Genomic DNA, 115,343 nt, shown 5'->3' with positions numbered 1-115,343 from the left:
GCATCCAGTTGCGCCGTGGTTATCAGCGCCAGATCGGTGGCGTCAATGGCGGCAATCTGCTCTGTCTTCAACGCGGCCAGATCGGCGGTTTCCAGCGCCACAACCTGCGCACTGGTAAGGCCTTCGATCTGTGCCGTAGTCAACGCGCGAATCTGATCGGTACTCAGAGCCTGGATGTGCGCAGTGGTCAACGCCGCAACATCGCGACTTTCCATCGCGGGCAACTGATCGGTAGTCAGCGCAGCGACCTGAGCGGTGCTCAGCTCCGCCACCTGAGCAGTGCTCAAGCCAACAATCGCGTCGGTGGTCAAGGCCGCCAAATCTGCAGCCTGCAGTTGAACAATCTGCACAGTCGTCAGAGCAGCCACTTGCGCCGAGCTAAGGGCATTGGCTTGCTGAGTGGTAAGAGCAACCACCTGAGCCGTGGTCAAGGCTGCGATGTCGGCCGTCAGCAAAGCTGCAATCTGCGCAGTGCTCAACAGGGCGAAATCTGCCGCCTCCAGCGCGGCTACCTGTGCCGTTGTAAGTGAGGCTATTTGCTCGGTGGTCAACGCTTTCACTTGATCGCTGCCCAGCGCCACAATTTGGGCACTGGTGAAAGCCGCCAAATCGGCAGTTTCCAAGGCAACCACTTGAGCCGTCAGCAAGGCCGCGACCTGAGCCGTGGTCAGCGCCGCCGCTTGTGCAACCGTAAGCCCTTGCAGGGCCTCAGTGCTCAGGGCGACCAAGTCTTCAGTCTGCAATTTAACCAATTGCGCGGTACTCAGCGCCGCCAATTGAGCAGAGCTCAGGGCATGCGCTTGCTCCGTGGTCAGCGCCTCGATTTGCGCACTGGTTAGCTCCGCTACATCTCGTGTTTGCAGAGCCGCAATCTGGGCAGTGCTTAGCTCTGCCAAGTCAGCCGTTTCCAGCGCAGAAATCTGATCAGTAGTCAGCGCCACAATCTGATCGGTGCTCAACACTTTGACCTGATCCGAACCCAGCGCAACGATTTGAGCCGTAGTTAGCACAGCAATATCGCGCGTCTCCAGCGCCTTGATCTGCGCAGTAGACAAGGCCGCCACATCGGCAACTTCCAGCGCAGCCACTTGAGCCGTGGTCAAGGCAACCACCTGCGTAGTAGTCAACGCAGCAGCCTGGGCAGTGGTCAAGGCAACGATTTGTGCTGTGGTCAGAGCGGCCAGATCGACCGTCTCAATCAGCTTGATTTGAGCGGTGCCGAGAGCCGCGATATCTGCCGTCTCGATCTGTGCCCACTGAGTTTTGGTCAATGCTTGCAGCTGTTCAGCCGTCAACACTTTGATCTGATCAGTGCTCAACGCCACTATCTGAGCGCTGGTCAAAGCAGCGATATCTGCCGCTTCGATGCCGGCAACCTGAGCCGTGGTCAAAGCTTGGATATCAGCGGTTTCCAGAGCAGCCACTTGGGTCTGGGTGAGCGCCTGAATCTGATTGACGTCAAGGGCGCGAACCTGAGCAGTCGTCAACGCCACAATCTGCGCAGTGGTCAATGCCGCCACTTGTGCCAATTGCAGGCCCGTGATTTGCGCCGTGCTGAGCAATGCCAGATCAGCCGTTTCCAGCGCCCTGATCTGCGCAGTAGTCAGCGAACCAATCTGATCAACCGTAATAGCCGCAATCTGTGCAGTGCCCATCTGCGCAATCGCAGTGGTGGACAAGGCCGCCAGATCAGCCCCTTCAAGCGCTGCTATCTGAGCAGTGGTCAGATTGACAACCTGAGCAGTGGTCAAAGCAGCCGCTTGAGCCGTCGACAGCAACTGAATCTGGTCGACAGTCAGTGCAGCAATATCAGCCGTTTCCATGGCCACTATCTGATCAGTGGTCAACGCCGCTAATTGCTCGAAAATCAGCGCCGCTGTTTGCGCTGTAGTCAACGCAACCAGTTGCGCATTACTCAAAGCCTGAATACTGGCAGTTGCCAACGCGGCAATTTGCACTGCCGATAGACCGGCCAGCTGCGCCGTACTGAGCGCTTCGGTTTGTGTGGTGGTCAGCGCACCAACTTGCTCTTCGGTCAAGGCCGCAATATCAGCATTGGCCATAGCCGCAATCTGGCTGGCGGTTAGTTTAACCAGCTGCTGCAGACTCAACTCAGCGAAACGATCAGGCGTCAGGGCCACAATCTGTTCAGTGGTCAGCGCAACAATCTGTGCAGTGGTCAGCGCAGTGATCTGTTCAAGACTCAAGGCCGCGATGTCAGCAGTTTCTAGTGCTTTGATCTGAGCGGTAGTCAGCGCAGCCAATTGGGTATTGGTCAGCGACAGCACCTGCTGGGTCGTCAGTGCCGCAACTTGTTGGGTGGTCAACGCTCGCAGATCATCCGTCTCGATCGACGCCACCTGATCACCGGTCAAGGCAGCCAGGTCAGCCACTTCCATGCTGCGGATCTGTGCGGTAGTCAAACCGGCAATTTGCTCGGCCGTCAGCGCTTTCGCCTGAGCGGTGGTCAATGCCTGAATCTGGCTGCCGGTCAACGCCGCAGTTTGCTCGGTGCTCAACGAGGCCAGTTGTCCCAGAGTGAGTGCGGCAATATCAGCCGTCTCAAAGGAACGGATCTGCGCGGTGCTCAACACATCCAATTGCGGCACCGTCAACGCACTCACCTGTGCCGTTGTCAGTGCAACCAGCTGGGCATTGCTCAGCACCACAACATCTTGGGTTTCCAGCGCAGCGATCTGCGCCGTGGTCATGCCTGCAACCTGAGCGGTGGTCAGCGCAATAATCTGCGCTGTGGTTAATGCTTGTACCTGAGCCGCAGTAAGCGCAGCCACGTCCTCGGTTTCCATGATCCGGATCTGACGCGTGGTAAGCGCAGCGATCTGTTCAGTGGTCAGACCTGGGACGCTGTCAGTGGTCAACGAATTGATGAAGGTGATTTCAGCCTCAGAGAGACCCTCGGCATTGAGCGCTGCAACTTGCTCCGAAGTAAGGGCCGCAAACTGATCACTGGTCAGCGCCGTAACTTGCGCACTGCTCAACACCGCCAATTGCTCAATCGTCAAGGCCGCCACATCCGCTGCTTCAAGAGCAACGATCTGGGCTGTGGTCAAGGCCTGCAATTGCGCGCCCGTCAGATTAGTCATCTGACTGGTGGTCAAACTCGACAGCGCAGCGGTGGACAGTGCCGCCACATCAGCGGCCTGTAGGCTCGCAATCTGATCGACGCTCAACGCCGCCAATTGTGTTCCAGTCAAGGCAGCAGCCTGAGCAGTGGTCAACGCCACCAACTGCACATCCGAGAGCACCGCCACATCGGCGACCTGCAGGGCTGCAATTTGGGCCGTCGTCAGCGCAGCGACTTGCGCGGCCGACAACAACTCAACTTGTGCAGTGGTCAGCGCCACCACTTGAGCAGTGCTCAACGCAGCCACCTGCGCAGTGCTCAATGCCACCACCTGATCAACCGTCAGAGCGGCGATGTCAGCCACTTCAAGGGCGCGGATTTGCGCAGTGCTCAACGCCTGCAGATCAGCGATCTCCAGTGCCGCAACCTGAGCCGTAGTCAGCGCCACAATTTGCGCCGTACTCAAGGCCGCTGTTTGTGTCGGAGTAAAGGCAGCTACCTGCTCAACACTCAGCGCAGCGAGGTCGGTAACTTCCAGAGCCCGTATTTGGGCAGTGGTCAACGCGGCAATCTGGCTGGCACTCAAGACCTGTACCTGAGCGGTGCTGAGCGCAACGATTTGCGCAGTGGTCAACACCGCCAGATCATCGGTAGCCAACGCGGCAATTTGCACCGTTGTCAGTGCGCCGATCTGCGCAGTGGTCAACGCTACCGCTTGCTCCGTCGTCAGTGCGGTAATCTGCGAAGCGGTCAAGACCGCAACATCCGCCAGCTCCAATGCGCGGATCTGTACGGTGGTCAACGCTGCAAAATCTACCGTCTGTAGGGCGGCAACCTGAGACGTGGTCAAACTCACCACCTGCTCGGTGGTCAGCGCACTCACCTGTTCGGTGGTCAGCGCACGGATCTGCGTCGAAGTCAGCGCCTGCAGATCGGTCGTTTGCAGAGCACGCACTTGCGCCGTACCGAGCGCCGCGATCTGATCGGCCGTCAATGCGCGGACCTGGGCGGTCGATAGAGCAACGATTTGTGCATTGCTCAGGGCTTGCAGATCCGCAGTTTCGATTGCCGCCACTTGTGCAGTGGTCAAGCTGGCCACTTGTGTAGTCGTCAACTTGGCCAACTGGGCAGAGGTCAGCGCAGCAACCTGTTCAACGGTCAATGCCACCAAATCCGCAGTTTCCATTACGGCCAGCTGAGCCGTAGTAAGCGCAGCCAAATCGTCGGCCTGCAGCGCAACAATTTGTGCAGTCGTGAGTGCCACGATTTGCGCGGTGCTCAATGCGGCCGCTTGTTCAGTGGTTAGAGCGGCAATTTGATCGCTGCCAAGAGCCGCCAGGTCAACGGTTTCCAAATTACGAATTTGAGCCGTTGTCAGGGATGCAATTTGCGCCTGGGTCAACGCCTGAATCTGCACGCTGGTCAGGGCGTTGAGCTGAGCCGTCGTCAAGGCCACCAAATCGGCAGTTTGCAAGGCCGCAACTTGATCCGTGGTGAGCTTGGACAGTTGTGCCGTGCTCAAAACAGCAATCTGCGCGCTACTCATAGCGACTATTTGTTCAGCACTGAGCGCCGCCAGATCGGCAGTTTCAAGCGCAGCGATCTGCGCCGTTGTCAGCGCGGCGATCTGTCCAGCACTCAAGACGGCCACTTGCGCCGTCGTCAAACTAGCGATGGCAGCCGTGCTCACAGCCGCGAGATCTGCCGCCTGCAGCACGGCAATTTGATCAACGGTGAGCGCAGCCATTTGCGCCGAGGTCAGCACGCCAGCCTGAGCCGTTGTCAATCCGACCACCTGTGCAGCGGTCAAGGCGGCCACATCCGTGACCTCCAGCGCCACCACCTGTGCAGTGGTCAGTGCAGCAACTTGTGCGGTCGTCAATGCCTCGATCTGAGCAGTAGTCAACGCGACCAGTTGTGCGGTGGTTAGTGCCTGCATCTGCAGCGTGCTCAGCTTATTAAGCTGGGTAGCCGTCAGTGCAGCAACATCCGCCACTTCAATGGCCTTAATCTGTGCGCTGGTCAGCGCCTGCAGTTGAGCGCTGCTCAACGCGGTTACTTGAGCGGTGGTCAACGCAGCGATCTGCGCTGTGCTCAGCAGCTGCACATCGCCAACATCAAGTGCAGCAACCTGAACGGGCGTCAAGGCTGCGATTTGTGCAGTGCTCAACGCAATCACCTGATCGCTGGTCAAGGCTGCCACTTGTGTGACGCTCAAGGCCGTTAGATCGGCGGTTTCAAGTGCTCGGATCTGAGCAGTTGTCAGTGCTTGCAAATCGGCGACTTGCAGTGCAGCAACCTGCTCAGTGGTTAGCGCCACAACTTGTGCAGTGGTCAAGGCGGCTACTTGTGCAGTTGTCAGTGCCTCAATCTGTGGGGCTTGCAAAGCAGCGATATCCGCCACTTCCAATTGTGCAATCTGGGCAACCGTCAGTGCTGCCAGATCGACTGTTTCCATCGCAGCGATTTGAGCGGTTGTCAGCCCCTGCAGCTGCGCACTGGTCAGTGCTGCAACTTGGGCCGTCGTCAGTGCCGCGATCTGATCAACACGCAAAGCCGCCACGTCCGCCACTTGCAACGCCTGAATCTGAGCAGTACCAAGCGCTTGAAGATCGTTCAACGCCAGGGCAGTGATCTGTGCGGTGGTCAGCGCTACCAACTGTGCCGTGGTCAAAGCGGCCACTTGGGCAGTGGTCAAAGCATCGATTTGCTCAGCGGTGAGCGCGCCTATATCGTCAGTTTCAATGGCGCGCAACTGGCTGGTAGTCAAGGCAACTACCTGGGCAACGCTAAGCGCTTGCAGCTGGGCCGAGGTCAACGCAGCGATTTGCGCGGTACCCAGCGCTGCCACATCGGCAGTTTCCAGCGAGCTCACCTGACCGACGGTCAGCTTGCCAAGCTGCTCAGTTGTCAACGCCGCTACCTGAGCAGTGGTGAATGCGGCAACTTGCTCGGCACTCAAGGCAATCAAATCAGCCGTTTCAAGCACTCGAATCTGTGCGGTGGTCAATGCCGCCACATCCGCCAGCTCAAGCGCAGCCACTTGGGCGCTGCCCAATGCAACCACCTGAGCGGTGGTCAGTGCAGCAATTTGTGCGGTGGTCAGATTGACAACCTGCTCGGCAGAAAGCACCGCCACATCCGCAGTGTCCAGAGCACGAATCTGGGCCGTTGTCAGCGCCGGAATCTGCTCAAGGGTCAAGGCTTGAACTTGCGCGGTGGTGAATGCGGCAATCTGAGCAGTGGTCAAAGTCGCCAGATCAGCTGTCAGCAATGTAGCGATCTGACTGGTTGGCAGACTGGCTATTTGCGCAGTAGTCAACGCCGTTGGCTGGGCGCCACTCAAGGCGATCACCTGTTCCTGACTGAGGGCCGCGAGGTCAGCAGTTTCCAGTGCAGCAATTTGATTACTGGTCAGCGACGCGATTTGTGCCGTGGTCAGTGCCTGTACTTGGCTGGTGCTCAGCGCCACAATCTGGGCAGTGGTCAGCGCCTGAAGGTCGACAATCTGCAGTGCCGCAACCTGAGTCTGGGTCAGACCAGCAACCTGGGCAGTCGTCAACGCCGCCACTTGGGCAGTACTCAGTGCAACAACCTGAGCCGTGGTCAATACCGCGATATCGGCGACCTCAAGTGCACGCAATTGCGCGGTGTTTAGAGCTTGCACCTGGGCAACGCTGAGAGCCGCTACTTGGGCCGTGGTCAGCGCGATAAGCTGGGCCGAACTGAGAACAGCTACATCGGCTGTTTCCAACGCGACAACTTGCGCAGTGGTCAGTTTGGCAATCTGCTCAGTGGTTAGCACTGCCACTTGGCTGCTGGTAAGCGCAGCCACTTGGGCTGTACTTAGCGCCACTAGATCAGCAGTCTCCAGGGCTTTGATCTGACTCGCGGTCAGTGCTTGCAGATCCTCAATTTCCAGCGCCGCAACCTGGGCACTAGTGAGTGCAGCCACTTGGGCCGTGGTCAGCGCCTCCACTTGCTCAGTGGTTAGACCTATAAGTTGATCACTGCCCAGGGCTGCGATATCGGCAATTTCTATCTGCCGAATTTGCGCAGTACTCAAGGCCGCCAGATCGGCAACCTCAAGCGCAGCGAACTGTTCGGTGGTCAGCGCCTTGATTTGCGCGCTGGTCAGCGAGGTGACCTGAGCTGTGCTCAGGCCGGCGATTTGCGCCGTACCCAATACCGCCAGATCAGCTGTTTCCATGGCCTGCAATTGCAGGGTGCTCAAGGCCTGCACATCAGCAACCGCAAGGGCGCCGACCTGAGCTGTGGTCAGGGCTGCTACCTGCGCAGTAGTAAAGGCCGCAATCTGGGTTGGGCTCAGGGCAACAATCTGTTCAGTGCTCAAGCTTGCCAGATCTTCTGTTTGCAGAGCATGAACCTGCGCAGTGGTCAATGCAGCAATCTGACCCGTGCCGAGTGCCTGGACCTGTGCCACCGTCAGTGCAGCAATTTGCGCACTGGTGAGGACCAGCAGATCCGCTGTTTGCAGCGCAGCAACCTGTGCCGTGGTCAAGTTGGCAACCTGCTGAACCGTCAGTGCCTGAACCTGCTCGGTGGTCAGTGCGCCGATCTGGGCAGTGCTAAGCGCAGCCAGATCAACGGTTTGCATAGCCTTGATTTGTGCAACGGTCAGCGCCGCCAGATCTTCCAGCTCAAGAGCCTGTATCTGGACAGAGCTGAAAGCCACGACCTGAGCGGTGGTCAGGGCAGCCGCTTGAGCTGTCGTAAACGCGGCGATTTGTGCGCTGCTAAGGGCTGCAATATCAGCTGTTTCCAGCGCCTGGAGCTGACTCACTGTCAGTACAGGGATCTGATCCGTGGTCAGCGCCCGCACCTGAGCTGTGGTAAGGGCTGCGACCTGATCTACGGTCAATGCCGCCAGATCGGCACTTTCCAGCGCCACCATCTGCTCGGTGGTCAGCGCGGCCACTTGAGCACTGGTCAGAGCAACAATTTGATTGGTGAGCAAGGCCTGCAACTGTTCGGCAGACAACACGATCAAATCAGCTACTTGCAGGGCGGCCACTTGCGTATCGGTCAGTCCGGCCACCTGAGCGGTGGTCAAGGCCGCCACTTGGGCCGTGCTCAGCGCAACGATCTGCGCCGTCGTCAGGGCCTGAAGATCTGCAAGCTCCAGCGTACTCACTTGTTCGGTAGTCAGTGCCTGCACCTGGGTGGTGGTCAATGCCGCCACTTGAGCAGTCGTCAACGCCACCAACTGGGCCGTATTCAGGGCAGCTATATCGGCGGTATCCAGCGCGCGGATTTGCGCGGTAGACAATGCGGCCAGATCAACTGTTTGCATGGCTGCGACTTGAGCGCTGCTCAAGGCGGCAATCTGCGCAGTGCTCAGCGCAGCGAGCTGAGCGGCACTGAGGCCAACAACTTGCGCCAGACTGAGCGCAGCGATATCTGCAGTCTCGAGGGCCTGTACCTGAGCGACGCTCAGGCCAGCCAAGTCAGCCACTTCAATAGCAGCCACCTGAGCGCTGCTCAGCGCTACCACCTGAGTCGTGTTAAGTGCGGCGAACTGGTCAGACGACAGGGCTACGACTTGATCAGTGCTCAGCGCTACCACGTCATCGGTGGCCAATGCACGTATCTGTGCAGTGGTGAGCACCGCCAGTTGGTCGGCACTCAGCGCGCGCACTTGAGCCGTGGTGAGTGCAACAACCTGAGCCGTCCCCAAGGCCTCAACTTGAGCGGTGCTCAAGGCTGCAATCCGGTCTGTTGCCAGGGCCGCAAGGTCAACGGTTTGCATCGCTTGCAATTGTGCAGTCGACAAGGCCGTGACTTGTTCGATGGTCATGGCCAACGCTTGAGCGGTGGTCAGAGCAGCCACTTGGGCAGCACTGAGTGCGGCCACATCAGCAGAGTCCAAAGCAACCAGCTGGGCCGTGGTCAGCGCCTCAATTTGCGCGGTTTTCAGCGCCGCAACCTGAGCAGAGCTCAACGTGGCGATTTGATCTGTGGTCATCGCCACAAGATCGGTGGTTTCCAGTGCAGCCACCTGTGCAGCTGTCAGTACTTCAACTTGCTCAATTGACAGCGCACGGACCTGGGCGGTCCCCAGTGCTGCGATCTGCAAGGCGCTCAATGAACCGACTTGTAGCAGGCTCAGGCCAACGATCTGATCGGTGGTCAAAGCTGCCACGTCTTCAGTTTCCAGCGCGCGCAACTGCCCTGTGCTAAAGGCCGACAACTGCGCAAAATTCAACACCCGCACTTGCGCGGTGGTCAGCGCCGCGATCTGGGCATTATCCAATGCTGGGATATCAATGGCATCCAGCGCGGCAACTTGTGCAGTGGTCAATGCAGCGATCTGCGCGGTGGTCAATGCGGCCACTTGCGTGGATGACAAGCCCGCAATTTTGGCCGTGCTCATAGCCTGCAGATCGGCAATCTCCAGTACGGCAATTTGTGAGCCGGTCAAAGCAGAGACTTGCTCAACACTCATGGCCGTGATCTGTGCTGTTGTCAGCCCTGGGATACTGGCGGTCGTAAGCTTGGCAATATCGGCAGTTTCCATGGCCGCGATTTGCGCCGTGGTCAGCGCTGCAACCTGGGCCGAACTCAGTGCGCGCACTTGAGCCTGGGTCAAGGCCACGATCTGATCAGTGCCCAGCACCACCAAATCACGGGTTTCCATTGCCGCCATCTGCTCAGGTGTCAGAGCTGCGACTTGGGCCGTGCTCAATGCCGCGACCTGGGCGGTGGTGAGACCAACAATGGTCGCGGTGGTCAAAGCCGCCAGATCAACAGGCTCGAAAGCCGCCATCTGCGCGCTACTCAACACCGCAATCTGGGTGCTCGTCAGAGCAACAACCTGATCTTCCGTCAGTGCCGCTATTTGCGCCGTGCTCAAGGCGACGGTTTGACTGGTGCTGAGACCTTTGATTGCTTCGCTGGAGAGCACAGCCAGATCAGCAGTTTCCAGTGCAGGAATTTGATCGGTTGTAAGTGCCGCCAACTGGGCAGAGGTCAACGCTACCGCCTGCGCCTCAGTCAGGGCCGCCACTTGGGCCGTGCTCAGCGCACGGATATCCGCGGTTTCCAACGCGCCAATTTGAGCAGGGCTGAGAACCGCTATCTGCTCGAGAGTAAGGGCCTGGATTTGTGCCGTAGTCAACGCAACGATTTGCGCACTACTCAACCCGGCCAAGTCGTCCAGCTCAAGTACAGCCACTTGTGCAGTGCCTAGAATGGACAGCTGAGAGGTAGTCAATGCACCCACTTGCGGCGCGGTAAGCGCCAGCACTTGGTCGGTAGTGAGAGCCGCCACTTGTTGGGTACTTAGACCGCGGATTTGTGCAGTGGAGAGTAGCTGCAGATCTGCCGTTTCAATCGCGGCAAACTGCGCAGTGGTGAGTGCCCCCATCTGCGCACTGGTCAGCGCAACAATTTGCGTCTCTGTCAGCGCTTGAATCTGCGCGGTGGTCAGGGCACTAACGTCCTGGGCTTCCAGCGCGGCCAGCTGCTGGGTGGTCAAAGCAGCAATCTGCTCACTGCTCAACGCGACCACCTGATCGCTCGTCAGGGCAACAATGCCAGCGGTCGACAGCACCTTGAGATCGTCCAATTCCAAGGCAGCCATCTGCGCGGCCGTCAGTTTGGCAAGCTGCGTGGTAGTCAACGCAGCGACCTGAGCCGTGGTCAACGCTGCCACTTGCTCGGCACTCAATGCCGTCAAGTCGGCCGTTTCCAAGGCTTTTACCTGTGCGGTACTCAGCGCCTGAAGCTGTTCTGTACTCAGTGCAACAACCTGCGCAGTGGTCAGCGCAACAATCTGCGCGCTGCTCAAGGCGCGAATTTGCGCGGTGCTCAGTGCAGCAATTTGCGCGACGTTCAGTGCAGCCACATCGGCCGTATCCAAGGCCTGCAACTGCGCAGTGCTCAGCGCAACAATTTGCCCGGTACTCAGCGCCGCCACTTGCGCACTGGTAAGCGCAGCAATGCTCGCGGTGCCTAACACGCGTAGATCAACCGTTTCAATAGCCGCCAACTGCTCGACCGTCAGGTTACTGACCTGCGAAGTTGACAAGGCTGCCATCTGCGCAGTGCTCAAGGCCACAATTTGCGCGGTGGTCAAAACTTTCACCTGCACGGAGCTCAGCGCAGCAATACTGGCAGTTGAAAGCAAGGCGAAATCAGCCGTTTCTAGGGCTGCAAGTTGCGTATCACGCAGATTAGCGACCTGTGCAGTCGTCAGCGCCGCGACTTGCTGGGTGCTCAGCGCAATAATCTGTTCCTCACTCAACGCACGCATTTGCGCCGTGGTGAGCGCTTTAACACTGGCTGTACCCAGGGCGCGTAAGTCGCTGGTTTCCAGCGCGGTTATTTGCCCAACAGTCAGACTAGCGACCTGGGCCGACGTCAGTGCGGCAAACTGCGCACTGGTCATAGCCACAATTTGCTCGTTGCTTAGCACCTGAATATCTGCCGTTTGCAACGCCACAACCTGTGCCGTTCCCAGTGCGGCCATTTGTGCAGTGGTCAATTCGGCCACCTGGGTGGTGCTAAGGGCCACAATCGCGGCCGTCGAAAGCACTGCCAAGTCACGCGTTTCCAATACGGCAATCTGCTCTGGAAGCAAGCTGGCAATCTGTGCAGTAGTCAGCGCAGCGACCTGGGCGGTGGTCAGGGCTACAACCTGCTCTTCACTCAGCGCACGCAGGTCGGCAGTCTCAAGCACACGCACCTGAATAGTGGTCAGCGCGGCGACTTGAGCCGTCGACAAGGCAGCAATCTGCGCATTGCTCAGGCTTACGATGGCCGCTGTACCGAGCGCCGCCAGATCAGCCGTTTCCAGCGCGGCGACTTGTACAGAAGTCAGCTTGCTCACTTGATCCGTGGTCAGGGCCGCCACTTGCGCGGAGGTCAGTGCAGCCACCTGTGCCGTAGTCAACAAGCGCAAATCAGCCGTTTCGATGGCGCGCACTTGGGTCGCCGTCAACGCAGCAACCTGGGCAGTGGTCAGCGCCAATACTTGCGCCGAGTTCAATGCCGCAATATCAGCTGTTTCCAAAACGGCAATCTGGGCCGTGCTGAGAGCGCGCACTTGTGCAGTCGTCAGGGCCTTGATGTCTTCGCTACCTAGCGCCACGACCTGGGTCGTGCTCAGCGCCGCGATATCTGCACTTTCAAGCGCCGCTACCTGGGCACTGCTGAGCGCCACTATTTGTTGAACCGTCAGTGCTTTGATCTGGGCAGTAGACAAGGCAACCAGTTGGGCGTTGGTCAACGCGGCTACATCGGCAGTTTCCAGCGCGGCCACTTGCGAGGTACTCAGGGCGGCGACTTGTGCGGTATCCAGAGCCCGAATTTGTGCGGTCGTCAGGGCTTTCAGCTGTATATCGGTCAGTGCTTTGGTTTGTGCGGTGGTGAGCGCATCCACCTGAGCAGTCGTCAGAGCGGCAATCTGCACCGCACTGAGTTTGTTGATCGCCAACGTGCTGATGGCGGCCAGATCAGCCGTTTGCATCGCTCGCAACTGTGCGGTGTCAAGACTGAACACCTGCGCACTGGTCAAGGCCGCTGCCTGGGCAGTGGTCAAAGCCACCACTTGAGCGGTATTCAGCACTTTGACATCGGTGGTTTCCAACGCCTGCACCTGGGCAGTGGTCAAAGCTGCAACTTGCGCCACGCTCAACACACCAACTTGAGCCGTGGTAAGGCTCTTGATCGCCTCGGCCGACAGGGCCTGCAGATCCAGCGTTTCAATGACCTTGACCTGGGCGGTGGTCAAGGCCGCAACCTGTACCGAGCTCAACGCCGACGTATGCGCGGTGGTCCAGGCCACGACTTGCGCGGTAGTCAGGGCTGCAATCTGTGCCGTGGTCAAGGCGCCTACTTGGCGTGCAATAACTTGCGAAGCGCTAAGCGGATTGTTCAAGGCCGCCACTTGAGCGGTACTCAGTGCAACCAGCTGCGGCGTCGTCAAGGCACCGACCTGATCGGCCGTAAGCACAGCCATCTGAGCGGTTGTGAGCACTTTGATGTCGGCAGTTTCAATCGCTCTGACCTGCGCAGTGCTCAGATCATCAACCTGAGTGCTCAGCAGGCTGGCCATTTGCGCGGTGGACATACCGGCAATGGCCGCTGTTGACAGTGCGGCAAGATCCGCCACTTCCAACTTAACCACCTGAGCCGTGCTCAGAGCCAGCACTTGCGCACTGCTCAGGGCAGCGGCCTGGGCAGTGGTCAGCGCCTGAATTTGCGCGCTGGTCAAACTTGCCATCTGCGCGGCCGTCAGGCCTTTTACCGCGAGGCTGGTCAAGGCCGCAAAATCTGCCACTTCCAGCTTCTGCAGTTGGGCAGTGGTCAGAGCAGCCACTTGCGCGGCGCTCAGTGCCTTGGCCTGTGCGGTAGTCAGTGCCACCACTTGGGCGGTGGTCAAGGCGGCAATATCAAGCGCATCAATGGCCGCTACCTGCGCGGTGCTAAGCCCTACCAGTTGTGCTGTGGTCAGCTTGGCAATCTGCGTAGCCGTCAGCGCCTTGATTTCATCAGTCGCAAAAGTCGCCAGATCCGCCACATCAATGGCGGCAACTTGTGCCGTGGTCATCGAAGCAATTTGTATAGCCGTCAGCGCGCCGATTTGTGCTGAGCTAAAGGACTGGATATCAGCGGCACTCAAGGCCTGTATATCCAGGGCATCCATCTTGGCGATCTGCGCAGTGGTCAGAGCCAATACCTGCGCATCGGTCAGTGCAACAACCTGTGCGGTGGTCAGCCCGGTAATAGCTGCGGTACTGATGGCCGCAACGTCCGCTACTTCCAATGCGGCAATTTGCTCTGTTTTCAGAGCGGCTAACTGACCGGCAGAAAGCGCTGCCGCCTGGACGGTCGTCAGGGCTTGCAGTTGGGCATTGGACATCGCCTGCAATTGCAGGGACGACAGTCCTTTGACCGCCGCGGCGGTGAGCGCAGGGATATCCCCCACCTCGATGGCCACCACTTGTGCCGTTTTCATGGCGGCGATTTGAGTCGCCGTCAGCGCCGCCACTTGCGCAGTAGTAAATGCCGTAATCCGTGCCGCGCTGAGGGCCGCCACATCGGCGGGCTCCAGAGCTTGAATCTGAGCGGTGGTCAGGGCCGCAACCTGGCCGGCAGTCAACGCCGCCGCCTGAGCAGTGGTCAACCCAACGATGGCAGCGGTAGAAATCGCGGCCAAATCTGCCACTTCAATCGCCGCCACGGCTGCAGTGCTGAGCGCGCCCAGTTGCGTTGCGGTCAACGCTTTGGCCTGCGCAGTGGTCAAAGCCGCAATCTGCGGGCTGGTCAGGGCTTGTAATTGCACAACACCAAGGCCAGCAACGGTCGCCGTGGCCAACGCGGCGATGTCTGCCACTTCGATCGCAACAATTTGTGCCGAGGTCATGCCTGCTACTTGTTGCGCGGTCAGCGCCTCGACCTGAGCAGTGCTGAGCGCCGCCACTTGAGCAGTAGTCAGGGCTTTGACATCTGCAATTTCCAGGGCGCGCACCTGCGCCGTACTCAAGGCCTGGATCTGAGCAATGCTCAACGAAGCGACCTGAGCGGTAGTCAACCCTGTAATGGCCGCTGCAGACAACTGGGCGATATCGACCGCCTCAATAGCACCGACCTGGGCTGTCGTCAGAGCTGCAATCTGGGCCGCCGACAACGCTTTTACCTGAGCAGTAGTCAGCGCAGCAATCTGGGCATTGCTCAGTTTGGAGACTTGCGCAGTACTCAGCGACGCAATGGCACCCGTGGCCAGTGCCGGAATATCGGCCACTTCAATGGCCACAACCTGCGCAGTCGTCAGAGCCGCAACTTGTGTAGCCGTTAGCTCACCCAACTGAGCAGAGCTGAGCGCGACAATGTGCGCAGTGGTTAGCGCCTGAACATCGGCGACTTCCAGGCTCTTGATCTGCGCCGTGCTCAACGCCTGCACCTGCGCATTGCTCAGTGCTTTGACCTGAGCGGTCGTCAGACCAGCCAACGCGGCAGCACTCAATACCGCCACATCGGCGACTTCAAGCGCCACAACCTGGGCAGTGCTCAAGGCTGCAACTTGCGCGGCGGATAACTTGCTGACTTGCAGCGTGGTCAACGCTGCGACCTGGGCGGTCGTCAGCGCGCCCATCTGCGCAGTCGTCAGGGAGGCCAGCGCCGCAGTAGACAAACCATCAATATCCGCCACCTCAATAGCGCGGACCTGGGCGGTGGTCATTGAGGCAATCTGGGTCGGCGTCATCGCGCCCAATTGAGTCTCACTGAGCGCCACAATTTGCGCCGTGGTCAACATCTGCACATCGGCAGCCTGCAAACTGGCGACCTGCGCCGTGGTCAACGCCTGAATCTGAGCGATGGTCAGCGCTTTGACCTGTGCAGTGGTCAAGCCAACAATGGCCGCGGTACTAAGGGCGGCTACATCAGCCACCTCAAAGGCCGCCACCTGAGCGGTGGTGAGAGCCGCAACCTGGGTAGCCAGCAATTTATTAACTTGCAGTGTGGTCAGCGCCTGGATCTGCCCGACCGTGAGGGCTTTAACCTGAGCGGTGCTCAGAGCCACCAACGCAGTTGTCGACAACCCTGGCAAATCTGCTATTTCAATAGCCGCGACTTGCGCGGTGCTCATGGCTGCGACTTGAGTAGCAGTGAGAGCACCGAGCTGAGCCGAGCCCAAAGCGACAACCTGCACCGTCGAGAGGGCCGCCAGATCCGCTGCATCCAGGGCCGCTATTTGCGCAGTGGTCAACGCACTTACTTGTCCACCGGTAAGACTGGCAACCTGAGCGCTACTGAGCGCCTTGACCGCTGCAGCACTCAGTGCGACCAGATCAACCGTCTCGATCGCCACCACCTGCACCGTACTCAGCGCAGCAACCTGTGTAGCATTCAGCGCAGCGGCTTGAGTCGGGTTCAAAGCTACGATTTGCGCGGTGCTCAGCGCAGCAATTTGTGCCGTGCTGAAAGCCTGAATAGCGGCGGTGCTCAACCCTGGAATATCGGCAGCTTCAATAGCGCGCACTTGCGCAGTGCTCAACGCCTGCACCTGAGCGGCGCTCAGCGCAGAAATTTGCGAGGAATTAAACGCCGCAACCTGAGCCGTACCCAGCGCAGCCAAATCAGCCACTTCGAGCAATTTGACCTGTGCACTGGTGAGGGCGGCAACTTGTGCCGTCGTGAGGGCAACCATCTGTGCCGTAGTAAGACTGGTAACGACGCCGGTTGCCAAGCTGGCAATATCGGCAGTTTCCAACGCACGAATCTGATCGGTCGTGAGATTGGAGACCTGGGCAGCAGTCAACGCTGCCACCTGCGCAGTGGTCAGCGCCTGAATTTGCGCAGTACTCAGCGCAGCCAGATCATCGTTAGCCAACTTGGCAATCTGCGCAGTCGTCAGTGCAGCCAGGTCAGCGGTCTCCAACGCTCTGACCTGAGCGGTCGTCAGGGCCACTATTTGCGCAGTGGTCAATGCCGCAGCCTGCGCAGTTGTAAGAGCAACGATTTGCTGGGTTGCCAGCGCAGCCAGATCAACCGCTTGCAGCGCAGCGATTTGCGCTGTGCTAAAGGCCGCCAAATCAGCATTTTCAAGCGCGCGAGCCTGTTCAGTGGTCAACGCTACGATCTGTGCCGTGGTCAAGCCAGCAGCCTGCGCCGTGGTCAACCCAACAATTTGTGCCGTGCTCAATACAGCGAAGTCCACTGCCTCCAGCGAGCTCAACTGCGCAACACTCAGAGCAGCCAAATCGGCCACTTCCAAGGCCTGGACTTGCGCCGAGGTCATGGCAACAACTTGTGCGGTGGTTAGAGCGGCTGATTGCGCCGTGGTCAGCGCCACGATTTGCTCGGTTTTCAGTGCGGCAAAATCTACCGCCTGCATAGCCGCTATCTTCGCCGGAGTGATTGCCGCGAGATCAGCAACTTCGATGGCGCGCGCCTGAGCGGTGGTCAGCGCCACCACTTGTTCAGTCGTCAGCGCAGCAGCTTGCGCAGTGGTCAGACCAGCAATTTGCTCCGTTTTTAAGGTGGCGAAGTCAGCCGCCTCGATGGCCTGAACCTGAGCGGTGGTCAACACCGCAACATCCGCCAGTTCAAGAGCCCGCACCTGCGCTGAGCTCAACGCTGTTACCTGCTCGGCTGTCAGCGCAGGGACCTGAGCGGTAGACAACGCCTCAATGCTGACGGTGGACAACTTAACAATCTGTGCAGTGGTCAAAACGGCCAACTGTTCGGTCGTAATGCCCGCAATATCTTCAGTCGTTAAAGCTGCAATCTGTGCAGTGCTAAGAGCAATTACGTCGTCGGTGGTTAAGCCAGTGAAGATGCTGCTCATAGTCGTGATTCCTGCACAGTGTGCGTCAACTGCGGTGGCGCGCTGACGCCTGCTCGCAGTAAAAAATTGTTCTGTTTCGGTTTAGCGGCCGTCCGCTGCAGTTCTTTAAGAACTGAACAGAATTAACCGACACCGCCCATACAACTGATACGTCAATGAAGTGACGTCAATATTATATTTTCAGATTATCGCAATGGCACATGGCCATGCCAGCACAGTTTCCATGCTTCCGACGAAGCAGCAACAAACCTCGACAGCGTGTGCCACCCGTCTTTTCGACAGCTGCGGTCGAGCAAAAAACCTGCGGCAAGCTGCAATTGCAGAAGATGTGCCAAGCTCAAAAGCAAAAAACACAACAAATAGACGCACCTGAAGACCCGCGCACCTCACATCAATATAGATGCTGAATCCATATCTAGGCGCTGGCGCCTGCGATCAGGACGACTGCGGCGAGCCATCGCCGCCGGCCAGGCAAAAAAGCGCCGCCAACCGGCAAAAACAAAAAAGCCCGACAGGTTTGCGCCTGCCGGGCTTTTTGCTTACCACCAATTGACCGTTAACTGCCCGAGTCAGCAGTTAACGGTTTTTGTCACTTAGAACTGCGCCGCTTCAAGCAGGTACAGCGACTCGCTACCAGCCTTGACCGAAGCGGTCAGGGAGTGGATACGCGGCAGCAGACGGGCGAAGAAGAAACGCGCGGTGCCCAGCTTGCTGACATAGAACTCATCCTGATCCTGCTTGGCCAGCGCAGTGCGCGCCATCAGGGCCCACATGTAGGCGTAGGCGGTGTAACCGAACACCTGCAGGTACTCGACCGAGGCGGCACCGACTTCGTTCGGATTAGCCTTGGCGCGTTCCAGCAGATCAGCGGTCATCAGCTCCAGGTTGGCGATGGCGTCTTTCAGCGGGTTAACGAACTCAGCCAGGGACGCATCGGCGCTGTCGGTGAAGGCTTTGATCTCTTCGGCAAAGTGCTTGTAGAACGCACCGCCGCTGCCAACCACCTTGCGGCCGACCAAGTCGAGAGCCTGAATGCCGTTGGTGCCTTCGTAGATCTGGGTGATGCGGCAGTCGCGAATCAGCTGCTCCTGGCCCCACTCACGGATGAAACCGTGGCCGCCGAAGATCTGCTGGCCGTGCACGGTGGCTTCCAGCGCCATATCGGTCAGGAAGGCTTTGGCTACCGGGGTCAGCAAGGCCACCAGCTCTTCCGCACGCTTGCGGGTTGCAGCGTCTTCGCTGAACTTGGCGGTATCCAATTGCATGGCCACGTAGCTGGAGAAGGCACGACCGCCTTCGTTCAGCGCTTTCATGGTCAGCAGCATGCGGCGCACGTCCGGGTGCACGATAATCGGGTCAGCGGCTTTATCTTTGGCTACCGGGCCGGTCGGCGCGCGGCTCTGGATACGGTCACGGGCGTATTCCACGGCGTTCTGGTAGCTGCGCTCACCCAGGGACAGGCCCTGGATACCTACGCCCAGACGCTCGTAGTTCATCATGGTGAACATGGCAGCAAGGCCTTTGTTCGGCGCATCGACGATCCAGCCAGTAGCGCCGTCGAAGTTCATCACGCAGGTGGCCGAAGCCTTGATGCCCATCTTGTGCTCGATCGAGCCGCAAGACAGCGAGTTGTTCTCGCCCAGGGAACCGTCGGCGTTGACCATGACCTTGGGCACCAGGAACAGCGAGATACCTTTCGGACCAGCCGGAGCGTCCGGCAGCTTGGCCAGTACCAGGTGAATGATGTTCTCGGTCAGGTCGTGCTCACCGCCGGTGATAAAGATCTTGGTGCCGGAAATCTTGTAGCTGCCATCGGCCTGCGGTTCGGCCTTGGTGCGGATAATCCCCAAGTCGGTACCGGCGTGCGGCTCGGTCAGGCACATGGAACCCGCCCATACGCCGGAATACATGTTCGGCAGGTACTGCTCTTTCAGCTCTTCACTGGCGTGGGCGTTGATCGACAGGCAAGCACCGGCGGTCAGCATCGGGTACAAGCCGAACGACAGGTTGGCCGAGTTGACCATCTCCTCGACCTGGGCCGAGATTGCCTTGGGCATGCCCATGCCGCCGAACACCGGATCACCACCAACGCCAACCCAGCCACCTTCGGCGTAGGCTTTATAGGCCGCCGGGAAGCCGGCCGGGGTGTTAACCACGCCATTGGTCCAGGCGCAGCCTTCTTCGTCGCCACTGCGATTGAGCGGGGCAATGACGCCTGCGGTGATCTTGCCAGCTTCTTCCAGAATGGCAGCGGCAGTTTCTTCATCGACCACTTCAGCCAAGGCTGGCAATTGTGCCCACAGCTTGGAAACCTCAAATACCTCATTGAGGACGAAGCGCATATCGCGCAGGGGCGCCTTGTAGTCAGCCATGTGCAACCTCACGAAAAAAGACTGGCGGGATAGCCATTTCAAACAGGCGGCGATTGTAGCGAACAACAGGAAAGAGCAAAAGGGTCACTGCGTGACCACCAAAACACAAAAAGTCACGCAACCCTTCTTACGCCTCAACAGCAGCCACCCGCACAGCGCCGCGCCGCACCTGACCGTAGGCCACCACTCGATTTCGCCCAGCCCCTTTGGCACTGTACAGCGCCTGATCAGCAGCCTTGAGCACGGCTTCGGTCGTCAACTGTGCCGCCTGGCGCTGGGCCACACCGATGCTGATCGTCACGGACACACTGCCTGCAGCCTTGGCGCCACGCCTCTGCCGCCCCTGCTGATCATCCCGCGGGCGCTTGTCCTGCTCGCGCAATTGCAGCAGGTAAGTCTCGACGGCGGCGCGCACCACTTCCAGGTGCGGCAGGCATTGCTCGATGGTCTTGCCGGGAAACACCAGCGTGAACTCTTCACCACCATAGCGATAGGCCTTGCCGCCACCCGCGATCTTGCGCAATTGACCGGCCACCACGCGCAGCACCTGATCCCCCACATCATGGCCATGGGTGTCGTTAAACTGTTTGAAATGGTCGACGTCCGCCATCGCAATTACGTACTGGCGACCCAGGCGCTGCAGGTGTTCATTCAGGGCGCGCCGCCCAGGCAAGCCGGTCAGCTCGTCGCGAAAGGCCATTTGGTAGGCTTCATGGGCCACCGCCACGGCAATCATCAGCATGACTTGGCTGCTCATGATGTTAAGCGCCTGCGGCTGAATAAACACCCGCGGCAGCATCCATAACAATCCCAGCAAGCCGACCAGTTGCGCCGCATGCAACGGGCGAGGCTGGCGCAGGTACTGCACCAGCAAGCCGACAAATGCGAGCAGGAACAGGGGATAAACAAACTGGATCATACTCATCCAGGGCGCATGCAACGCCGGCCAACGGATCTCCGCCAGCCAGGCCAGCAGCGCCGCCGGAAAGCGCTGCTGCAGCGCCACAGCCACGCCAACCACAGCCAGCAATACCGCCGCGCGGGCAATCAGATCCTGCGCCAACTGGGTACGCTCCTGCCATGCGGCATACAAGCCATACAACAGCGGCAACAGCAGACAGCAGAGATGAAAAATCAGCGCGCCGTCCTCGCGCACCCGGCCGGTGGCGCGAAAGTAGTCGGTTTGCGTATCCAGCAGAAAATAGCCGAGGTACACCGTGAGCAACAAAAACAGCTCGCGCTGACGGCTATAGACCATACAGAAGGTGCCACCCAGTAGCAGCAGCAGGGTCGGCAGGACATTGAACAGCGAGACAAAGAACTCGCTCAGGGAAACCAGACTCGCCGCCAACAGCCCTGCGCCGAGCAACAGCAGGGAAGGTAGGAAATGACCGAAGCGCAGGGCAGAAAAGCGCGACAAAACAAACTCCAGATAGCAGCAAACAAACGACAGCAATGGCCAGCATTCTGCCTGCTTGGCATCTTTTCGACACCTGATCAGTGCGCAAAACGGCCATTAGCGCTCATTTGGCAGGCGACACCTACGCACTAACGCTGAAGCGAGCATGGCCGCAGACCACTGTAACGCGCACAAAAAAGCCGCGGACCCGAAGGTGCGCGGCTTTTTGCGCCCGAAGGCAGGCTTACAACTTAGTAGCCCAGGGCGAAGTCTTCTTCAGCCATGTCCATCAAGTTGTTGGCGCCCGACAGCATGGTCACAACCAGGCCACGGGTACGCGGCAGGATGCGCTGGAAGTAGAAACGCGCAGTCTGCAGCTTGGCCTTGTAGAAGGCCTCTTCGTCGGTACCGGCAGCCAATTTCTCAGCAGCCAGACGCGCCATGTCAGCCCAGAAGTAAGCCAGGCAGGCGTAACCAGAGTACATCAGGTAGTCCACCGAAGCGGCACCGACTTCTTCACGGTCTTTCATCGCGGCCATACCCACTTTCATGGTGATGTCGCCCCACTCTTTGTTCAGCTCAGCCAGCGGCGCAACGAACTCCTTGACGGCATCGTTGGCTTCGTTGGTCTGGCAGAACTTGTGGATGATCTTGGTGAAGCCCTTCAGCGCTCCGCCTTGAGTCATCAGGATCTTGCGACCCAGCAGGTCCAGCGCCTGGATACCGGTGGTACCTTCGTACAGCATGGAAATACGGCTGTCGCGAACGTTCTGCTCCATGCCCCACTCGGCGATGAAGCCGTGGCCGCCATAGATCTGCACGCCGTGGTTAGCCGCTTCGAAGCCCACTTCAGTCATGAACGCTTTGGCGATCGGAGTCAGGAAAGCCAGCAGACCATCGGCGGCTTTCTTGTCTTCTTCGTTCTCGCTGTACTTGACGATGTCGACCTGCTTGGCAGTGAAGTACACCATCGCACGGTTGCCTTCGGCGAAGGCTTTCATGGTCAGCAGCATACGACGCACGTCCGGGTGGACGATGATCGGGTCAGCCGCTTTGTCCGGCGCTTTCGGGCCAGTCAGGGAGCGCATCTGTAGACGCTCACGAGCGTACTTCAGGCCGCCTTGGAAGCCGATTTCGGCGTGAGCCAGACCCTGCAGAGCAGTACCCAGACGGGCAGTGTTCATGAAGGTGAACATGCAGTTCAGGCCTTTGTTGGCTGGGCCGATCAGGAAACCGGTGGCGCCATCAAAGTTCATCACGCAGGTAGCGTTACCGTGGATGCCCATCTTGTGTTCGAGCGAGCCGCAGGAAACGGCGTTGCGCGAACCAACCGAACCGTCTGCGTTCACATTGAACTTCGGCACGATGAACAGCGAAATACCTTTGGTGCCCTGCGGGGCGTCCGGCAGGCGAGCCAGTACGATGTGGACGATGTTATCGGCCATGTCGTGTTCGCCAGCGGAGATGAAGATTTTGGTGCCGGACACTTTGTACGAACCATCAGCCTGAGGCTCGGCCTTGGTGCGCAGCATGCCCAGGTCGGTGCCGCAGTGCGGCTCGGTCAGGCACATGGTGCCGGTCCACTCACCGGAAACCAGCTTGGTCAGGTAGGTGTGCTTCTGGTCGTCAGTACCATGCTCGGCGAGGGTATTCATCGCGCCATGGGACAGACCTGGGTACATGCCCCACGACCAGTTGGATTCGCCAACCAGCTCGCTCAGCACCAGACCGAGGGACTCCGGCAGGCCTTGGCCGCCGTGATCAACGTCGTGGGACAGGCTCGGCCAGCCACCTTCAACGTACTGCTGGTAGGCTTCTTTAAAGCCAGTCGGGGTCTTAACGCCGGACTCGCTCCAGGTGCAACCTTCGATGTCACCGGTGCGGTTCAGCGGAGCCAGTACCTGCTCACAAAACTTGGCGCCTTCCTCGAGGATGGCGTTGACCATGTCCGGGGTAGCGTCCTGGCAAGCCGGCAGGCTTTGATAATGCGCTTCGTAGCCGAGCAGCTCGTCACGAACGAAGCGAATATCACGCAAGGGGGCCTTGTAGTCAGGCATAGCGAATAACCTCTGCTGTAAATTCCTAGTAAGGGTGACCGGTTTACCAGTCGCTTGCGGGATCACTCCCAGCCGCCCAGCAATTGATGCGGGCCAGCAATCAAACAGGCGTTTGAAACATACGTTTACGCCCTAGCCTTGTCAAGCATCTGCAGATGCGTAAATCAGGCGATCAGATCAACCATCGCTGCCGGCTCCTGCAGCTGGCTCAAGCGCCGGTATAACTGCAGATTAGGCGTTAAGTCGAAATTCTGCTGCTCCACTTCAGGCTCCGCCTGTTGATCTTGTTCGGCTTGCTCCTGCTCCTTACGCGCCAAAGACTCAGCCTTGCGCTCTGCCGCCGCGGCGGCAACCTCCTCACGCTGTAGCGCGGCCAACTCGCTGCGGGCCTGCGCAGCCAGCACTTGCGCCTGCGCCGCTACGCGCAAATCCTGGGCAGATGGCTCAGCCGGCGCGAGCGCGGCTTGCTGCACCAGCTCCATTTTGCGCAAGGTGGCAGCGGGATCATTGGGAATAGGAGAGACGTCGATACTGACCTCGCCACTCACCGCGTAGGTCTGACCATCAGGACCGCGTTTGAAACTGTAGGTTGGCGCGCCAGCATAGCTGCCGCCCACGGCAGCATGAGCCTGTTCGTGACTGCGCACTTCGCGATCACGGCTGGCCAATTCGGAAATTTGCTGTTGCTGCAGGGCTTGTTGCTGAGGGGAAGCGGCGGCATTTCCTGACGCTGCATCAACCGCGGGCTTAGCGTCACGCTCTGAACCGGCAGATGACGAAGACTTACTTGAGTTTGCGGAGGTGACAGGCGAACGCACAACCTGCGCTGGCGACACAGCCAACGCCTGGGAAGCCTGCGAATTAATATTCATCTGGCCCCTCCCCGCCTGTGCGGGAGGCCGTTAAGCCGTCTAGGCGCGGGTATCGAGCATGGTGCCAAGCACCGCGTCGGCGGTTTCAAGCACACGGGTGCCGGCCTGAACTTCAACTTTGCCCACCTGCAAATCCACCAAGCTGCTAGCCAGATCTACCGGCCGCGCCTCGCTGACGGAAGGCGTGCTCGGCTCCACCGCCGGCGCAGCCTGGGGCAGCCCGGCACCGGCAATCTGTGCCGCAGCCTGATCCACCCGGCGCTGGCCGTTCTGGATGCTGCTCAAGCCCGAACTGAAGGCACTGCTGCCTGAAATCTCCATCACTCAACTCCAACCTGCTCAATCTTCATTTCATTGAAGCCGAGTTTGTTCAATAAATATACAAACAAAAGGCAATCACGCCGCAATCGCTTATAGCCCAACGCTTGCAGGCGCCAACCCCAAAAGACTGATATCCAGGTGCCGAGCCACCGCCGCAGCGCCGGCCTGGTCCAGTCGCGGCACCCGACCCAAGCAGGGCGCCGCCAGTCGCTCAGTCAAGGTGCGCAGGTTGTCATCCAGACGCGAGGTCTGCGGATCGAGCACATTAGCCACCCAGCCCGCGAGGCGCAAACCATCGCGGGCAATGGCCTCGGCCGTCAGCAACGCATGGTTGATACAGCCCAGGCGCACACCCACCACCAGGATCACCGGTAAATCGAGGGCGACTGGCAGATCGGCCAGCGTCGCCTGCTCGTCCAACGGTACCCGCCAACCGCCGGCACCCTCGACCAAGGTAAAGTCCGCCTGCTGCGCAAGCACTGCCTGCACGGCGGCGGCCAGGGCATCTACCTTAAGCTCCACCCCCGCCTCACGGGCCGCAAGGTGCGGAGCAATGGCCGGGGCAAAAGCAAATGGATTGACCTCGGCATAACTCAACGGCAGCGAGCACTCGGCCAGCAGCGCCAGCGCATCACTGTTGCGCAGGCCGTCCGCGCCGGCTTCGCACCCGGAGGCCACCGGCTTGACTGCCGCAGTGCTCAAGCCCGCCAGCCGCGCCGCGCGCAACAGGCCGGCGGCGATGGTGGTTTTACCCACATCGGTATCGGTACCGGTGACGAAGAACGCAGCACTCATCTCAGAATTCCTTTTGCAGCACGGCATATACCACTTGATAGGTGGCCGGCAGCCCTTGGGGTTGGCGAAAACCCTCATAGGCCGCGAGCAAGGCGCGAATACGCTCACGCCCGGTCAGGCCGCCGAGGCGTCCGGGATTAAGATTATGGGCACCCAAGGCCTTCAACTCGCCCGTCAAGCTGCGCACATCCGGGTAATGCAGCACCTGCGGCTGCATCTGCAACGCTCGCACGCGCATGCCGCTGCCTGCGCAAAGGTGCTGATAGGTGCTCAAGGCGCGAAAGCGATTGACGTGCACATGGCCATCCACCGCCTGCCAGCTGGCCTGCAGCTCGTGCAGGGTGCCAACACACAGGCTACTGAACGCCAGCACGCCCGCTGGACGCAGCACTCGGCGCGCTTCAGCAAGAACCCTGGCAAAGTCGCCACACCACTGCAACGCCAGGCTGGAGACCAGCAAATCGCAGCTATCTGTCGCCAGCGGCAAACGCTCGGCATCGCCCGCAATAAAGTGTGCGGCGCCCCCAAGGGGCCGGGCGTGGCGCAGCATGCCTTCGGCCAAGTCAACAGCCAGCCCTTGTCCTGCACCGTAGCGCTTGGCCAGGGCACGGGTGCAATAGCCGGTACCACAGCCCAGATCCAGCCAGCGCCGCGGGCGCAAATCGGCGGGCAACTGCGCCAGCAAGGTGTCGGCAACCGTACGCTGCAGTGCCGCCACGCTGTCGTAACTGGCAGCAGCACGGGAAAACGAAGCCGCCACCTGACGCTTGTCCGGCACGCCCGGCAACGGCACTTGGGCCAGATCAGTCATCCTCGACCTCATGCAGAAAAGCTTGAATAGCGGCCGCCACTTCATGGGGGCGCTCAACCACGAAGGCGTGACCGACCTGCTCAATCAGGCCCACCTCCACATCCGGCAACAGCGCCAACAAGGCGCCCGCGGCCTCGGACGGTACCAGCCCATCGTCAGCACCGAACAGGTGCAGCTGCGGGCCGGCGAACTCTTGCAGCGCCGCACGGGTATCCATGGCCGCCAGCAACGCCAAGCCCTGCAGCAGCGCCTCGGGTGCCACCACGGGCGCGGCGGACGCCAACAATCGCGCCATGCCGCGGGCATCTTCAGCACCCTGAGCACAGAGCATACTGAAGCGTTTCAGGCATACGGCCGGAGTGGCCGCGCACGCCGCCTGAAACGCAGCAAAGGTGTCGGCCAGCATGGCCTGGGACCAGTCCTCACGAGCCACAAAACAGGCATTGCTGGCCATCGTCAGCAACCCACAGCAACGCTCGCCACGCCGTGCAGCCAACTCGGCCGCAAGCATGCCGCCGAGGGACCAACCGCCCAGCCAGACATCCTCCGGCAACGCGCTGTCCAGCTCGTCCAGCCACTCATCGAGGTCGGCCGAACCTGGCGCCGGCAACGCTTCAATCTGCACTCGCAGCCGCTCATCCAGCCCCTGCAACGCTGCCGCCAGCGGCTCCAGCGGCGCACTGCCGAGCCCCCAGCCAGGCAACAAAACCAGTCGATTACGCATCTTCACTCTCACCCAGCAACGGCCAGCACTCGGCCAAGGCGTGTAACAGTAGTTCCAGCTGCGCCTCGCTGTGAGCGGCACTGAGGGTGACACGCAAGCGGGCACTGCCAGCGGGCACGGTGGGCGGACGAATCGCCGTGACCAGCAGGCCGCGCGCGCGCAGCAGGGCCGACAGCCGTAACGCACGGGCGCTGTCGCCAATCAAGATCGGTTGGATCGGCGTAGCGCTGTCCATCAGGGTCAGACCAATCGCAGCGGCGCCCTCACGGAAACGCGCGATGAGCTTATTCAGGTGTTCGCGGCGCCAGCTTTCCGCGTGCAACAGTTCCAGACTTTTCAGGGTGGCGCAGGCCACTGCTGGCGGCTGGCTGGTGGTGTAAATATACGGCCGAGCGAACTGAATCAGCGTCTCAATCAACTCTTCGCTGCCAGCGACAAAAGCGCCGGCGGTGCCGAAAGCCTTGCCCAAGGTGCCGACCAGCACCTGCACATCCTCGACGCCCAAGCCGAAGTGCTCGACGATGCCGCCACCCGTAGCACCAAGCGGACCGAAGCCGTGGGCATCATCAACCAGCACCCAGGCGTCCTTTTGCTTTGCCGCCGCGCACAGCGCCGGCAGGTCGGCCAGATCGCCGTCCATGCTGAACACGCCATCGGTGACCACCAGGGTGTTACCCGTGGCTTTCTGCAGACGGCTGGCCAAGCTCACGGCATCGTTGTGCAGGTAGCGGGAGAAGCGCGCCCCGGACAACAAACCAGCATCCAGCAAAGAGGCGTGGTTGATGCGGTCTTCCAGCACCGTGTCGCCCTGGCCGACCAGCGCGGTGACGGCCGCCAGGTTGGCCATATAGCCAGTAGAAAACAGCAGCGCCCGCGGCCGCCCGGTAAATTCAGCCAGCGCCTCCTCTAACTCGTGGTGCGGCGTGCTGTGGCCAAGTACCAAGTGCGAGGCGCCGCCACCAACACCCCATTTGGCCGCGCCCTGCTGCATGGCCGCGATCACCTCAGGGTGATTGGCCAGGCCCAGGTAGTCGTTGGAGCAGAACGCCAACAGCCGCTCACCCTCAACCACGACCTCAGGACCCTGCGGGCTTTGCAGATGGGGACGCTGGCGATACAGATGGGCGTTGCGGCGCTCATTAAGGCGAGTGGCAAGATCGAAGCTCATGGGAAGCGACTCTTTGCGTAGGCGCGAGCGTGCTCGCGAACCGGGAGGGGCACAGCTGCACAAGCCGTAGGGTGGATGACGCCGTTTTCATCCACCGCAACGCCGGCGTCCATGGTGGATGGATAAAGCGCCATCCACCCTACGAACTGATCGGCGTTAGACCGAAGCAGCGTTGTAGAACAGCTTGGAATCGCGCTGCTCGATCAGGGCCTGCTCGATGGCCGCCTGATGCACTTCGTCAGCATGCTCCTCACGGGCTTCCGGCTTGATGCCGAGACGGGCAAACAACTGCATGTCCTTGTCGGCCTGCGGGTTGGCCGTGGTCAGCAGCTTGTCGCCGTAGAAGATCGAGTTAGCGCCAGCGAGGAAGGCCAGGGCCTGCATTTGCTCGTTCATCGCCTCGCGACCAGCGGACAGGCGCACATGGGATTGCGGCATGAGGATGCGAGCCACGGCGAGCATGCGGATAAAGTCGAACGGATCGACCTCCTCGGCATTCTCCAGCGGCGTACCGGCAACTTTAACCAGCATGTTGATTGGCACCGACTCTGGATGCTCTGGCAGGTTGGCCAACTGGATCAGCAGACCGGCGCGGTCGTCCAGGGACTCGCCCATGCCGAGAATGCCGCCGGAGCAGATCTTCATCCCCGCATCGCGCACGTAGCTGAGGGTTTCTAGACGATCAGCGTAGGTGCGAGTAGTAATGATATTGCCGTAGAACTCCGGCGAGGTGTCCAGGTTATGGTTGTAGTAATCCAGACCGGCCTGGGCCAGCGCAGTGGTCTGTTCCTGGTCGAGCTTGCCGAGGGTCATGCAGGTTTCCAGGCCCATGGCCTTCACGCCTTTGACCATCTCCAGCACGTAAGGCATGTCCTTGGCGGACGGATGCTTCCAGGCGGCGCCCATGCAGAAACGGGTCGAGCCGATGGCTTTGGCGCGGGCGGCCTCTTCCAGCACCTTCTGCACTTCCAGCAGTTTTTCCTTTTCCAGCCCGGTGTTGTAGTGACCGGACTGCGGGCAGTACTTGCAGTCTTCCGGGCAGGCGCCGGTCTTGATCGACAGCAGGGTGGAGACTTGCACTCGGTTGGCGTTGAAGTGCCCACGGTGCACCGTCTGCGCCTGGAACAGCAGGTCATTGAACGGCTGTTGAAACAGGGCTTTGACCTCGGCCAGAGACCAGTCGTGACGCAAGTTGGCGGAAGTGGACGCGCTCATCGGATGTTCCTTATTAGTAGTTGGTGCCTGCACTAAAGTAATTAGCGCCCGGTAGAAAACAGCACCACACGGATGTTTGGCATAGTTAGGGAAGGCTTATGCGCTGTCAACCAACACACGACAAGCCAGTTTACATCTGGTTAAAAAACGCACACACCTGTTTGCTTTGCGACGAACCTAGCGACAGCCCACAGGCCTTGTGCAGCGCCTGTGAGGCCGAACTGCCCTGGCTCGGCAGCCACTGCCGGATCTGCGCCCTGCCCCTGGCGACCACGGGACTCATCTGCGGCGCCTGCCTGCGCAAACCACCAGCATTCGAGCGAGTCGAGGCCGCCTGGCGCTACGACTTCCCATTGGACAGCCTGATCACCCGCTTCAAGCATCAGGCGCAATGGCCATTGGGACGCCTGCTGGGTGAGTTGCTGTCACATCATCTGCAACATGCCTTTAGTGAAGGCCTGACCAGGCCGGATCTGTTGCTGCCGGTGCCGCTGTCCAGCCGACGCCTGCGCCAGCGCGGCTTCAACCAGGCCGGCATGTTGGCGCGCTGGCTCAGCCAAAGCCTGCAGCTCACGCTGAGCGAGCACTTACTGCAACGCCGCCAGGACACGCCTGCCCAGCAACAACTGAGTGCCGCCCAGCGCCGACGCAATCTGCGCCAGGCCTTTGAGCTGGCAGCAGAGGGTCAGGTCAAAGGCCTGCATCTGGCCGTGGTCGACGACGTACTCACCACCGGCGCCACCGCCGAGAGCATCGCCCGTCTGCTGCGCAAGGCCGGCGCCGCACGGGTGGACGTTTACTGCCTGGCGCGCACGCCGAAACCGGGCGACTAAGACCCAACAACTGCGCCAACGCCAGCGTACACTGGCGACCCCACGCCGCCCGGATACGATCATGAGCCACCCATTTGCTGCCCTGACCCCAGACCTGGTGCTGGATGCCGTCGAGAGCATTGGCTACCTGTCCGACGCCCGCGTGCTGGCCCTGAACAGCTACGAAAACCGCGTTTATCAGGTCGGCATCGACGACGAACAGCCGCTGATTGCCAAGTTCTACCGCCCCGAGCGCTGGACCGATGCGGCGATCCGCGAGGAGCACAGCTTCAGCCTCGAGCTGGCCGAGCACGAAGTGCCGGTGGTGGCACCACTGATGCGTGACGGCGAAACCCTGTTCGAGCACGCCGGCTTTCGTTTCGCGCTGTTTCCCCGGCGTGGCGGCCGTGCGCCGGAGCCGGGCAATCTGGACCAGCTCTATCGCCTCGGCGGCCTGCTCGGGCGGATGCATGCGATTGCCGCGATCAAGCCATTCGAACACCGCGAAATCACCTCTGTGAGCCACTTCGGCGACGCCTCGCTGACCACCCTGCTGGAAGGCAACTTTATCCCCCGCGGTTTGCTGCCAGCCTACGAGTCGGTGGCCCGCGACCTGCTCAAGCGCCTGCACGACCTGTTTGCTGCCACACCCTATCAAGCCATCCGTATTCACGGTGACTGCCATCCGGGCAACCTGCTGTGCCGCGACGACAGCTTCCACATGGTTGACCTCGACGACTGCCGCATGGGCCCGGCAGTGCAGGATTTGTGGATGATGCTCGGCGGCGGCGAGCGCCACGAGCGCCTGTCGCAACTGGCCGAGCTAATGGAGGGCTATCAGGAGTTCCACGACTTCCACCCGCGTGAACTGGCCCTGATCGAAGGCCTGCGCAGCCTGCGCCTGATGCACTACAGCGCCTGGCTAGCGCGGCGCTGGGACGACCCGGCGTTCCCCATGAGCTTCCCGTGGTTCGGCAGCGAGCGCTATTGGGGTGAGCAGATATTGATCCTGCGCGAGCAACTGTCGGCGCTGGATGAAGAGCCGCTGCGGCTATTTTAAACCGAAAAAACCTGAGCAAGCGGACAAGCAAGGCATCCCGACAGTACACTGCACCGCAGCTTGCCCACGCTTGCCAGGACATCCATGAACACCGTCAACCCGCGCCGCGGCTATCTGCTGGGCCTCAGCGCTTATATTGTCTGGGGCCTGTTCCCGCTGTATTTCAAGGCCATTGCCGAAGTACCGGCACGGGAGATCATCGCCCACCGGATCATCTGGTCTGCCCTCGGCGGTGCTTTGCTGTTGCTGGTTTGGAAGCACCCTAACTGGTGGCGCGACCTTTGCGCCAATCCGCGGCGCCTGGCGGTACTGAGTTGCAGTGGCTTGCTGATTGCCGCGAACTGGCTGCTGTATGTATGGGCAGTAAATAACGGACGCATGCTCGAAGCCAGCCTGGGCTACTACATCAACCCCCTGCTCAACGTGCTATTGGGCATGCTGCTGCTCGGCGAACGCCTGCGCCGCCTGCAATGGCTGGCCGTTGGCCTGGCAGCACTGGGCGTGCTGCAACAACTCTGGCAGGTGGGTAGCCTGCCCTGGCTGTCCCTGGCGCTGGCCGGTAGTTTTGCTTTTTATGGTTTGATCCGCAAACAGGCGCCGGTGGCCGCCCTACCTGGGCTGGTGGTGGAAACCTGGTTGCTGCTGCCTGTCGCGCTGATCTGGCTACTGCTCAATCCGCAGGCCGGCAGCCTGCAACCAGCCTTCTGGAGCAGCTCCCAGGCGTTGTGGCTGATGGCGGCGGGGCCCATCACCTTGCTGCCACTGCTGTGCTTCAACGCTGCTGCGCGCCACCTGCCTTACACCACCCTGGGTTTTTTGCAGTACATCGCCCCGACTCTGGTGGCACTGCAGGCGGTGTTGCTGTTTGATGAGCACTTCGAGCCGAGCAAACTGCTGACGTTCGCCCTGATCTGGGCCGGCCTGCTGGTCTACAGCCTGGATGCCTGGCTCACCCTGCGCCGCCAGCGCTGAGCGGCGCTCGCCAGCAGGGACAGCGTTCAAGCCTCAGTGCGCAGGCGCAGCTCCACCATCAAATCATCGGCCAGGGTTTCCAGTCTGCTCTGCAACACCTCCAGGCTCAGGCTCAGCGGCACCGCCAGCACGGCCTCAGCATGGAACAGCGGCTCGCTGCTCATCGGTGCCGGCGCCACTGAAGTCGCCAGGCTTTCCAGATTGACACCCAGTTCAGCCAGTAAACGGGTGATGTCACGCACGATCCCCGGCCGGTCGTTGCCGACCAGATCGAGCAAAATCGGCTTCCAAGTGCAGGACGGCTGAATGCCACTTTCCGCCAGCAGCACGCGAATGTTCTGCGCACTCAAGGCGTGCAGGGCTTCGACCAGCTCATCGTAGGCCTCGGCCGGTACCCCAACGCGCAGAATCCCAGCGAACTGGCCGTCCATGCGCGACATGCGACTTTCCAGCCAATTGCCACCATGGGCGGCGATGCACTGCGCGACCTTTTCCACCAGCCCCGGCTGATCGGGGGCAATTACCGTCAAGACCAGATGATTCACAGACATCTCCTTATCAATTCGGGCCCCTCATGTATTCGCCAAGCTTAGCCAATACGTCAGGTACAGCTCGTCGCGCACATAGCCCAGGCGCTCGTACAAGGCCTGGCCGGCCAGATTGGTCTTCGCCGTTTCTAGTTGCAGGCCGCACGCACCGCTCGCCTCGGCATAGGCGCGAGCGGCATTCATCAACGCCTCGCCGACGCCCTGACGGCGAGCACTGGGCAGTACAAACAAATCACTGAGCAACCAGGACGGCGCCAACGCCAGGGATGACTGCAGTGGGTAGAGCTGAGTAAAGCCTTGGGCCATACCCTGTTCATCGCGGGCGATAAACAGCTGAGCATCGCCGCGCTGCAGGCGCTCATATAGAAAGGCATGAATCTCCCCGGCCGGCCGTGGCACTTGGTAGAACTGCAGATAGCCGGCAAACAGCGGCACCAGTGCATCGAGATCAGCAACACCAACCGCAGTTACAGACATGAGTGACTCCCGGCAGAATTTCAGGCGAGTATAGCCAGGCGGCCATTTGTGACCAGTACACGCGCAATAGTCGCGAAGCGACGCGCGCCCGCTGATTTTTTCTCCGGCATCATGTAGTATCCGCCGCCTCGAACTACATGGCCGCCCGGCCTTGGTTTAGAGCCTGCTTGGCGGCCGTCAAAAGCCTTATAAACAGGCTCTCCAGCGTTGATTTTGATAGAGAGAGGCAAGCAATGACTGAGCGCGTACAAGTCGGTGGCCTGCAGGTCGCCAAAGTCCTGTTCGACTTCGTAAACAACGAAGCCATTCCGGGTACCGGCATTGCTGCCGACCAGTTCTGGTCCGGCGCCGAAGCCGTGATCAACGATCTGGCCCCGAAAAACCGCGCTCTGCTGGCCAAGCGAGACGCCATCCAGGCACAAATCGACGGCTGGCACCAAGCCCGCGCCGGTCAGGCCCATGACGCAGCCGCCTACAAAGCCTTCCTGCAAGAAATCGGCTACCTGCTGCCAGAGCCGGCTGACTTCAAAATCACCACCACCAACGTCGACGCCGAAATCGCCACCATGGCCGGCCCGCAACTGGTAGTGCCGGTGATGAATGCGCGCTTCGCTCTGAACGCTTCCAATGCCCGTTGGGGCTCGCTGTACGATGCCTTGTACGGCACCGACGTGATCAGCGAAGAAGGCGGCGCCGAGAAAGGCCGTGGCTACAACAAGGTCCGTGGCGACAAAGTCATCGCTTACGCTCGCGCGTTCCTCGACCAAGCCGCACCGCTGGCTGCTGGCTCCCACGTTGACTCCACCGCGTACCGTGTCGAAGCCGGCAAGCTGATCATCAGCCTCAAAGGCGGCAGCAACACTGGCCTGCAAGACGATGCTCAACTGATCGGCTTCCAAGGTGACGCAGCAGCACCGACCGCCGTACTGCTCAAGCACAACGGCCTGCACTTCGAAATCCAGATCGATGCCAGCACCCCAGTCGGCCAGACCGACGCTGCCGGCGTCAAAGACGTGCTGATGGAAGCCGCGCTGACCACCATCATGGACTGCGAAGACTCCGTTGCTGCCGTCGATGCCGACGACAAAGTGGTGATCTACAAGAACTGGCTCGGCCTGATGAAGGGCGACCTGGCGGAAGAAGTCGCCAAGGGCGGCAGTACCTTCACCCGTACCATGAACCCGGACCGCGCCTACACCGCCGTGGATGGCAGCGCCCTGACCCTACACGGCCGCTCGCTGCTGTTCGTGCGTAACGTGGGTCACCTGATGACCATCGACGCCATCGTCGACAAAGACGGCTTTGAAGTGCCGGAAGGCATCATGGACGGCCTGGTTACCAGCCTGATCGCCCTGCATGACTTGAAAGGCAACAGCAGCCGCAAGAACAGCCGCACCGGCTCGATGTACATCGTTAAGCCGAAGATGCACGGCCCGGAAGAAGCGGCGTTCACCAACGAGCTGTTCGGCCGCATTGAAGACGTGCTGGGCATGACCCGCAACACCCTCAAAGTCGGCATCATGGACGAAGAGCGGCGCACCACCGTGAACCTGAAAGCCTGCATCCAGGCCGCCAGCGAGCGCGTTGTGTTCATCAACACCGGCTTCCTCGACCGCACCGGTGACGAGCTGCACACCTCCATGGAAGCAGGCGCCATGGTGCGCAAAGCGGCCATGAAATCCGAGAAGTGGATCAGCGCCTACGAAAACTGGAACGTCGACATCGGCCTGGCTGCTGGCCTGCAAGGTCGCGCCCAGATCGGTAAAGGCATGTGGGCCATGCCCGACCTGATGGCCGCCATGGTTGAGCAGAAGGTTGCTCACCCAATGGCCGGCGCCAACACCGCCTGGGTTCCATCGCCAACCGCCGCTGCTCTGCACGCCATGCACTACCACCAGGTTGACGTGTTCGCCCGTCAGGCCGAGCTGGCCAAGCGCGAACGCGCCTCGCTGGACGACATTCTGACCATTCCGCTGGCACCGAATACCAACTGGTCCGCCGAAGACGTGCAGAACGAACTGGACAACAACGCCCAGGGCATCCTCGGTTACGTGGTGCGCTGGATCGACCAAGGCGTCGGCTGCTCCAAGGTGCCAGACATCAACGACGTTGGCCTGATGGAAGACCGTGCAACCCTGCGCATCTCCAGCCAGCACATCGCCAACTGGCTGCGCCACGGCGTGGTCAGCCTTGAGCAAGTAATGGAAACCCTCAAGCGCATGGCGCCGGTGGTTGACCGTCAGAACGCCAACGACCCGCTGTACCGTCCGCTGGCGCCGAACTTCGACAGCAACATCGCCTTCCAGGCGGCGGTTGAACTGGTCGTCGAAGGCACCAAGCAACCGAACGGCTACACCGAGCCTGTGCTGCACCGTCGCCGCCGCGAATTCAAAGCGGCTAACGGCCTGTAATAGCAACAATGAAAAAGCCGCCTCAAAAAGGCGGCTTTTTTATGCCTACAACCGTGCATTTGTGCAGCCAAACAGCTATAGCAAATGTAGGGGCAGCCGATATTAATAAAACGGGGGCTAACTGCGCAGTCAGCCAGAGTGCCCCTGAACAGACCAAAAAGCCCCGGTCACTCCTGTATTACTTACGTGTCCCGTATTGGAGCACAACATGCTCAAGAATCTGTCCCTGACCCTGAAACTGGCGCTGCTGCCAGCCGTTGCCCTGCTCGGCCTGTTGCTGTACGTGGGCTACAACTCGCAGCAGCTATCCAATAACGATTCACGCCTGGTGGAGCTGGAAACCCATAGCTACCCGACGCTGGAAAAAACCGACGCGGTGATCTTCCAGTTCTCACGCATTCCGGCACTGCTCAACAGCGCGGTGGCGGCTGGCGAAGAGTCGACCCTCACCGAGGCCCGTGAGGTATTGCAGGCTATCGCCGCCAAACAACAGGAATTGCAAGGCTTGCTGAGTAACCAGCGCGAGCGCAGTGACGAACTCGATGCCTGGCGTGTGGCCGTGCAACGCTATGCGGAAAACGCCCTGTCTGCGTCGTCTCAGTTGGTCAAAGGCACGGCCAGTTTTGACACCCTGCGCCCAAACTTGGACCGCATGGCTAGCGATCTCAGCCAGGCGCAAAAACTGGGCTCCGCGTTCCGCACCAATGCCTACCAGGACTTCCAGGACGCACTGGCACAAACCCGCAAGGACAACGCCACCACTACCCGCGTGGGGATAATCCTCAGCCTAGTGCTGGTCGCGCTTGTGGCCCTTGGCTCGTGGCTGGTGATTAGCAGCATCATGCGCAACGTGCACGGTGTGATCGACTCACTGCAAGCGATTGCCCGTGGTGATGGCGACCTTACACGCCGCGTATCAGTGGAAGCCAATGACGAAATTGGCGCCATGATCGAGCTGTTCAATGGCTTCCTCGACAAACTGCAAGGCACCATTCGGCAGATCGTCGAAGCAGCCAGCCCGCTGGGGCAGATGTCCCAAGAGCTGTACCGTCTGACCCAGGGTTCGGAAGAGAACGCCAGCTCCCAGCAAGGCCATACCGACTCCATCAGCCGCGACATTCAGACCATGACCAGCAGCATTCAGGAGGTCGCCCATCGTTCGCGGCAAGCCTCGGATGAAGCCGGCGCGGCCTCCAAACAAGCCGATGCCGCACGGCAGAGCATTGGTAGCCTGTCGACCAGCATCAGCGACCTGGGCAGCAGCGTAATGGGCGCGGTCGAGGCCATGCAGCAACTGGAGGAAGAAACCCAGCAAGTTGGCTCGGTGCTTACCGTGATCCGCAGCATTGCCGAACAGACCAACCTGCTGGCCCTCAACGCCGCCATCGAAGCCGCCCGCGCCGGTGAACAAGGCCGCGGCTTCGCCGTAGTAGCGGACGAGGTGCGCAACCTGGCGCAGAAAACCGCCGCGTCCACCGCCGAGATCCAACAGATCATTCAGCGCCTGCAAAACAGCGCCAACGGCGTATTGAACGTGATGACCGTCAACGGCGAAAAAGCCCAAGGCAGCATCGAGCGCTCGGTGCAGGCCACCCAGATGCTCGACGTAATCGCCCAGGCCGTCGGCCAGATCAACGAGCTGAACGCCGGCATTGCCCAGTTCACCCAGGAACAGATCGGTCTTTCCAGTTCGATCCAGCAAGAAACCGCAGTCCTGCAAGGGGATGCCCAGGCCACCGCCCATGGTGCTCAAGCCACTGCCCGCCTCGGCGAGCAACTGGTCAGCACCGGCGACCACCTGCGCGCAGCCACTGCCCAGTTCCGCGTATAACCAGAAACAACAGGAGCACACCTGATGAGTAAACGTCACCTTCTAAGCCTGGCGGTTTGCCTGGCCAGCCTGCCCGCCCTTGCCGTAGAGCAAGGCGAGTATCAATTCAACGGTTTCGGCACCGTTGGCGTCACCCACATGGGTGGCGAGAGCGATCTGGACTACGGCATGCAAGGCCAGACCAACGATGGCTGGCGTGGCGATCAGTTGTCCAAGCTGGCCGTGCAACTGCGCTACGGCATCACCGACACCCTTAGCGTGACTGGCCAACTGGGCACCAAACCGGTTCAGGACTCCTGGGAAGTCGGCCCCGGCAATCTGTACCTGGCCTGGCAGGCGAACGACAACCTGACCTTGCGTGGCGGCCGCCTGGGTACGCCGATCTACATGTACTCGGAAACCCTCAATGTGGGCTTCTCCTACCCATGGCTGCGCCTCCCGGAAGAGGTCTACAGCCTCGTCCAACTGACCAGCCACGACGGCGGCGACGTGCTCTACAACCGCAGCACCGATATCGGCACCCTGAGTTTCCAAGTTGCAGGCGGCCAGGCTATCAAGCGCGACCACTACGCGCTGGATGACATGCAGGAACTGGACTATCGCGACGTATTCGCTACCAACGTAGCGCTCTCCACCGATAACTTCGGCACCTTCCGCATCGGCTATGCCGAGGCAGATTTGCAGATCACCGTGGATGAGACCATCACCAACGTTTTCGGCGCGCCGCAAGACGTTGTGTTCAATGCGCTGGATGCGCAAAAAGGCAAGTTCAGCTCGCTTGGCCACCAGTACGACGACGGTACTTGGTTGAGCGCTGCCGAAGCGGTCAAACTCACCGTTGAACGGGATGACGACGCCGAAACCAACGCGTTCTACATCATGGGCGGCCGCCGTTTCGGCGACTACCTGGCGCACGTGACCTACGGCCAACTGGATGAGTCGTCTGGCCGCCAAGTGTCGATGACCTACGGCCTGAACTACAGCATCACGCCAACCGTCACCCTCAAAAGCGAATACAAGCGCGTAGATACCTCGCAAAGCGATGAGTCGATCGGTGTATTCAAAGCCAATGCGCAGCAGTCCTATGACAATGCGGCCTACCAGCAGACTGGCGTCTTTGGCGCTCCGCTGGGCACCCACGATGCTGATATCTTCAGCGTCGGCGTCGACTTCATTTTCTAAGGAGAGCCTTTATGAAAAAAATGCTTAGCGCTCTCGCCCTGCTCAGTTGCGCCGCCTTGGCTCAGGCCGAAGTAGCGGTGATCGTCAATGCTGGCGCCAGCGCCGCTCCTAGTCAGGCCGATGTTGCCAACATCTTCCTGGGCAAGGACAAGTCGCTGAAAGGTGTCGATCAGGCTGCCTGGAATCCGACCAAGGAGAAGTTCTACGCCAGTGTGGCGAACAAGAACGAATCCCAGCTCAAGTCCTACTGGTCCGGCCTGGTGTTCACCGGCAAAGGCCAACCGCTGCCCACCGTAGCCGATGACGCTGCAGTGGTCGCCAAGGTTGGCGCGGAAGCGGACGCCATTGGCTACGTTGATGCCGCTGCCGTCTCCGACAAGGTCAAGGTGCTGTTCAAACTGCCTTGATCGTTGGTGACTGAAGAAACCGCCCTCCGGGGCGGTTTTTTTATGGCCACACAAAACCACCTAGTGCGACCAAAGTTGCATTGGCGCGCGGCGCTCACTTGAGCCAGCATCCAAGCAAAGCCCTCGCTGGTAATTCGCTATGCAGATCGACGCTCAGCACCCCGGCAAAGTGGCGGTGATGCAGAACATCCACGGCACCATGGAGTTTCTGCGCAAGTACCCGCCCTTCAACCAGATGGAAAGCGCGCATCTGGCCTTTCTGGTGGAGAACTGCCAACTGCGCTTCTATGCGACCGGCGACAGCATCATCAAGCCCGGCGACGGCCCCATCGAGTATTTCTACATCGTCAAACAGGGCCTGGTACACGGCGAGCGGCCTCACAGCAGCAAGGACGGCAAGGAAACCACCTTCGAGATCACCGCTGGTGAGTGCTTCCCATTAGCAGCCCTGATTGGCGAACGCGCCACCCGCACTGAGCACCTGGCCGCCCAAGACTGCTTCTGCCTGCTGCTCAACAAGCCGGCATTTATCAAGCTGTTCACCCTCTCCAACCCGCTGCGCGACTTTGCCCTGCGCGGGGTCAGCAGCCTGCTCGACCAGGTCAATCAACAGGTCCAGCTGCACGCTACCCAGACCCTTGGCGCGCAGTATTCGCTGGAGGCGCGCCTGGGCGAACTGGCGATGCAACAACCCGTCAGCTGTCGACCACACACGCCGCTGCGCGAGGCCGTACGGCTGATGCACGAGCAGCACGTGGGCAGCATGGTGATCACCGACGAGCAGCTCAAACCCCTGGGCATTTTCACCCTGCGCGATCTGCGCCGGGTGGTAGCCGATGGCTGCGACGACCTCAACCAGCCGATCGCCCAGCTGATGACCCAGCAACCCTTCGCCCTGTCACCTCAGGCCAGTGCCTTCGATGCGGCGATGGCGATGACCGAGCGGCATATCGCCCATGTCTGCCTGGTGGAGCACGGCCGTCTGTGCGGGGTGATCTCCGAGCGCGACCTGTTCTCCCTGCAGCGCGTTGATCTGGTTCACCTGGCGCGCAGCATCCGCCATGCCGGCAAGTTGGAAACCCTGGCGGCGCTGCGCAGCGACATCCAGCAGCTGGTCGATCACATGCTCGCCCATGGAGCGTCCTCGACCCAGATCACCCAGCTGATTACCCAGCTCAACGACCACACCGTGTGCCGGGTGATCGAACTGGGCATCGAGGCCCTTGGCGACCCCGGCGTGCCCTTTACCTGGCTGTGCTTTGGCAGCGAAGGCCGACGCGAGCAGACCCTGTATACCGACCAGGACAACGGCATCCTGTTTGACGCCACCGATGCGGCCGAGGCCGCGACCATTCGCGCGCGCCTGCTGCCCCTGGCCACCCATATCAACAATGCCCTGGCCGAGTGCGGCTTCAGCCTGTGCAAAGGCCAGATAATGGCCAGCAACCCCGAGCTGTGCCTGTCGCGCAGTGAATGGTCGCGGCGCTTCCGCGGTTTCGTGCGCGAAGCCACCGCCGAAAACCTGCTGGCCTCAAGCATTTACTTCGACCTGCGGGTGGTCTGGGGCAGTGAGGACGGTTGCCGCCAACTGCAACAAGAACTGCTTGAGCTGGTGGCCGACACCCCGCTGTTCCAGCGCATGCTGGCCGATAATGCCCTGCGGCAGAAACCTCCCGTGGGGCGTCTGCGCGACTTCGTGGTGGCCCGCAAAGGGGCGGAGAAAGACACCCTCGACCTCAAGGTCCAGGGCCTCACACCGTTCGTCGATGGCGCCCGCCTGCTGGCATTGGCCAACGGCATCAGCGTCAGCAACACCCTGGAGCGCCTGCGCCTGCTGGTGGAGCAAGAGGTAATCGATGCCCAGGACGGCGCGGCCTATGCCGAGGCCTATCACTTTATCCAGCAGACCCGCCTGCAACAGCACCAGCTGCAAACCCGCGGCGGCCTGCCATTCTCCAACCGCCTCGACCCGGACAGCCTCAACCAGCTGGACCGACGCATCCTGCGCGAATCCTTCCGCCAGGCCCAGCGTCTGCAAAGCAGCCTGGCGCTGCGCTACCAGCTATGAGCCTGTTCAACTGGCGCAAGGCCCGCGGCCCGAGCCTCAGCGAAGAGCAGTTGCAGCGCCGCGATCAACTGCTGCCTGCCGAACCGATTGTGGAGCAGGCCCTGCACCTGCAACGCTTGGTCGTCCTCGACCTGGAAACCAGTGGCCTGAACACCAACCGCGATCTGGTGTTGTCGATTGGCGCCATCATCATCGAGGACGGCGCCATCGACCTCGGCCAGCAGTTCGAATGCACCCTGCAACGCGACGCCCAACCGACCAACGACAGCGTGCTGATTCACGGCCTCGGCCCCAGCGCCATCGCCGCAGGCGTAGCGCCGGCCGACGGCTTGCTGGCCTGCATGGAATTCATCGGCGCCAGCCCAGTGCTGGCCTTCCATGCCCCGTTCGACCAACGCATGCTCAGCCGCGCCCTGTACGACAGCCTCGGCTACAAACTGCAGCACCTGTTTATCGACCTGGCCGACGTCGCCCCACTGCTCTACCCGGATGCTGGCATCCGCAAGGGCGGCCTGGACGACTGGGTGCGCTACTGCGGCCTGCACGTGCAGGAACGCCACAACGCTAGCGCCGACGCCCTGGTGACCGCCGAACTGGCGCTGATCCTGTTCAGTCGCGCGCGCCGGCAAGGCCTCGACAGCCTGGTCGAACTACAGCTCCGAGCGCAATCCTGGCGCCGCAGGCAAACCGCGCCTTCGCTGTGACCCCCAGCACCCGGTAACCCAACGGTCGCCTGAACCAACTGCGGCAAGGTGCATCACTACTGCCTGAACACAACCAACGAACTGGCGGACCTGCGCACCCGCCACAGCCTTGCCCCGCACCGCGACCGCTCCCCCTAAACGCCACTGCGCGAGCACCAACATAGTGTCCGGCAACATCACACAGCAAAGAATTGAAATGGGAAGCATTCTCGACTAAGGTGCGCGCCCGTCATGCTCATCCATGACGCTTTGTGCTTGTCTGCCCGGGGCGGGGTCATGTCATCAGCTGAAATTGATTCGATCGTTCCTCTCGAGGTGCTGTACGGCACGCATCACGGCTGGCTGCAGGGCTGGCTGCGGCGTTCGGTCGGCTGCTCGCAGCAGGCGGCGGACCTGGCTCAGGACACCTTTGTGCGTTTACTCGTGCGTGGCCAACCGATCAGCGACCGGGCGCCGCGTGCCCTGCTGGCGCGGATCGCCCGTGGCTTGGTGATCGACCATTGGCGCCGAGATGCCCTGGAGCGCGCCTACCTCGAAGCGCTGGCGCATGTGCCCGAACTCAACCATCCCTCGCCGGAAGTGCGCCATGAGGCACTGCAGTGTTTGGAGCGCATCGCGCAACTGCTCGACGGTCTCAAGCCAGCGGTGCGCGAGGCCTTTCTGCTGTATCAGCTCGGCGGCCTCACCCATGCACAGGTGGCGCTGGAGCTGAACATTTCCAGCCGTAGTGTCGAGCGCCATGTGGCGAGCGCCCTGCTGCACTGCTACCACGTGTGTTTCGAGCCATGAGCGCAGCCGCCGAGCGCCTGCCCGAGCCCATCGTGCGCACGGCCATCGACTGGCAGATGCGCCTACGCGCCAATGGCGGCAATGCCGAACTGCAGCGGCAGTTGCAGGACTGGCTGCGCCAGGACCCACGGCATCAACTGGCCTGGCAGCGCCTGCAGCAGATGAGCGGGCTGTTCCAGGCCAGCCAGTTGCCCAGTGCCACGCAGAGCATCCCCCTGTTACAGCGCGCCGAGGCCGACCTCAGTCGCCGGCGCATGCTCAAGATACTCAGCCTCGGCGCGGCGGCCGGTGGCGTGACACTGCTGACCGCGAATGCACCGCCGACCTGGCACACCGACCTGGCCACGACCACCGGCGAGCGCCGCCTGGTAGACGTGGGCGATGGCGTTAAGGTGCTGCTCAATACCGGCAGCGCCATGGACGTGCAGGGGCAGCAGTTACTGCTGCGCACCGGTGAAGTACAGGTCGACGGCGCCAAATGGCAGGTGCGCTGCCGCTTCGCCGAGTGCAACGGGCACCAGGCACGGGTGCTCCTGCGCGAGCGGGACGCGCACAGCGAAATTCGCGTCGAGCAGGGCAAAGTGCTGGTAAGCGGCGCATCCGGCCAGCGCTGGCTGCAGGCCGGCGAGGGCCTGAGCGTTTCGGCGCGGGGCATGACCACCCTCGGCAAGGGGGCACTCGACCCCGCCGCCTGGACCCGCGGCCTGCTGGTGGTCAACGACATTCGCCTGGGCGACTTCCTGGCCGAGGCCGGGCGCTACCGCACAGGCTGGCTGGGCTGCGATGCGGCCGTGGCCGACCTGCACCTGTCCGGCGTGTTTCATCTGGATGAACCGCAGCTGATGCTGCGCAATATCACCCACCTGCTACCGGTAAAAATCGTCGAGCGCACGCGCTGGTGGGTGCGCATCGTGCCGGTGGCCTAGCCCCTCACCCGGCGGCGAAACCTCAGCAACTGCAGAAAACCTGTCGGACTTCTGCGCCTCATCCGGTTAGGGATGATCACTCCCTCAATGGATACCGTCATGCGCTCTGCCAGCCCCCTGCCGTTTCAGCTTCAGCCCCGTACCGTGCCAAGCGCCATCTGCCTGGCGCTGGCCCTGCTCGGCGGCACGGTGAGCCTGCCGGTGCGGGCCGAGTCGGCGGCGGCCAGCCAGGTTGCGCCGAGCATCCAGGCCGGCCCGCTGGAGCAGGTGCTGAGCAGCTTCGCTGAGCGCGCCGGCATTACCCTGTCCTACTCGCCGGAACTGGTGCGCGGCCTTAGCAGCCGCGGCCTGCAGGGTGGCGGCTCGCTGGAAAACGGCCTGGCGACGCTGTTGGCCGATAGCGGCCTGGTCGCGCAGAAGACCGACTCCGGCTACGTGGTAGTGCCGGCCCCCAACAGCTCCAGCTACCAGCTCGCCCCCACCAGCATTGATGCGGCACAGCAGAGTGCCTTCGCCCCGGTGGAGGGCTATTACGCCAGCAACGCCAGCAGTGCGACCAAAACCGACAAACCGATCCTGGAAACCGCGCAGAGCATCAGCGTGGTCACCGCCGAGCAGATCGCCGACCGCAATGTCGACCGCGTGCAGGACGCCGTGGCCTACAGCGCCGGTGTGCGCGTGGGCAGCTCGGGCCTCGACCCGCGCTTCGACACCATCAGCGTGCGCGGCTTCGACACCACAATGTCTGCCGACTTCCTCGACGGCCTGCGCCAGCCCTACAACGGCTGGCTGTCGATCTACGGCACCGAGGCCTACACCCTGGAGCGCATCGAAGTGCTCAAGGGCCCGGCCTCAGTGCTCTACGGCCAGATCAGCCCCGGCGGCATGGTCAACCGGGTAAGCAAGCGCCCAAGCCTGCTGGCGAAGAACCAGGTTGAGATCCAAGGCGGTAACAACGAGCACCAGCAGGGCCAGTTCGATATCGGCGGCAAGCTGGATGAAGACGGCGACGTACTGTTGCGCACCGTGGCCGTGTACCGCGACGCCGAGTACGACATTGAGCAGCTGAACAACGACGTGAGCCTGATCGCGCCATCGCTGAGCTGGCAGATCGACCCCGACACCAGTCTGACCCTGCTCGCCCAGTACCAGGAACGCGAAACGGCGGCCTCGCCAATGCTCTACCAAGACGGCGATAACCTCACCGACTTCTGGCAGGGCGACGAACACTTCGACAAGCTCGAACAGCGCCAGTCGACCTTCGGCTACGAGTTCGAGCACGCCTTCAATGACATCTTGAGCCTGCAGCAGAACCTGCGCTACGGCCAACTGGACACCACCAACCAGTACCTGCAGCCCGACGGCACTATCACCAATGGCGTCATGGATCGCTATGCGGTCGGCGTGTACGAGGACATGGACTCGGTGAGCAGCGACACCCGCCTGGTCAGCCGCTTCGCCACTGGCGAGCTGCAGCACACCCTGCTGACCGGCTGGGACTACGCCTGGTACGACAGCTCGGTGCTGTATGCCTGGGGTCCGGCGCCATCCATCGACATGAACGCGCCGAACTACCACCAGCCGGTCAGCAAGCCCACCGACCCGCTGGCCGACCAGGACAGCCTGAGCCAGCGCAGCGGCATCTATCTGCAGGATCAGATCGAACTCGATAACTGGCGCCTGTCCTCCGGCCTGCGCCGCGACTGGGTGCATGTGCGCAACAGCGACAACCTGAGCGGCGACAACAGCAAGACCAGCGACTCCGCCACCACCTACCAGCTCGGCGCGCTGTACCTGTTCGACAACGGCCTGGCGCCCTATGCCAGCTACGCCGAGTCCTTCCTGCCGCAGAGCGGCACCAACGCCGACGGCCCGCTCAAGCCCACCGAAGGCAAGCAGTACGAAGTTGGCCTCAAGTACCAGCCGCCCGGCACCAGCGCCATGTTCACCGCCTCGCTCTATGACCTGACCCAGCAAAATGTCTCCACCCGCGACCCGCTCGACCCACTCAACACCGTGCAGACCGGCGAGCAGGTGTCCCGAGGCCTGGAGCTGGAAGCCGTGGCCGACCTCAGTGAACGCCTGCACCTGACCGCCAGCTACAGCTACAACGCCCCCGAAGTGACCAAAAGCAACGACGGCAACGAAGGCAAGGACCCGAAAGACGTGCCACGTCACCTGGCCGCGCTGTGGCTGGACTACAACTTGCCGTTCGGCCTGGGCTTCGGCGCCGGCGCGCGCTACACCGGCAGCGTCTATGGCGACGACATGAACACCGCCAAGAGCGAGGACTACACCCTGTTCGACGCCGGCGTGCACTACGACTTCAGCAACGACATGGATGGTGCGCGCCTGGCCATCAATGCACGCAACCTGACCGACAAGCAGTACATCAACTGCCAGGACGGTTACTGCTACCGCGGCGAGGCGCGCAGCCTGATCACCAGCCTGAGCTACAGCTGGTGATCGCCCTGAGCTGGCTGCGCAATGCAGCAACCCTGATCGGCGCCTTGCTACTGGGCGGCTTGCAGGCCGCCCAGGCCGAGCCAGCGCCCCTGGACGGTAGCGAGCAATGGCTGATGAAAAGCGCCGAAGGCCGCGACTACCGCATCATGGTCAGCCTGCCGGAGGGCGACGTGCCCTATACCGGCGGCTACCCGGTGATCTATATCGTCGATGGCAACGCGCTCTTCCCGGCCTTTCACGCCGCCAAGCGCGTGCAGGAGCGCTGGAAGGGCGCGATCCTGGTGGCCATCGGTTATCCCAGCAACACACCGTATGACTTCAATCGCCGCGCCTTCGACCTGTCGCCGCCGCAGCCGGCTGAGCGCAACGACCCGCCCCAGGGCGGTCAGGACCTGTTTCTCGACTTCATCGAAAAGCGCCTGATGCCCAAGGTCAATGAGCGCTTCAAGGTCGATCAAGACCAGCGCAGCCTGGTGGGCTGGTCCTTCGGCGGCATGTTCGGCGTCTACAGCCTGTTCACCCGCCCGGCACTGTTCCAGCATGTGGTAGCGATCAGCCCCAGCCTGTGGTGGCGCGATCGCTACCTGCTGGCCCATGAGCGCGCCTTCACCGAGCAGGCTCATGCCGGCAAACTTGACCTAACCCACACCAGCCTGAGCATATGGGCCGGCGACCGCGAAATGCCCCAGGAAATCCAGGACGTACGCGCCCTGCAACGACGCCTGGAGAACCTCTCTCAGTATGGGCTGCGCAGCGACTTCCAGCTCGAGGCCGGCGAAGACCATATGTCGATCCCCTTCCGCGTCACCACGCGGGTGCTCGAAGAGCTGCTGACAACTCGACGCTTCTAGAAACGCGCAGAATCGCCATCATTCCCACGCCGAACCACGCACCACCGGGACTCCCGCCTGCGCGGGAGCGACGGCAATGATTGTTCAGCGCGTCTCCAGGCTGTCGCTCCATACCGTGAGTCAGCCTGCGCGGTGATAGAACAAGCCCCCCGCCGCTAACCCAGCGCGCCCCAACCATCGCCCTGCTGGCCTCGGCCGGGCTGTTTGCCGCCCTGCTCGGCGACGGCGCCTGGGATGCCCTGGCCTGGCTCGGCCTGGGCCTAATCGCGCTGCTTGGCAGCTGGCCGCTGCTGCCGCGTTGGCATAACCGGCCCTGAAGCGGGGCCTGGCGGGCGCTGGGCCGCCAGGAATAAACCGGCGATCTGGGCCGCCAGTTGCGCGCCAAGGCGGGCATCCTCGCGCAAGCCGAGATGCCCGCTCATGGCCGATACCACAGGCGGTAGCAGACGGCCGCCGGCAACAGGGCAAACTGCGCCAACGCCAGGCTGAACTGCAGAAATGAGCGCAGCGCCGGATGGGTAGCCGCCTCGGCCACGCCGGTGAGGGCCTGCCAGAAGGGCGCGGGCAACAGCAGCAACAACTGCGTCAGCGGCTGGCCGCTCAGCAACCAGCCGTCAATCACGGCAAACTGCTGGGTAAACATCAGGACACCGAGCAGCATCAGGGTTAACACCAGCGCCAGCACGTAGCAGGCGCTCAGTCGAATCAACGTCAGCATGGGGGTTCTCCAGGCTGGCGATCGGCCTGCGCCGAGCGCCAGCAATCAAATGATTAGGCCGGCTTGCCCAGGGCATACCAGTCGAGTTTGCGGGTCAGCAGCATCACCCCAGCCAGCAGGCCGAAGACCAGCAGCGAGCCCATCAGCAAGGCGTAGTCCTCGGCACTCAGCAGGCCGTAGAGCAAGGCATACAGAGCAGCCAAACTGCCGGCGAAGACCCCGCCACGCAGTGCGCTGTGCAGCACGCCAGCCAGGTACACGCCGAGCAGCGCCACGCAAACGCTGGCGGCCACTCCGTAGGCCGTAGCAAACGGCAGGTGCTCGGACAACGACAGCAACAACAGGTAGAACAGGGCCAACGCCAAGCCCACCAGGCCGTATTGCACCGGGTGCACGGCCAGACGCTTGAGCACCTCAAAGAGGAAGAAGCCGGCAAAGGTCAGAGCGATAAACAGCAAGGCGTATTTGATCGCCCGGTCGGTCTTCAGGTACTGGTCCACCGGGTCGACAAAGCTGACGCCAAACTCGCGGCTGTTGAAGGCGTGACACTCATCACGGCTGACGCAGTCATCCAGGGCCTCGGCAAAGTTGGTGGCAAAAAAGCTGGTCTGCCAGCGCGCACTGAAACCGCTGGCGCTGACCTCGCGGGTCACCGGCAGGAACTCGCCAATAAAGCTCGGGTGCGGCCAGTCGGAGCTCAGTTGCACCAGGGTTTCGCGGCCCAGCGGGGTAACCGACAGTTGCGCCGTGCCCTGCAGCTTGAGGTCGAAGGCAAAGTCCAGACGCTGGCCATTGACGCTGTCCAGCGCCGGCAAGGGCGCATGCACGCCACTGCTGAGCAGGCGATCAGCACTGCCGGCGGCAAAGGCCAACTCGCTGCCATTGAAACGCAGCTTGAGGTCGTTCTCGATACCCCGGATGTCGCTGATGCCGACGCTGAGGAAGGCCGGTTCAAAGCGGTAGTCACCATAGTCTTCGCTGATGCCGTACTGCGCCGGCAGCTGGAAGTGGCCGCTGATTTGGTTATCGCTGTGGTACAGGCGCGCCTGGTAGATGCCACGGCTGCGCTGCTCGGTGGCGATATGGCCATTGAGTTCGAAGCGCTCCGGGAGGAAATACAGGCGGCCGCGGTACTCACGCTCTTCGAGGTAGCGCTCGGCGGTTTTTTCGTGGGTTTTCCATTCGCGGACGGTCTTGCGGTACGGCACCACCAGCAGCGGACCGGTCAGCGCCTGGGCGGCGCTGGAGCTGCGGGCGATATCGGCCAGTACGCCATCGCGCAGCGCCTGCCGGTCGCTGACCATGCCGCCGATCAGCAGCAAGGGAATCATCAACAGCATGATCAGTACGCCAATCACGCCCAGCTTGATCGCCAGATTGCGGTTCATCGTGTCTCTCCCTGTGGTTGGCCTGGTGGCCGATAGGGAGAGTCTGAAGCGCGAGTGTGGAGCGGCCGTGGTGCAACGATGGAGACTGTGTGGAGGCTTTGTGGCGATTGCCGCGGCGGGCTTATTCGCCGCGGATGTACTGCTCAAGGTGATTGATCAGGCCGTCTTGTTCGGCGATCACGTCCTTGACCAGGTCGCGAATCGACAACAGGCCGACCAGCTTGCCGTCTTCCAGCACTGGCAGGTGACGCAGGTTTTTTTCGATCATCAGTTGCATGCAGAAGCGCGAACGGTCCAGCGGGCCGACGGTGATCAGGTTAGATGTCATCACATCACCCACGGTGGTGGCGTAGGACGAACGCTCCATGCGCGCCACCCGGCGGACAAAGTCGCGCTCGGTGATGATGCCGGCAACAGCCTCACCGTCCAGCACCATCAGGGCGCTGATATCGGTGTCGGACATCAAGGTCACGGCTTCCAGAACCGTGGTGGCAGGGGTAACACTGATGATGCTGGAGTGAACTCTGACTTTAAGGATTTCGGCAACAGTCTTCATGCAGCAGCTCCATGGCTTTTTATTTTTTATAACAGCACTTTATGACTTGCAGGATGTTTGCCAACCGCCGCGACTCCATGCCTGCGGGTTTATTGCAGTAATCGTCTTCATCTTTACCCCGCGCGTGGCGCAATTTCAACGCACAGGTATGTCAGAGTGCGACCAGCAACGCTTAAAAAGCCGCTGCGGCGCACTGACCGCTCGACCCTCAACAGACCGCCGGCAAGCGCACACGCACTTCGACACCACCGGGCACATTGCCCACCTGCAGGGCACCACCGTGCAGGTGGACCACCTCCTGCACGAAATTAAGACCAAGGCCGGTACTCTTGCGCCCTGTTTTAGGGCGCGGCAAAGAATAGAAACGCTCAGTGAGCCGTAACAGGGCGTAATCCGGTATCGCCTCGCCGGTATTGAACAGGCATAACTGTAGCTGCTCACAGTCAACCTCGGCTGACCAGCGCAGCACGCCGCCCGGCGAGGTGAAGTCGAGGGCATTGTCGAGCAGGTTGCTCAACGCCTGGCGCAACAGAAAGCGCTCACCCAGCAACTGCAGCCCTACGGCCACCTGATTCTCCACCTGCACGCCGGCACCTTGGATGCGCGCGGCCTGGGCCTGGCTGAGTTCATCCAGCACATCATGCAGCGGTATCGCCACGCGCTCCTCCAGGCCCTGGCGCTGCTCCACCTGGGCCAGGTGCAGCAGGCGTTCAATCAACTGCTGCAGGCGTGCGCTTTCGTTCTGGATATTGCTGACAAAGCGCTGGCGCTGGCCCTCCGGCATCTCGCCATCGAGCAGCTCAGCGGCGCCACGGATGGCCGCCAGCGGGCTTTTCAACTCATGGGTCAGGGTGTGTACATAGCGCTCGACGTAGGCCTTACCCTCCAACTCGCGGCGCATCTGCTCCAGCGCTGTGGCCAGTTGCCCCAGCTCACCGCCGCGCAGGGCCGGAGGACTGACCCGCTCGCCAGCCGACACGGCGCGGGCGTAGGCCGTAAGGCGCCGTAGCGCTGCGCTCAACCACCACGACAACACACCGCCGATCAGCAGGCCGAGGGCAATCAAGCCGGCGCCGAAACTGGCCAGACGCTGCTGAGAACGCTCGATATAGGGCTGCAAGGTGCGACTCGGCTTGCTCACCGAAACCACGCCGATAATCCGCCCCTGATCCTTGATCGGCGCGGCCACGTACATCACCGACGACTCAGGGTCGTCCGCCACCTCACGACTGGAACGGGCGCCGTACTCGCCACGCAGGGTCAGGTAGACATCGTTCCAGCGCGAATAATCCTCGCCCACGGCCCGGCCGCTGGAGTCCAACAACACCTTGCCGGTGGCATCGGTGGCATAGATGCGGTGATTGACCGCGAGTTTGCTCACCTCGCCGATCTGCGCCTGCGGCTGGCGCTGGCCGTAGGCCTGAAACAGGCTCTGCCAACTGCTCTGTTGCAGGCGCCCGGCGCGTAGGTCGGCACTCAGCAACTCGGCCAGCAGGTTGGCAGTGTCCACCAGGGTTTCTTCGGTGGACTGGCGCACGCCAGGGCGGATTTCGTCCATCACCGTGCTCAGGACAAACCAGCCGGCCAGGCCGACGAAGAGGAAGTAGACCAGGAAGATGCGAATTCCCAAGGGCATCAGGCGTGACTCGGCGAGTAGCTGTAACCCAGGCCGCGGTGGGTCTGAATCGGTTCAGCCGCAGCGGCAATCAGGCGCAGCTTGGCCCGCAGGCTCTTGATATGGCTGTCGACATTGCGCTCGTAGCCCGCATCACTGGGTACCCCGCTGGCCTCCAGCAACTGCTCGCGACTGAACACCCGCTCAGGCTGACTCAGCAGGGTCTGCAACAGGCGAAACTCGTGACGGGTGAGCACCAGCAACTGCTGGTGGTAGTGGATTTGCACGCGCTCGGCATCTAGGTGAAATGGACCGGGCGCGGCCTCATCCAGCGGCGCGCGCGGCTGCATGCGTTTGAGGATGGCCTTGACCCGCGCCGCCACTTCCCGTGGGCTGAAGGGCTTGGTCACATAATCGTCGGCGCCGATTTCCAGGCCCACTACCCGATCGATCTCGGCATTGCGCGCGGTGAGAAACAGCACCGGCACCTCGCTGAAACGGCGCAGCTGCTTGCACGCCTCGAAGCCGCTGAGGTCGGGCAGACCGACATCGAGAATCCACAGGTCCGCCGGGGTGGCCTGCTGATAAGCCAGGGCGGCACCCGCCAGGGTCAGCCAATGGGTGCTGAAGCCCTCGCTTTGCAGGGCAAAGATCAGGGTGTCGGCGATTGCCGCTTCGTCTTCAACAATCAGGATCTGGGGCATCAGCAGGCAACCCGGCGGCAAACAAGAAAGGCACGGTGCCCAAAGCCACCGCCAGGGTCAACCGTCAGCAGGCCGGCTTACCGGCGGTAAAGCGCTTGGCCGGGTCGATCGCGGCGTTGAACTCACGCAGGGCCTTGGCGCCGATCAGCAGCGGATAGTTGAAACTGCTGCGGTCGGCGAGGTTGACCTCAACGGTGCGCAGTTCATGGCCCAGACACAGCTGCAGATCGATTACCGGGCGCTTGGACACATCGGCCGCAGCCGGGTCGTCGTCGCCTTCATCAGCGCGATTCTTGATCTTGCTGATACGCGCCAGACGGTGCTCGTAAAGGGTGTCATCGGCGCCGGCAGCGGCCAGGCGAAACCGCACCCACTCCTCGCCCTCACGCTTGAAGCGCTCAATATCGCGGGCAGACAGCGAGGCGGTATAGGCGCCGGTGTCCATCTTGGCCTTGAGGGTTTTACCCAGCTCCGCCAGCTGCAGGTACTCGTAACGCCCGTAAAGGCTTGGCTCGGCGGCCAATACCGGCAGGGACAACAAGGCAGACAGCAGCACAACAGCTTTCATGCGGAACTCCAGTGTTCGGGAACAAGGTTACCAACGCAGCGATAGACAAGCATTGCCGCTAAAAGTGCTCAGCCAAACAGGGTATTACGCCCTTTGCGCTCACCCGACCAGAGTTCTTCTAGGTTGCGAAAGCCCCATTCCTCTTCTGCCTCACGGCCAATTATTCGTTCGCGCCCCACCAGTTTGCTCAGGTCGAGCACCTCCTGGGGGATCGGCGCCTTGGACCGGGCCGAGAAGAACACCTTGACCTTGGGCGTCAGCAACGACTGCGGATGCTGCTCCAACACCACACCCAGGCGCCCGCTTTCCAAACGCACCAACGAACCGGTGGGGTAAATGCCAAGGGCTTTGACGAAGGCGCGAAAGATGCCGTCATCGAACTGCGCCGGGCACCATTCAGCCATCTTGCGCATCGCCTCCGCCGGGTCCAGGCCCTTCTGATACGGGCGGTCGGAGGTCAGGGCGTCGTAGACATCGCAGATCGCACACATCTTCGCCAGCAGGCCAATCTGCTCGCTTTGTAAGCGGTGCGGATAGCCGCTGCCGTCGGGTTTTTCATGGTGATGCAGGCAGACATCGACCAGCGCCGCACTGAAGCCCTGTTTGGTCAGGGTTTCCGCGCCCAGGGCCGGATGATCGCGCAGCAAGGTGGTATCGATGCGACTGAGTTTGCCCGGACTGTTAAGCAGCTCAGCAGGCATCAATGCCTCGCCGATGTCATGCAGCAGGCCGGCCACCCCAGCTTCCTGCACCAGCGCCTCACTCAGGCCCATCTGCCGCGCCAGAGCGATCATCAACGCCGACACAGCCAGGGCGTGCAGGTAATGGTAATCACTGGCGGCGCGCAAGCGTGCCAGGCTGATCAAGGCATGGGGATGGCGGCTCAAGGACTCGCCGATGTCTTCGACCTGGACCTCCAGCTGCGGGCCATCCAGCGGTGCGCCACTGCGCACCTCGGCAAACAGGCTGGCCAGGCGTTCCTTGCTGCGCGCGCAGAGTTTTAGCGCTCGGCCCATCTCGTCGCCCAGGTCGGTCTGCGGTTTGGCGGCCGGCTCACGCTCAGCGGCCAGCAGACGCGCTTCGGTACTGGCTGCCACCTCAATGGCGCTCTCACCACCGAGCACGTCCAGGCCTTTTTCGGTGTCGATCCACACCTCGCGAATCGCGCTGGCCTGCAGACGCTGCACATCCTTTTCACTGTCGAGCAGAAAGCGGGTTTTCCAGAACGGGTGATCCATCCAGGAGCCGCACAGCTCCTGAACAAACATTCCGACACAAGCATCCGCTACAGGAATTCGCTTTAACACACTGACCGCCAACCCAAGTGAACAAGAACGAGCACAGCAACCGCCACAGCGGTCGGGCCCTCAATCGAAATACGAGCCTTTGCGCGCCGGCAACTCCGACCACAGCTCTTCCAGATGTGGAAAGTTCCAGTCTTCCTGGGATTCGCGGCCGACGATCTTCTCGCGACCGACCAACTTGGCCAGATCGATGATCTGCTGCGGAATCGGCGCCTTGGACTTGGCCGAAAAGAATACCTTTACCCGCGGGGTCAGCAGCGACGTGGCGTGCTGGTCCATCACCACGCCAAGGCGGCCGCTTTCCAGGCGCACCAGCGAACCTGTCGGGTAAATACCCACCGATTTGACGAAGGCCTTGAACACCGCCTCATCGAAGTGGCCCTTGCACCACTCGGCCATCTTGCGGATCGCCTCGGCCGGGTCCCAGCCGCGCTTGTAAGGGCGGTCCGAGGTGATGGCGTCATACACGTCGCAGACCGCGCCCATCTTGGCAAAGAGGCTGATCTGATCACCCTTGAGACGATGGGGGTAGCCGCTGCCATCGACTTTTTCATGGTGGTGCAGGCACACGTCCAGCACCAGCGCGCTGACCTGCTGACTGTCCATCAGAATCCTGCCGCCCGCCTCGGGGTGACTGCGCACGGTGTCGAATTCACTGTCGGTGAGTTTGCCGGGCTTATTTAAAATTTCATCGGGGATCATCATCTTGCCGATGTCGTGCAACAGGCCAGCCATTCCGGCTTCACGCACCTGCTCCTCGGCCAGGCCGAGCTGGCGTGCCAGGGCAATCATCAGGGCGCAAACCGCCACCGAGTGCATGTAGGTGTATTCATCGGAGTGTTTCAGCCGCGCCAGGCTGATCAGGGCATTGGGGTGACGCATCACCGAGGCGGAGATTTCCTCCACCAACTCGACCACCTGACCGGCATCGATGGCCTGGCCCATACGCACTTCGCTGAACATGGCCACCACGGCAGCCTTGGAGCGAGAGCACAATTTGTGCGCGCGCTGCACTTCCTCATCCAGATCCACGCGCTTGACCGCTGGCGTGGTGGCCACAGCCAAGAGGCTTTCCTCGACCTGGGCGGCGACCTCTTCCTCACTCTGCGCCGTCAGCCCCGCGGGCAGATCTAGGCCCTTGCTGACATCGATCCACAGCTCATCGATGCCGCTGTCGCGAATGCGCTGCAGGTCCTTGTCATTTTCAAGCAGAAACCTGGCTTTCCAAAATGGATGTTCCATCCACGAACCACAAAATTCGTTGATGTACATGCCTAAACATAAATCAGACACCGCAATGCGTTTCAGCACGATAACGACCAGAGCACAGGGAAAAAGACTGCATTAACAATAGACGATCAAGCCTATGGGCTGCCCCCGTTTGATCGCAAGCCAGCTTGCTGTAAATCAAGCAAAGTAGCCTCTAGTGGCAGATTAACATCGGCAGCGGGTTACTCGCTGGTGGATTTGCGCCCATTTGCGCCGGCTGCCGGTCGCGCCGACGGCCATCGATGCACGGCCCCTGTTACACTGGCCGACATTTTTTTGCCGGACTTGCCCGTGACCAACACCGCCTTCAACTCCCTGCCCCTGTCCGCCGCCATGCTGGCTAACCTCGAATCACTCGGTTATGCGCAGATGACGCCGATTCAGGCACAGAGCCTGCCGGTGATTCTCAAGGGCATGGACCTGATTGCCCAGGCCAAGACCGGCAGCGGCAAGACCGCCGCCTTCGGCATCGGCCTGCTCAACCCGCTGAATCCGCGCTTCTTCGGTTGCCAGGCCTTGGTACTGTGCCCAACCCGTGAATTGGCCGATCAGGTGGCCAAGGAAATCCGCCGCCTGGCCCGTGGCGCCGACAACATCAAGGTCCTGACTCTGTGTGGTGGCGTGCCGTTCGGCCCGCAGATCGGCTCACTGGAGCACGGTGCCCACATCATCGTCGGCACCCCTGGGCGGATTCAGGAGCACCTGCGCAAGGGCACCCTGAAACTCGACGGTCTCAACACCCTGGTCCTCGACGAAGCCGATCGCATGCTCGACATGGGTTTCTACGACTCCATTGCCGACATCCTCGGCCAGACCCCAAGCAAGCGTCAGACCCTGCTGTTCTCCGCCACCTACCCGGCCAGCATCAAGCAGCTGTCGGCGGCCTTTATGCGCAACCCGCAGCAGGTCAAGGCCGAGGCCATGCACGCTGACAGCCAGATCGAACAACGCTTCTACGAGATTCTCCCGGAAGAGCGCATGGCCGCCGTGAGTAAGCTGCTGGCGCATTTCCGCCCGCAGTCCTGCGTGGCCTTCTGCTTCACCAAGCAGCAGTGTCAGGAAGTGGTCGACCACCTGACCGCCAGCGGTATTTCCGCCATGGCCCTGAACGGTGACCTGGAACAGCGCGACCGCGACCAGGTGCTGGCGATGTTCGCCAACCGCAGCTGCAGCGTGCTGGTGGCGACCGACGTAGCGGCCCGCGGCCTGGACATCGACGCCCTGGACGCAGTGATCAACGTTGAATTGGCCCGCGACTCCGAGATCCATATTCACCGCGTCGGCCGTACCGGTCGCGCGGGCGAAAAGGGCCTGGCCCTGAGCCTGGTAGCCCCGGCCGAAGGCCATCGCGCCCAAGCCATCGAAGACCTGCAGAAAGCACCACTGAACTGGCAGCAACTGGATTGCCTGAAGGCGCAAAGCGGTGCGCCGCTGCTGCCGCCTATGGTCACGCTGTGCATCGGTGGTGGGCGCAAAGACAAGGTGCGCCCAGGCGACATCCTCGGCGCCCTCACTGGCGATGCCGGGATTCCCGGTGCCCAGGTCGGCAAGATCGCCATTTTCGATTATCAGGCCTATGTGGCCGTCGAACGCGGCGTGGCTCAGCAGGCGTTGCAGCGTTTAAATCAAGGCAAAATCAAGGGCCGCTCACTGCGCGTGCGGATTCTCTAAACAGTCTCCGAGCACTGCAACGGTTCGCGGTCAAACAACAGGAAGTCGGTTGTGCGCAACATTCTCGTCGTCGAAGACAGCCCTATGGTGCTGAAGATTCTGGAGCAGATGTTCCGCCAGCAAGCAGACCTGCAGCCGCTGTTCTGCGCCACCTTGAACGAAGCTCAGGTGTTGCTGGAAGCTTCGGCGGAGCTGTTTTTCGCCGCGATTATCGACCTCAACCTACCGGACGCGCCGAACGGCGAGATTGTTGACCTGGTGCTGCACTACCAGTTGCCGTGCATCGTCCTCACGGGCTCCTACGATGAACAGCGGCGTGAGGAAATGCTGCTCAAGGGCGTGGTCGATTACGTGCTCAAGGAAAGCCAGTACTCCTACGACTATGCCTTTCGCCTACTGCACCGCCTGGAGCGCAATCGCTCGGTGAAGGTCCTGGTGGCCGACGACTCCCACGCCACTCGCCACTTTATCCGCAACGTGCTGCGCAGCCATCTGTACCAGATCCACGAAGCCGTCGACGGCGAAGAGGCCCTGCGCATCCTGCAGGAGCAGCCCGACTTCGACCTGCTCATCACCGACCACAGCATGCCGGGCATCAGCGGCTTCGAGCTGACCAAACTGCTGCGTCAGAAACTCAAACGCCAAGACCTGAGCATTCTTGGTCTGTCGGCCGACAGCAAGGGTTCGCTCAGCGCTCAGTTCATCAAGCACGGTGCCGACGACTTCCTGCGCAAACCGTTCTGCCCGGAAGAGCTGACCTGCCGGGTGATGTCGACCCTTGAGCGCCGCGAGCTGCTCAACGCCCTGCAACGTGCGGCGCAAATCGACAGCCTGACCAACCTCTACAACCGTCGCGCCTTCTACGAGCAGGGCCACAACCTGTTGCAGGTTGCTCGCCGCAGCCAGCGACCGCTAAGCGTGGCGATGCTCGACCTCGACCTGTTCAAACGCATCAACGACGACTTCGGCCACGCCAGCGGCGATGCGGCGCTGGTGGGTTTTACCCGCTTGCTGCAGGAGGCCTTTGGCCAGACCTTGATCGGTCGTCTGGGCGGTGAGGAGTTTGCCCTGCTCAGCCCACAGCCCGCCGCGCAACTGGCCAGCCAGCTCGACCAACTGCGCCAGCGCTGTGCCGCCATACCCTATGCCAAGGGCGCGCCGCCACTGAGCTTCAGCGCCGGGGTTTACCAGAGTGCCGGCGAAGAGTTGGAAGTGCTCCTGCAGCAAGCGGACCTGCGCCTCTACCAGGCCAAGCAACAGGGCCGCGCGCGCACCTGCACCCAATTCGACGGGCAACCGGCCAACTAGCTGCTCACGTAGCTGGCGCGGCGCACTCATCCGCACCCCATTCAACCCCAAGCAGAGGACATCGGCGTGAGCCAGGACGTAGTAATCATTGGCGCCGGCGCCGCAGGTTTGATGTGCGCGCTGAGCGCCGCCGCACGGGGCCGCCAAGTGCTGCTGCTGGACCACGCCAACAAGGCCGGTAAGAAGATCCTGATGTCGGGCGGCGGGCGCTGCAACTTCACCAACCTGTATGTCGAGCCGAGCAACTTCCTCTCGCACAACCCGCACTTCTGCAAGTCGGCCCTGGCGCGCTTCACCCAGTGGGACTTTATTGCCCTGGTGGCCAAGCATGGCGTGCCTTACCACGAGAAAAAACTCGGCCAGCTGTTCTGCGATAACAAGGCCAGCGACATCCTGGAGATGCTCCTCAGCGAATGCCAGGAGGCCGGTGTGCGCCTGCTGCTGGACACGCGCATCGAGCAGATCGACGCGGCCGCAAACGGCGGCTATCAGCTGCAGACCAGCGCAGGGAGCTTCAATTGTCAGTCGCTGGTGATCGCCACCGGCGGCCTGTCGATTCCGACCCTGGGCGCCACGGGCTTTGGCTATCAGATCGCCAAACAATTTGGCCACAGCCTGCTACCAACCCGTGCCGGCCTGGTGCCCTTCAGTATTACCGACCCGCAATTGAAAACCCTGTGCACCGAGCTGTCCGGCACCTCGGTGGAGGACTGCGTGGTCAGCTGCAACGACCAGAGTTTCAAGGAAAATATCCTGTTCACCCACCGCGGCCTCAGCGGCCCTGCGATCCTGCAGATTTCCTCCTACTGGCACGCCGGCGACGCAATCCACATCGACCTGTTGCCACACCTCGACCTGCCGCAGTGGCTGGCCGAGCAACAGGCCGAGCGGCCCAACAGTGAGCTGAAGACCCTACTGGCCGAGCTGTTCACCAAGAAGATGGCCGGCCTGCTCTGCGAGCAGTGGTTCGTCTCCAAGCCGCTCAAGCAATACACCCCGAGCGAGCTGGCCGAGATCGCCGCGCAGCTCGGCAACTGGACCCTGGTGCCGGCCGGCACCGAGGGCTATCGCACCGCCGAAGTGACCCTGGGCGGCATCGACACCCGCGAGGTCTCGTCAAAAACCATGGAGTCGCAGAAGGCGCCAGGGCTGTATTTCATCGGCGAAGTACTGGATGTCAGCGGCCACCTCGGCGGCTTCAACTTCCAGTGGGCCTGGGCCTCGGCCTACGCGGCTGCGCAGTTCGTCTGAGTACCCGTCCAGCCGCCGATAAGCGCCTGCGTACGAGCTGGCAGGTCTATATTGATGACTCCAGCCTCAGGGTCAGGATTGCGTTCCGACCCTGAGGCCGCGCCCCTCACTGCAAAGGAGGCATCATGGAAAGCCCGACTCACGACCTCAACGCCCTGTTCCAACAACTCGGCCTGCCGAGCGAAACCGAGGACTTGCAAGCGTTTGTCAGCAAGTACTCGCCCCTGGCCGAAACCATTGAACTGGCCGACGCGCCGTTCTGGAGCCCTTCGCAGGCAACATTCTTGCGTGAACAACTGAACAAGGATGCTGACTGGGCCGAAGTGGTCGATCAGCTCAATCTGCTGTTGCGGCGGCCGCGCTAAAGCGCATTTCCGCGGCGGCATGATTGCCAGCCGCCGCCGGCCCATCTACCGTCTAGGCACACCATTTTGCCTAGAGGCTTGCTGTGACTGCACCGCGCATCGATTCGCCACTGCCCATCAGCGAGCCACCTCAGGTGCGCGAGTTCCGCCAGATTCTGGTCTGGCCCCTGCAATTGTTGCCGGCCGGCAATGCCAACGGCGGTCGGGTGCCCCGCGACGAGCTGCACCAGCGCCTGTGCGCGGGCGGCTGGCACGCCGCGGTCAGCGCCTTTGCTGGCGACCCGCAGCGCTTCAGCGAACGGCATTACAAGGAATTCGTCTCCTTTCTGCCCCACGCGCAACGCTTTCTCTACGGTGAAAGCCGTGCCCTGCCGGGCGCCAATCCCGAGGGCGATGCAGCCCTGCGGGCCTTTCGTCGTCACGACATTCACAGCTTGCGCGTGGTGCTGCGCGAGGGCACGCCCGCCTTGCTGTTACGCGTGGCCCGCATCGAACTCAGCCTGCTGGACGATGTCGATGCCGCCATGCTGCAGGTCGAGCTGCACACCCAGGACCTGAGCCTGGAGGTCGCCCACGACCTGCTTTACCGTTTCGGCCGTGCCTACCCCACTGGCTGGGACGAGGACGGCAATGGCGTGCACAACGCCCTGCAAGTGCAATGGCTGGATGCCGAGGGCAAGGTGCTGGCCAGCTCGGACGCCGATCAGCGCGACAAATTCCTCGACTTTGCCGTGCAGCACCGTGCACCGACTATTTCCTCGCACTGGGCTTTTCTCCTGCGGCCGCTGGTACTGGACCCGACCACCACCGCCGACGTGCTGCGTTTTCGCCAGATCGAATACCACCGTATGCCGCTGCTCGCTTACCTGGCCCTGGACAACCCGCGGGCGCTGACCGCCGAAAACTGGGTGCGTCTGGGCCTGGTGGCGACCTTGCACCCCAACGAAGCGCTGCCGGTGCACAGCCCTGAGGTGCGCGAGTTCGAGGCGCGCTATTGCTATGACCGCTATTGGAGCAACACCCAGGCCGGGCCCAATACCCGCTTTCTCTGCAGTGGCCGTGCGTTGTTGGTGATCGGCGACGCCAACTCCGCGTTCTTCCTGAATGCCGAGCGCGGCATCCTCGCCCAGTTTCGTCATCAGTACCGTTTGCTGTTTCTGGTCAACCACTTCCACCGCGCCACCCTGCTGCTCTATTCGCAACTGCTGGCCGATGCGATCCAGCGCCTGGACGTGCGTTCACCAGACTCCATCCGCCGTTTCAAACGACGCATCCGCGCGAGCTTCGAGGGCTTCCTGCGCTTCACTCACCGTTACTGGTTCCACGAGCTGTCGGAGATTCCACACCTGCAAGCGGTGTATCGACTGTGCGGCACGCGCCTGGGCAACGACACCCTGTATGCCGAGATCAAGGGCGAGATCCGCGAGATGGTCGACTACCTCGACAGCGACGCCCAGCGCCGCCAGTCGACCACGGTGATGCGCCTGACGGTGGTCACCACCCTGAGCCTGGTTGGCACGGTGGCAACGGGCTTCCTCGGCATGAATATCTTTGCCGATGCCGAAGAGCCCTTGCTGCACCGTGCGCTGTTCTTTATCGGCGCGCTGGTCGGCACCGGTCTGTTGACGGCCTATGCGGTGATCAAATCGAAACGCCTGGCCGACTTGCTTGACGCCCTCTCCGACGAAAGCCTCAATCCCAGCCAGCGTCTGCGAGCAATCTTCGGTTCATGGCGGCGCAGTCAGTGAGGCTGCCCGCGACCTTCAGCGCAGGGTCGCGGCAATCGCATCAATGTCATCAGCATGGCTGACCAGCAGGGTCAGCTCGCCGCTGTCGCTGATGCTGTCCAGCGGGGCCGGCAGCTTGGCAAAGGCGGCCAGGGCGTCCAACGCTGGCAAGTCACTGGTGCGGCCGACAGCCTTGATCGCGTGAAACAGGCTGAGGTTGACCAGGTCCAGCAGCTCCACCTCGGGGCAACTGCGGTAGCCCCAGTCTCCGGCATGGCGGATGACCTTGATGTAGGCCTCGTCCACCGCCCACTTCTTCAGCACGATCACACCCAGGGAGCGGCTGTATTCGCGGCACAGCTTGTAGTACTGCTCGGCACTGGGAATCTGGGCAGCCTGCTTGAACGCCGACAGCACCGCCAGCGTACCGACCTCACTAAGCAGGCTGGCCAGCAACGCTTGATCGGGTGAAACATGCCCTACCGAGCGGGCCAGGAAGGCGCTGACGCTGGCCTTGCGCACCAGCCGCTCCCAGGCTTCAACAAACAGTTTTTTGTGCGCTGGGCTGTGCAGGATAAACAGGCTCTTGACGCTGTGGGCCATGGTCAGCCGGTCGATCTGCGCCATACCGAGCACGCGCAGCACATCCAAGAGACTTTTCGGCGGCTGCTGGGTCCGCAACAGGGCGCTGCTGGCGTACTTCATCATGATCGCGCTAAGGGCCGGATCACGGCTGATCAAGCGACTCAACTGCGCCAGAGTCACCTCCGGATCGCTGAGGGCACGGCGGATGTCGAGGGTGATGGTCGGCAGGCTGGGCAATTGCTCCTCGCCGCTCATCAACTGGGTGACGACCTGCCGATAGATGGCGTAATCGGATGCGACTTCACTCACAACAAGATCCCGATTGGGGTGGGCTTGAGCAAGGGTAGCGCAGCCTTATGGCTGCTGCGCAGGTGCCGGTAAATCGCGCCAGGTCAGGTACAGGCGGGTATCGAACTCCAGCTGTCGATAACCCGGCAACATGTGCTCGCACAGCTGATAGAAGGCCTTGTTGTGCTCGTGCTCTTTCAGGTGCGCCAGCTCATGCACCACGATCATCTGCAGAAACTCCGGAGCCGCCTGCTTGAACAAGGCGGCCACGCGGATTTCCTTCTTGGCCTTGAGCTTGCCGCCCTGCACCCGCGAAATCGTCGTATGCAGGCCGAGGGCGCGGTGGGTGAGGTCCAGACGGTTGTCGAACAGCACCTTGTCGAGGTTGGGCGCGTTACGCAGGTGTTCCTGCTTGAGGGCCACGGTGTAGGCATACAGCGCCTTGTCGCTCTGGATCTGATGGCGCGCCGGATAGCGTTGTTGCAGGTACGCCTCCAGACGCTGCTCATCGAGCAGTTGCTGCACCTGCTGCAGCAAGGCCGCGGGATAGCCCTGGAGGTATTTCAAAGCGGACATGTACAACGACCAATGACGAGCGCACAGCGCGTGCGACAGGTTGAGCAAAGGCCGGCAGTGTACCCAAAGCCAGCGCCTTTCTCAGCCGCCATCATGCTGGCAGCGCGCGCTCACCCTGATACTGCTCGGCATAGCGCTGAAACTCCGCCGCCGGCAAGGCCGGTGCCCAGTGAAAACCCTGACCACGATCACAGCCCAACTCGCCAAGACGGACCAGGGTGGCGGCATCCTCGATGCCCTCGGCCACGGTCATCAGCTTGAGGCTGTGGGCCATCTGGATGATGGCACGCACGATCACCTCGTTATCGCCGTCCTCACTGAGGTGGAGGATGAACGACTGATCAATCTTCAGGCGCTCGACGGCAAAGCGTTTGAGGTAACCGAGGTTTGAATAGCCGGTACCAAAATCATCAATGGCGATGCCAACGCCGCGCTCACGCAGGCGACCCAGCAACTGGGTGAGGCTGTCGGAGTCGTCGATCAGCATCGACTCGGTCAGCTCAAGCTCCAGGTGCTCGGCTGCCAGGCCGGAACCCGCCAGGGCGTCCAGCACCACCTGCTCGATTCCCGCGCGGCGCACCTGCACTGGCGACAGGTTGACCGACATCAGCAAGGGCGGCAGACCCGCCTGCTGCCATTGCACAGCCTGGCGACAGGCTTCCTGCAAGACCCAGGTACCGATCTCAATGATCAGCCCGGACTTCTCTGCCAATGGGATAAAGGTCGCCGGCGCAATCAGCCCTTGCTGCGGGTGCAACCAACGCAGCAAGGCCTCGGCACCGACCAAGCGGCCGCTGGCCAGTTCGAACTGCGGCTGGTAGTAGAGAACGAACTGGTTCTGTTGCAGCGCCACACGCATACCGGAAATCAGCTGCAGGTGCTCCGCCACGCTGGAGTTCATCTGCGCATCAAAGAAGCGGAAGGCATTGCGCCCGTCATCCTTGGCCCGGTACATGGCGGTATCGGCATTTTTCAGCAAGGTATCGAAGTCCGCCCCATCCTGGGGGTACTGAGCAATACCCAGGGAGCAGGTGACCGTGACGTCCATTTCGTTGAGATGAATCGGCTGCACCAGCGCCGCCAGCAACTGGCTGACGGTGGCCGCCAGCGCATCACTGTCGCCAGCCTGGTCGAGAATGATCAGGAACTCGTCGCCGCTCTGCCGGCACACGCTGTCGCTCCCCCCCACCGCCTGTTCCAGACGCCGCGCCACCTGCTGTAACACGGCATCGCCGGCCACATGGCCGAGGGAGTCGTTGATGGTCTTGAAGTTATCCAGATCAAGAAACAGCACGGCCACAGCCCCCTGCTCACGGGCGGCATAGACGATGGCCTGCTCACAGCGGTCGCGCGCCAGCACCCGGTTGGGCAGGCCCGTCAGGGCATCGTGATGGGCGAGAAAAGTAATGTGCTCCTGGGACTGACGCACCCGCAGGTTCTCCGCCGCCAGGCGCGCCAACGCGCCGCGCAGGTCCGCGGCCATCAGCCAGGCACTGAAGCCGATCACGGCAAGAATGCAGGCCATGTCGATAAAGGTGCCCAAGCGCACCGGTGGCCGTGGATTGACGTACCAACCCTGCAGGTTGACCAGTGCCAGCAGACCAAAGGACACCAGCATAAAAGCCAGCAAGGTCAGTAACTGCCGGCGGTTACCGAGCATCGCGGCAAACACCAGAATCCCCGGAAAGCCAATCACCCCACTGTCGCGCAAGCCCTGGCCCGCCCAGATAATCAGGGTCAGCAACACAGTCAGGCTCCACAGCATCAGCAGCGATGCACACTCGACCTGGCCGCGGTGGGCGTAGCGCAGGGCCAGCAACAAGGCGCCATCGGTAGCGAGCAACAAGGCCACGGAATGCCAGACCCCGGCCCACAGATTCTGTAACGCGATCACCGACACGGCGACCAACAGCACCCGCAAGACCTGTTGCAGGCGCCGCGCCTGAAAACGCCGCGTAGCTTCGTCGGCCCGCGGCATAGCTTGCTCTGCGTTACCCATAGATTCCCTGCTGCAAAGACCGCTGCATGACGTGCGGCATCATGCCAATCGCTCAATCCTAGCAGCCAGGCCGAGTGCAATCGACCGTGCCACCCTCGCAATGTGCGGCGGCTCGGCAAATCCACCGGCATTTAAGGCAGCGACGCCTCCCGCAACGCGGCCCACTCGGGCGCCTGCGCCAACTGCAGCAGCGCCTGCTGGAGAAAAGCCATCAGTTGGGGGTTAGCCGTGTTGGTAAACAAATAGCGCTGGTAACTGGGTTGCAGCGTCGGACTGACGCTGGCCCATTGATCGAAGTCGGCCATTTGCGAGCGCAGATACGCCAATGAACTGGCCTGCACCACCACAATATCCACCCGCCCATGCTGCAACTTGAGCACGTTGCTCAAGTCATTCTGGGCATCTTCGCGCAGCAGCAGGCCGCGTTGAATGAAAGGCTCCAGATCAGCATAAAAATGCCCGCTGATACCGCCCAGACGCAGTGGCTGCGCCGGCTCCTGAACAGGAAACAGCACGTGGTCCACCTGCCGCGAGAGCAGTACATTGCGGTCACTCATCAAGGCGCTGGACCAAAGAAATCGCTGGCGCTCAGGGTCTGCAAACCAGAGCGGGTTGGCCCAGGCCACCACGCCCTGCCAATCGGCCTGGGCAACAATGCGATTAAGGCGCAGACGTGGCATCTGCCGGGCTTCAAACAGGTAACGGCCCGCCGACTGGGCAGTCAACCATGCCGCCAGACGCACGGTATAGCTCAACTGCGGTGGCACACCCTCCACCGCAAAGGGCGCGGTGGTGTAGTGGGAATAGAGGCTGATCTTTTCCACGGCACCTGCAGCGGCATTGCCGTACACCAAGCCGGCCAACAGCGCACCGATCTGCAAGAGTTTGAACATAGGGGGATGTGCCTTAAAGCGGATAAGATCAGCCTAGAGGACTGCTGCCGCATGCGAGAACAATCTACCCCAGCATGCAGCGTAATCACGCCACAGCCATCAACAATAAGAACTGCACGATGAAAAAAGCTCTGTCCCTTGCCCTGCTCCTGAGTATTACCCTCAGCGCTGCCTTCTATGCCGGGCCGCGCGTCAGCGTCGACACCCAGCTGCAGAGCCCGCAGTTACCGGCCGACCTCGATGCCTACCTGGCGCAGAGTGAGGCCCGTTACCCGGACATCACTCCCGGCGCAGAAAAAACCATCGTCTGGGCTCACCCGGACCGGCGCAAAACCGCCCTCGCGGTGGTCTACCTGCATGGTTTTTCCGCCAGCCGCCAGGAGACTGCGCCCCTGAGCGACGAGATCGCCCAGCAACTCGGCGCCAACCTGTATTACCCGCGCCTCAACGGCCACGGCCGTAGCGGCGCCGCCATGGCCGAAGCCAGCGTCAATGCCTGGCTCAACGACACCGAGGAAGCCCTGCAGATCGGCCAGCGCCTGGGCGAACGGGTACTGGTGGTCGCCACCTCCACCGGCGCCACCCTGGCCACCTGGCTCGCCACCCAGCCGCACAGTGACAAGGTGCTGGCCTATGCGCTGATCTCACCCAACTTTGCCCCTAAAGACCCCGCCGCCCAGGTGCTCACCTGGCCCTGGGCCGAGCACTTCGTGCCGCTACTGCTAGGCCCCGAACACCAGTGGCAACCCCGCAATGCCGAGCAGGCGCGCTACTGGAACCACCGCTACCCGGTGCAGGCGCTGCTGCCGATGATGGGCCTGGTGGAGTACGTGCGCGAACTGCCGCTGGAAAGCATCCAGGCGCCGCTGCTGGTGATCTACTCGCCGGAGGATAAGGTGGTCAGCCCCGCTGCCACCGAGCAGGCCTTTGCCCGCTTCGGCTCGCCGCACAAGCAACTGCTGGCCCTGACCGACACCCAGGACGACTCCCACCACGTACTGGCCGGCCGGGTGCTGTCGCCACGCGATACACCACGGGTGGAAGCGGCGATCCTGGCGTTTGTAAAACCGCTGCTCGGCGCCCAGCCCTGAATGCAAAAAGCCCGCTCAACTGAGCGGGCTTTTTTGTCCAGCAACTAAGGCTTAGTTGACCTTGGCGGCCAACTCACCTTTGGCATAACGCTGGTACATGCCTTCGAGGGAGATCGGTTTGATCTTCGAGGCATTGCCGGCGGTGCCGAAGGCTTCGTAACGGGCGATGCAGATGTCGCGCATGGCGGTTACGGTAGCCGCGAAGAACTTACGCGGGTCGAACTCGCTTGGGTGTTCGGCCATCATCCGACGGATCGCGCCGGTGGACGCCAGACGCAGGTCGGTGTCGATGTTGACCTTACGTACGCCATACTTGATGCCTTCGACGATTTCTTCAACCGGCACGCCGTAGGTTTCTTTGATGTCGCCGCCGTACTGGTTGATGATCGCCAGCCACTCTTGCGGTACCGACGACGAGCCGTGCATCACCAGGTGGGTGTTGGGAATGCGCGCGTGGATCGCCTTGATGCGGTCGATGGCGAGGATGTCACCGGTCGGTGGCTTGGTGAACTTGTAAGCGCCATGGCTGGTGCCGATGGCGATGGCCAGAGCATCCACCTGGGTTTGCTTGACGAAGTCGGCAGCTTCTTCCGGATCGGTCAGCATCTGGCTGTGATCAAGGATGCCTTCGGCGCCAACGCCGTCTTCTTCACCGGCCTGACCGGTTTCCAGGCTGCCCAGGCAACCCAGCTCGCCTTCTACCGACACGCCGCAGGCGTGGGAGAACGCGACGGTTTCGCGGGTTACACGGACGTTGTAGTCGTAGTCGGCCGGGGTTTTGCCGTCGGCTTTCAGCGAACCGTCCATCATCACCGAGCTGAAGCCCAGCTGGATCGAGCGCTGGCACACGTCAGGGCTGGTGCCGTGGTCCTGGTGCATGCACACCGGGATATGCGGGAACTCTTCGATCGCAGCCAGGATCAGGTGACGCAGGAACGGCGCACCGGCGTATTTACGCGCACCGGCCGAGGCCTGCACGATCACCGGCGAGTCGGTCTTGTCGGCCGCTTCCATGATGGCGCGCATCTGCTCGAGGTTGTTGACGTTGAAAGCCGGCACGCCGTAGCCGAATTCGGCGGCGTGGTCGAGCATCTGACGCATGCTGATAAGTGCCATGTTGCCTGTCTCCCATTGGAGGTCATTAATTCTGCGCACCGGCCCAAAGCCAGTGCGGGTTAAATCAGTTTCCCGGCGCCTTGCAGCCCCGACCGATCAGATCGTCATTGGCCGTCCAGTAGACCAGGCCCTGCTCGCCCTTGGTATGCAAGGACAACAGGCCATTGCTGTACAGCGCACCCGACGCCGCGGGCTCTTCGCTCAGACGATAAACAATATCGCCGCCACCCAGGCGTACATCAACGGCCTCGTGGCTACTGTCGGCAAAACGCCAGAGCACTTCGGCCTGACTGTCGCAAACCCAGCGCGTCCACTGCCCACTCGGCGCCGGCTGGCTGGCGCAGGCGCCAAGCAGACTGAGCGCCGCCAGCAGAGTGATCAATTTCAGCATCGAGGCGCGCTCCCTGACTGGCTATTCAAACCTTGGCGCGCTGTTCCAGCACTTCCACGGCTGGCAATAACTTGCCCTCGACGAACTCGAGGAAGGCGCCACCACCGGTGGAAATGTAGGAGATATTCGCCGCTACGCCGTATTTGTCGATGGCCGCCAGGGTGTCGCCACCACCGGCAATCGAGAACGCCGGGCTGGCGGCGATGGCTTCGGCCAGCACCTTGGTGCCGTTGCCGAACTGATCAAACTCAAACACGCCAACCGGACCGTTCCAGAGAATGGTCTTCGACGACTTCAGCAGCTCGGCGAACTGCGCAGCAGTCTGCGGGCCGATATCCAGAATCATGTCGTCTTCAGCCACATCGGCCACCAGCTTGACGGTCGCTTCAGCGTCTTCGGCGAAGGCTTTAGCGACGACCACGTCAACCGGCAGCGGCACGCTGACTTTGGCGGCGATGGCTTTGGCGGTATCGACTAGATCAGCCTCATACAGCGACTTGCCTACCGGGAAGCCAGCGGCAGCCAGAAAGGTGTTGGCGATGCCACCACCAACGATCAGTTGGTCGCAGATCTGGCTCAAGCTATTGAGTACGTCGAGCTTGGTCGACACCTTGGAGCCAGCAACGATGGCGGCCATCGGCTTGGCCGGGTTGCCCAGGGCCTTGCCCAAGGCGTCCAGCTCGGCAGCCAGCAACGGGCCGGCGCAAGCGACCTTGGCGAACTTGGCCACGCCGTGGGTCGAGCCCTCGGCGCGGTGGGCGGTGCCGAAGGCGTCCATCACGAACACGTCGCACAGGGCGGCGTATTGCTGGGCCAGCGCGTCGGCGTTTTTCTTCTCGCCGGTATTGAAGCGCACGTTTTCGAACAGCACGACCTGGCCTGGCTGTACGTCCACACCGCCAAGGTAGTCGGCCACCAGCGGCACATCACGGCCCAAGGCCTTGCTCAGGTAGGCAGCCACCGGTGCCAGGCTGTTCTCGGCGCTGAACTCGCCTTCGGTCGGGCGACCCAGGTGCGAGCAGACCATCACTGCGGCGCCTTTTTCCAGGGCCAGCTTGATGGTCGGCAGGGACGCGAGAATGCGCGCGTCGCTCTTCACCACACCGTCTTTTACCGGGACGTTGAGGTCTTCGCGGATCAGCACGCGCTTACCAGCGAGGTCGAGGTCGATCATCTTCAAAACGGTCATGGCTTTCAGTCCTGTCGGGGCTGGTGGGTCGTGGAAACAGCGGCAACGTCGAGCCAGTGTTGGGCGACGTCGAGCATGCGGTTGGCAAACCCCCACTCGTTATCAAACCAGGCCAACAGGTTCACCAGCCGAGGGCCGGAAACGCGGGTCTGGCTGCCATCGACGATGGCCGAGTGCGGGTCATGGTTAAAATCACAGCTGGCGTGGGGCAATTCGGTATAGGCCAGCAAGCCCTTGAGCGGGCCACTTTCGGCCGCCGCGCGGAGCAGTTGGTTGACCTCGGCAGCCGAGGTGTCGCGCGCCATCTGCAGGGTAATGTCGAGGCACGAGACATTCACCGTCGGCACGCGGATGGCCTTGGCCTGGATACGCCCGGTCAACTCCGGCAACAGGCGCTCGATACCCCGAGCCAGGCCAGTGGACACCGGAATCACCGACTGAAAGGCCGAGCGCGTACGGCGCAGGTCTTCGTGGTGGTAGGCGTCGATCACCGGCTGGTCGTTCATCGCCGAGTGAATGGTGGTGATCGACACATACTCCAGGCCGATTGCCTCATTCAGCAACTTGAGCAGCGGCACGCCGCAGTTGGTGGTGCAGGAGGCGTTGGACACCAGCAACTCGGCGCCCGTCAGCTGCTGCTGATTGACCCCGTAGACGATGGTGGCGTCGATATCCGCCTCGCTGGCCATCGGCTGCGACAGCAGCAAGCGTGGCGCACCGGCGTGCAAGAAGCGCTCGGCCTGTTGGCGAGTCGTGTACTGGCCGGAACACTCAAGCACTAGGTCAACGTCCAGGGCGGCCCAGTCGACGGCCTCTGGCGTGCTCTGGCGCAAAACCTTCACGCAGTCGCCGTTGATATGCAGACAGTCACCGTCGACCGCCACCACGCCCGGAAAGCGCCCGTGGGTGGAGTCGAAGCGAGTCAGGTATTCGATGCTGGCCTGATCGGCCAAATCATTGAGCGCGACAATCTCGATCGCGCTGCCCGCGCCCCGCTCATGCAACGCACGCAGCACGCAACGACCGATGCGGCCGTAACCGTTGAGCGCGATTTTATAGGGGCGTGGGGACATGGAATTCTCGAATGGGAACATGCGTAGTGTGGTTGAGCGGAGCGATACCCATCACTCCGCTCAACCACACTACAGTCGGTCAGGCGTCGAGCAGTTCAGCGGCAGTTTCCAGCACGTTGTCCAGAGTAAAACCGAACTCTTCGAACAACGCCGGCGCCGGCGCCGACTCACCAAAGGTGGTCATGCCGATGATGCGACCTTCCAGGCCCACGTACTTGTACCAGTAGTCGGCATGGGCCGCTTCGATAGCGATCCGCGCGCTGACTTGCAGCGGCAGCACGGCCTGCTTGTAGCCGGCGTCCTGGGCATCGAACACGCTTGTGCACGGCATCGACACCACACGGACCTTGCGGCCCTGGGCGGTCAGCGCTTCATAGCCTTGCACCGCCAGGCCGATTTCCGAACCGGTGGAGATGATGATCAGTTCGGGCTCGCCGGCGCAGTCTTTCAGCACATAACCGCCACGGGCGATATCGGCCAGTTGCTGGGCATCACGGGGCTGGTGCGGCAGGTTCTGACGGCTGAAGATCAGTGCCGACGGACCGTCATTGCGCTCGATGGCGTACTTCCAGGCCACCGCCGATTCCACCGCATCGCACGGACGCCAGGCGTCGACGTTCGGCGTGCCACGCAGGCTGGCGATCTGCTCGATCGGCTGGTGAGTCGGGCCGTCTTCGCCCAAGCCGATGGAGTCGTGGGTGAACACATAGAGCACGCGCTGCTTCATCAGTGCCGACATGCGCACGGCGTTACGGGCGTATTCCATAAAGATCAGGAAGGTCGCGCCGTACGGCACGAAACCGCCGTGCAGGGCGACGCCGTTCATGATTGCGCTCATGCCGAACTCGCGCACGCCGTAGAACATGTAGTTGCCGGACGCGTCTTCAGCCGAAACGCCCTTGCAGCCTTTCCACAGGGTCAGGTTGGAGCCGGCGAGGTCGGCGGAACCACCGAGGAACTCCGGCAGCAGCGGGCCGAAGGCGTTCAGGGTGTTCTGGCTGGCCTTACGGCTGGCGATGGTCTCGCCTTTGGCGGCGACGTCAGCAATGTAAGCGGCGGCTTTGGCGCTGAAATCAGCCGGCAACTCGCCCTTGCTGCGGCGAGTAAATTCGCTGGCCAGCTCCGGGAAGGCGGCGGCGTAGGCGGCAAAGCGCTGGTTCCACTCGGCTTCGGCGGCAGCACCGGCTTGTTTGGCATCCCATTCGGCGTAGATGTCGGCCGGGATTTCGAACGGGCCGTGGGTCCACTTCAGAGCAGCGCGGGTCAGAGCGATCTCTTCGGCACCCAGTGGGGCGCCGTGGCAGTCTTCCTTGCCGCCCTTGTTCGGCGAGCCAAAACCAATGGTGGTCTTGCAGCAGATCAGGGTCGGACGTTCGTGCTCGGCACGGGCGGTCTCGATGGCAGTTTTGATTTCGTCGGCGTCGTGGCCGTCAACATTGCGAATCACCTGCCAGCCGTAGGCTTCGAAGCGCTTCGGCGTGTCATCGGTGAACCAGCCTTCGACTTCGCCGTCGATGGAGATGCCGTTGTCGTCGTAGAAGGCGACCAGCTTGCCCAGGCCCAGGGTACCGGCCAGCGAGCAGACTTCATGGCTGATGCCTTCCATCATGCAGCCGTCGCCTAGGAAGGCGTAGGTGTGGTGGTCGACGATGTTGTGGCCAGGACGGTTGAACTGCGCGCCCAGAACCTTTTCCGCCAGGGCGAAGCCGACGGCGTTGGCGATGCCCTGGCCGAGCGGGCCAGTGGTGGTTTCCACGCCCGGGGTGTAGCCGTATTCCGGGTGACCCGGAGTGCGGCTGTGCAGCTGACGGAAGTTCTTCAGGTCGTCGATCGACAGGTCGTAGCCGGTCAGGTGCAACAGCGAGTAGATCAGCATCGAGCCATGGCCGTTGGACAGCACGAAGCGGTCACGGTCGGCGAAGCTCGGGTTGCTCGGGTTGTGCTTGAGAAAATCGCGCCACAACACCTCGGCAATATCCGCCATGCCCATCGGGGCACCGGGGTGGCCGCTGTTGGCTTTTTGCACAGCATCCATGCTGAGGGCACGAATGGCATTGGCACGCTCACGACGGCTGGGCATCGCTGATCTCCTGGAGGGCTGCCTCTAAACAGTATGTTCAGGCAGCTGTAGGTCGAAAAAAGACGGGCATTTTCCCCCAGCGAGGGGCATGGGGGCAATCACAGATGGTCGCCCACCCGCAGACAATCTCCAAATGCCCGTCAATTCAGCTCCTCAAAGCATCCCTCTGGCGCTCAGACAAGGCGCCCGGAACAACTCACCATGCCAGATACCATGCAAGGTACGGCGCATTACCAGCAGCCAGACCAGCACCAGCTGCAGCGCCAGCAACAGACCAATCCAGCCGAACAGTTGCAAGCCGGTGAGGCGCTGCAGGGCAAAGGTCGCCAGGGTGAACACCCCCAACGGGAAGGTAAAACCCCACCAACCGAGGTTGAATGGCAGCTCACGGCGCTGGTAATGGCGGGTAAACAGGCTGGCCGCCACCAGCCACCAGAACCCGGCACCCCACAAGGCCAGACCACCAACCAGACCCAACTGTTCAGCCAATTCTGCCGCGCCCTGCAGGGCTGTGCCGTGCCAGGCATGCGGCGCCGCCTGACCAAGGGCCAGCAAGCCCAGGCAGCCGGTAGCCAACGGACCCAGCGGCAGCCAACTGGTGGCGGCAAAGTCCATGTCCGGCAGCTTGTGCAAGGCCAGGCGCAACAGCACCAGGGCGATCAGGGCAAACGCCAGACTCAGCGACAAGCCCCACAGCACATAGCCCACGCTCAGCAACAGCTGCGCCTGATCGGCCGCGAGGTGCGGCGCCAAGGCCGCAGCCCCCGTGGCGGCCACCTCAGGGGCGACGATCGGCAACAACCAGACACCGGTGAGTTTCTCCAGGGCATGCTGCTGGCGGGTAAACATCAGGTACGGCACACCCAGCGCCACACCAAGGGCCAGCACCAGATCCAGCCACCACAAGCCATGGGCCAATTGCACCACGACCTGGCCATACACCGGCTCGGCAAACAGCAACAGACCAGCGATCACCTGCACCAGGCCCATGGGAATGGCGCCGAGAAACATCGATTGCACCGGATGATCGAGCATCGGCCACAGGGTGTCGCGAAACAGCAGCAGGCGGGCAGCGAACAGACCGCTGAAGAGCACAAACAGCAGCGTGGCCAGCAGCCACAGGCCTTCAGCAAGCCACAACTGTCCGGCAAAGCTCACCGGCATCTTGGCCACCACCTGGGCCAACACACCGGTGCCCATGGTCATGGCAAACCAGTTGGGGGTGAATTGCCGCACGAAGGCCAGCGGCTCGTGCAAGCGGGTAAAGGGGCGCAACATCAGAAGACTCCTCAACAGACGACCGCCTTGAGGCGATCCATGACTGTGAGGTTAAGCAGCAACGTGATATAGGTAAAATACATATAAAAGATACAAGGCATACCTTTTACTTATGAATCTACACCACCTCAAAGTCTTTCTGGCCATCGCCCAGACCGGCAGCATCAGCGCTGGGGCGGCGCGTCTGCTGATCAGCCAGCCGGCAGTCACCCGAGAAATCCGCGAACTGGAGGCGCGCCTGCAACTGCCGCTGTTCGACCGCCAGAGCCGCGGGGTCAACCTAACCGCCGCCGGCCAGCGACTACTGCCCTACGCCGAACGGATCTTCGCCCTGGAGTTGGCCGCCGAACGGGACCTGGCCGAATTCGCCAGTCTGGGCAGCGGTGACCTGCAAATAGGCGCCAGCGTCACGCTGGGAAGCTACCTGCTGCCGGCGCTGATCGCGCGCTTCCAGCAAGCCCATCCAGGCCTGCAAATCAGCCTGGAGATCGGCAATACCGCGGAAAACCTCGAGCAACTGCAGCGCAGCGAGATCAGCCTGAGCTTTATCGAAGGCCCCTTTAACGCCGAGCATTACAACTATCGCCTGCTCGGTAGCGATGCCCTGCTGCCGGTGGCCAGCGCGCAGCACCCGCTGGCCACCAAAAGCCAAATTAGCGCCGCAGAGTTAGCGGCCGCACCCTTGTTTATCCGCGAACAAGGCTCCGGCACCCGCAGCACCTTAGAGCAGGCTTACCAGGCGCTCGATCTGGAACCGCACATCGCTCTGGCCCTGGGCAACAGTGAAGCCCTCAAGCGCAGCCTGCAGGACGGCTACGGCGTGGCCTGGATTTCCGAACTGGCGGTGCAAGCCGAACTGCGCAGCGGTGAGTTGGTGCACCTGCCCGTCAGCGGCCTGAGCATGCGCCGCGATCTGCACGCCGTGTGGCGCCGTGAGCACAGCCTGAGTCCGGCGGCCAGCGCACTGCTGACGCGGGTGCAAGAAGCCCTCAGCACTCGCAAGGGCAATATCAAAACTTTTTGATATTGCCCTTGCGAGGCTGTTTTTCCCCACCTAGACTGCGCTGCATGAACCTGCGCGCACCCCAGCTTCACTTCGAAGCCAGTGATGAACTCGCCAGCCTGTGCAAGGCCGGCGGCGACCCGCTGCGCCTGAACATCCTGCGCGCCCTGGCTAACGATTCGTTTGGCGTGCTGGAACTGGCGCAGATCTTCGCCACCGGCCAATCCGGCATCAGCCACCACTTGAAGGTGTTGGCCCAAGCCGGCCTGGTGGCCACCCGGCGCGAAGGCAACGCCATCTTTTATCGCCGCGCCCTGCCGCACAGCGAACTGTTCGGCGGTAAATTGCACGCCGCCCTGCTGGATGAAGTGGAGAGCCTGCAGCTGCCGGATGCGGTACAAACCCGCATCACCGCCGTACACGCCCAGCGCGCCGCTGCCAGCCAGGACTTTTTTGCGCGCATGGCCGACAGCTTCCAAGCCCAACAGGACCTGATCGCTGGCCTGCCGCAGTACCGCGACAGCCTGCTGGCCCTGCTCGACTCACTGAGTTTTGCCGATGACGCCAGCGCCGTGGAGATCGGCCCCGGCGACGGCGCCTTTCTGCCCGAGCTGGCGCGTCGCTTCCAGCAGGTCAGCGCCCTCGACAACAGCCCGGCGATGCTCGACCTGGCGCGCCAACGCTGCCTCGACGAAGGCCTGGAAAATGTTCAGCTAGCCTTGGCCGATGCCCTCGGCGAAGACGCCCTCAGCGCCGACTGCGTGGTGCTGAACATGGTGCTGCATCACTTTGCGGCGCCGGCCGAAGCGATCAAGCAGCTGGCGCGACGGGTCAAGCCCGGCGGCAGCCTGCTGATCACCGAGCTGTGCAGCCACAACCAGAGCTGGGCCCGCGAGGCCTGTGGCGATCTGTGGCTAGGCTTCGAGCAGGATGACCTCGCACGCTGGGCCGCCGCCGCCGGGCTGAGCAGCGAAGAAAGTTTGTACATTGGCCTGCGCAATGGCTTCCAGATTCAGGTCCGTCATTTTCAGAAACCCAAGGCGGCGTCCGCTGCCCGCTCCCTCCCTAATACCCAGATAGAACAGGAACTGCGCTGATGAGCGAATACTCCCTTTTCACCTCCGAGTCCGTGTCTGAAGGGCATCCGGACAAGATCGCCGACCAGATTTCCGATGCGGTACTGGACGCCATCATCGCCAAGGACAAACACGCCCGCGTGGCCTGTGAAACCCTGGTAAAAACCGGCGTGGCCATCGTCGCTGGCGAGATCACCACCAGCGCCTGGGTCGACCTGGAAGACCTGGTGCGCAAGGTCATTGTCGGCATCGGCTACAACAGCTCCGACGTCGGCTACGACGGCAACACCTGCGGCATCATCAACATCATTGGCAAGCAGTCCCCGGACATCAACCAGGGTGTTGACCGCGCCAAGCCGGAAGACCAGGGCGCCGGCGATCAGGGCCTGATGTTCGGCTACGCCAGCAACGAAACCGACGTGCTGATGCCAGCACCGATCACCTTCTCCCACCAGTTGGTGCAGCGTCAGGCTGAGGCGCGCAAATCCGGCCTGCTGCCGTGGCTGCGCCCGGACGCCAAATCCCAGGTCACCTGCCGCTATGAAAACGGCAAAGTGGTCGGCATCGACGCCGTGGTGCTGTCGACCCAGCACAACCCGGAAGTGAAGTACGAAGACCTGCGCGAAGGCGTGATGGAGCTGATCGTCAAGCACGTGCTGCCGGCCGAACTGCTGCACAAAGACACCCAGTTTCACATCAACCCAACCGGCCAGTTCATCATCGGCGGCCCGGTGGGCGACTGCGGCCTGACCGGACGCAAGATCATCGTCGACAGCTACGGCGGCATGGCTCGTCACGGTGGCGGCGCGTTCTCCGGCAAGGACCCATCCAAGGTTGACCGTTCGGCCGCCTACGCCGGTCGTTACGTGGCCAAGAACATCGTTGCCGCTGGCCTGGCAGAGCGCTGCGAAATCCAGGTTTCCTACGCCATCGGCGTAGCCCAACCGACCTCGATCTCGATCAACACCTTCGGCACCAACAAGGTCAGCGAAGACACCATCATCAAGCTGGTGCGTGAAGTCTTCGACTTGCGCCCCTACGCCATCACCAAAATGCTCGACCTGCTGCACCCGATGTACCAGGCCACCGCGGCCTACGGCCACTTCGGCCGCACCCCGGAGCAGGTCACCGTGGGCGACGATACCTTCACCACCTTTACCTGGGAAAAAACCGACAAGGCCGCCGACCTGCGCGCCGCCGCCGGCTTGTAAACCCAGCGCTGCAAGACACAAGCCCCGCCCTGTGCGGGGCTTTTTCTTGGCTCTGTACCTGTCGCATGTTGCAAGGCATTTACCTCGGTGCCGATGGCTGTGTTTTACATAGCAGTGAGTTGGCGCGGTTAAAAACTTCGCGGTCAAGACCGCTCCCACGGATTATCAGGCGCCTCGGCTCCCCGGTCCCGTCAGGAGGCCGAGTGGAGGTGCTGTGTAGAGGGGCATTTGGCAGGGATGCCAAATGAGGAGCGATGGGCCAGGGATGGCCCACCGTGACGACCCTCGGAACAGCGCCGGAGTGAGGGAAGTTTCGCGCAGCGAAACCCGGATGCCGGGTGCGCTTTCTCTTTGGTTACTTTCTCTTTCGCGCAAGCAAAGAGAAAGTGACTCGGCGTAAAGCCGAAACCGCTAGTGACCCAGTGCGCAACACGTAATTGGTACATAGCCCTTTTCTTGCCCGGTCTATCCCTCCGGCAAAACACCCGCAAACCGCTAGGCTGCATGCATCGCCCATTGAGCAAGGATGCTCCCGATGCTGCGCCAACTGACCCTCAGTTTTACTCTGCTGTCCCCCGCCGTCCTGGCTGCCAACTGCCCCGATTGGCCCGCTGCTCAAGCACAAGCCGAACTGGCCCATCGCACCGCACAACTCGCCCAATGGGAGGACGCCTACCACCGTCAGGGGGTGACCTTGGTGGCCGACGAGCTGTATGACCAGGCGCGCCAGCAATTGCACGACCTGCGCAATTGCCTAAACCCGACCACTGCCGCGCCCCACCCACTGGCCAGCAGTGGCGGCCCGCTGCAACATCCAATCGCCCAGACCGGCCTGGACAAACTAGCCGATGCAACGGCGGTGCGCGCCTGGCTCAAGAACCGTCAGAACGTCTGGGTGCAGCCCAAGGTCGACGGCGTAGCGGTGACCCTGGTATTTGTCGATGGTCGCTTGCAGCAGGCCATCAGCCGTGGCGATGGTGAGCGCGGCCAGGACTGGACGCGCAACGCCCGGCAGATCCCAACCCTAGCGCGAACCCTGCCGAGTCGCGGCAGCCTGATTCTGCAGGGCGAGCTGTACTGGCGCCTGCCGCAGCATATCCAGGCCAACGCCGGCAGCCTCGGCGCGCGCAGCAAGGTGACCGGCTGGCTGGCACGCACCACCCTGAGCGCCGAGGATGCCGCGCAGATCGGCGTGTTTATCTGGGACTGGCCTGCCGGCCCTGCGTCAATGAGCGAGCGTCTGGCAGGGCTCAGCGCCCTGGGTTTTGCAGACACTCAAGCCTTCAGCCAGCCGATCAGCGACTTCCAACAGGCCCAGGCCTGGCGTGAGCGCTGGTATCGCCAGGCGCTGCCGTTTGCCAGCGACGGCGTGGTGCTCAAACAAAGCAGCCGACCTGCGGCCGAACACTGGCGCGCCAGCCCGCCGAACTGGGCCGCCGCATGGAAATACCCACTGCGCCAAGGCCTGGCGACGGTGCGCCGAGTGCAGTTCACCATCGGCCGCACCGGGCGGATCACCCCAGTGTTGCAGCTACAGCCACTGCGCCTGGATGACCGGCGCGTCAGCCGCGTAAGCCTCGGCTCACTACCACGCTGGCAAGCCCTGGACATCCGCCCCGGCGACCAGCTTGAACTCAGTTTGGCTGGCCTGAGCATTCCCCATGTCGAGCGGGTGTTCTGGCGCAATCCGCAGCGTGACGCCGTCAGCGTGCCCAACCCGGCCGACTACCACGCCCTGAGTTGCTGGCAATTCACGCCGGCCTGCGCCAGCCAGTTTCGTGCGCGTCTGGTCTGGCTCAGCGGCCCACACGGCCTGGCCATGCCCGGCGTCGGTCCCGGCACCTGGGACAAACTGCTCGCCAGCGGGCAACTGCATGATTTACTCGACTGGCTGAACCTGAAAGAAGAGCAACTGGCCAACATCCCAGGCTTTGGCGCACGCAGCGCCCGCCAGTTGCACCAGAGCCTGCAAAGCGCGCGGGCAAAACCCTTTGCCACCTGGCTACGCGCCCTCGGCCTGCGCCTCGACAACACGCCCCGCCCACTCGCCGACTGGAACAACCTGGCCGCACGCAATGCACGTCAATGGCAGGCAGAAGCCGGCGTCAGCGCCCGGCGCGGCGAACAGCTACAGGCCTTCTTCCGACACCCTGAAGTACTGGCCTTGCGCGCGCAGTTAAAGTCACAGGACATATCCAGCTTTTAGGCTGACGCTCGCTCAATCGACGGATAGACTGAGAAGCTCTGCCCCTCTCGATTGACGCCCGAGCGCTTGATGAGTCAACCCATGCGCCCATCGTTACTGTTGGCCCTGCTTCTACCCCTGATGCCTGCTTGCGCCTTGGCTGAACATCCGCTGCTGCGCATTTGCTATGAAAGCGACGACGCCATGCCTTTTTGGACGGACGCCCAACAGGCCAAGCCAGGTTTGCTCGTGGAGCTGATTCAGGCGGCCGCCCGGCAAGCTGACCTGCGCCTGGCGTTTCAACGGCAACCGTGGAAGCGCTGCGTCATGCAACTGCAAAGCGGTCAGAGCGACGGCATTTTTGCCGCCATCTGGCAGACAGATCGCGATGCTTGGGGCCAATTTCCCGGCCGCGACCCGCAACGCGCCCTACCCGTCGACCGCAACTACCGGCTCTGGCAAGCCGACTACCCGATCATCACCCGTGTCGACAGTTCGCTGCAGTGGGATGGCCAGCAGTTCAGCGGCCTGCAGCATGGCCTGAGTGCGCCCTTGGGTTATATCGCCAGCCAGCGTCTGCAGGCGCTTGGCGTCTTGGCCACCGCCAGCCAGAGCGCAGAAAAAGCGTTGAAGCTGGTGGCACTGGGCCGCCTGGATGGTTACGTCATCGAACGCCAAATCGGCAACACCCACATCCGCGAACTTGGGCTGCAGTCCAACCTGAAGGTCCTGCCCATAGCGCTGCTTGAAGCCGACTGGTATCTACCGCTGTCACACCGCTTCACGGAGCAGCACCCCGAACTGGCCCGGCGCCTCTGGCAAGCACTGCGTGAACAGCGCCAGCGCCAACAAGCCGAACTCAGCCAGCGCTACCTGCAGGCAGACGACCCCAGCCGCAAATGAATCAGCGCCAGACGCTCGCCACTTTTCCCGACGCGCTCTTCCACGCCACAGGGCAGAAAACCCAACTGCGGATACAGCAGTAAGCCGGCGACGTTCGGGTTAAAGCAGGACACCTGCACCTCGCAGGCCTGATGGCGGGTAAAAGCTGTGTCCAGCATCTGCTCGATCAAATAGCGCGCCACCCCGCGACCACGGGCCGCCGGCGCCACCATGACGTTGCCGATGGCGCAGACACCGCCGGTTTCCCAGCGATAGAAGTTGGCAAACGCCACCACCGCTCCCTCCAGCAGCACCACCGTCGAGTCGCTGCGCTGGTCGATGGCCGCCTGCAATTGCCCAGGGGTCAGCGGGAAATCCGCCTTAGGGAAACAATAAAAAAGCTCGGCCGGGCTTTGGGTAAACGCACAAATCGCCGCCAGGTCCTGCTCAGCCACTGGCCGGTGGGTCAATGTCATCGTCTTAATCCTCCTTGATCGTCACCCGCAAACACACAGATCTAGCAAGGCTAAGCAGTCATCAGCAGCCTGTCCACAGGCCAGGCAGCGCAACACCGGAGAGCCGCGCAACGCGATAAACCTATACAAGGATTAAATTTACACCTATTTTTGTACAACTTAATCCAGACGGTACCCCCCCATGAATCTGCCGCAGTTGCTTTTGCATGCTCAGCACGGCCAGGTCGAAGAGCTCAACCTGATCTCCATCGAAGGCGGCATCTACCTGCTGGAAATCCGCCTCGACGGCCAACCAAAACTGCTCCGTGACGAGCGCGGACAAACCCTGCGCTTGCGCTCGGTGGAACACGCCCGCGACCTGCTGCAAGAACTCCCGCCGCTGCCCTTTTACCTGATCCATGCGGTGGTCCATGAGGAAATGTGCGGCTTTCCCGCAGGCCCACAACAGCGCCTGCGAGTGCCCATCAGTCTGGCGTGCCAGTGGTAAGCCCATGCCGGCGCCTGGCGTTGGTGCTCGGCGATCAGCTGTCCTTTGACCTGGCCTCGCTGCGCGATTTGGACCCAACCCAGGACGCCGTGTTGCTGGCCGAAGTGGCCACCGAAACCGACTACGTCCCCCACCACCCACAGAAGATCGCGCTGATCTTCAGCGCCATGCGCCACTTTGCCGAAGCGCTGCGCCAGCGCGGCTGGCGTGTGCACTATGTGACCCTGGACGACCCGCACAACAGCGGCTCACTACCCGGCGAACTGCGCCGCTGGGCCGAGCTGCTGCACGCGACGGAAATCCACCTCACCGAATGCGGGGAATGGCGCCTGGAACAGGCACTGCGCGATTCAGGCCTGGCCTTGAACTGGCACAGCGACAGCCGTTTCCTCTGCACTCGCGAGCGTTTTGCCAAATGGGCCGACGGCCGTAAGCAACTGCGCATGGAATATTTCTACCGGGAAATGCGCCGCAGCAGCGGCCTGCTAATGCATGGCGATGGCACACCCGAGGGCGGCGCCTGGAACTTCGATGCCGAGAACCGCAAGGCGCTGCCCAAGCAGGTCAAGGCGCCGCTGCTGGCACGCTTTGCCGCCGACACCATCACCCAGGACGTGTTGACCTTGGTGCGCGAGCGCTTCAGCCATCACTACGGCACACTCGACGCCTTCGATTACCCGGTCACCCACGCGGAGGCCGAGGCGCTCTGGCAGCACTTTATTGAGTTTGCCCTGCCGGCGTTCGGCGACTATCAGGACGCCATGGCCGTCGGTGAACCCTTTCTGTTTCACGCGCGGATCAGCGCCGCCCTGAATATCGGCCTGCTCGATGTGCGTCAGCTGTGCGCCGATGTCGAAACCGCTTACCGCCGCGGCCAGGTGCCGCTGAATGCCGCTGAAGGCTTTATCCGTCAGTTAATCGGCTGGCGCGAATACGTGCGCGGCATCTACTGGCTGCACATGCCCGAGTACGCCCAGCGCAACGCCTTCGGCAACACCCGGCAGCTGCCGGCGTTCTACTGGACCGGCAACACCAAGATGAAGTGCATGAGCCAGGCCATCGGCCAGACGCTGGAGTACGCCTATGCCCACCATATCCAGCGGTTGATGGTCACCGGCAACTTCGCCCTGCTGGCCGGCATCGTGCCGAGCCAGGTCTGCGACTGGTACCTGGCGGTATATATGGACGCCTTCGACTGGGTTGAGCTGCCCAACACCCTGGGCATGGTGATGCATGCCGACGGCGGTTATCTCGGCAGCAAGCCGTACTGCGCCAGCGGCCAGTACATCAAGCGCATGTCCAACTACTGCGGCGACTGTGCGTACAAAGTCAGCGATAGCACCGGCGAGCAGGCCTGCCCGTTCAACGCGCTGTACTGGCACTTTTTAATCCGCCACCGACAGCAGTTGGGCAACAACCAGCGCCTGGCCATGGTCTACAAGAATCTCGCGCGCATGCCGGATGCCAAGCAACAGGCGCTGTGGCAGCGCGGCGAAGAACTGCTGGCGCGCCTGGATGCAGGAGAACTGCTGTGAGCCAGGCCCTGCCGTGAACAAAAGCAGCCTACCGAGCAAAATCTGCACGGTCTGCGCCCGGCCTTATACCTGGCGCAAGAAATGGGCGCGCTGCTGGGATGAGGTGCGCTATTGCTCCGAGCGCTGTCGCCGCCACAAAGGCGCGGCGCCTCAGTAGTCGCGAAACTCCTGATGACAGGCCTTGCAGGCCGCTTCAACCTGATTCAGCGGCGCGACCAACGCCTTGGGCGTCAGCGGCTTCTGGGCGCTGGCGGCAAGCAAACCGGCGGTGCTCATTTCCAACTGACGGGCCAGTTCATTGAAGCGCTGCTGGTTCTGCCAGACCTCGTCCTTGGCGCTGCTCTTGCCTTCGTCGCGCACCTGGGGGAAGTGCTGCCACGGCGTCTTGACCAAGACGTCGAGTTGACCGGCGCCGGCAACAAAATCTGCCTCATTGAAACTGATACGACCACGCAGCATGCCGCCCAACTGTTCGCTGGTCTTGAGCATCTGCTTGAAGATGGCTTTGCGCTGCCCCAGCGGAGAGTTTGGATCGAGGCGCTCGCACGCCGCCAGGCTGAGGCCGGCCAGCACGATGACGAGAAGTTTGGATTTAAACGAAAGGGTGCGCGGCATGGCGGAAACTGACTACCTGAACCAAAGGGTCGCCAGTATCCGCCGCTACGGCCGAGTGTCAAAGGCCGATCAGGACGCCACGACGAACAAGCTAACGATAATGCCCATGCCGACAAACCAAACCAGGCTGCGCAGCACGCCCAGGTCGCGGATATAGCAGAGGGTATAAAGCACTCGACTGATGACAAACGCCACCGCCAGGGCATTCAAGGTCGACTGCTCGGCGCCGCCAGCCAGATGGGCAATGATCACCGCAGCGGCAAAGGCCGGGGTCACTTCGAAGCCATTCAGCTGCGCACTGGCCGCCCGCTTGCGCGCGCCCTCCAGCGTGGCGAGAAAGGCCCGCGGATCACTGTTCTGCTTGGGGCCAAAGTCGCCACCGGTGAACTTGGCGTAGCCGGTGGCCAGGTAAGGGAGAAAAATCGCGATCAGTACACACCAGTAGGCAAGGGTCATGGCAATTCCGTTTCTGATTTATTAGAGACTGCAGCCTGCCGAAAAGCGGCGTCCAGCGCCATGACTGAGTTGCCATTTGCGCCTGGCAATTCGCTCAAGCACACGACAGAAAGCCATGGGCGAAGCCGCCGGCCTTGGCTATAATCGTCCAGCTTTACTGCGGCCCGGCTCCTGCCGACCGCTCCCGCCACCCATCCGAGGGGCGCTGCAGCAAGTGGTAACCGGTTTTGAATCGCCAAGTCCTGCATTCCAGCAATGCACCGAGGCTGATTCGAATCAGGCGTCCACCTGTCAGGCTCGGATGGGGCGTTGCCCTCCTCAGTGAGGGAGTTGAACGCATCAACGGCGCCCATTCGAACCTAACGAATGGAGACTCATCAATGAGTGCTGCTACGCCTACCGGTTTCACCGACTTTAAAGTTGCCGACATCAGCCTGGCTGCCTGGGGCCGCCGCGAAACCATCATCGCCGAATCAGAAATGCCGGCACTGATGGGCCTGCGCCGTAAATACGCTGCCGAACAGCCGCTCAAAGGCGCGAAGATCCTCGGCTGCATCCACATGACCATCCAGACCGCCGTGCTGATCGAGACCCTGGTAGCCCTGGGCGCCGAAGTCCGCTGGTCGAGCTGCAACATTTTCTCCACCCAGGACCAAGCCGCCGCCTCCGTGGCCGCCGCTGGCATCCCGGTATTTGCCTGGAAAGGCGAAACCGAAGCCGAATACGAGTGGTGCATCGAGCAGACCATCCTCAAGGATGGCCAGCCATGGGACGCCAACATGGTGCTCGACGACGGCGGCGACCTGACCGAAATCCTGCACAAGAAATACCCGGCCATGCTGGATAAAATCCACGGCGTGACCGAAGAAACCACCACTGGCGTGCACCGCCTGCTGGAAATGCTGGCCCGCGGCGAGCTGAAAATCCCGGCCATCAACGTCAACGACTCGGTGACCAAGAGCAAGAACGACAACAAGTACGGTTGCCGTCACAGCTTGAACGACGCCATCAAGCGCGGCACCGACCACCTGCTGTCGGGCAAGCAAGCCCTGGTCATCGGCTACGGCGACGTGGGCAAGGGTTCGGCCCAGTCGCTGCGTCAGGAAGGCATGATCGTTAAGGTCACTGAAGTCGATCCGATCTGCGCCATGCAGGCGTGCATGGACGGTTTCGAGCTGGTCTCTGCCTACAAAGACGGCATCAACGATGGTACTGAAGCCAGCGTCGACGCCGCCCTGCTGGGCAAGATCGACCTGATCGTGACCACCACCGGCAACTTCAATGTCTGCGACTCGAACATGCTCAAGGCCCTGAAGAAGCGCGCCGTGGTGTGCAACATCGGTCACTTTGACAACGAAATCGACACCGCTTTCATGCGCAAGAACTGGGCATGGGAAGAAGTGAAGCCGCAGGTGCACAAAGTTCACCGCACCGGTGCTGGCAGCTTCGATCCGCACAACGACGACTACCTGATCCTGCTGGCCGAAGGCCGCCTGGTTAACCTGGGCAACGCCACTGGCCACCCAAGCCGGATCATGGACGGTTCGTTCGCCAACCAGGTGCTGGCGCAGATCATGCTGTTCGGCGCCAAGTTTGCCGACCTGGCCCCAGCCGCCAAGGCCGAACGCCTGACCGTGGAAGTGCTGCCGAAGAAGCTCGACGAAGAAGTGGCCCTGGAAATGGTCAAAGGCTTCGGCGGCGTCGTGACCCAGCTGACCACCAAGCAAGCCGAATACATCGGCGTGCCGCAGGAAGGTCCGTTCAAGCCACACGCCTACCGCTACTGATGCGCAGGATGGGTTGGCAGGCTGTTTCAACAGCCTGCCAACCCATCGAGATCCCTGGTGGGTTAGCCCCGCGGCTAGCCCACCCTACGGAATTTTCCTATGTCCCAAGAACGCCGTTACAGCTTCGAGTTCTTTCCGACCAAGACCGAAGCCGGGCATGAAAAACTGCTGAATGTGGCGCGCCAACTGGCCGGCTACAACCCCGATTTCTTCTCCTGCACCTACGGTGCCGGTGGCTCCACCCGTGACCGCACGCTGAACACCGTGTTGCAGTTGGACGGCGACATCAAGGTGCCAACCGCACCGCACCTGTCCTGCGTCGGCGACTCCGTCGAAGAACTGCGCAGCCTGCTCAAGCTGTATCAGGACGCCGGTATCAAGCGCATCGTCGCCCTGCGTGGCGACCTGCCGTCGGGCATGGGCATCGCCAGTGGCGAGCTGCGTTACGCCAATGATCTGGTGGAATTTATCCGCCGTGAAACCGGCGATCACTTCCACATCGAAGTGGCGGCCTACCCGGAGATGCACCCGCAGGCGCGCAACTTCGAAGATGACATTGCCAACTTCGTGCGCAAAGCCCGCGCCGGTGCCGACAGCGCGATCACCCAGTACTTCTTCAACGCCGACAGCTACTTCTACTTCGTCGAGCGCGTGCGCAGCCTGGGCGTCGACATCCCGATCGTGCCGGGCATCATGCCGATCACCAACTACAGCAAGCTGGCGCGCTTCTCCGACGCCTGCGGCGCCGAGATCCCACGCTGGGTACGCAAGCAGCTGGAAGCCTACGGTGACGACATCGACAGCATCCAGGCCTTTGGTGAACAAGTGATTACCCAGATGTGCGAACAGCTGCTAGCCGGCGGCGCGCCGGGCCTGCACTTCTACACCCTGAACCAGGCAGAACCGAGCCTGGCGATCTGGCACAACCTCAAGTTGCCACGCTGAATCGCCCGCCAACGCCAGACCCCGCGCCAACCGCGGGGTCTGGCCGCTCAGCCAGACAAACGGCAGGCTAGTCGCACAACCGCTTCGCTCTGTTATACTCCGGGCTCCCGTCAGGCTTGCGCCCGGACGCTCGGCAACCATTGCCCAGCTGGACCGGTCGGGAGTGCGCTATCACACAGCGCCTCACGCCAGACACATCACCCTCTCGGGCAACGCCCGTAATTAAGACAGGATTACTCATGTCCTTTGCTTCCCTCGGTCTCTCCGAGGCTTTAGTCCGCGCCATCGAGGCTGCCGGCTACACCCAACCGACCCCTGTGCAACAGCGTGCCATCCCTGCCGCCTTGCAAGGTCGTGATCTGATGGTGGCGGCACAGACCGGCACCGGTAAAACCGGCGGTTTCGCCCTGCCAATTCTCGAGCGCTTGTTCCCTAACGGTCACCCCGACCGCGAACATCGCCACGGCCCAAAACAACCGCGCGTCCTGGTCTTGACCCCGACCCGCGAACTGGCCGCCCAGGTGCATGACAGCTTCAAGCTGTATGCCCGCGACCTCAAATTCGTCAGCACCGTGATCTTTGGCGGCGTTGGCATGAACCCGCAAGTGCAGGCCATGGCCCGCGGTGTCGACGTACTCGTCGCCTGCCCAGGCCGCCTGCTCGACCTGGCCAACCAGCGCGCCATTGACCTGTCCCACGTGGAAATCCTGGTCCTCGACGAAGCTGACCGCATGCTCGACATGGGCTTTATCCATGACGTGAAGAAGGTCCTGGCCAAGCTGCCAACCCAACGGCAAAACCTGCTGTTCTCGGCGACCTTCTCCAAGGACATCACCGACCTCGCCGGCAAGTTGCTGCACAACCCCGAGCGCATCGAAGTCACGCCGCCGAACACCACGGTCGAGCGCATCGAACAGCGCGTCTTCCGCCTGCCGGCCAGCCACAAGCGCTCGCTGCTGGCGCACCTGATTACCGCTGGCGCCTGGGAACAGGTGCTGGTGTTCACCCGCACCAAGCACGGCGCCAACCGCCTGGCCGAGTACCTGGACAAGCACGGCCTGCCGGCCATGGCGATCCACGGTAACAAGAGCCAGAACGCCCGCACCAAAGCCCTGGCCGACTTCAAGGCTGGCCAAGTGCGCATCCTGGTGGCCACCGATATCGCCGCCCGTGGCCTGGATATCGACCAACTGCCCCACGTGGTCAACTTCGAGCTGCCTAACGTCGAAGAAGATTACGTGCACCGTATCGGCCGTACTGGCCGTGCCGGTCGCAGCGGTGAAGCCATCTCCCTGGTATCCCCGGACGAAGAGAAGCTGCTCAAGGGCATCGAGCGGATGACCAAGCAGAAGATCGCCGACGGCGACACCCTGGGCTTCGATCCGACCACCGTGGAAGCGGAAAAACCGGAAGTGCGCGAGCGCCCGGACGTCAGCGGCGGCCGTGGCCGTGGTCCGCGCGAGCCGCGTGACCCGAACAGCCCGCGTGGCGGTGGCGGTGGCGGCGGTGGCAGCGAACGCCATGGCGGCGGCCACAAAGATAAAGGCCAGAACACCGGCAAGGCCAAGCCCGCCGCGCAGCCACGCAGCCAGCAGCCGGCACGCGAACAGCGCGCACCGCGCCCAGAACGCGGCCAGCGCCAGGCGCAAGCCAGCGCCATTCCGACACCACCGGCCAACCGCGCGCCGGACGAGTTCCTCGACGACGAGATCGACAACTTCGGCAACCGTGCCGACTACGTCAGCCCGATCCAGAACAAGCCACAAGGCCGCGGCCGCCGTCCTGGCGCCCCAGCGCCGTCCGGCCCGAGCGCCAGCAATGGTGTGGGTCTGGGTGCTCGCCCAGCGGGCAGCGCCAACAGCCAAGGCCGTCGCCAGGGTCAACCCGGCGGCGCACGCACTGGCGGCGGTGCTCGTGACGGCCAGCAGCCTCGCGGCGGTCGTGATGGCCAGGCCCGTGGTGGCCGTGCACCGGCTCGCGATACGCGTACCGATTTCAGCCGCAGCGACTCGCAGCGTCAGGAACCGGCCGTCAAAGGCCCGCGCGACAAGCAGCCGCTGATCGTGCACAAGGAATCCAAGCGCGATCTGCTGCCGTCTCCGGAGCAGCTGGAACAACTGGATCAACTGTCCAGCAGCCGCCCACGCGGTGAGAAGCCAGCCCTGCTGACGCGTAACCGCGAAAGCTGATTGCACCCGCAATCAACAACGCCGGCCTTGCGCCGGCGTTTTTATTTGAGGCTGGGTAACCCGGATGCCATCCGGGGGTGCACATTCGTCCGCAGGCACTACTTAAAACTTCGCGGTCAAGACCGCTCCCACGAAGCTCACAAGCGCCGGAGGATGGGTTGAGCGCAGCGATACCCATCCTCCGCATCGCCAGCACAGTCCCACAGACAGCAAAACGCCGACCCTGGGGTCGGCGTTTTCTTTACTACGGCAGCGGAGTTACTGGCGCACGCCTTCCACCGAGATGATCAACTCCACACTTTGCGAAGCCGGGCCAGGGCCTTGGATACCGAACTCCTTCAGCTGCAACGTGGTACTGCCTTCGAAGCCGGCACGGTAGCCGCCCCATGGGTCCTTGCCTTCGCCGATGAACTTGGCGGCGATCACCACTGGCTTGGTCACGCCATTCAGGGTCAGGTTACCGGTGATGTCGGCACTGCCTTCGCCGGTGGATTTCACCGCGGTGGACTCAAAGGTCGCAGTCGGGTGCTTGCTGACATTGAGGAAGTCGTCGCTGCGCAGGTGCTTGTCACGCTCGGCATGGTTGCTGTCGAGGCTAGCGGTCTTCAGGTTGACTTTGACCTTGCTGGCCTCAGGGCTCTTGGCGTCGAAGCTGAAGCTGCCGTCGAAGTCCTTGAAGGTGCCGTACAACCAGCTGTAGCCGAGGTGGCTGATCTTGAAGTTAACGAAGGCGTGCTGGCCTTCCTTGTCGATCACATAGTCGGCGGCCATGGCCTGACCGGCGGTAAACAGGGCGGCGCCGAGCGCCAGTGCAGCAATGCTTTGCTTCAACATGATCAGAGTTCCTTGTGGGCTTGCGAGGTAGGTTGGGCACGACCGAGCATGCGCAGCAAGGTCGTGTCCCGGTCAATAAAGTGATGTTTGAGGGCCGCCAGGCCATGCAGACCGGCCAGGATCACCAGGCCCCAGGCCAGGTAAAAGTGCACCGCACCAGCGACATCTTCCTGCTCGGGAATGCTGGTAATGCTCGCCGGCACGTCGAACCAGCCGAACACACTGATACCACGACCGTCGGCCGTGGAGATCAGGTAACCGGCCAGCATCACGGCAAACAAACCGAGGTAAAGAATGCTGTGGCCGAGCTTGGCGCCCAGTCGGGTCAGGCGGCTGTAGCTGCTCAGAGGCGCTGGCGGCGGGCTGACAAAGCGCCACAACAAGCGCAGCAGCATCAGTGCAAATAGGCACAGGCCGATGCCCTTGTGCAGTTCGGGGGCGGTGTGGCGCCAGCTGCTGTAGTAGTCCAGCTCGACCATCCACAGGCCCAGGCCGAACAGACCAAACACGGCCAGGGCCACCAGCCAGTGCATACCAATACTGAGCAGCCCGTAGGCCTTTTCCGTGTTACGCCAGTGCATGGCTAAAGCTTCCATCAAAACGCGATAGGCACAGACTAGCGGCTAACCTATCGATTAATAGCGCAAATTGTTGTTCTGAAATATCAGGAAAAACGATTGTTAGCCCCCAAGACCTAACCGCACAGCCTGCGCTGCCCGGTGTTTTCACCGGCACTTACTGGCATGCTGTCGGCCGCCCACCACCCCCGAGGAGCCCGCCCATGTTGACCTGGCTGAAAGGCTATCGCCGTGAACTGCTGGCCGGCGACCTCGGTGCGGGCGTGCTGGTGGTGCTGATGCTGGTGCCACAAGGCATGGCGTACGCCCTGGTCGCCGGCCTGCCGCCGGTGGCCGGGTTGTATGCGAGCATCCTGCCGGCGCTGGCCTATGCCCTGTTCGGCAGCAGCATGGTTCAGTCGGTAGGGCCGATGGCGATCACCTCGCTGATGACCGCCACCTCGCTGGCCGCCCTGGCGCCCAGCGGCTCTGAGCTGTATGGCGCGATGGCGGCGCAGATGGCACTGATCAGCGGCGTGGTGCTGGTGCTATGCGGCCTGCTGCGCCTGGGGTTTCTCTCCAGTTTTCTCAGCCGCCCGGTGATGAGCGGTTTTACCAGCGGCGCCGCCCTGGTGATCGCCGCCAGCCAGCTCAAGGTCCTGCTCGGTGGTCCGCTGACAGCCATCAACCCAACAGCAGCCGCCATCGGCCTGTTGTCGCTGCTGTTGCTGTGGCTGGCCCGTAGCCAGCTGGGGCGCCAGTTGCAACGCTTGGGACTGGCGGCGAAAAGCGCCGACATGCTGAGCAAGCTGGCACCCGCGGCGATCCTGCTGCTGGCCACCCTGCTGGTCTGGCAACAGGATTGGCAGCACGCTGGCGTGGCGCTGATCGGACCGATTCCGGCCGGTCTGCCAACCCTGGGCCTGAGCCTGTCGCTGGAGCAATTGCGCAACCTGCTGGCGCCATCGCTGCTGATCGGTTTTATGGTGTTCCTCTCCGGCCAGTCCGCCGCCGTAACCCTGGCGCAGCGGCGCGGCGAACGCATCAACACCAATCAGGAGCTGCTCGGCTTGGGCGCCGCCAACGTCGCCAGTGCCCTGTCCGGTGGTTTTCCGGTCACCGGCAGCATCTCGCGCTCGGCAGTCAACTATGCCGCCGGCGCCAACACGCCCCTGGCCAGCGTGATTACCGCACTGCTGCTGGCTGTGCTACTGCTCACGCCTAACGCCTGGCTGGCCTGGCTACCGCTACCGGCGCTGGCCGCGACCATCATCATTGCCGTGTTCGGCATGCTCGACCTCACCACCCCACGGGAAGCCTGGCGCTACGACCGCGCCGACGCCGTGGCCTGGCTGGTCACCTTTAGTGGAGTGCTACTGCTGGGCGTGGAGGAAGGGGTGATGCTCGGCGTGGTGCTATCCCTGGGCACCGTGATCTGGCGCGCCAGCCGCCCGCACATCGCCGTGCTCGGCCGCCTGCCGGGCAGCGAGCACTTCCGCAATATCGAGCGTTATGCGGCCGAGACCCATCCTCAGATCGTCCTGCTGCGCATTGATGCCGGGGTGTTCTTCGGCAATGCCGAGCTGATCAGCGACCATGTGCTGCAGACCCTGACGGACCAAACCCGCCATCTGGTACTGGTGATGACCGCCATCAATCTGATCGACACCACCGGCCTGTATGCCCTCGCCGAACTCAACCAGAGCCTGGCCGCGCGGGGCATCAAGCTGCACCTGGCTGAGGTCAAAGGCCCGCTGATGGACAAGCTCAAGCACAGCGATCTGCTGCTCAAGCCCCTCAGCGGCCAGGTGTTTATCAGCGCCGTCAGCGCCTTCGACCAGCTCAGTCAGGAGCTGGCCGCAGCGCCTGTGCAGGCTTAGTTGAACAGGCGCGTGAAGAAGCCCGGTTTTTCTTCCGCTGTTTTAGCTTTTGCCGGTGCGGCGGCGACCGCTGCCTGTGGCTCCAGGGATTTGCCGCTGTGCAGGGCGATCACCTGGCTGGCGGCACGCTGGCCACTGCGCAGAGCGCCTTCAAGGGTGCCAGGGTAGAGCGCGTCAGTGTGCTCACCGGCGAACACCAGGCGATCCTGCGGCTTGTTCCACAGCAACCAGTAACGGCTCATCTGCCCCGGGCCAAAGGCCAGGTACGCACCACCGATACCGGCATCGGCGCTGTAGCGACGCATCTCGTAACCGGCAAAGGCACCGCGCGCTTTGGGGAAGTAACCGTGCAGACGGATCAGCACCTGGTCGGCCACCTGACGGTCGCCAAAGCTCTGCAGCAAGCGCGCGTTGTCACCCGAGAGGTTGACCAGCACGTTGGCGCCGCCCTTGGTCGCCGGCTCGATCCACAGCATGCCCAGGCCCTGATCGCTAAAAATCTCGCCAGTCAAACGCGCCTTGCTGTCCCATACCGGGGTCTTGAACTTCAGCAGAATCTGGTCGCGCCAGCCGTAGTTGGTGCCCTTCAGGGCTTTCTGCCGAACCACATCAAGGGCCGGCAAAACTTGAATCTGCGCCAGGGCTCGCAACGGCAGAGCACTCACCACATAGTCGGCGCGGTAGCCGACAGCACCGGCCTTAACCAGCACGCCATCCTTGTCCTGACTGATGGCCGAGACCCGTGAATTGGTCTTGATCACCTTCAACTGCTTGAGAAAAGCCTGGGCCAGCACCTGACTGCCACCCGGCAAGCGGGCGGCACGCTGATCACCATCGGCCACGCCACGGTGCACCCGAGCCTGCTGCACCAGATAGAGCAGCGACAAGCGCGACGGCTCGTCATAGCGCGCGCGAATCCGTTGATTGATCAGCATGCGCGCGGTGGGTTCCAACTTGAGCTGATCCAGCCAGCGCGAGACGTTGCTCTGGTCGAGGGCAAACAGCTGGCTGCTGGCCATCGGCTTGAGCGGGTCGGCCATACCGGCGGCCAAGCCATCCAGAGCCTTTTCGTACTGTTTGAGGCTCGCGGCCACCGCCGGCTTGGTTTTTTCCAGATCGGCCAGGTTGAAGTACTTGCCATCAATCAGGTAACCGGGCGTTCGCACAAAATCAGGCGCAGGCAGGGCCGTGACCTTGAAGCGCTGCAGGTAACCATGCACGGCCGGCTGCGCCTTGGCGCTGCCGATCCACTCGCTGGCCGCCAGGCCAGAGCGCCCGCCAATGGTCGGTTTGGCTTCCAGCAAGGTGACTTGCCAGCCCGCCTGCTGCAACTCGTAGGCCGTCGACAGCCCCGACAGACCACCACCGACCACGATCACCGTCGGTTGTTTATCTGCCGCTTGCGCCAACGCGCCGCACAAACCCATCACCACCAGCGCCGAAGCGCGCAACCATCCAGCCAGCATCTGCCCATTCCTACAAAGCGAAACAACGGCGCGCAGGATACGCCAGGCACCCACCCCGGACCAGACGTATCCGACGCTGTGCCTAGAAAGCCGGCGCGCGCTTCTTAGAACCGCATCAACGTGTTGCGAGCTAGAGCCAGGCAAGGCGAAATCGGGCGAAGAAGCGGAGTTTACGGTTGTAAATGAGCATTCTGAGCCCGATTTCAACGCGGCATGGCCGACGCGCAGCAGACGTTGAAGTGGTTCTGATAGGCTTGGCGGGTCGACAATGGAGAGCAACGCAATGAGTCTGAATGCCCAGTGGATGCAACGCGATCTGGCCGTACTTTGGCATCCCTGCACGCAGATGAAAGACCACGAGCGCCTGCCGGTGATCCCGATCAAGCGCGGCGACGGTGTGTGGCTGGAAGACTTCGACGGCAAGCGTTACCTGGATGCGGTCAGCTCCTGGTGGGTCAATGTGTTCGGCCATGGCAACCCGCGCATCAACCAGCGCCTCAAGGACCAGCTGGACAACCTCGAACACGTGATGCTCGCAGGCTTCAGCCATCAGCCGGTGATCGAGCTGTCCGAGCGTCTGGTGCAGATCACCCCCGCCGGGTTGGACCGGGTGTTCTACGCCGACAACGGCTCGTCAGGCATCGAAGTGGCGCTGAAGATGAGCTACCACTACTGGCGTAACTGCGGCCAGAGCGGCAAGAGCCGTTTCGTCACCCTGACCAACAGCTACCACGGCGAAACCGTGGCGGCGATGTCGGTGGGCGACGTAGCGCTATTCACCGACACCTACAAGTCCCTGCTACTGGATACCCTCAAGGTGCCGAGCCCGGACTGCTACCTGCGCCCCGAGGGCATGAGCTGGGAGGAGCACTCGCGCACCATGTTCGCGGCCATGGAACAGACCCTGGCCGAGCACCACCACGAAGTGGCGGCGGTGATCGTCGAGCCGCTGATCCAGGGCGCCGGCGGCATGCGCATGTACCACCCTATCTACCTGACGCTGCTGCGCGAGGCCTGCGACCGTTATGGCGTGCACCTGATCCACGACGAAATTGCCGTCGGCTTCGGTCGTACCGGCAGCATGTTCGCCTGCGAGCAGGCCGGCATCACCCCGGACTTCCTGGTGCTGTCCAAGGCCCTCACCGGCGGCTACCTGCCGATGGCGGCGGTGCTGACCACCAACACCGTGTACCAGGCGTTTTACGACGACTACGCCACCCTGCGCGCCTTCCTCCATTCACACACCTACACCGGCAACCCGCTGGCCTGCGTGGCGGCGCTGGCGACCCTGGATATCTTCCGCGACGACAACGTGATCGAAGCCAACAAGGCCCTGGCCACGCGCATGGCAACTGCCACCGCGCACCTGGTCGACCACCCGCATGTGGCCGAGGTGCGCCAGACCGGCATGGCCCTGGCCATCGAGATGGTGCAGGACAAAGCCAGCAAGACGCCTTATGCCTGGCAGGAACGCCGCGGCCTTAAGGTCTACCAACACGCTCTGGAGCGCGGCGCCCTGCTGCGCCCACTGGGCAACGTGGTGTACTTCCTGCCGCCGTATGTGATCACACCCGAGCAGATCGACTTCCTCGCCGAAGTGGCCAGCGAAGGTATCGACATCGCCTGTTCAGGCAGCGTCAGCGTGGCGGTGAGCAGCAATCTGCACCCCAACCACCGCGATCCGGGCTGACAGGCACAGGCTGGCTGGCCGCCACCACGGTCAGCCAGCCTGTTAAACTGGCGCCTTTCCACTGACTGCCGCCGCCGGGTTCCCATGCGCCTTTCCCGTTTCTACATCGCCGCCCCCCTCAGCCTCGGCCAGCATGCCCTGCCGGAAGAACAAGCCCACTACATCGGTCGCGTGCTGCGCCATGGGGTAGGCGATGCGGTGCAGCTGTTTGACGGCAGCGGCCAGGAATACCTGGGCCAACTGATCGAAGTGGGCAAAAAAAGCGTGCGTGTGGAACTGACCGAGCAACTGCCCGGCCAGCCCGACTCGCCCCTGCGCGTGCACCTGGGCCAGGGCCTGTCCCGCGGCGAGCGGATGGACTGGGCAATCCAGAAGGCCACCGAACTGGGCGTGGCCGAGATCACCCCGATCGTCAGCGAGCGCTGCGAGGTACGCCTCAAAGATGAACGCGCCGACAAGCGCCTGGCCCACTGGCAACAGGTGGCCATCAGCGCGTGCGAGCAATGCGGACGCTCAACCGTGCCGCTGATTCATCCGCCGCTGCTGCTGGCCGACTGGCTGGCGCAGGTCGAGGCAGATTTGAAGCTGGTGCTGCACCCGGTGGCCGAGCCTCTGGTCAGCCATGCCAAACCAGCCTCCCTGGCGTTTTTGATCGGCCCCGAAGGCGGCCTCAACGACGCTGAAGTGAGCCAGGCCGTTGCAGCAAACTTCCAGGCAGCACGCCTGGGCCCGCGCGTGCTGCGCACGGAAACCGCCGCGGCCGTCGCCCTCAGCGTGGCGCAGCAACTGTGGGGCGATTTCTAAGGCTGCACACCGTCGCCGCAACCTCGGCGCGGCATAACAGTTAGGGGGAATTTCTAGTCTCAACTGTCGCTTTTCTGATCGCACGCTCCAGTGCCTTGGCCTATCGTTTGCTTGTCTAACCCCCGTCGCGGCCGCCTGATCCAGGCCGCCGCGACGCTGGCTTATCCGCCATAACAATAACGGCGCAGCCACTACCCTTGGCTGCAACAGACCCTGGAGTAATGCGGCATGAATGAATTGGTCAACACCATCAACGGCGTGATCTGGAGCCCAGCGCTGATTTATCTGTGCCTGGGCGTGGGCCTGTATTTCTCCCTGCGCGGGCGCTTTCTGCAGGTGCGTCACCTCAAGGAAATGATCAAGCTGATGTTCGGCGGCAAGACCGACGAGCACGGCGTCAGCTCATTCCAGGCCCTGACCATGACCCTGGCCGGACGCGTGGGCACCGGCAACATCGCCGGCGTGGCCACCGCCATCACCTTCGGCGGCCCCGGCGCGGTGTTCTGGATGTGGATGGTGGCGTTCCTTGGCGCCAGCTCGGCCTTCGTCGAGTCGACCCTCGGCCAGGTCTACAAAGAGAAAATCGACGGCCAGTACCGTGGCGGCCCGGCGTTCTATATCGAGAAAGGCCTAGGCATGAAGTGGTATGCGTGGATCTTCGCCATCGCCACCATCATTGCCTGCGGTCTGCTGCTGCCGGGCGTGCAAGCCAACTCCATCGCCTCCAGCGTGGAAATGGCTCTGGGCATCCACCCCAACACCACCGCCGCCGTGCTGGCGATCATGCTCGGCTTCATCATCTTCGGCGGCGTGAAGCGCATCGCTAGCTTCGCAGAGGTGGTCGTTCCCTTTATGGCCCTGGGCTACATCATCGTCGCCTGCATCGTGGTGATGCTGAATATCGAACAGCTACCAGCGGTCATTGTCCTGATCTTCAAAAGCGCCTTCGGTATGGATGCCGGCTTCGGTGCCATTCTCGGCCTGGCGATCATGTGGGGCGTAAAACGTGGCGTGTACTCCAACGAAGCCGGCCAGGGTACTGGCCCGCACGCGTCGTCGGCCGCCGCAGTCAGCCATCCGGCCAAGCAAGGCCTGGTGCAAGCGTTCTCGGTGTACGTAGACACCCTGTTCGTCTGCTCGGCCACCGCTTTTATGCTGCTGATCACCGGCCAGTACAACGTCCAAGGCCCGAATGGTGAAGCGATGTTTACCGGTATCGCCGGCATCGCCGCCGGGCCTGGTTATGTGCAGACCGCGATGGAAAACATCATGCCCGGCTTCGGCTCGGTGTTCGTGGCCGTGGCGCTGTTCTTCTTCGCCTTCACCACTATCGTTGCCTACTACTACATCGCTGAAACCAACATCGCCTACATCAACCGTAAGGTGAATCGGCCATGGTTGACCGTGGTACTGAAGTTCGCTCTGATCGCCGCCACCGTCTACGGCACGATCAAGACCGCTGACCTGGCCTGGGGCCTGGGCGATATCGGCGTCGGCCTGATGGCCTGGCTGAACATCATCGCCATCATCCTCATGCACAAGACCGCTTTCGTTTGCCTGCGTGACTACGAGGCGCAACAGAAGCTCGGTCTGGACCCGGTATTCCATCCGGAAAAACTTGGGATCAAGAATGCCGACTACTGGGGCGGCCACCGCTCGGAAGACAACCTGCAGGCCGAACTGGCTGAGCTGGGCAAACCGGCGATTGACGCCAAACCCTAAGCCCTAGGAGCCTGTCGGACTTAACGCTGTTCTACTGCGGAAAAGCCGGACTTGGTCATTTTCTGAGCTCTTTTTCGTTGAATAGAATGACTATTCGCCGCAAAAGAGCGCAGAAACTGCCTCAAACCGGTCTTTCCCTCGCTACGAACGGTCAAGTCCGACAGGCTCCTAGAAACAACAAAGCCCCGGTACTCAGCCAACCCTTGCGGGTTGTTCTGGGTACCGGGGCTTTTGTTTGCCCGCGACGAATTAGATCAGGCCAGCATCCACGAGCATCTGCTCCAATGCCATCAGATCAGGAATCTTCAGCACGCTGTCAGCGATGCTCACCGCATCCAGTTCCAGCGGCGCCAGCGGCACGTTGGCGCGCGCAAGATTGCTCTCCAGCTTGACCGAGCGTGGAATGCCCTGCACCAGCAGTGCCAGAAACTTCACATGGGGACGACCACCCAGGGCGTTGATCACTGCAACACGGGCGGTGCTGCCGATCTGTGCCTGACCGTCAGAGGCGGCCTCGAACGACAGCAAGGGCAAACGCAGGTCACGCCAGGCGACTTGACCCAGCATCCACGCCGGCATGCCTGGGATCGCCAGTGGCGCGCGGTAGGGCATAAGCTCGGCCAGGGCGACGTTGGGCAACAATAGGCTGCGATCATTCAGGGGCACCACCAGCCCGGTGAGGGTGCTGGAGGCGGTGGGGGTAGTGGCTACGGCTTGGCTCATGACGACTTCCTAGTACTCAACGCTGGCAGCTTCAGCTGCACTGTCCGGCCAGATGATTGACCAAGGCCTCGGCCAGCTCCCGCGGCGAGCCGCTGAATTGGCTGTAGCCACCTTCGCGCAGGCTGTCGGGCATGCTCGCGCAGGCACAACTGTCGGCACGCTGGGTCCAGATTTCACCGCCCTGACGGCGCACATAGGCTGCAGCGGCACTGCCGTCGCTGCCCATACCGCTGAAGGCCATCACACCGCACTGGGCGCCGAAATGCTGGGCCAGGTTGAGCATCATCTGGTCGATCGACGGGCTATAGGGTTCCGGCCAGCCACGATCGGCAATGCTCATGGCGCTGTCATCGGCAAAGCCAAGTTCATAACTGATCGGCGCCACCACCACTTCGCCGCAACGAATGGCATCGCCCTGACGGGCCTGGTTGACCTTCCACTGGCTGTGGCGGCCCACGGCTTGCGGCAGGCTGGCCTCGAAGCTGGCATCGATATGCTGGGCATAGACAAAACCGACCGGCAGGCCGCCCGGCAGCGCATCAAGAAACTCTTTGACCGCTGCCGGACCGCCCATGGAGGCCGCCAGCAACCAGACCTGACGAGCCGGTTCACCGGCCGCCAGCGGCATGTCGGCGAGCGACTGTGGCAACTCCAAACGCGCCGGCCGAGAGGAGTCGGCGAGCAACGCTTCAAGGCTGCGGCCGACGCCCTGGGCAGGGTCACCCACCAATTTCTTCAGCTTGCCGAACAGACGCCGTTCCCAGCGCGGGTAATTTTCCGAGTGACGTTCGGGGGCGTGGCCCTCACCGAACAGCACCGGGGCAGTGGCTCGCTCCAGCAGGTTGTCCACCAGCGGCGAATCGTCCGACTGCGCCAGGTCCACCAGCCACAGGTCGGTTTCACAGGCCGCCAAGGCCTCTTCATCCAGACGCGCCGGGTCACTATTGAGCACCACGGTGTAGCCATTGGCGACCAGGGCCTGTTGCAGCACATGGCGCTGCAACGAGGTATCGGCTAGCACAGCAATGCGTGCGGCAGCTTGCTCAGTCATGTTTTTTGACCAACTGCTGAATGGTTTCGAGCAACAGGGATTCCTGATACGGCTTGCCCAGGTACTCGTTGACGCCAATCGCCATGGCCCGCTCGCGGTGTTTGCTGCCGGTACGCGAGGTAATCATGATGATGGGCAGGTCTTTCAGACGCTCATCGTGGCGCACCAGGGTGGCCACTTCGAAACCGTCCATGCGTGGCATTTCGATGTCGAGCAACATGATGTCCGGCTTGCGCTCCTGCAACTGGGCGATGGCATCCACCCCGTCCTTGGCGGTCAGCACGTTCATGCCGTTGCGCTCCAGCAGGCGACTGGTGACCTTGCGCACGGTGACCGAGTCGTCGACCACCATGACCAGGGTCGGCCGGTCCGCTTCGATCTCTGCTGCGCTCGGCGCCGCCGGGCTGACCAGCCGCGGTTGCAGCTGACTCAACAGATGGGCATGCAGCACACGGATGGTGGCCAACAGATCGAGAATGATCACCACGCGGCCGTCGCCGAGGATGGTCGCACCCGACACGCCATGCACACCGGAGAACTGCGGACCGAGGCTCTTCACCACGATCTCGCGAGAACCGGCCAGGCTATCAACCTGAACGGCCACGGCGTGTTCTTTGGAACGCACCAGAATCACCGGCAGCGGCAGGCTCTGGCCCACCAACTTGGGTTGCTGGCCATTGTTGAGCAGGTCGCCGAGGTATTTAAGCTCGTAGGTCTGCCCGGCATATTCGAAGCGCGGCGCATCCGGCCCGTAGTAGGCCTCCAGCTCGTAAGGTGAAACCCGCACGATACCTTCGATGGTGTTCAGCGGGATCGCATACAGGTCTTCGCCAGACAGCACCATCAGCGCGCGGTTGACCGACACAGTGAACGGCAAACGAATCAGGAAGCGCGTGCCCTCGCCGGGTGTCGACTCGATGGTCATGGAGCCGCCGAGTTGCTTGATCTCGGAGTGAGCCACGTCCATGCCAACGCCACGCCCGGAAATCTGCGTGACATGCTCGGCGGTGGAGAAACCGGCTTCGAGGATGAACTGCAGGATCTCGTGATCGCTGAGGTCCGACTCGGCATCCATCATGCCGCGCTCCAACGCCTTGCGCCGCACGGCGTCCAGCTTGATGCCGCCGCCGTCATCGCTGAGGATCAGGAGAATATCTCCGCCCTCGCGGCCCAGGGTCAGGCGAATGTTGCCGGCTTCCGCCTTGCCGGCGGCCAGACGTTGTTCGGGACGCTCAATGCCGTGGTCGACGGCGTTGCGCAGCATGTGCTCCAGCGGCGCAACGATGCGCTCCAGCACGGTACGGTCCATCTCGCCATCGGCGTTGCCGACGGTGAATTCCACCTGTTTGCCCAGCTCGCCCGCCACCTGGCGCACAATCCGGCGCAGACGCGGCACCAGGCGATCGAACGGCACCATGCGCGTACGCATCAGGCCTTCCTGCAGCTCGGTGTTAACACGCGCCTGTTGCAGCAACAGGGTCTCGGCATCGCGGTTACGGGCGGCCAGGGTTTCCTTCAGATCGAGCAAGTCGGATGCCGACTCGAACAGCGCTCGCGAGAGCTGCTGCAACTGTGAGTGACGGTCCATTTCCAGCGGGTCGAAGTCTTCGTAACCCACCCGCTCGGCCTCGGCCTGGTAACGGCTGAGAATCTGCGCCTGGGTCTCGGTATCGAGGCGGCGCAACTGATCACGCACCCGCTCAATGGTGGCTTCCATCTCGCCGAGGGTGAAGCTGACGTCGCTGACCTGTTGCTCGACGCGACCACGGAAGATCGACGTCTCACCGGCCAGGTTAACCAGGCCTTCGAGCAGGTCCGCCGGGACCTTGACCAGTTCCTGCGGCGCGCGCCGAGAGGCTGCTTCGAGCGCGGCCTCCTGGGCGCGGCGTACAAACGGCAGCACCCGAGCAATCTCGACTTTTGCCGGCAGCGCACTGGCGGCCAGGAACGGACTGTCGAGCACCGGCAACGGCGCCTCGACACTGACGTCCTGACTCACTGGCGGCTCGACATCGTCCTGAACAGCCACGGCCGCGTCGGCAGCAGTATTGTCGTACAAGCGTTTGCGCAGCTGCTCAAGCTCACCCTGCAAGCCTTCAAAACCCGATTGCACATCGACAAACAGGCTTTCCGGCCAAGGTGCACCGTGCTGCTGGGCCTCGCTCAAATGTTGTTCGAGGTCGTGGCAAAGATCACCCAGACGACGTTGACCCGCCAGGCGCGCACCACCTTTGAGGGTGTGCAAAACGCGCAGGATATCGGCTACCGGAGCACTGTCTTGCGCCGAGCTTTCCAACCGCCCAGCAGCGCTTTCCAGCTCTTCCAGCAGCTCGTCGGCCTCTTCGAGGAAGATGTCGAGGATATCGTCGCTTTCTTCCTGCTCCTCAAGCGCTGGCGTCACGGCCTTCAGGTGCACGCTGGACGGCATGCTCAACTGTTCGTCCGGGTTGGCGCGGAAGTGCTTGATGGTAGCAATCAGCGCCTCGCCATCCGGCACGCCACGCTTGTCACGCACCGCCTCAAGCATCTCGGCGAGACGGTCATGACAATTCTGCAGCAGCTCGAACAGGGGCGGACTGGCACGCAAACGGCCATTGCCCAAGCCCTCGTAGAGGAACTCTAACTCATGGGCCAGGTCGCCAATTTCGCGAATTTCCGCCATCCGCGCACCACCCTTGAGGGTGTGCAGATCGCGCTGCAGGGCTTCCAGCTCTAGGCTGTTGTCGGTGTCATCCATCCAGCGCTGCAGCGAAGCACCGGCGCTGTCGATGATGTCGAAACCCTCTTCAAGGAAGATTTCCACCAACTCAGGATCGCGTTCATCGTCATAACTGCTAACGACCGCGGCGGGCGCCGGCGGCTCAAAGGGTGCCGGCTCGTCGAATTCAGGCGCGGCCGTAAACTCGTTAACGGGTAACGACTCCAGCTCGGCCGGCAGTTCGGCGTCCAGATCCAGTTCGGCTTCGGCTTCGGCTTCGGCTTCGGCTTCGGCTTCGGCTTCGGCTTCGATGCTGAGCGTCGGCAAAGACAGCTCAAGTTCATCTTCCTGCTCGCCGAGTTCGACGACCGCTACCGGCTCGTCATCGCTCAGCTCCGCGGGCAACTCAGTCGCGTCGATAACCGGCAGCTCGGGCTCTTCGCTCCAAGTCAGGCCGTCAAGGGACAGCGCCTCGTCCGGTAGGGCGTACTCGATATCCTCGGTGACGTCGACGAGCGCCAACGTTTCGTCCTCGGCACTCGGGCTGACAGCATCACTGTCCTGCTCAATCGCGGCGGGCAACTCGGGCTCAGCGGCAGCGCTCAATTCAGCGCTCGGCTGGCTGCTTAACGCGCCGCCCTGACGGAACGCGCGAATAGCCTCAATCAGTTCTTCTGGCTGCGTCAGCGGGCGCTGCCCCTGCAGTTCGTCCAGCAACACGGCGAGACGATCATGGCTTTTTTGCAGCAGGCTACTGAGCGCCGGCGAGAAGCTGTAGCGGCGATCCACCAGACCTTCGTAAAGGGATTCGAGCTCATGGGCGAGGTCGCCAATCGGTCGAATTTCCGCCATCCGCGCACCACCCTTGAGGGTGTGCAGATCACGCTGCAAGGACGACAAGGCGCGAGGATTCTCAGGCTCAGCTTGCAGCCGCTCAAGGGACTGCCCCGCACTGTCGAGCAGGTCAACCGCTTCCTCGAGGAAGATTTCGACCATCTCAGCATCCAGCGCAATGCTGCTGTCTGCCACCGCAAGAGGCTCAAACTCCGACTCGAGCTCGGCTGCAATCTCGTCTGCAGACAGCCAAGTCGTCTCGGTCACAAGCGGCGCTTCAACAGGCGTCCAGGCTTGATCGGCTAACTCAACAATCTCCAGCGCCTGCTCTTCACCCGGCTCCAGCAAGGCCAGGGCGGCATCGTCCAGGGTGGTCTCCAGCAGTTGGCGCAGGGCAACCACACGCTCGGGTTGTTCGCCAACCTGCAGCCCGGCAGCCACTTGATCCATCATATGGACCAATGCTTCATGGGCATTTTCGGCTTCGTTGAAGAAACCTTCGCTAACGGCCAAACGCCCTTCCTGAGCGGCACCGTAAACATCCAGCAAGGCTTCGCAAATGTGGCTGACCTGGGGCAATTCGGCCATTTCGGCGCCCCGGCTGAGCGTACTCAGCTCGCCTAACAGAGCGCTGAGCTCCTGCTGTTCGGAGGGCTGTTCACGCCAGCGGCGCAGCAGCTCATCGGCATCCAGCAAGATGTCCATGCCTTCGGCAAGGAAGATATTGATCAACTGCGGATCACGGCTTTCGCCGGCATCACTCTGGCGCGACGTTTCGGCGGCTGTCAGACGTTCCTGATGCAGCGCCTGAACCCGCGCAAGGAATGCCGGGGCACCTTCGATCGCGGCCAGGGGTTGGCTTTCCAGCTGTTCCAGCCCTTGGCGGAACAGCTTCTCCGCGCTGCTGAGCAGCTCGGCTTCGGCCATGTCCATGGGGATCAGGTTGGCCTTGAATTCCTTGACCAGTTTTTCCAGCGGCGCGGCGATTTCGGCAATCGGCAGAATGCCCGCCATGTAGGCGCTGCCTTTGAGTGTGTGCAGGGCGCGTTGCAAATCATCAGTGACTGGCCGCGGCAATTCCTGCGCGCAGTCAGCCAGGAAGCCCACCAGGGTATCCAGATGGGTTTCTGCCTCGTTGCGGAAGATCTCCAGCAACTGCGGATCAATCAACTCTTCGTCATCCGCACCGGCCAGGGCACCGGGCACAGCAACCGGCGCAGCAGGAGCTGCAGGAGCAGCGGCGCTGACAGCCATTTGCTGGCCTTTGGCCAAGGCGTGAGCCGTGGCCGCCAACAGGTCGACATCGTCTCGCTGACGCTGGGCCTTGGCGGCATATTCTTCAACCAGCGCAGGCAGCAGTTCGACCACTTCGGCAATGACTTGCTGCACCGGTTCTGCCGGTTCGATGCTGCGGTCCAGCACGCGGTTGAGCAGGTTTTCAATCGACCAGGCCAGCTCGCCGATCACCAGCGCGCGTACCATCCGACCACTGCCCTTGAGGGTGTGGAAGGCCCGACGCACTTCGCTCAGGGCCTCTTTATTAGCGGTGTCGGCACGCCATTGCGGCAAGTATTCGGCGATGGTCTCCAGTACTTCACCGGCTTCCTCGACAAACACTTCCAGCAGCTCTTCGTCGACGGGCTCTTCATCGGCCGGCGGTGGCAGCAAGCTGGGCGGAACGTCTTGCGCAGGCGGATTGATCGCTTGTACCGGTGCGGCCATTACGTCGGCCATGGACAGGGTTTTTTCAGCAACCTCTGCCGGCGCCTGAGGCTCATCCACCATGGCAGGCAATTCGACGTCCGGCAGCTCCAGCTCGGCCAACTCGGCGTCACTCCAGTGCGCCGGAGCATCGTCGAGGCTCAACTCGTCGAACGCGAGCGCCACGTCGGGCAGTGACAGCTCCTGCACATCCAGGCTTTCCAGCGGGTGCAGGCTTTCAAGGCTTTCCAGCGGCGTATCAAGACTGAAATCCAGGGGCTCATCACTGACCGCGAAAGGTTCGCTCAGGTCCCAGTGATGCTCGTCGAGCACGGGCACCGACTCATCCGCCTGCAGCTCGGCAAATGACGCAGCCAGCTCGTCATCGTCTTGCGCGCCAAGCACATCGGCGGCGTCAGCAACCCACTCAACCGGCTCATCGGGCAATGCCAGGGCAATTTCTTCCAGCGGCTCATCGGCCAGCACCTCGATATCCGCCAGCGGATCGGCCAGCGGTGCAGGTGCTTCAATGGGCGTTGCCGGCCAGTCGAGAATCGACGGCTTTTCCTTCAGCGGGTAACCCAGGCTTTCCAGGCTTTCTTCCGCCACGTCGAGGATCAGGTCGCCCTGAGCGGCATGGTCTTCGGACAGGCGCTCAAGGTAGTACTCGACGCTGGTGATGGCATCGGCCAGGGTGTCGAGGTTCTGCCAGTTGGGCACGGCCTTGCGCACCAACAACTGTTCCTGAATGTAGCGATTACAGGCCTGCAACAGGTCTGCGGCACGGGCCAGGGGAATCATCGCCAGACCACCGCGCACCTGCGTCAGCAACTCGGGGACGCGGGCCAAATGCTCGTGATTCCACTGCGAGGCAATGAATTCGATGATGGCGTCTTTGGCCTGCTCCAGACCGGTACGCGCTTCCTTGATCACCAACTGGTGAATCTGCGCCACGTCGGTAGTGGGCAGGTGGCTTTCTTCGCGACGGCCTTCGTCGGCCGGACCGGCCATGCCCGCCAGGGTCGCTTCGACATAGAGCAGCGCGCCGGCGACATCCATCAGCAATGCATCGCTGGGCTCACGTTGGCCGGTGGCCAGGCCGTGGACCACATCGAGCTGATCGAGAATGACTTTACGCGGTTGACCAAAGCCCAGCACGGCAAGGGTATCGCCGATCTGCTTGAGCGGCGCCATCAGGCTTTCCAGCTCGGCTACCTTGCTGCGATCGCTGCGCACAAACAGGTCCAGGCTGTCTTTAACCCGCACCAGCTCTTCACAAAGCGCTGCCACCACCGAACGCATGGCATCACGATCCGGACCGGCCAGGCGGGCACGCTCCTCGTCGACAACATCGGTATCCGGCAGGGCCTCGTCGAGGCGATATTGCTCTTTCAGTACACGAATGCGCGGCGACTGGGTGCTGGCCTTGGCGATATAGAACAACAGGTTCTTGGCCAAATCATCGGGCGCAGCCTGGTTGATGCCATCGGCACCTTGCTCGACCAGACGCTTGAGTTCTTTGTCGACCTGGCGCAGCAAGGTACGCACCGAAGTGCCATGACTCACGCTGCCATTGGCCAGGCCTTCGACCATACCTGAGGCGATCTGCCACAACGGGCCGAGCGGTGCCTCTTTACACAGGGTTTCCAGGCGCGCAAAAACCCGCGCCATGTAGCCCAGGTTGGTGGCCATATCCTGATTGCGAATGACCCCAACAAGGGCCATCTGCAGCATCTGCCGCAGCTTGCGCAGCAACATCGGCAACTCGGCGGTGCGCAACTGCACCAGAGAGTCGTGGGACAAAACCGGCATACGCACGGTCAGGTCAGGCGAGAACAGACTGGTTTCCGACAGCAACTTCTCGCCGCGGGCAGCGCGCAAGTCATTGAGCAGCGGCAACACCACCATGGGCAAATCACGCCGCGCACTCTGAATGCGATCCAGGTACACCGGCAACTGCAGAATGGCCTGCATCAGCACTTCCAGGGCCTCGCCCTGGTTGCTCACGCGGTTTTCCAGCAGCGCCTGCGCGAGCTGTTCCATTTCCTCTGCCAGCAGCGCGGCGCCGTAGAACTCCACCATCTGCAGAGTGCCTTGGACCTGGTGCAGATAGGTCAGGCAGAAACGCATGCGTGTTGAGTCCTGCGGACTCTCAACGTACGCCTCCAGGGCCTGACGCGCCTGCTTCAGGGTTTCCGCGATCTCGCCCTTGACCCACTCCAGGGCGACATAGTCGTGCCGATCACTCATAGCCGTCTGCTATCCCTTCCGGGTGAATGCGAGAACATGATCGTTGGCCACCGGCACGAGGTCCGGATGCTGCCAACCTACTACTTCGCCAACGCCCACCACCAACAGCCCTCCCGGCGCCAGGCGTTCAGCCAGGCGGTTGAGGATTTCGCGGCGGCGCCAGCGACGAAAATAGATCAATAAGTTCTGACAGAAAATTACGTCCATACCGGACATCGGCGCTTTCGCCAGTTCCAGCACATTGAGCCGGGCGCAGCACACGCGTGCCGCCAGACTCGGTATTACTTTGAAGCGGCCATCGTCCTGGACGCAGAAATAGCGCTCACCCAGGGATTCTTCCAGCTGTTCCAACTTACGGGCGGCATACAGGCCGTCCCGCGCCTTGCTCAGCGCACTCAAGCTGATATCCGTACCGGTCACACCAAAATGCTCCGGTGCTGCGCTTTCGCGCAGCACTTCGGCGGCACTGATGGCCAGCGAATAAGGCTCTTCACCACTGGAGCAACCGACACTCCACAACGCCCAGGGCGCCCCCGCCGGCTCACGCTGCAGTCGCTCGCGCAGGTAATCCTGCAGCAAGGCGAAAGAAGGTGGGTGACGAAAAAAACGGGTTTCCTGCACGGTCAAACGATCCAGCAGGATCGACCATTCCACTGCACCGCGAGGGCCATCGGTTACTTGCTGGTAATAGCTGGCGTAATCGATGACATCCAGCTCGCGCATCCGCGCCGACAAACTGGTCTGCAGAAATGCCCGACGCTGCTCGTTGATCACCAGCCCGGTGCGCTCTTCCAGCAGCGTTTGCCAGGCATGAAACTCCGCCGCCGACATGTCGGCGAGGGGTTTCAGGGCCCACACACTGCTTGGCTGCATCTCGCGCCCCTCGCTCATGACCCGATGGCGACACGCCTTGCGGAGCGCCGCGCCTCCCTATGCTTAAGCCTGGTCCGGAGCGTCCGGCAGGTTGAAGCCGGATACCGACTTACGCATTTCACTGGCCATTTTGGCCAGGTTACCAATGCTTCGGGCGGTGGCCGTGGTACCGGAGGACGTCTGCGAGGTAATTTCCTGGATCACGTTCATGGTGTTGGAAATATGGCCAGCCGACGATGCCTGCTGACGCGCGGCGTTGGAGATGTTCTGAATCAAGGCCGCGAGGGTCTTGGATACTTTCTCAATCTCTTCCAGTGCCACACCGGCGTCTTGCGCCAGACGGGCACCGCGCACCACTTCGGAAGTCGTTTGCTCCATGGAGATAACGGCTTCGTTGGTGTCGGTCTGAATCGTTTTAACCAGGGCTTCGATCTGCTTGGTTGCCGCAGACGAACGTTCTGCGAGGCGTTGTACTTCGTCCGCTACCACGGCGAAGCCTCGGCCTGCGTCACCGGCCATGGAGGCCTGGATCGCGGCGTTCAGTGCGAGGATGTTGGTCTGGTCAGCAATGTCGTTAATCAGACTAACGATGTCACCAATCTCCTGGGACGATTCACCGAGGCGTTTAATCCGCTTCGAGGTGTCCTGGATCTGCTCACGGATGTTATCCATGCCGGTGATGGTGTTGTGTACGACTTCGTTGCCTTTGTTGGCGATGGCTACGGAACGTTCCGCTACCGCGGAGGATTCCGAGGCGTTCGCCGATACCTGGTCAATCGACACAGCCATTTCGTTGATTGCCGCGGAGGCGCCAGCAATTTCCTGGGCCTGGTGCTCAGACGCTTCAGCCAAGTGCATCGCCGTGGCCTGGGTTTCCTGGGCGGCGCCTGCTACCTGTACGGCGGTCTGGTTAATGGTTTCTACCAGGTCGCGCAGCTGGTCGATCGAGTAGTTGATCGAGTCAGCGATGGCGCCAGTGAAGTCTTCGGTTACCGTCGCGTTTACAGTCAAGTCACCGTCGGCGAGGTCGGCGATTTCATCGAGCAGACGCAAAATGGCCGCCTGGTTACGCTCGTTCTTCTCAGCAGTTTCGCTAAGGCGGCGATTGGTTTCACGCACCATGGCAAAGCCGATGAGAATAATCGAAGCCAGCGCCAGGCCACCCAGCACATAACCGGCCAAGGTGTTCAGGTGACGGCCGCCGGCCAGGTTTTCAAAGCTGACGGTCAGCTTCGAGGCGTTATCCAGCAACATCTGCGAACCGTTGAAGATGGTCCCGGCAGACTCACGCACCTGGAACAGTTCCGGCGAGGTTTCCAGAATCTCGTCTACCGAACCGGATACAAACTGGAACAGCTCGGAAATCTCAGCCAGACGATCCAGAGCTTCCTTGTCGGTCACCTTGGAAATTTCCATCGCCGCATTGCCTTCCAGCATGGCGGTCAATACGCGACCGAACAGGCTGGCGTCGCGACCGAACATGTCGGCGGCCTGTACCGAGTCTTCGTCACCGGTCAGTACCTTGTTGACCGAGCCGAGGATTCGTTCAGCCAGCAACGATTGGCGCTGGGCCACGGAAACCTGAGCTGCCGGCGCTTCGCTCTGCAGCAGAATCTCGACAACCTCTTCGTACTCAACCTGCAGCTGCGGAATGGTTTCCGCCAGGGTAGCCGCCACTTGGTGCAGAGACAGTACGGTCTGCTCACTGGCCAGGATGGCATCAGCGTTCTGCCGCATGCTGTCCCATTCCTTCTGCACACCGGCCATTTCAGCCTGAACTGCGTCCGGTGCCGGAGGGACGCCATTGACGTCATCACCTTTTACCAGCGCATCCCAGCGCTTGGCGTAGTCGTTACGGGCGTCCTTCAACAGGGCAAAGGCTTCTGCCTTGCCGGCCGCCGCTTCGGTGGCCGCTTTCGCGATCCGTTGCGACAGTACGCGCAGTTCGCCGGAGTTACTGATGTACTCCTTGTCGTAGCCGGACTGGGTGTTGAGGTACGCGAAGTTGGCGAACAGCAGCACGATGGAAACGATCAGGACAATAAAGAGTCCTGCGATCAGCGTGTTGCTGCGCATACCAGCTAGAAAATTGCCTGCATTTAGTTTTTTCATTATCTGGCCCCCGCCTGGACCGACCGCACTACGGTACTCATCAAACGTCCAAAGGCCGGCGACGCCGACCCAACCGAAATCGTGTTCAAAAGGCTACGTCGAGAAATCCCGGATGCTGAGCCAGCGTATGGGGACTGAATACCAGCCACGCCTGTTCACGCTGGAACATGCCGTGAATAAAGGGCTGGATACTCGCCTCAAGCGGTGGCAACTGCTCCGAGAAGGCATCAACTGGAAAATGTTGCATGCCGTACACCTCATCGACGGTCAGACCGGCGAAAACTTCCTGGTGATCGACAATCAGAACACGCCGCTTCTTGCGCTGTGGCGACAAATCACCACCGAAGAAGCTGCACAGGTCCATGACCGGCAAAAGCCGACCGCGCACGTTGGCCACACCTTTGACCCAGCTCTTCACCCCAGGCAACAGGGTGTAGCGCGGCTCATGCAAGACCTCACCGATCTCCCCCATGGGCGCAACGAACAAACGCTCGCCCATGCGAAAGCCAATACCACTCCAGGTCTGCACCGCTTCCTGCTGCGACGGCAAGCCGGCAGCCAGGCGCCGGCAGCGCTGGTCGATATCGAGGAGAAGCTCAAAGGGGGTTTGTACGTCCGACATGCGGGCCTTGGCCTTCTTATTATTGGTTTACAGGCTGACCCTGGATCAGCCTACAAGCACTGCATTCAGCGTTTTCAGCAAGGTTGCTTCGTCAACCGGCTTGGTCAGGTAATCCTTGGCGCCTTGGCGCTTGCCCCAGACCTTGTCGGTTTCCTGATCCTTGGTCGTCACGATGATGACCGGGATGTGGCTGGTGTCGGCATCCTTGGTCAACTGACGGGTCGCCTGAAAGCCATTGAGGCCAGGCATGACGATATCCATCAACACGGCATCGGGCTTTTCCTGGCGAGCCAGGGCCACGCCATCGGCGCCGTTTTCCGCTTTCAGTACTTGATGACCGTGCTTTTCCAGCATGGCGGTCAACTTGTACATTTCCGTCGGTGAGTCATCAACAATCAAAATTCGAGCCATGGTGTTCCCCATCTGGAATAGGCGTCACCGACCTAGCGGTCGGACATCAGGAGGCTTGCTCCACCGGGACAAAATCCGGCACATGGGTCTTGATCGCGCCAAGCAACTCTTCTTTGCTGAAGGGCTTGGTGAGGTACTGGTCAGAACCAACGATCCGCCCCTTGGCCTTGTCGAACAAGCCATCCTTGGAGGACAACATGATAACCGGAGTGGACTTGAAAGCGCTGTTGTTCTTGATCAGGGCACAGGTCTGATAGCCGTCGAGTCGCGGCATCATGATGTCGACAAAAATAATACTCGGGTGCGTGTCTGCGATCTTGGCCAGCGCATCGAAGCCATCAACAGCCGTGATGACGTCGCAACCGACCTTCTTCAGAAGAGTTTCAGCGGTACGACGAATCGTTTTCGAATCGTCGATCACCATTACTCTCAAACCCTCGGAATGCTGTTCCATGTTTGCCCTACCATCCGCCTCGGTGAGTCGTTATTTTTGCTTTATACCAGCGCGTTTAAGGCCCTGTCACCGACGGGCTACACCCTAATCGTCGGACCTTTTTAGCACACTCTGCCCATGCAATCTATAAACCTCGGGCGGCACAGTCAGCTTGACCGAAAACCGCACTGGCGCCACCCTGGCGCCTTATAGCTTAGTCACTGCAGCCACCCGGCTGTCGATTTCCAGTTGCGGAGGATTTACCCCCATGAGCATTCGCCTAGGGATAGTAATGGACCCCATTGCGAGCATTGCCTTTAAAAAAGACAGCTCGCTGGCCATGCTGCTCGCCGCCCAGGCCCGCGGCTGGTCGTTGTTCTATATGGAACAACAAGACCTCTATCAACGCGAGGGCATCGCCCGAGCACGTACCTGCCCGCTACAGGTCTTCGATAATCCATCGCACTGGTTCGAATTAGACGCTGAGCAAGACATCGCGCTCAGCGAGCTGGATGTGATCCTGATGCGCAAGGACCCGCCCTTCGACAACGAGTTCGTTTACTCCACCTATTTGCTGGAGCAGGCCGAACAGGCCGGTGTCTTGGTAGTTAACCGCCCGCAAAGCCTGCGTGACTGCAACGAGAAGCTGTTTGCCACGCAATTTCCGCAGTGCACACCGAAAACCCTGGTTAGCCGGCGCGCCGACATTCTGCGCGAGTTTGCCCGCGAGCAACGTGACATCATTCTCAAACCCTTGGATGGCATGGGCGGCTCTTCGATCTTTCGTCACAGCGAAGGCGACCCGAACCTCTCGGTGATTCTGGAAACCCTGACCGCCCACGGCCGCCAGCAGATCATGGCGCAGGCCTATCTGCCGGCCATCAAGGACGGCGACAAGCGCATTCTGATGATCGACGGCGAGCCCGTACCTTATTGCCTGGCGCGCATCCCGGCGGCCGGCGAAACCCGCGGCAACCTGGCTGCCGGCGGCCGTGGTGAAGCCCGACCCTTGACCGAGCGCGATCGCTGGATTGCCGCCCAAGTCGGCCCGACCCTGCGAGAAAAAGGCTTGCTGTTTGTCGGCCTCGACGTGATCGGCGAACACCTCACCGAGATCAACGTCACCAGCCCCACCTGCATCCGCGAAATCGACAACGCGTTTGGCACCTGCATCGCCGAGCAGTTGATGGCGGTGATCGCCGCCAAGCTGGAGGCGCGCAGCACGCCCAAAGCTTGACGCAGGTGGCAGCTTGAACCGTGTCGCTTGCAGCCTGCCGCCCCAAGCCGGCAGACTGCGCGACACTTTGAGCCAAGCCGATGCGCCATGAACAAGCCCGCCCGCACCCCAGCCCCCGCAGCCTCCGGCGTTCGCCCGGCGGACCGCTTGGGCTTTACTCTTTTTCTGGCGGCCCTGGTGCATGTGGCGCTGATTCTTGGCCTGAGCTTTAGCTTCGCTGAGCCTGGGCAGATCAGCAAAACCCTGGAAATCACCCTCTCCACCTTTAAAAGCGCCGAAAAACCCAAAGAAGCCGACTTTCTTGCGCAGAACAACCAGCAAGGCAGCGGCACCCTGGACAAAAAGGCCGCGCCGAAAACCACCGAACAAGCGCTGTTTCAGGACACCGAGGTCAAGCGTGTGACCCCGCCCAGCGCACCACCGGCCAGCGTGCGCAAAGAAAAGCCCAAAGCCGCCGTCGCCACCCGCAGCCCGCAAGCGCAGAAGACCCCTGTCAAAACCGCGCAAGCCAAGCCGCAACCCGCCAGCCGCCCGGCCCCGGTATTCGACAGCAGTCAGCTGTCGGCAGAAATCGCCAGCCTTGAAGCGCAACTGGCCCAGGAACAGCAGCTCTACGCCAAACGGCCAAAAATCCATCGTCTCAACGCCGCCTCGACCATGCGCGACAAAGGTGCCTGGTACAAAGAGGAATGGCGCAAGAAGATCGAGCGTATCGGCAACCTCAACTACCCCGACGAAGCCCGCCGCCAACGCATTTACGGCAGCCTGCGCCTGCTGGTGTCGATCAACCGCGATGGCACCCTGTATGAAGTCCAGGTTCTGGAATCCTCCGGCCAGGACACCCTCGACCAGGCCGCCTTGCGCATCGTCCGCCTGGCCGCGCCCTTTGCCCCATTCAACAAGGACCTGGCCGAGTTCGACCGCCTGGAAATCATCCGCACCTGGCGCTTCGAGCGTGGCGACCGCCTGTCCAGCCGCTAGCCATAAGCCTGTCGCAACAACGTCAGGCTTGAAGCAACGGGCTTGAAGCCTGAAACTAGCGCCCATGAAAGACCGCGCCCCGACCTACCTCAAGCACCATTTCCTGATCGCCATGCCGCACATGGCCGATCCGCATTTTGCCCAGACCGTGACCTACCTGATCGAGCACAACGCCGAAGGCGCCATGGGCCTGATCATCAACCGCCCCAGCGGTTTGAGCCTGGCCGATGTGATCGAACAGCTGCGCCCGGATGACCAGACCGGCGGCATTCAGCAAGACTCACCGATCTTTGCCGGCGGCCCGGTACAGACCGAGCGCGGCTTTGTCCTGCACCCCAGCGGCCAGCAGTTCCAGGCCACGCTTGAACTCGGCGAACTGGGCCTGTCGACCTCGCAAGACACATTGTTCGCCATCGCCGCCGGCCAGGGCCCGAGCCAACACCTGATCGCCCTCGGCTACGCCGGCTGGGAAGCCGGACAACTGGAAAGCGAGCTGGCCGATAACGCCTGGCTGAGCTGCCCGGCCGACCTGCAGATTCTCTTCGACATCCCCGCCGAGCAGCGCCTGAGCGCCGCCGCCGCGAGGCTGGGCGTCAACCTCAGCCTATTGACTCGCCAGGCGGGGCACGCCTGATGAGCCAACTACTGCGCCTGCTGCTGGGCTTCGACTACGGCACCAAACAAATCGGCGTCGGCGTCGGCCAGGTCATCACCGGCCAAGCCCGCGCGCTGTGCATCCTCAAGGCACAAAACGGCGTACCGGACTGGCAGAAGGTCGAGGCGCTGATCAAGGAATGGCAGCCGGACGCCATCGTCGTCGGCCTGCCGCTGAACATGGACGGCAGCCCGAGCGAGATGAGCGCGCGCGCGGAGAAATTCGCCCGCCGCCTCAACGGCCGCTTCAACCTACCGGTGCACATGCACGATGAACGCCTGACCACTTACGAAGCCAAGGGCGAGCGCCTGGCTCAAGGCCAACGCGGCGGCTACCGGGAAAACCCGGTGGACGCCCTGGCCGCCGCGTTGCTGCTGCAAGGCTGGCTTGAAGCCAACCCTGCGCCCGCGCCAACCACCGTACACTCCGAGGAGCCGTGATGAGCCTGCCCGATCCCGCCGTACTCCTGCCGCAGATGGCTGCCGCACTGAGCGCCCACCTGCAGCAGCACCAGATTGCCGAGCCACGCTACATCGGCATCCATACCGGCGGCGTGTGGGTGGCTGAAGCACTCTTGCAGGCCATGGGCCAGTCCGCGCCACTGGGCACCCTGGACGTATCCTTCTATCGCGATGACTTCACCCAGAACGGCCTGCACCCGCAAGTACGGCCCTCAGCCCTGCCGTTCGAGATCGAAGGCCAGCACCTGGTGCTGATCGACGACGTACTGATGAGCGGGCGCACCATCCGCGCCGCCCTCAACGAGCTGTTCGACTACGGCCGACCGGCCAGCGTAACCCTGGTCTGCCTGCTCGACCTGAATGCCCGCGAGCTGCCGATCCGTCCGGACGTGGTCGGCGCCACCTTGTCCCTCGCGCCTGGCGAGCGGGTAAAATTGCACGGCCCTACTCCGCTCGCGCTTGAGCGCCAGCTTCTTGCCTCCCACTGAGACCCTCGTGATGACGCCGACCGCCGCCAAGCGCCCGCTGCAGCTCAATGACCAGGGCCAGCTGCGCCATTTCCTGTCCCTCGACGGTTTGTCCCGCGAGCTGCTGACGGAAATCCTCGACACTGCCGACTCCTTCCTCGAAGTCGGCGCCCGCGCCGTGAAGAAAGTCCCGCTGCTGCGCGGCAAAACCGTGTGCAACGTGTTCTTCGAGAACTCCACGCGCACCCGCACCACCTTCGAACTGGCGGCCCAGCGCCTGTCAGCCGACGTGATCAGCCTGAACGTGTCGACCAGCTCAACCAGCAAGGGCGAGACACTGTTCGACACCCTGCGCAACCTCGAAGCCATGGCCGCCGACATGTTCGTGGTGCGC

At 61.9% G+C, this 115,343-nt stretch carries 84 protein-coding genes, 1 pseudogene and 1 riboswitch (2 of these 86 running past the window's edge); of the genes and pseudogenes, 40 read left to right on the top strand and 45 right to left on the bottom strand.

Annotation, left to right across the window (positions count from 1 at the left end):
• From AC56DI_RS16560 to bioB, 11 genes are all read right to left on the bottom strand, one after another.
• A protein-coding gene (locus AC56DI_RS16560; protein ID WP_496347128.1) for an SPM autocatalytic domain-containing protein crosses the window boundary here: on the bottom strand, positions 1-17,399 show its 5' portion. It extends 1,861 nt beyond the left edge of the window; only the first 17,399 of its 19,260 coding nucleotides appear in the window; its start codon is at positions 17,397-17,399; its stop codon lies beyond the left edge, outside the window.
• Between the two features lie 593 nt (positions 17,400-17,992).
• Positions 17,993-19,771 carry an acyl-CoA dehydrogenase C-terminal domain-containing protein gene (locus AC56DI_RS16555; RefSeq protein WP_496347127.1) on the bottom strand — a complete coding sequence of 593 codons (1,779 nt, stop codon included), beginning with the start codon at positions 19,769-19,771 and terminating at the stop codon, positions 17,993-17,995.
• 127 nt (positions 19,772-19,898) lie between these two features.
• Positions 19,899-21,191 carry a GGDEF domain-containing protein gene (locus tag AC56DI_RS16550; RefSeq protein WP_496347126.1) on the bottom strand — a complete coding sequence of 431 codons (1,293 nt, stop codon included), beginning with the start codon at positions 21,189-21,191 and terminating at the stop codon, positions 19,899-19,901.
• 230 nt (positions 21,192-21,421) lie between these two features.
• Positions 21,422-23,227 carry a phenylacyl-CoA dehydrogenase gene (locus tag AC56DI_RS16545; RefSeq protein ID WP_496347125.1) on the bottom strand — a complete coding sequence of 602 codons (1,806 nt, stop codon included), beginning with the start codon at positions 23,225-23,227 and terminating at the stop codon, positions 21,422-21,424.
• A gap of 164 nt (positions 23,228-23,391) precedes the next feature.
• On the bottom strand, positions 23,392-24,099 hold the full coding sequence (locus AC56DI_RS16540; RefSeq protein WP_496347124.1) for a putative metalloprotease CJM1_0395 family protein: 708 nt from the start codon (positions 24,097-24,099) through the stop codon (positions 23,392-23,394).
• 39 nt (positions 24,100-24,138) lie between these two features.
• The gene (locus AC56DI_RS16535; protein WP_496347123.1) at positions 24,139-24,420 is read right to left on the bottom strand and encodes a hypothetical protein; all 282 of its coding nucleotides are present in this window, start codon (positions 24,418-24,420) and stop codon (positions 24,139-24,141) included.
• Positions 24,421-24,510: 90 nt separating this feature from the next.
• On the bottom strand, positions 24,511-25,215 hold the full coding sequence (bioD, locus tag AC56DI_RS16530) for a dethiobiotin synthase (protein ID WP_496347122.1): 705 nt from the start codon (positions 25,213-25,215) through the stop codon (positions 24,511-24,513).
• Between the two features lies 1 nt (position 25,216).
• Positions 25,217-26,026, bottom strand: coding sequence for a malonyl-ACP O-methyltransferase BioC (bioC, locus tag AC56DI_RS16525; protein WP_496347121.1), 810 nt, complete (start codon positions 26,024-26,026; stop codon positions 25,217-25,219).
• The gene (locus AC56DI_RS16520) at positions 26,019-26,750 is read right to left on the bottom strand and encodes an alpha/beta fold hydrolase (protein ID WP_496347120.1); all 732 of its coding nucleotides are present in this window, start codon (positions 26,748-26,750) and stop codon (positions 26,019-26,021) included. The genes bioC and AC56DI_RS16520 overlap by 8 nt, the downstream gene beginning before the upstream one ends.
• Positions 26,743-27,918: an 8-amino-7-oxononanoate synthase gene (gene bioF / locus AC56DI_RS16515; RefSeq protein WP_496347119.1), complete on the bottom strand. Its 1,176-nt coding sequence runs from the start codon at positions 27,916-27,918 to the stop codon at positions 26,743-26,745. Before bioF ends, AC56DI_RS16520 begins: the two co-directional genes overlap by 8 nt.
• A 156-nt stretch (positions 27,919-28,074) precedes the next feature.
• On the bottom strand, positions 28,075-29,133 hold the full coding sequence (bioB, locus tag AC56DI_RS16510) for a biotin synthase BioB (RefSeq protein ID WP_496347118.1): 1,059 nt from the start codon (positions 29,131-29,133) through the stop codon (positions 28,075-28,077).
• A gap of 98 nt (positions 29,134-29,231) precedes the next feature.
• On the opposite strand from bioB, the gene AC56DI_RS16505 reads away from it, so the two are divergent.
• The 3 genes from AC56DI_RS16505 (at position 29,232) to rarD (ending at position 31,977) form a co-directional block, all read left to right on the top strand.
• A complete protein-coding gene (locus tag AC56DI_RS16505; protein WP_496347117.1) occupies positions 29,232-29,966 on the top strand; it encodes a ComFC family protein in 735 nt (244 codons plus the stop codon).
• 61 nt (positions 29,967-30,027) lie between these two features.
• The gene (locus AC56DI_RS16500; protein ID WP_496347116.1) at positions 30,028-31,005 is read left to right on the top strand and encodes a serine/threonine protein kinase; all 978 of its coding nucleotides are present in this window, start codon (positions 30,028-30,030) and stop codon (positions 31,003-31,005) included.
• Positions 31,006-31,089: 84 nt separating this feature from the next.
• On the top strand, positions 31,090-31,977 hold the full coding sequence (rarD, locus tag AC56DI_RS16495) for an EamA family transporter RarD (RefSeq protein ID WP_496347115.1): 888 nt from the start codon (positions 31,090-31,092) through the stop codon (positions 31,975-31,977).
• Between the two features lie 26 nt (positions 31,978-32,003).
• Here rarD and AC56DI_RS16490 read toward each other — a convergent pair whose 3' ends face one another.
• Together AC56DI_RS16490 and AC56DI_RS16485 are read right to left on the bottom strand one after the other, a co-directional pair.
• Positions 32,004-32,522 (bottom strand): glycine cleavage system transcriptional repressor, encoded by a 519-nt coding sequence (locus AC56DI_RS16490; protein WP_496347114.1) that lies wholly within the window; start codon positions 32,520-32,522, stop codon positions 32,004-32,006.
• A gap of 27 nt (positions 32,523-32,549) precedes the next feature.
• Entirely contained in the window at positions 32,550-33,002 is a 453-nt protein-coding gene (locus AC56DI_RS16485) for a GNAT family N-acetyltransferase (RefSeq protein ID WP_496347113.1), read from the bottom strand.
• A gap of 233 nt (positions 33,003-33,235) precedes the next feature.
• Between AC56DI_RS16485 and AC56DI_RS16480 the strand changes: the two genes are divergently transcribed.
• From AC56DI_RS16480 to AC56DI_RS16435, 10 genes are all read left to right on the top strand, one after another.
• A complete protein-coding gene (locus AC56DI_RS16480; RefSeq protein WP_496347112.1) occupies positions 33,236-35,413 on the top strand; it encodes a malate synthase G in 2,178 nt (725 codons plus the stop codon).
• Between the two features lie 208 nt (positions 35,414-35,621).
• Positions 35,622-37,244: a methyl-accepting chemotaxis protein gene (locus AC56DI_RS16475; RefSeq protein ID WP_496347111.1), complete on the top strand. Its 1,623-nt coding sequence runs from the start codon at positions 35,622-35,624 to the stop codon at positions 37,242-37,244.
• Positions 37,245-37,268: 24 nt separating this feature from the next.
• Positions 37,269-38,426 (top strand): hypothetical protein, encoded by a 1,158-nt coding sequence (locus AC56DI_RS16470; protein ID WP_496347110.1) that lies wholly within the window; start codon positions 37,269-37,271, stop codon positions 38,424-38,426.
• Positions 38,427-38,437: 11 nt separating this feature from the next.
• Positions 38,438-38,833: a phosphate ABC transporter substrate-binding protein gene (locus tag AC56DI_RS16465; protein WP_496347109.1), complete on the top strand. Its 396-nt coding sequence runs from the start codon at positions 38,438-38,440 to the stop codon at positions 38,831-38,833.
• Between the two features lie 139 nt (positions 38,834-38,972).
• Positions 38,973-40,901: a putative nucleotidyltransferase substrate binding domain-containing protein gene (locus AC56DI_RS16460; protein ID WP_496347108.1), complete on the top strand. Its 1,929-nt coding sequence runs from the start codon at positions 38,973-38,975 to the stop codon at positions 40,899-40,901.
• The gene (locus AC56DI_RS16455; protein ID WP_496347107.1) at positions 40,898-41,605 is read left to right on the top strand and encodes a 3'-5' exonuclease; all 708 of its coding nucleotides are present in this window, start codon (positions 40,898-40,900) and stop codon (positions 41,603-41,605) included. The genes AC56DI_RS16460 and AC56DI_RS16455 overlap by 4 nt, the downstream gene beginning before the upstream one ends.
• A 276-nt stretch (positions 41,606-41,881) precedes the next feature.
• Complete coding sequence (locus AC56DI_RS16450; RefSeq protein ID WP_496347106.1) at positions 41,882-42,394, top strand: sigma-70 family RNA polymerase sigma factor; 513 nt, start codon at positions 41,882-41,884, stop codon at positions 42,392-42,394.
• Positions 42,391-43,320: a DUF4880 domain-containing protein gene (locus AC56DI_RS16445; RefSeq protein ID WP_496347105.1), complete on the top strand. Its 930-nt coding sequence runs from the start codon at positions 42,391-42,393 to the stop codon at positions 43,318-43,320. The genes AC56DI_RS16450 and AC56DI_RS16445 overlap by 4 nt, the downstream gene beginning before the upstream one ends.
• 99 nt (positions 43,321-43,419) lie before the next feature.
• Complete coding sequence (locus AC56DI_RS16440; protein WP_496347104.1) at positions 43,420-45,786, top strand: TonB-dependent siderophore receptor; 2,367 nt, start codon at positions 43,420-43,422, stop codon at positions 45,784-45,786.
• Positions 45,783-46,637, top strand: a complete 855-nt coding sequence (locus AC56DI_RS16435) for an alpha/beta hydrolase (RefSeq protein WP_496347103.1) — start codon at positions 45,783-45,785, stop codon at positions 46,635-46,637. Before AC56DI_RS16440 ends, AC56DI_RS16435 begins: the two co-directional genes overlap by 4 nt.
• Positions 46,638-47,055: 418 nt before the next feature.
• On the opposite strand, the gene AC56DI_RS16430 is transcribed toward AC56DI_RS16435, so the two are convergent.
• From AC56DI_RS16430 to AC56DI_RS16395, 8 genes are all read right to left on the bottom strand, one after another.
• Positions 47,056-47,355: a hypothetical protein gene (locus AC56DI_RS16430; RefSeq protein WP_496347102.1), complete on the bottom strand. Its 300-nt coding sequence runs from the start codon at positions 47,353-47,355 to the stop codon at positions 47,056-47,058.
• A gap of 53 nt (positions 47,356-47,408) precedes the next feature.
• Positions 47,409-48,743 carry a cell envelope integrity protein CreD gene (gene creD, locus AC56DI_RS16425; RefSeq protein ID WP_496347101.1) on the bottom strand — a complete coding sequence of 445 codons (1,335 nt, stop codon included), beginning with the start codon at positions 48,741-48,743 and terminating at the stop codon, positions 47,409-47,411.
• Between the two features lie 121 nt (positions 48,744-48,864).
• Entirely contained in the window at positions 48,865-49,299 is a 435-nt protein-coding gene (locus tag AC56DI_RS16420; protein WP_496347100.1) for a CBS domain-containing protein, read from the bottom strand.
• 208 nt (positions 49,300-49,507) lie between these two features.
• Complete coding sequence (gene creC / locus AC56DI_RS16415) at positions 49,508-50,935, bottom strand: two-component system sensor histidine kinase CreC (protein WP_496347099.1); 1,428 nt, start codon at positions 50,933-50,935, stop codon at positions 49,508-49,510.
• A complete protein-coding gene (gene creB / locus AC56DI_RS16410) occupies positions 50,935-51,618 on the bottom strand; it encodes a two-component system response regulator CreB (RefSeq protein WP_496347098.1) in 684 nt (227 codons plus the stop codon). The genes creC and creB overlap by 1 nt, the downstream gene beginning before the upstream one ends.
• A 64-nt stretch (positions 51,619-51,682) precedes the next feature.
• The gene (rloA2, locus tag AC56DI_RS16405) at positions 51,683-52,186 is read right to left on the bottom strand and encodes a retropepsin-like aspartic peptidase RloA2 (protein ID WP_496347097.1); all 504 of its coding nucleotides are present in this window, start codon (positions 52,184-52,186) and stop codon (positions 51,683-51,685) included.
• Positions 52,187-52,254: 68 nt separating this feature from the next.
• Complete coding sequence (locus AC56DI_RS16400) at positions 52,255-53,493, bottom strand: HD-GYP domain-containing protein (protein WP_496347096.1); 1,239 nt, start codon at positions 53,491-53,493, stop codon at positions 52,255-52,257.
• A 60-nt stretch (positions 53,494-53,553) separates the two neighbouring features.
• On the bottom strand, positions 53,554-54,801 hold the full coding sequence (locus AC56DI_RS16395; RefSeq protein WP_496347095.1) for a cyclic di-GMP phosphodiesterase: 1,248 nt from the start codon (positions 54,799-54,801) through the stop codon (positions 53,554-53,556).
• A 249-nt stretch (positions 54,802-55,050) separates the two neighbouring features.
• Between AC56DI_RS16395 and dbpA the strand changes: the two genes are divergently transcribed.
• The 5 genes from dbpA to AC56DI_RS16370 all read left to right on the top strand — a co-directional run bounded on the left by dbpA (position 55,051) and on the right by AC56DI_RS16370 (position 61,102).
• Positions 55,051-56,430, top strand: coding sequence for an ATP-dependent RNA helicase DbpA (dbpA, locus tag AC56DI_RS16390; protein WP_422587241.1), 1,380 nt, complete (start codon positions 55,051-55,053; stop codon positions 56,428-56,430).
• 51 nt (positions 56,431-56,481) lie between these two features.
• Positions 56,482-57,738, top strand: a complete 1,257-nt coding sequence (locus tag AC56DI_RS16385) for a diguanylate cyclase (RefSeq protein WP_496347094.1) — start codon at positions 56,482-56,484, stop codon at positions 57,736-57,738.
• A gap of 66 nt (positions 57,739-57,804) precedes the next feature.
• A complete protein-coding gene (locus AC56DI_RS16380; protein WP_496347093.1) occupies positions 57,805-58,989 on the top strand; it encodes a BaiN/RdsA family NAD(P)/FAD-dependent oxidoreductase in 1,185 nt (394 codons plus the stop codon).
• A 125-nt stretch (positions 58,990-59,114) separates the two neighbouring features.
• The gene (locus AC56DI_RS16375; RefSeq protein ID WP_496347092.1) at positions 59,115-59,354 is read left to right on the top strand and encodes a DUF2789 domain-containing protein; all 240 of its coding nucleotides are present in this window, start codon (positions 59,115-59,117) and stop codon (positions 59,352-59,354) included.
• An 83-nt stretch (positions 59,355-59,437) separates the two neighbouring features.
• Positions 59,438-61,102: a hypothetical protein gene (locus AC56DI_RS16370; RefSeq protein ID WP_496347091.1), complete on the top strand. Its 1,665-nt coding sequence runs from the start codon at positions 59,438-59,440 to the stop codon at positions 61,100-61,102.
• Between the two features lie 15 nt (positions 61,103-61,117).
• Here the strand turns inward: AC56DI_RS16370 and AC56DI_RS16365 are convergent, their stop codons facing one another.
• From AC56DI_RS16365 to AC56DI_RS16350, 4 genes are all read right to left on the bottom strand, one after another.
• The gene (locus tag AC56DI_RS16365) at positions 61,118-61,975 is read right to left on the bottom strand and encodes an HDOD domain-containing protein (protein ID WP_496347090.1); all 858 of its coding nucleotides are present in this window, start codon (positions 61,973-61,975) and stop codon (positions 61,118-61,120) included.
• A 45-nt stretch (positions 61,976-62,020) separates the two neighbouring features.
• Positions 62,021-62,530, bottom strand: coding sequence for a M48 metallopeptidase family protein (locus AC56DI_RS16360; protein WP_496347089.1), 510 nt, complete (start codon positions 62,528-62,530; stop codon positions 62,021-62,023).
• A 91-nt stretch (positions 62,531-62,621) separates the two neighbouring features.
• Entirely contained in the window at positions 62,622-64,508 is a 1,887-nt protein-coding gene (locus AC56DI_RS16355) for a putative bifunctional diguanylate cyclase/phosphodiesterase (RefSeq protein ID WP_496347088.1), read from the bottom strand.
• A gap of 152 nt (positions 64,509-64,660) precedes the next feature.
• Positions 64,661-65,422: a transporter substrate-binding domain-containing protein gene (locus tag AC56DI_RS16350; RefSeq protein WP_496347087.1), complete on the bottom strand. Its 762-nt coding sequence runs from the start codon at positions 65,420-65,422 to the stop codon at positions 64,661-64,663.
• Positions 65,423-65,541: 119 nt separating this feature from the next.
• Between AC56DI_RS16350 and AC56DI_RS16345 the strand changes: the two genes are divergently transcribed.
• The gene (locus AC56DI_RS16345) at positions 65,542-66,513 is read left to right on the top strand and encodes an alpha/beta hydrolase (protein WP_496347086.1); all 972 of its coding nucleotides are present in this window, start codon (positions 65,542-65,544) and stop codon (positions 66,511-66,513) included.
• A gap of 51 nt (positions 66,514-66,564) precedes the next feature.
• Here the strand turns inward: AC56DI_RS16345 and fba are convergent, their stop codons facing one another.
• The 6 genes from fba to AC56DI_RS16315 form a co-directional block, all read right to left on the bottom strand.
• Positions 66,565-67,629: a class II fructose-bisphosphate aldolase gene (fba, locus tag AC56DI_RS16340; protein ID WP_324520339.1), complete on the bottom strand. Its 1,065-nt coding sequence runs from the start codon at positions 67,627-67,629 to the stop codon at positions 66,565-66,567.
• A gap of 64 nt (positions 67,630-67,693) precedes the next feature.
• Positions 67,694-68,020 (bottom strand): MliC family protein, encoded by a 327-nt coding sequence (locus tag AC56DI_RS16335; RefSeq protein ID WP_496347085.1) that lies wholly within the window; start codon positions 68,018-68,020, stop codon positions 67,694-67,696.
• Between the two features lie 25 nt (positions 68,021-68,045).
• Positions 68,046-69,209 (bottom strand): phosphoglycerate kinase, encoded by a 1,164-nt coding sequence (locus tag AC56DI_RS16330; protein WP_496347084.1) that lies wholly within the window; start codon positions 69,207-69,209, stop codon positions 68,046-68,048.
• A gap of 5 nt (positions 69,210-69,214) precedes the next feature.
• Positions 69,215-70,282: an erythrose-4-phosphate dehydrogenase gene (gene epd, locus AC56DI_RS16325; RefSeq protein ID WP_496347083.1), complete on the bottom strand. Its 1,068-nt coding sequence runs from the start codon at positions 70,280-70,282 to the stop codon at positions 69,215-69,217.
• Between the two features lie 79 nt (positions 70,283-70,361).
• Positions 70,362-72,362 (bottom strand): transketolase, encoded by a 2,001-nt coding sequence (tkt, locus tag AC56DI_RS16320; RefSeq protein WP_496347082.1) that lies wholly within the window; start codon positions 72,360-72,362, stop codon positions 70,362-70,364.
• Between the two features lie 153 nt (positions 72,363-72,515).
• Positions 72,516-73,640, bottom strand: a complete 1,125-nt coding sequence (locus AC56DI_RS16315; protein ID WP_496347081.1) for a TDT family transporter — start codon at positions 73,638-73,640, stop codon at positions 72,516-72,518.
• Between the two features lie 112 nt (positions 73,641-73,752).
• Here AC56DI_RS16315 and AC56DI_RS16310 point away from each other — a divergent pair, with 112 nt between their 5' ends.
• The 5 genes from AC56DI_RS16310 to AC56DI_RS16290 all read left to right on the top strand — a co-directional run bounded on the left by AC56DI_RS16310 (position 73,753) and on the right by AC56DI_RS16290 (position 80,018).
• Positions 73,753-74,664: a LysR substrate-binding domain-containing protein gene (locus AC56DI_RS16310; RefSeq protein WP_496347080.1), complete on the top strand. Its 912-nt coding sequence runs from the start codon at positions 73,753-73,755 to the stop codon at positions 74,662-74,664.
• Between the two features lie 44 nt (positions 74,665-74,708).
• The gene (locus AC56DI_RS16305; RefSeq protein ID WP_496347079.1) at positions 74,709-75,740 is read left to right on the top strand and encodes an ArsR/SmtB family transcription factor; all 1,032 of its coding nucleotides are present in this window, start codon (positions 74,709-74,711) and stop codon (positions 75,738-75,740) included.
• A complete protein-coding gene (gene metK, locus AC56DI_RS16300; RefSeq protein ID WP_496347078.1) occupies positions 75,740-76,930 on the top strand; it encodes a methionine adenosyltransferase in 1,191 nt (396 codons plus the stop codon). The genes AC56DI_RS16305 and metK overlap by 1 nt, the downstream gene beginning before the upstream one ends.
• Before the next feature lie 526 nt (positions 76,931-77,456).
• On the top strand, positions 77,457-79,136 hold the full coding sequence (gene ligB, locus AC56DI_RS16295; RefSeq protein WP_496347077.1) for an NAD-dependent DNA ligase LigB: 1,680 nt from the start codon (positions 77,457-77,459) through the stop codon (positions 79,134-79,136).
• Between the two features lie 81 nt (positions 79,137-79,217).
• Positions 79,218-80,018 carry a substrate-binding periplasmic protein gene (locus AC56DI_RS16290; protein WP_496347076.1) on the top strand — a complete coding sequence of 267 codons (801 nt, stop codon included), beginning with the start codon at positions 79,218-79,220 and terminating at the stop codon, positions 80,016-80,018.
• On the opposite strand, the gene AC56DI_RS16285 is transcribed toward AC56DI_RS16290, so the two are convergent.
• Positions 79,985-80,473: a GNAT family N-acetyltransferase gene (locus AC56DI_RS16285; RefSeq protein WP_496347075.1), complete on the bottom strand. Its 489-nt coding sequence runs from the start codon at positions 80,471-80,473 to the stop codon at positions 79,985-79,987. The genes AC56DI_RS16290 and AC56DI_RS16285 overlap by 34 nt on opposite strands.
• A 181-nt stretch (positions 80,474-80,654) precedes the next feature.
• Here AC56DI_RS16285 and AC56DI_RS16280 point away from each other — a divergent pair, with 181 nt between their 5' ends.
• From AC56DI_RS16280 to AC56DI_RS16270, 3 genes are read left to right on the top strand one after another with little or no spacing between them, the layout of a single operon-like run.
• The gene (locus AC56DI_RS16280; RefSeq protein WP_496347074.1) at positions 80,655-80,960 is read left to right on the top strand and encodes a DUF6482 family protein; all 306 of its coding nucleotides are present in this window, start codon (positions 80,655-80,657) and stop codon (positions 80,958-80,960) included.
• Positions 80,954-82,495, top strand: coding sequence for a cryptochrome/photolyase family protein (locus AC56DI_RS16275; RefSeq protein WP_496347073.1), 1,542 nt, complete (start codon positions 80,954-80,956; stop codon positions 82,493-82,495). The genes AC56DI_RS16280 and AC56DI_RS16275 overlap by 7 nt, the downstream gene beginning before the upstream one ends.
• Before the next feature lie 13 nt (positions 82,496-82,508).
• Positions 82,509-82,652 carry a DUF2256 domain-containing protein gene (locus AC56DI_RS16270; protein WP_496347072.1) on the top strand — a complete coding sequence of 48 codons (144 nt, stop codon included), beginning with the start codon at positions 82,509-82,511 and terminating at the stop codon, positions 82,650-82,652.
• On the opposite strand, the gene AC56DI_RS16265 is transcribed toward AC56DI_RS16270, so the two are convergent.
• Entirely contained in the window at positions 82,646-83,110 is a 465-nt protein-coding gene (locus tag AC56DI_RS16265) for a c-type cytochrome (protein WP_496347071.1), read from the bottom strand. The two genes, AC56DI_RS16270 and AC56DI_RS16265, sit on opposite strands and share 7 nt — an antisense overlap.
• A gap of 69 nt (positions 83,111-83,179) precedes the next feature.
• Entirely contained in the window at positions 83,180-83,566 is a 387-nt protein-coding gene (locus AC56DI_RS16260; protein ID WP_496347070.1) for an MAPEG family protein, read from the bottom strand.
• A gap of 191 nt (positions 83,567-83,757) precedes the next feature.
• Positions 83,758-83,924: riboswitch (S-adenosyl-L-homocysteine riboswitch) on the top strand.
• A 22-nt stretch (positions 83,925-83,946) separates the two neighbouring features.
• Between AC56DI_RS16260 and ahcY the strand changes: the two genes are divergently transcribed.
• The 3 genes from ahcY (at position 83,947) to rhlE2 (ending at position 88,487) form a co-directional block, all read left to right on the top strand.
• On the top strand, positions 83,947-85,353 hold the full coding sequence (ahcY, locus tag AC56DI_RS16255) for an adenosylhomocysteinase (protein ID WP_496347069.1): 1,407 nt from the start codon (positions 83,947-83,949) through the stop codon (positions 85,351-85,353).
• Between the two features lie 99 nt (positions 85,354-85,452).
• Complete coding sequence (metF, locus tag AC56DI_RS16250) at positions 85,453-86,298, top strand: methylenetetrahydrofolate reductase [NAD(P)H] (protein WP_496347068.1); 846 nt, start codon at positions 85,453-85,455, stop codon at positions 86,296-86,298.
• Between the two features lie 239 nt (positions 86,299-86,537).
• Positions 86,538-88,487 (top strand): RNA helicase RhlE2, encoded by a 1,950-nt coding sequence (gene rhlE2, locus AC56DI_RS16245; protein ID WP_496347067.1) that lies wholly within the window; start codon positions 86,538-86,540, stop codon positions 88,485-88,487.
• A gap of 258 nt (positions 88,488-88,745) precedes the next feature.
• On the opposite strand, the gene AC56DI_RS16240 is transcribed toward rhlE2, so the two are convergent.
• Both AC56DI_RS16240 and AC56DI_RS16235 read right to left on the bottom strand, forming a co-directional pair.
• Positions 88,746-89,321 carry a YceI family protein gene (locus AC56DI_RS16240; RefSeq protein ID WP_496347066.1) on the bottom strand — a complete coding sequence of 192 codons (576 nt, stop codon included), beginning with the start codon at positions 89,319-89,321 and terminating at the stop codon, positions 88,746-88,748.
• Between the two features lie 2 nt (positions 89,322-89,323).
• Positions 89,324-89,902 carry a cytochrome b gene (locus AC56DI_RS16235; RefSeq protein WP_496347065.1) on the bottom strand — a complete coding sequence of 193 codons (579 nt, stop codon included), beginning with the start codon at positions 89,900-89,902 and terminating at the stop codon, positions 89,324-89,326.
• A 200-nt stretch (positions 89,903-90,102) separates the two neighbouring features.
• On the opposite strand from AC56DI_RS16235, the gene AC56DI_RS16230 reads away from it, so the two are divergent.
• The gene (locus AC56DI_RS16230) at positions 90,103-91,758 is read left to right on the top strand and encodes a SulP family inorganic anion transporter (RefSeq protein ID WP_496347064.1); all 1,656 of its coding nucleotides are present in this window, start codon (positions 90,103-90,105) and stop codon (positions 91,756-91,758) included.
• A 2-nt stretch (positions 91,759-91,760) separates the two neighbouring features.
• Here the strand turns inward: AC56DI_RS16230 and AC56DI_RS16225 are convergent.
• Positions 91,761-93,224: pseudogene (locus AC56DI_RS16225) on the bottom strand (flavin monoamine oxidase family protein); the annotation flags it as partial.
• Between the two features lie 283 nt (positions 93,225-93,507).
• Between AC56DI_RS16225 and AC56DI_RS16220 the strand changes: the two are divergent.
• From AC56DI_RS16220 to AC56DI_RS16210, 3 genes are all read left to right on the top strand, one after another.
• On the top strand, positions 93,508-94,914 hold the full coding sequence (locus tag AC56DI_RS16220; protein ID WP_496347063.1) for an adenosylmethionine--8-amino-7-oxononanoate transaminase: 1,407 nt from the start codon (positions 93,508-93,510) through the stop codon (positions 94,912-94,914).
• An 84-nt stretch (positions 94,915-94,998) separates the two neighbouring features.
• The gene (locus AC56DI_RS16215) at positions 94,999-95,718 is read left to right on the top strand and encodes a 16S rRNA (uracil(1498)-N(3))-methyltransferase (protein ID WP_496347062.1); all 720 of its coding nucleotides are present in this window, start codon (positions 94,999-95,001) and stop codon (positions 95,716-95,718) included.
• 228 nt (positions 95,719-95,946) lie between these two features.
• The gene (locus tag AC56DI_RS16210) at positions 95,947-97,440 is read left to right on the top strand and encodes an alanine/glycine:cation symporter family protein (protein ID WP_496347061.1); all 1,494 of its coding nucleotides are present in this window, start codon (positions 95,947-95,949) and stop codon (positions 97,438-97,440) included.
• 249 nt (positions 97,441-97,689) lie between these two features.
• Here AC56DI_RS16210 and AC56DI_RS16205 read toward each other — a convergent pair whose 3' ends face one another.
• The 8 genes from AC56DI_RS16205 to pilG all read right to left on the bottom strand — a co-directional run bounded on the left by AC56DI_RS16205 (position 97,690) and on the right by pilG (position 111,169).
• A complete protein-coding gene (locus AC56DI_RS16205) occupies positions 97,690-98,163 on the bottom strand; it encodes a chemotaxis protein CheW (protein ID WP_496347060.1) in 474 nt (157 codons plus the stop codon).
• Between the two features lie 31 nt (positions 98,164-98,194).
• Positions 98,195-99,214, bottom strand: coding sequence for a chemotaxis protein CheB (locus AC56DI_RS16200; RefSeq protein ID WP_496347059.1), 1,020 nt, complete (start codon positions 99,212-99,214; stop codon positions 98,195-98,197).
• Complete coding sequence (locus tag AC56DI_RS16195; protein WP_496347058.1) at positions 99,207-106,697, bottom strand: hybrid sensor histidine kinase/response regulator; 7,491 nt, start codon at positions 106,695-106,697, stop codon at positions 99,207-99,209. Before AC56DI_RS16195 ends, AC56DI_RS16200 begins: the two co-directional genes overlap by 8 nt.
• Positions 106,698-106,706: 9 nt before the next feature.
• Positions 106,707-107,570, bottom strand: a complete 864-nt coding sequence (locus tag AC56DI_RS16190) for a CheR family methyltransferase (RefSeq protein WP_496347057.1) — start codon at positions 107,568-107,570, stop codon at positions 106,707-106,709.
• Between the two features lie 63 nt (positions 107,571-107,633).
• Complete coding sequence (locus tag AC56DI_RS16185) at positions 107,634-109,682, bottom strand: methyl-accepting chemotaxis protein (RefSeq protein WP_496347056.1); 2,049 nt, start codon at positions 109,680-109,682, stop codon at positions 107,634-107,636.
• 85 nt (positions 109,683-109,767) lie between these two features.
• Positions 109,768-110,304 (bottom strand): chemotaxis protein CheW, encoded by a 537-nt coding sequence (locus AC56DI_RS16180; RefSeq protein ID WP_496347055.1) that lies wholly within the window; start codon positions 110,302-110,304, stop codon positions 109,768-109,770.
• A 45-nt stretch (positions 110,305-110,349) separates the two neighbouring features.
• Positions 110,350-110,715, bottom strand: coding sequence for a twitching motility response regulator PilH (gene pilH, locus AC56DI_RS16175; protein WP_324518826.1), 366 nt, complete (start codon positions 110,713-110,715; stop codon positions 110,350-110,352).
• Between the two features lie 46 nt (positions 110,716-110,761).
• Positions 110,762-111,169 carry a twitching motility response regulator PilG gene (gene pilG, locus AC56DI_RS16170; RefSeq protein ID WP_324518827.1) on the bottom strand — a complete coding sequence of 136 codons (408 nt, stop codon included), beginning with the start codon at positions 111,167-111,169 and terminating at the stop codon, positions 110,762-110,764.
• Positions 111,170-111,416: 247 nt separating this feature from the next.
• Here pilG and gshB point away from each other — a divergent pair, with 247 nt between their 5' ends.
• From gshB to AC56DI_RS16140, 6 genes are all read left to right on the top strand, one after another.
• The gene (gshB, locus tag AC56DI_RS16165) at positions 111,417-112,385 is read left to right on the top strand and encodes a glutathione synthase (RefSeq protein ID WP_496347054.1); all 969 of its coding nucleotides are present in this window, start codon (positions 111,417-111,419) and stop codon (positions 112,383-112,385) included.
• Positions 112,386-112,472: 87 nt separating this feature from the next.
• Entirely contained in the window at positions 112,473-113,366 is an 894-nt protein-coding gene (locus AC56DI_RS16160; RefSeq protein WP_496347053.1) for a TonB family protein, read from the top strand.
• 64 nt (positions 113,367-113,430) lie between these two features.
• Positions 113,431-114,000 (top strand): YqgE/AlgH family protein, encoded by a 570-nt coding sequence (locus tag AC56DI_RS16155; RefSeq protein WP_496347052.1) that lies wholly within the window; start codon positions 113,431-113,433, stop codon positions 113,998-114,000.
• A complete protein-coding gene (ruvX, locus tag AC56DI_RS16150; RefSeq protein ID WP_496347051.1) occupies positions 114,000-114,461 on the top strand; it encodes a Holliday junction resolvase RuvX in 462 nt (153 codons plus the stop codon). The genes AC56DI_RS16155 and ruvX overlap by 1 nt, the downstream gene beginning before the upstream one ends.
• Entirely contained in the window at positions 114,461-114,970 is a 510-nt protein-coding gene (gene pyrR / locus AC56DI_RS16145) for a bifunctional pyr operon transcriptional regulator/uracil phosphoribosyltransferase PyrR (RefSeq protein WP_496347050.1), read from the top strand. The genes ruvX and pyrR overlap by 1 nt, the downstream gene beginning before the upstream one ends.
• Positions 114,971-114,980: 10 nt before the next feature.
• Positions 114,981-115,343: the start of an aspartate carbamoyltransferase catalytic subunit gene (locus tag AC56DI_RS16140; protein WP_324518980.1), read on the top strand. 648 nt of this gene lie beyond the right edge of the window; the window shows 363 of its 1,011 coding nt (coding positions 1-363); its start codon is at positions 114,981-114,983; its stop codon lies beyond the right edge, outside the window.

The sequence above is a fragment of the Pseudomonas sp. BGA-UO-ETr-WB11 genome, from assembly GCF_059567785.1.
The sequence above is the reverse complement of the archived record's forward strand: the minus strand, read 5'-3'. Positions and strand labels throughout refer to the sequence as shown.

Excerpts from the sequence above, each read along its gene's own strand:
- AC56DI_RS16310 (WP_496347080.1), top strand. The coding sequence starts at position 73,753 with ATGAATCTACACCACCTCAAAGTCTTTCTGGCCATCGCCCAGACCGGC.
- AC56DI_RS16360 (WP_496347089.1), bottom strand. The coding sequence starts at position 62,530 with ATGTCCGCTTTGAAATACCTCCAGGGCTATCCCGCGGCCTTGCTGCAG.
- AC56DI_RS16280 (WP_496347074.1), top strand. The coding sequence starts at position 80,655 with ATGAATCTGCCGCAGTTGCTTTTGCATGCTCAGCACGGCCAGGTCGAA.
- AC56DI_RS16465 (WP_496347109.1), top strand. The coding sequence starts at position 38,438 with ATGAAAAAAATGCTTAGCGCTCTCGCCCTGCTCAGTTGCGCCGCCTTG.
- pyrR (WP_496347050.1), top strand. The coding sequence starts at position 114,461 with ATGAGCCTGCCCGATCCCGCCGTACTCCTGCCGCAGATGGCTGCCGCA.
- AC56DI_RS16460 (WP_496347108.1), top strand. The coding sequence starts at position 38,973 with ATGCAGATCGACGCTCAGCACCCCGGCAAAGTGGCGGTGATGCAGAAC.
- pilG (WP_324518827.1), bottom strand. The coding sequence starts at position 111,169 with ATGGAACAGCATTCCGAGGGTTTGAGAGTAATGGTGATCGACGATTCG.
- AC56DI_RS16200 (WP_496347059.1), bottom strand. The coding sequence starts at position 99,214 with ATGACTGAGCAAGCTGCCGCACGCATTGCTGTGCTAGCCGATACCTCG.
- ruvX (WP_496347051.1), top strand. The coding sequence starts at position 114,000 with ATGAGCCAACTACTGCGCCTGCTGCTGGGCTTCGACTACGGCACCAAA.
- AC56DI_RS16375 (WP_496347092.1), top strand. The coding sequence starts at position 59,115 with ATGGAAAGCCCGACTCACGACCTCAACGCCCTGTTCCAACAACTCGGC.
- AC56DI_RS16430 (WP_496347102.1), bottom strand. The coding sequence starts at position 47,355 with ATGCTGACGTTGATTCGACTGAGCGCCTGCTACGTGCTGGCGCTGGTG.
- bioF (WP_496347119.1), bottom strand. The coding sequence starts at position 27,918 with ATGAGCTTCGATCTTGCCACTCGCCTTAATGAGCGCCGCAACGCCCAT.
- fba (WP_324520339.1), bottom strand. The coding sequence starts at position 67,629 with ATGGCACTTATCAGCATGCGTCAGATGCTCGACCACGCCGCCGAATTC.
- AC56DI_RS16485 (WP_496347113.1), bottom strand. The coding sequence starts at position 33,002 with ATGTCTGTAACTGCGGTTGGTGTTGCTGATCTCGATGCACTGGTGCCG.
- AC56DI_RS16160 (WP_496347053.1), top strand. The coding sequence starts at position 112,473 with ATGAACAAGCCCGCCCGCACCCCAGCCCCCGCAGCCTCCGGCGTTCGC.
- AC56DI_RS16350 (WP_496347087.1), bottom strand. The coding sequence starts at position 65,422 with ATGTTCAAACTCTTGCAGATCGGTGCGCTGTTGGCCGGCTTGGTGTAC.
- AC56DI_RS16215 (WP_496347062.1), top strand. The coding sequence starts at position 94,999 with ATGCGCCTTTCCCGTTTCTACATCGCCGCCCCCCTCAGCCTCGGCCAG.
- AC56DI_RS16420 (WP_496347100.1), bottom strand. The coding sequence starts at position 49,299 with ATGAAGACTGTTGCCGAAATCCTTAAAGTCAGAGTTCACTCCAGCATC.
- AC56DI_RS16470 (WP_496347110.1), top strand. The coding sequence starts at position 37,269 with ATGAGTAAACGTCACCTTCTAAGCCTGGCGGTTTGCCTGGCCAGCCTG.
- AC56DI_RS16330 (WP_496347084.1), bottom strand. The coding sequence starts at position 69,209 with ATGACCGTTTTGAAGATGATCGACCTCGACCTCGCTGGTAAGCGCGTG.
- AC56DI_RS16455 (WP_496347107.1), top strand. The coding sequence starts at position 40,898 with ATGAGCCTGTTCAACTGGCGCAAGGCCCGCGGCCCGAGCCTCAGCGAA.
- AC56DI_RS16220 (WP_496347063.1), top strand. The coding sequence starts at position 93,508 with ATGAGTCTGAATGCCCAGTGGATGCAACGCGATCTGGCCGTACTTTGG.
- AC56DI_RS16205 (WP_496347060.1), bottom strand. The coding sequence starts at position 98,163 with ATGAGCCAAGCCGTAGCCACTACCCCCACCGCCTCCAGCACCCTCACC.
- creC (WP_496347099.1), bottom strand. The coding sequence starts at position 50,935 with ATGCCCTTGGGAATTCGCATCTTCCTGGTCTACTTCCTCTTCGTCGGC.
- bioB (WP_496347118.1), bottom strand. The coding sequence starts at position 29,133 with ATGAGCGCGTCCACTTCCGCCAACTTGCGTCACGACTGGTCTCTGGCC.
- AC56DI_RS16180 (WP_496347055.1), bottom strand. The coding sequence starts at position 110,304 with ATGTCGGACGTACAAACCCCCTTTGAGCTTCTCCTCGATATCGACCAG.
- epd (WP_496347083.1), bottom strand. The coding sequence starts at position 70,282 with ATGTCCCCACGCCCCTATAAAATCGCGCTCAACGGTTACGGCCGCATC.
- ahcY (WP_496347069.1), top strand. The coding sequence starts at position 83,947 with ATGAGTGCTGCTACGCCTACCGGTTTCACCGACTTTAAAGTTGCCGAC.
- creB (WP_496347098.1), bottom strand. The coding sequence starts at position 51,618 with ATGCCCCAGATCCTGATTGTTGAAGACGAAGCGGCAATCGCCGACACC.
- AC56DI_RS16315 (WP_496347081.1), bottom strand. The coding sequence starts at position 73,640 with ATGTTGCGCCCCTTTACCCGCTTGCACGAGCCGCTGGCCTTCGTGCGG.
- metF (WP_496347068.1), top strand. The coding sequence starts at position 85,453 with ATGTCCCAAGAACGCCGTTACAGCTTCGAGTTCTTTCCGACCAAGACC.
- AC56DI_RS16445 (WP_496347105.1), top strand. The coding sequence starts at position 42,391 with ATGAGCGCAGCCGCCGAGCGCCTGCCCGAGCCCATCGTGCGCACGGCC.
- AC56DI_RS16355 (WP_496347088.1), bottom strand. The coding sequence starts at position 64,508 with ATGCCGCGGGCCGACGAAGCTACGCGGCGTTTTCAGGCGCGGCGCCTG.
- AC56DI_RS16230 (WP_496347064.1), top strand. The coding sequence starts at position 90,103 with ATGTTGACCTGGCTGAAAGGCTATCGCCGTGAACTGCTGGCCGGCGAC.
- pilH (WP_324518826.1), bottom strand. The coding sequence starts at position 110,715 with ATGGCTCGAATTTTGATTGTTGATGACTCACCGACGGAAATGTACAAG.
- gshB (WP_496347054.1), top strand. The coding sequence starts at position 111,417 with ATGAGCATTCGCCTAGGGATAGTAATGGACCCCATTGCGAGCATTGCC.
- AC56DI_RS16185 (WP_496347056.1), bottom strand. The coding sequence starts at position 109,682 with ATGAAAAAACTAAATGCAGGCAATTTTCTAGCTGGTATGCGCAGCAAC.
- AC56DI_RS16285 (WP_496347075.1), bottom strand. The coding sequence starts at position 80,473 with ATGACATTGACCCACCGGCCAGTGGCTGAGCAGGACCTGGCGGCGATT.
- AC56DI_RS16480 (WP_496347112.1), top strand. The coding sequence starts at position 33,236 with ATGACTGAGCGCGTACAAGTCGGTGGCCTGCAGGTCGCCAAAGTCCTG.
- AC56DI_RS16240 (WP_496347066.1), bottom strand. The coding sequence starts at position 89,321 with ATGTTGAAGCAAAGCATTGCTGCACTGGCGCTCGGCGCCGCCCTGTTT.
- AC56DI_RS16305 (WP_496347079.1), top strand. The coding sequence starts at position 74,709 with ATGAACCTGCGCGCACCCCAGCTTCACTTCGAAGCCAGTGATGAACTC.
- AC56DI_RS16540 (WP_496347124.1), bottom strand. The coding sequence starts at position 24,099 with ATGAATATTAATTCGCAGGCTTCCCAGGCGTTGGCTGTGTCGCCAGCG.
- tkt (WP_496347082.1), bottom strand. The coding sequence starts at position 72,362 with ATGCCCAGCCGTCGTGAGCGTGCCAATGCCATTCGTGCCCTCAGCATG.
- creD (WP_496347101.1), bottom strand. The coding sequence starts at position 48,743 with ATGAACCGCAATCTGGCGATCAAGCTGGGCGTGATTGGCGTACTGATC.
- rloA2 (WP_496347097.1), bottom strand. The coding sequence starts at position 52,186 with ATGAAAGCTGTTGTGCTGCTGTCTGCCTTGTTGTCCCTGCCGGTATTG.
- bioD (WP_496347122.1), bottom strand. The coding sequence starts at position 25,215 with ATGAGTGCTGCGTTCTTCGTCACCGGTACCGATACCGATGTGGGTAAA.
- AC56DI_RS16520 (WP_496347120.1), bottom strand. The coding sequence starts at position 26,750 with ATGCGTAATCGACTGGTTTTGTTGCCTGGCTGGGGGCTCGGCAGTGCG.
- rhlE2 (WP_496347067.1), top strand. The coding sequence starts at position 86,538 with ATGTCCTTTGCTTCCCTCGGTCTCTCCGAGGCTTTAGTCCGCGCCATC.
- AC56DI_RS16190 (WP_496347057.1), bottom strand. The coding sequence starts at position 107,570 with ATGCAGCCAAGCAGTGTGTGGGCCCTGAAACCCCTCGCCGACATGTCG.
- AC56DI_RS16335 (WP_496347085.1), bottom strand. The coding sequence starts at position 68,020 with ATGCTGAAATTGATCACTCTGCTGGCGGCGCTCAGTCTGCTTGGCGCC.
- AC56DI_RS16235 (WP_496347065.1), bottom strand. The coding sequence starts at position 89,902 with ATGCACTGGCGTAACACGGAAAAGGCCTACGGGCTGCTCAGTATTGGT.
- AC56DI_RS16260 (WP_496347070.1), bottom strand. The coding sequence starts at position 83,566 with ATGACCCTTGCCTACTGGTGTGTACTGATCGCGATTTTTCTCCCTTAC.
- AC56DI_RS16500 (WP_496347116.1), top strand. The coding sequence starts at position 30,028 with ATGAGCCACCCATTTGCTGCCCTGACCCCAGACCTGGTGCTGGATGCC.
- bioC (WP_496347121.1), bottom strand. The coding sequence starts at position 26,026 with ATGACTGATCTGGCCCAAGTGCCGTTGCCGGGCGTGCCGGACAAGCGT.
- AC56DI_RS16195 (WP_496347058.1), bottom strand. The coding sequence starts at position 106,697 with ATGAGTGATCGGCACGACTATGTCGCCCTGGAGTGGGTCAAGGGCGAG.
- AC56DI_RS16475 (WP_496347111.1), top strand. The coding sequence starts at position 35,622 with ATGCTCAAGAATCTGTCCCTGACCCTGAAACTGGCGCTGCTGCCAGCC.
- AC56DI_RS16210 (WP_496347061.1), top strand. The coding sequence starts at position 95,947 with ATGAATGAATTGGTCAACACCATCAACGGCGTGATCTGGAGCCCAGCG.
- ligB (WP_496347077.1), top strand. The coding sequence starts at position 77,457 with ATGCTCCCGATGCTGCGCCAACTGACCCTCAGTTTTACTCTGCTGTCC.
- AC56DI_RS16545 (WP_496347125.1), bottom strand. The coding sequence starts at position 23,227 with ATGCCTGACTACAAGGCCCCCTTGCGTGATATTCGCTTCGTTCGTGAC.
- AC56DI_RS16155 (WP_496347052.1), top strand. The coding sequence starts at position 113,431 with ATGAAAGACCGCGCCCCGACCTACCTCAAGCACCATTTCCTGATCGCC.
- AC56DI_RS16290 (WP_496347076.1), top strand. The coding sequence starts at position 79,218 with ATGCGCCCATCGTTACTGTTGGCCCTGCTTCTACCCCTGATGCCTGCT.
- metK (WP_496347078.1), top strand. The coding sequence starts at position 75,740 with ATGAGCGAATACTCCCTTTTCACCTCCGAGTCCGTGTCTGAAGGGCAT.
- rarD (WP_496347115.1), top strand. The coding sequence starts at position 31,090 with ATGAACACCGTCAACCCGCGCCGCGGCTATCTGCTGGGCCTCAGCGCT.
- AC56DI_RS16345 (WP_496347086.1), top strand. The coding sequence starts at position 65,542 with ATGAAAAAAGCTCTGTCCCTTGCCCTGCTCCTGAGTATTACCCTCAGC.
- AC56DI_RS16265 (WP_496347071.1), bottom strand. The coding sequence starts at position 83,110 with ATGCCGCGCACCCTTTCGTTTAAATCCAAACTTCTCGTCATCGTGCTG.
- AC56DI_RS16535 (WP_496347123.1), bottom strand. The coding sequence starts at position 24,420 with ATGGAGATTTCAGGCAGCAGTGCCTTCAGTTCGGGCTTGAGCAGCATC.
- AC56DI_RS16450 (WP_496347106.1), top strand. The coding sequence starts at position 41,882 with ATGTCATCAGCTGAAATTGATTCGATCGTTCCTCTCGAGGTGCTGTAC.
- AC56DI_RS16555 (WP_496347127.1), bottom strand. The coding sequence starts at position 19,771 with ATGGCTGACTACAAGGCGCCCCTGCGCGATATGCGCTTCGTCCTCAAT.
- AC56DI_RS16440 (WP_496347104.1), top strand. The coding sequence starts at position 43,420 with ATGCGCTCTGCCAGCCCCCTGCCGTTTCAGCTTCAGCCCCGTACCGTG.
- AC56DI_RS16505 (WP_496347117.1), top strand. The coding sequence starts at position 29,232 with ATGCGCTGTCAACCAACACACGACAAGCCAGTTTACATCTGGTTAAAA.